Annotated in this window: 77 protein-coding genes and 1 pseudogene; 19 read left to right on the top strand and 59 right to left on the bottom strand. The window is 62.3% G+C overall.

Annotated elements, in window-relative coordinates:
• Positions 1-1,358, bottom strand: a 1,358-nt coding sequence (locus CDO46_RS23085; RefSeq protein WP_087840936.1) for an MltA domain-containing protein, incomplete at its 3' end; no start/stop codon positions are given.
• A gap of 123 nt (positions 1,359-1,481) precedes the next feature.
• Positions 1,482-2,504, bottom strand: coding sequence for a phosphate/phosphite/phosphonate ABC transporter substrate-binding protein (gene phnD, locus CDO46_RS23080; protein ID WP_254914661.1), 1,023 nt, complete (start codon positions 2,502-2,504; stop codon positions 1,482-1,484).
• A 158-nt stretch (positions 2,505-2,662) separates the two neighbouring features.
• Here phnD and CDO46_RS23075 point away from each other — a divergent pair, with 158 nt between their 5' ends.
• Positions 2,663-4,540: a hybrid sensor histidine kinase/response regulator gene (locus CDO46_RS23075; RefSeq protein WP_087840935.1), complete on the top strand. Its 1,878-nt coding sequence runs from the start codon at positions 2,663-2,665 to the stop codon at positions 4,538-4,540.
• Here CDO46_RS23075 and tssE read toward each other — a convergent pair.
• From tssE to tssB, 4 genes are read right to left on the bottom strand one after another with little or no spacing between them, the layout of a single operon-like run.
• Positions 4,533-4,964, bottom strand: coding sequence for a type VI secretion system baseplate subunit TssE (tssE, locus tag CDO46_RS23070; RefSeq protein ID WP_087840934.1), 432 nt, complete (start codon positions 4,962-4,964; stop codon positions 4,533-4,535). The two genes, CDO46_RS23075 and tssE, sit on opposite strands and share 8 nt — an antisense overlap.
• 35 nt (positions 4,965-4,999) lie before the next feature.
• A complete protein-coding gene (locus CDO46_RS23065; protein WP_087840933.1) occupies positions 5,000-5,494 on the bottom strand; it encodes a type VI secretion system tube protein Hcp in 495 nt (164 codons plus the stop codon).
• 22 nt (positions 5,495-5,516) lie between these two features.
• The gene (gene tssC, locus CDO46_RS23060) at positions 5,517-7,004 is read right to left on the bottom strand and encodes a type VI secretion system contractile sheath large subunit (RefSeq protein ID WP_087840932.1); all 1,488 of its coding nucleotides are present in this window, start codon (positions 7,002-7,004) and stop codon (positions 5,517-5,519) included.
• 26 nt (positions 7,005-7,030) lie between these two features.
• A complete protein-coding gene (gene tssB / locus CDO46_RS23055; RefSeq protein WP_087840931.1) occupies positions 7,031-7,549 on the bottom strand; it encodes a type VI secretion system contractile sheath small subunit in 519 nt (172 codons plus the stop codon).
• A gap of 241 nt (positions 7,550-7,790) precedes the next feature.
• Here tssB and CDO46_RS23050 point away from each other — a divergent pair, with 241 nt between their 5' ends.
• Together CDO46_RS23050 and CDO46_RS23045 are read left to right on the top strand one after the other, a co-directional pair.
• Positions 7,791-8,150 carry a type II toxin-antitoxin system RelE/ParE family toxin gene (locus tag CDO46_RS23050; RefSeq protein WP_087840930.1) on the top strand — a complete coding sequence of 120 codons (360 nt, stop codon included), beginning with the start codon at positions 7,791-7,793 and terminating at the stop codon, positions 8,148-8,150.
• Positions 8,147-8,479 (top strand): helix-turn-helix domain-containing protein, encoded by a 333-nt coding sequence (locus CDO46_RS23045; protein ID WP_087840929.1) that lies wholly within the window; start codon positions 8,147-8,149, stop codon positions 8,477-8,479. Before CDO46_RS23050 ends, CDO46_RS23045 begins: the two co-directional genes overlap by 4 nt.
• Positions 8,480-8,489: 10 nt before the next feature.
• Here CDO46_RS23045 and tssA read toward each other — a convergent pair whose 3' ends face one another.
• Genes tssA through CDO46_RS23020 form a run of 5 tightly spaced genes read right to left on the bottom strand, consistent with a single transcriptional unit; the run spans position 8,490 to position 16,974 of the window.
• Positions 8,490-9,590, bottom strand: a complete 1,101-nt coding sequence (tssA, locus tag CDO46_RS23040) for a type VI secretion system protein TssA (protein ID WP_087840928.1) — start codon at positions 9,588-9,590, stop codon at positions 8,490-8,492.
• 16 nt (positions 9,591-9,606) lie between these two features.
• Entirely contained in the window at positions 9,607-13,176 is a 3,570-nt protein-coding gene (locus CDO46_RS23035) for a type VI secretion protein IcmF/TssM N-terminal domain-containing protein (protein WP_087840927.1), read from the bottom strand.
• Positions 13,177-13,180: 4 nt separating this feature from the next.
• Positions 13,181-14,518, bottom strand: a complete 1,338-nt coding sequence (locus CDO46_RS23030) for a DotU family type IV/VI secretion system protein (RefSeq protein WP_087840926.1) — start codon at positions 14,516-14,518, stop codon at positions 13,181-13,183.
• Between the two features lie 28 nt (positions 14,519-14,546).
• Entirely contained in the window at positions 14,547-15,968 is a 1,422-nt protein-coding gene (tssK, locus tag CDO46_RS23025; RefSeq protein ID WP_087840925.1) for a type VI secretion system baseplate subunit TssK, read from the bottom strand.
• Positions 15,969-16,002: 34 nt separating this feature from the next.
• Positions 16,003-16,974 carry a TraB/GumN family protein gene (locus CDO46_RS23020; RefSeq protein ID WP_176400829.1) on the bottom strand — a complete coding sequence of 324 codons (972 nt, stop codon included), beginning with the start codon at positions 16,972-16,974 and terminating at the stop codon, positions 16,003-16,005.
• A gap of 188 nt (positions 16,975-17,162) precedes the next feature.
• Here CDO46_RS23020 and CDO46_RS23015 point away from each other — a divergent pair, with 188 nt between their 5' ends.
• Positions 17,163-17,798: a response regulator transcription factor gene (locus tag CDO46_RS23015; RefSeq protein ID WP_087840923.1), complete on the top strand. Its 636-nt coding sequence runs from the start codon at positions 17,163-17,165 to the stop codon at positions 17,796-17,798.
• Between the two features lie 3 nt (positions 17,799-17,801).
• Here CDO46_RS23015 and CDO46_RS23010 read toward each other — a convergent pair whose 3' ends face one another.
• From CDO46_RS23010 to galU, 17 genes are all read right to left on the bottom strand, one after another.
• Positions 17,802-19,112 carry a HipA domain-containing protein gene (locus tag CDO46_RS23010; protein ID WP_087840922.1) on the bottom strand — a complete coding sequence of 437 codons (1,311 nt, stop codon included), beginning with the start codon at positions 19,110-19,112 and terminating at the stop codon, positions 17,802-17,804.
• A complete protein-coding gene (locus CDO46_RS23005) occupies positions 19,109-19,420 on the bottom strand; it encodes a helix-turn-helix domain-containing protein (RefSeq protein ID WP_243724370.1) in 312 nt (103 codons plus the stop codon). Before CDO46_RS23005 ends, CDO46_RS23010 begins: the two co-directional genes overlap by 4 nt.
• Before the next feature lie 85 nt (positions 19,421-19,505).
• Positions 19,506-20,195, bottom strand: coding sequence for a nitroreductase (locus CDO46_RS23000; RefSeq protein ID WP_087840921.1), 690 nt, complete (start codon positions 20,193-20,195; stop codon positions 19,506-19,508).
• Between the two features lie 58 nt (positions 20,196-20,253).
• Entirely contained in the window at positions 20,254-21,396 is a 1,143-nt protein-coding gene (locus tag CDO46_RS22995; RefSeq protein ID WP_165963017.1) for a CaiB/BaiF CoA-transferase family protein, read from the bottom strand.
• A complete protein-coding gene (locus CDO46_RS22990; protein ID WP_087840920.1) occupies positions 21,383-23,104 on the bottom strand; it encodes an FAD-dependent oxidoreductase in 1,722 nt (573 codons plus the stop codon). The genes CDO46_RS22995 and CDO46_RS22990 overlap by 14 nt, the downstream gene beginning before the upstream one ends.
• Positions 23,097-23,561: a Zn-ribbon domain-containing OB-fold protein gene (locus CDO46_RS22985; RefSeq protein ID WP_087840919.1), complete on the bottom strand. Its 465-nt coding sequence runs from the start codon at positions 23,559-23,561 to the stop codon at positions 23,097-23,099. Before CDO46_RS22985 ends, CDO46_RS22990 begins: the two co-directional genes overlap by 8 nt.
• Positions 23,558-24,739 (bottom strand): acetyl-CoA acetyltransferase, encoded by a 1,182-nt coding sequence (locus CDO46_RS22980; protein WP_087840918.1) that lies wholly within the window; start codon positions 24,737-24,739, stop codon positions 23,558-23,560. The genes CDO46_RS22985 and CDO46_RS22980 overlap by 4 nt, the downstream gene beginning before the upstream one ends.
• Entirely contained in the window at positions 24,736-26,028 is a 1,293-nt protein-coding gene (locus CDO46_RS22975) for a CaiB/BaiF CoA-transferase family protein (protein ID WP_087840917.1), read from the bottom strand. The genes CDO46_RS22980 and CDO46_RS22975 overlap by 4 nt, the downstream gene beginning before the upstream one ends.
• Before the next feature lie 27 nt (positions 26,029-26,055).
• Entirely contained in the window at positions 26,056-27,024 is a 969-nt protein-coding gene (locus CDO46_RS22970; RefSeq protein ID WP_087840916.1) for a tripartite tricarboxylate transporter substrate binding protein, read from the bottom strand.
• 125 nt (positions 27,025-27,149) lie between these two features.
• Positions 27,150-28,466, bottom strand: coding sequence for a Rieske 2Fe-2S domain-containing protein (locus CDO46_RS22965; protein ID WP_087840915.1), 1,317 nt, complete (start codon positions 28,464-28,466; stop codon positions 27,150-27,152).
• A 146-nt stretch (positions 28,467-28,612) separates the two neighbouring features.
• A complete protein-coding gene (locus tag CDO46_RS22960) occupies positions 28,613-29,356 on the bottom strand; it encodes a FadR/GntR family transcriptional regulator (protein WP_165963016.1) in 744 nt (247 codons plus the stop codon).
• A 31-nt stretch (positions 29,357-29,387) separates the two neighbouring features.
• Complete coding sequence (gene rfbB / locus CDO46_RS22955) at positions 29,388-30,401, bottom strand: dTDP-glucose 4,6-dehydratase (RefSeq protein ID WP_087840913.1); 1,014 nt, start codon at positions 30,399-30,401, stop codon at positions 29,388-29,390.
• Positions 30,398-31,279, bottom strand: a complete 882-nt coding sequence (gene rfbD, locus CDO46_RS22950) for a dTDP-4-dehydrorhamnose reductase (RefSeq protein WP_087840912.1) — start codon at positions 31,277-31,279, stop codon at positions 30,398-30,400. The genes rfbB and rfbD overlap by 4 nt, the downstream gene beginning before the upstream one ends.
• Entirely contained in the window at positions 31,276-31,842 is a 567-nt protein-coding gene (gene rfbC / locus CDO46_RS22945) for a dTDP-4-dehydrorhamnose 3,5-epimerase (protein ID WP_087840944.1), read from the bottom strand. The genes rfbD and rfbC overlap by 4 nt, the downstream gene beginning before the upstream one ends.
• A 25-nt stretch (positions 31,843-31,867) precedes the next feature.
• Positions 31,868-32,689: a symmetrical bis(5'-nucleosyl)-tetraphosphatase gene (locus CDO46_RS22940; protein ID WP_087840911.1), complete on the bottom strand. Its 822-nt coding sequence runs from the start codon at positions 32,687-32,689 to the stop codon at positions 31,868-31,870.
• A complete protein-coding gene (gene lptG, locus CDO46_RS22935; RefSeq protein ID WP_087840910.1) occupies positions 32,686-33,864 on the bottom strand; it encodes an LPS export ABC transporter permease LptG in 1,179 nt (392 codons plus the stop codon). Before lptG ends, CDO46_RS22940 begins: the two co-directional genes overlap by 4 nt.
• Positions 33,865-33,935: 71 nt before the next feature.
• Complete coding sequence (gene galU / locus CDO46_RS22930) at positions 33,936-34,778, bottom strand: UTP--glucose-1-phosphate uridylyltransferase GalU (RefSeq protein ID WP_087840909.1); 843 nt, start codon at positions 34,776-34,778, stop codon at positions 33,936-33,938.
• A 535-nt stretch (positions 34,779-35,313) separates the two neighbouring features.
• Between galU and CDO46_RS22925 the strand changes: the two genes are divergently transcribed.
• The 8 genes from CDO46_RS22925 (at position 35,314) to CDO46_RS28135 (ending at position 47,429) form a co-directional block, all read left to right on the top strand.
• The gene (locus CDO46_RS22925) at positions 35,314-36,666 is read left to right on the top strand and encodes a capsule assembly Wzi family protein (protein ID WP_176400828.1); all 1,353 of its coding nucleotides are present in this window, start codon (positions 35,314-35,316) and stop codon (positions 36,664-36,666) included.
• A 129-nt stretch (positions 36,667-36,795) separates the two neighbouring features.
• Entirely contained in the window at positions 36,796-37,863 is a 1,068-nt protein-coding gene (locus CDO46_RS22920; RefSeq protein ID WP_254914660.1) for a polysaccharide biosynthesis/export family protein, read from the top strand.
• Positions 37,860-38,297, top strand: coding sequence for a low molecular weight protein-tyrosine-phosphatase (locus CDO46_RS22915; RefSeq protein WP_087840907.1), 438 nt, complete (start codon positions 37,860-37,862; stop codon positions 38,295-38,297). The genes CDO46_RS22920 and CDO46_RS22915 overlap by 4 nt, the downstream gene beginning before the upstream one ends.
• Positions 38,297-40,552, top strand: coding sequence for a polysaccharide biosynthesis tyrosine autokinase (locus CDO46_RS22910; RefSeq protein ID WP_254914659.1), 2,256 nt, complete (start codon positions 38,297-38,299; stop codon positions 40,550-40,552). The genes CDO46_RS22915 and CDO46_RS22910 overlap by 1 nt, the downstream gene beginning before the upstream one ends.
• Positions 40,553-40,590: 38 nt before the next feature.
• Entirely contained in the window at positions 40,591-41,877 is a 1,287-nt protein-coding gene (locus tag CDO46_RS28150; RefSeq protein ID WP_140416907.1) for a hypothetical protein, read from the top strand.
• Entirely contained in the window at positions 41,874-43,049 is a 1,176-nt protein-coding gene (locus CDO46_RS28145; protein ID WP_140416906.1) for a hypothetical protein, read from the top strand. Before CDO46_RS28150 ends, CDO46_RS28145 begins: the two co-directional genes overlap by 4 nt.
• Positions 43,046-44,404 (top strand): hypothetical protein, encoded by a 1,359-nt coding sequence (locus CDO46_RS28140; protein WP_140416905.1) that lies wholly within the window; start codon positions 43,046-43,048, stop codon positions 44,402-44,404. Before CDO46_RS28145 ends, CDO46_RS28140 begins: the two co-directional genes overlap by 4 nt.
• Before the next feature lie 1,138 nt (positions 44,405-45,542).
• Positions 45,543-47,429 carry a right-handed parallel beta-helix repeat-containing protein gene (locus CDO46_RS28135; RefSeq protein WP_140416904.1) on the top strand — a complete coding sequence of 629 codons (1,887 nt, stop codon included), beginning with the start codon at positions 45,543-45,545 and terminating at the stop codon, positions 47,427-47,429.
• Positions 47,430-47,518: 89 nt separating this feature from the next.
• Here the strand turns inward: CDO46_RS28135 and CDO46_RS22905 are convergent.
• The 19 genes and pseudogenes from CDO46_RS22905 to CDO46_RS22810 form a co-directional block, all read right to left on the bottom strand.
• Positions 47,519-48,591, bottom strand: a protein-coding gene (locus CDO46_RS22905; protein WP_087840906.1) for an IS3 family transposase whose coding sequence is annotated in 2 segments (ribosomal slippage) — positions 47,519-48,369 and positions 48,369-48,591 — 1,074 coding nt in all. Because the reading frame shifts where the segments join, the coding sequence is not laid out codon by codon here.
• Positions 48,513-49,072, bottom strand: a pseudogene (locus tag CDO46_RS28730) (transposase); the annotation flags it as partial. The pseudogene CDO46_RS28730 and the gene CDO46_RS22905, both read right to left, overlap by 79 nt.
• 196 nt (positions 49,073-49,268) lie before the next feature.
• Positions 49,269-50,774 (bottom strand): heparinase II/III-family protein, encoded by a 1,506-nt coding sequence (locus CDO46_RS22890; RefSeq protein WP_254914658.1) that lies wholly within the window; start codon positions 50,772-50,774, stop codon positions 49,269-49,271.
• Between the two features lie 372 nt (positions 50,775-51,146).
• Complete coding sequence (gene pseI, locus CDO46_RS22885) at positions 51,147-52,211, bottom strand: pseudaminic acid synthase (protein WP_087840904.1); 1,065 nt, start codon at positions 52,209-52,211, stop codon at positions 51,147-51,149.
• Complete coding sequence (gene pseH / locus CDO46_RS22880) at positions 52,208-52,756, bottom strand: UDP-4-amino-4,6-dideoxy-N-acetyl-beta-L-altrosamine N-acetyltransferase (protein ID WP_254914657.1); 549 nt, start codon at positions 52,754-52,756, stop codon at positions 52,208-52,210. The genes pseI and pseH overlap by 4 nt, the downstream gene beginning before the upstream one ends.
• On the bottom strand, positions 52,753-53,853 hold the full coding sequence (gene pseG / locus CDO46_RS22875; protein ID WP_087840903.1) for a UDP-2,4-diacetamido-2,4,6-trideoxy-beta-L-altropyranose hydrolase: 1,101 nt from the start codon (positions 53,851-53,853) through the stop codon (positions 52,753-52,755). The genes pseH and pseG overlap by 4 nt, the downstream gene beginning before the upstream one ends.
• Before the next feature lie 10 nt (positions 53,854-53,863).
• On the bottom strand, positions 53,864-54,682 hold the full coding sequence (locus CDO46_RS22870; RefSeq protein WP_140416903.1) for an SDR family NAD(P)-dependent oxidoreductase: 819 nt from the start codon (positions 54,680-54,682) through the stop codon (positions 53,864-53,866).
• Entirely contained in the window at positions 54,667-56,280 is a 1,614-nt protein-coding gene (locus CDO46_RS22865; RefSeq protein WP_087840901.1) for an aldo/keto reductase, read from the bottom strand. The genes CDO46_RS22870 and CDO46_RS22865 overlap by 16 nt, the downstream gene beginning before the upstream one ends.
• Positions 56,281-56,301: 21 nt before the next feature.
• Positions 56,302-57,459, bottom strand: coding sequence for a UDP-4-amino-4,6-dideoxy-N-acetyl-beta-L-altrosamine transaminase (gene pseC / locus CDO46_RS22860; protein ID WP_087840900.1), 1,158 nt, complete (start codon positions 57,457-57,459; stop codon positions 56,302-56,304).
• Positions 57,459-58,457, bottom strand: coding sequence for a UDP-N-acetylglucosamine 4,6-dehydratase (inverting) (gene pseB, locus CDO46_RS22855; RefSeq protein ID WP_087840939.1), 999 nt, complete (start codon positions 58,455-58,457; stop codon positions 57,459-57,461). Before pseB ends, pseC begins: the two co-directional genes overlap by 1 nt.
• Positions 58,458-58,510: 53 nt before the next feature.
• Entirely contained in the window at positions 58,511-59,779 is a 1,269-nt protein-coding gene (gene wecC / locus CDO46_RS22850) for a UDP-N-acetyl-D-mannosamine dehydrogenase (RefSeq protein ID WP_087840899.1), read from the bottom strand.
• 20 nt (positions 59,780-59,799) lie between these two features.
• The gene (gene wecB, locus CDO46_RS22845) at positions 59,800-60,930 is read right to left on the bottom strand and encodes a non-hydrolyzing UDP-N-acetylglucosamine 2-epimerase (protein ID WP_087840898.1); all 1,131 of its coding nucleotides are present in this window, start codon (positions 60,928-60,930) and stop codon (positions 59,800-59,802) included.
• A complete protein-coding gene (locus tag CDO46_RS22840; RefSeq protein WP_087840897.1) occupies positions 60,927-62,183 on the bottom strand; it encodes a glycosyltransferase family 4 protein in 1,257 nt (418 codons plus the stop codon). Before CDO46_RS22840 ends, wecB begins: the two co-directional genes overlap by 4 nt.
• Positions 62,184-62,202: 19 nt before the next feature.
• Positions 62,203-63,381 carry a DegT/DnrJ/EryC1/StrS aminotransferase family protein gene (locus CDO46_RS22835; RefSeq protein ID WP_087840896.1) on the bottom strand — a complete coding sequence of 393 codons (1,179 nt, stop codon included), beginning with the start codon at positions 63,379-63,381 and terminating at the stop codon, positions 62,203-62,205.
• Positions 63,375-64,016, bottom strand: coding sequence for an acetyltransferase (locus CDO46_RS22830; RefSeq protein WP_087840895.1), 642 nt, complete (start codon positions 64,014-64,016; stop codon positions 63,375-63,377). Before CDO46_RS22830 ends, CDO46_RS22835 begins: the two co-directional genes overlap by 7 nt.
• Positions 64,013-64,609: a sugar transferase gene (locus tag CDO46_RS22825; RefSeq protein ID WP_087840894.1), complete on the bottom strand. Its 597-nt coding sequence runs from the start codon at positions 64,607-64,609 to the stop codon at positions 64,013-64,015. Before CDO46_RS22825 ends, CDO46_RS22830 begins: the two co-directional genes overlap by 4 nt.
• Before the next feature lie 59 nt (positions 64,610-64,668).
• Positions 64,669-66,603, bottom strand: coding sequence for a nucleoside-diphosphate sugar epimerase/dehydratase (locus CDO46_RS22820; RefSeq protein ID WP_254914656.1), 1,935 nt, complete (start codon positions 66,601-66,603; stop codon positions 64,669-64,671).
• Between the two features lie 527 nt (positions 66,604-67,130).
• Entirely contained in the window at positions 67,131-68,474 is a 1,344-nt protein-coding gene (gene glmM, locus CDO46_RS22815) for a phosphoglucosamine mutase (protein WP_087840892.1), read from the bottom strand.
• Positions 68,475-68,840: 366 nt separating this feature from the next.
• Complete coding sequence (locus CDO46_RS22810) at positions 68,841-69,938, bottom strand: glycosyltransferase (protein ID WP_087840891.1); 1,098 nt, start codon at positions 69,936-69,938, stop codon at positions 68,841-68,843.
• 355 nt (positions 69,939-70,293) lie between these two features.
• On the opposite strand from CDO46_RS22810, the gene CDO46_RS22805 reads away from it, so the two are divergent.
• From CDO46_RS22805 to CDO46_RS22785, 5 genes are all read left to right on the top strand, one after another.
• The gene (locus tag CDO46_RS22805; protein ID WP_217896330.1) at positions 70,294-71,700 is read left to right on the top strand and encodes a phosphomannomutase/phosphoglucomutase; all 1,407 of its coding nucleotides are present in this window, start codon (positions 70,294-70,296) and stop codon (positions 71,698-71,700) included.
• 11 nt (positions 71,701-71,711) lie between these two features.
• On the top strand, positions 71,712-73,307 hold the full coding sequence (gene pgi, locus CDO46_RS22800) for a glucose-6-phosphate isomerase (protein ID WP_087840890.1): 1,596 nt from the start codon (positions 71,712-71,714) through the stop codon (positions 73,305-73,307).
• 53 nt (positions 73,308-73,360) lie between these two features.
• A complete protein-coding gene (locus CDO46_RS22795) occupies positions 73,361-73,651 on the top strand; it encodes a nucleotidyltransferase family protein (protein ID WP_087840889.1) in 291 nt (96 codons plus the stop codon).
• A gap of 254 nt (positions 73,652-73,905) precedes the next feature.
• Positions 73,906-74,883 (top strand): lipopolysaccharide heptosyltransferase I, encoded by a 978-nt coding sequence (waaC, locus tag CDO46_RS22790; protein WP_087840888.1) that lies wholly within the window; start codon positions 73,906-73,908, stop codon positions 74,881-74,883.
• Positions 74,883-76,202: a 3-deoxy-D-manno-octulosonic acid transferase gene (locus CDO46_RS22785; RefSeq protein ID WP_087840887.1), complete on the top strand. Its 1,320-nt coding sequence runs from the start codon at positions 74,883-74,885 to the stop codon at positions 76,200-76,202. The genes waaC and CDO46_RS22785 overlap by 1 nt, the downstream gene beginning before the upstream one ends.
• A 30-nt stretch (positions 76,203-76,232) precedes the next feature.
• On the opposite strand, the gene CDO46_RS22780 is transcribed toward CDO46_RS22785, so the two are convergent.
• The 8 genes from CDO46_RS22780 to CDO46_RS22745 form a co-directional block, all read right to left on the bottom strand.
• Positions 76,233-76,553 carry a helix-turn-helix domain-containing protein gene (locus tag CDO46_RS22780; protein ID WP_087840886.1) on the bottom strand — a complete coding sequence of 107 codons (321 nt, stop codon included), beginning with the start codon at positions 76,551-76,553 and terminating at the stop codon, positions 76,233-76,235.
• A 17-nt stretch (positions 76,554-76,570) separates the two neighbouring features.
• Positions 76,571-76,927 carry a type II toxin-antitoxin system RelE/ParE family toxin gene (locus CDO46_RS22775; protein WP_087840885.1) on the bottom strand — a complete coding sequence of 119 codons (357 nt, stop codon included), beginning with the start codon at positions 76,925-76,927 and terminating at the stop codon, positions 76,571-76,573.
• A gap of 153 nt (positions 76,928-77,080) precedes the next feature.
• Positions 77,081-78,025: a LysR substrate-binding domain-containing protein gene (locus tag CDO46_RS22770; RefSeq protein ID WP_087840884.1), complete on the bottom strand. Its 945-nt coding sequence runs from the start codon at positions 78,023-78,025 to the stop codon at positions 77,081-77,083.
• A 75-nt stretch (positions 78,026-78,100) separates the two neighbouring features.
• The gene (locus CDO46_RS22765) at positions 78,101-78,997 is read right to left on the bottom strand and encodes a phosphate ABC transporter substrate-binding protein (protein ID WP_087840883.1); all 897 of its coding nucleotides are present in this window, start codon (positions 78,995-78,997) and stop codon (positions 78,101-78,103) included.
• Positions 78,998-79,001: 4 nt separating this feature from the next.
• Positions 79,002-79,856 (bottom strand): amidohydrolase, encoded by an 855-nt coding sequence (locus tag CDO46_RS22760; RefSeq protein WP_087840882.1) that lies wholly within the window; start codon positions 79,854-79,856, stop codon positions 79,002-79,004.
• A gap of 39 nt (positions 79,857-79,895) precedes the next feature.
• Positions 79,896-80,882: an ABC transporter substrate-binding protein gene (locus tag CDO46_RS22755; protein WP_087840881.1), complete on the bottom strand. Its 987-nt coding sequence runs from the start codon at positions 80,880-80,882 to the stop codon at positions 79,896-79,898.
• Positions 80,883-81,001: 119 nt separating this feature from the next.
• The gene (locus CDO46_RS22750; RefSeq protein ID WP_087840880.1) at positions 81,002-81,688 is read right to left on the bottom strand and encodes a 4-carboxy-4-hydroxy-2-oxoadipate aldolase/oxaloacetate decarboxylase; all 687 of its coding nucleotides are present in this window, start codon (positions 81,686-81,688) and stop codon (positions 81,002-81,004) included.
• 11 nt (positions 81,689-81,699) lie between these two features.
• Positions 81,700-82,689, bottom strand: coding sequence for a tripartite tricarboxylate transporter substrate binding protein (locus CDO46_RS22745; protein ID WP_165963010.1), 990 nt, complete (start codon positions 82,687-82,689; stop codon positions 81,700-81,702).
• Between the two features lie 285 nt (positions 82,690-82,974).
• On the opposite strand from CDO46_RS22745, the gene CDO46_RS22740 reads away from it, so the two are divergent.
• Complete coding sequence (locus CDO46_RS22740; RefSeq protein ID WP_087840878.1) at positions 82,975-83,982, top strand: amidohydrolase family protein; 1,008 nt, start codon at positions 82,975-82,977, stop codon at positions 83,980-83,982.
• Between the two features lie 21 nt (positions 83,983-84,003).
• On the opposite strand, the gene CDO46_RS22735 is transcribed toward CDO46_RS22740, so the two are convergent.
• The 3 genes from CDO46_RS22735 to CDO46_RS22725 are packed head-to-tail and all read right to left on the bottom strand — an operon-like array spanning position 84,004 to position 86,362.
• Positions 84,004-85,317: a TolC family outer membrane protein gene (locus CDO46_RS22735; protein WP_087840877.1), complete on the bottom strand. Its 1,314-nt coding sequence runs from the start codon at positions 85,315-85,317 to the stop codon at positions 84,004-84,006.
• Positions 85,318-85,333: 16 nt separating this feature from the next.
• On the bottom strand, positions 85,334-86,014 hold the full coding sequence (locus CDO46_RS22730; protein ID WP_087840876.1) for a protein-L-isoaspartate O-methyltransferase: 681 nt from the start codon (positions 86,012-86,014) through the stop codon (positions 85,334-85,336).
• Between the two features lie 48 nt (positions 86,015-86,062).
• On the bottom strand, positions 86,063-86,362 hold the full coding sequence (locus CDO46_RS22725) for an antibiotic biosynthesis monooxygenase (RefSeq protein WP_087840875.1): 300 nt from the start codon (positions 86,360-86,362) through the stop codon (positions 86,063-86,065).
• Positions 86,363-86,505: 143 nt separating this feature from the next.
• Between CDO46_RS22725 and thiD the strand changes: the two genes are divergently transcribed.
• Positions 86,506-87,330 (top strand): bifunctional hydroxymethylpyrimidine kinase/phosphomethylpyrimidine kinase, encoded by an 825-nt coding sequence (gene thiD / locus CDO46_RS22720; RefSeq protein WP_087840874.1) that lies wholly within the window; start codon positions 86,506-86,508, stop codon positions 87,328-87,330.
• Positions 87,331-87,419: 89 nt separating this feature from the next.
• On the opposite strand, the gene CDO46_RS22715 is transcribed toward thiD, so the two are convergent.
• Entirely contained in the window at positions 87,420-88,205 is a 786-nt protein-coding gene (locus CDO46_RS22715) for a thiazole synthase (protein WP_087840937.1), read from the bottom strand.
• Positions 88,206-88,310: the final 105 nt, after the last annotated feature.

The following is an 88,310-nucleotide window of genomic DNA, read 5'->3' as shown; positions in this document are numbered from 1 at the left end:
GATATCCAGCTGCGTGTCATAGCGGCCCGACGCCGCCATGTCCGGCCGGCCGGCAATGTCGAAGAAGCGATGCCACTGGTCGCGCGTATAGGGGCCGCCGCAAATGTGCCCGTCGCTCGTGGCGTGGCCACGGGCATCGCGGCGGCAGGCGAGGGCGCGGCGGGACGCGCCGGCGTCCCGTTGCCGCGCCCCTGCAAGGCGGCGATGATGCGCGCCACGTCGGGATCGCGCTGGATGGCCGGGGCGGCACGCGGGCTTGCCACCGGCTGCAAGGCCGACGAGGTGGCGGCGGCGCTGCCGCCTCCCAGCGCCAGGCCGCGAGTCTTGATCGCCGCGCCGACGGTGGCGGTGTCGGCGCTCGATGCCTGCGGCAGGAAAGGATGGCCGTTCTGCTCGCCATAGGCCACGCGCAGGGTTTCGCCGCTTGCCAGCCGGATCTTGCCGGAGCCCTGGATCTGCAGCGAATACAGCGCATAGGCATCGTTCACCCAGGCCAGCACCTGCGCGTCCAGCGCGCGCCGCTCGATGTCCTGGCGCGACCAGTACGGCACGATGCGGCTGCCCTCGACCCGCACGCGATAGCGCTTGTCGCGGATACCCGGCGTCAGTCCGCCCATGTCCACGTCGTACTGGCGCGCCCCGGGCGAGCCGGGGGCGGCGGGCGTCAGCCGGCGGTCGTCCAGCCGCAGCCACTGCCGCTTGCCCGCGGCCGCCACCTGCGCGTCCAGGAACAGCAGGTCGGCCGGCACGCCGTGGACGGGGTAGGGGTAGCGGGAACTGCGCGTGCGGCTGCCTTCCAGCAGCGGTTCGTAGTAGCCGGTGATGACGCCTTCGTCGCTCTGGTCCGGGTTCTGCATGGAATAGGCGTGGAAGCGCTGTTCGAAGAAGGCGCGGATGCCGCCATCGTCCGTGGCCGCGATGCGGCCGGCCGCCGCGCACAGCTCATCCCAGACCGGTTTCTTGCCCAGCGCCAGGCAGCTCTGGCGGAAGGCGCTCAGGCTCTCGCGCGCCGAGTCGGCCGACCAGCCGGGCAGGGCCGAGAACGGCACCGGCTCGAAGCGCGCGTACCGGGTGGAGAAAGGCGTGCCCAGGCCCTCTGGCTGCGGCTGCGCGGGCGCACCGCCGTCCGTGGCGGGAGGCGCGGCGGCTGCCGCGGGACGGGCGGCGCCCGCGGGCGACGGCGCCGGTGGCATCGGTGGCGTGGGCGCGGTCGCCGCGGCCGTGGGCACGGCGGGCGGCGGCTGCCGCGTGGCCGGCGCGGTGCAGGCGGCCAAGGCCAGCAGGCCGGCACCGGCGGCGGCCGTCATGGTCAGCCCCCGGGGCGGGGCCACACGAACGTGGCTGGTCTCGGGCGTCATGGCGCTTCTCCCGACAGGATCCTGGCCATGCAGTGTGACGCCGCGCCGGCGTCCGTTCCATACCACTTAGGGCGTAGGACCCATCCCCGGCCTGTGCGAGCCTCCCTTCAGCGGGAGGCGGCCCTAGGGAGAAGAGGCCGCGAGCCGCTGCTGTTGTTCTCCATATTCGGCGGCCAGCCGCGCCAGCCGGGATTGCCGCGCCTGTTCCGAGACCCACTGGCCCTGGAGGGCCTGGCGCTGCGCGAGCTGGTATTCCAATCGCAATACCTGCACCAGCACCCGGTTGTCGGCGAGCGGGAAGCCGGCCAGTCCGTGCAGCCGGCCCAGCACCACGCGCTCGGCGTCGGCGCGCGCGCCGGCGCCATGGCCGTAGCCGCTCAGGAAGGCGCGGACCCTGTCGCGCATCGCGTCGGGGAAGCCTCGTTGCATGACGATGGCGCCATGGGGAATCAGGTCCGATTCCCAGATGATCTTCAGTTTCGCCGCTTCCTGGGGGAAGTGGGAGCGGAAGCGATCCAGGTCGGCGGTGTTGTTGGTGGCCACGTCCACATCGCCGTTGGCCACCGCCAGCGCCGTGCCCTGGTGGCCGTCCACGAGTTCGCTGGGGAAATGGCGTTCGATCGCGATGCCGCGGGGCGCGAACAACTGCAGCTGGGGAATGACGTAGCCCGACATCGATTGCGTCTCGCCCATGCCCAGGCGCCACTTGCCGGGCTGGTTCAGCACGTCGTCCAGGCTCTGGATGGGGCCGTCCTTGCGCACGATCAGGACCGAGCGGTAGCCGGGCAGTCCGTCCGGCCGCACCACCTGGTTCAGCACCGTCATCCCGTATTGCAGCACGGCTTCGAGCGCGAGCTTGCCCGACACGAAGGCCAGGTCCACGCGGTTTTCCTGCATGGCCAGGCGCAGGCCTTCGTAGGAAGTAAAGGACAGGGCGACGACGGGCCGGCCCACCGAGGCGCCCATGTCGTCCAGCAGCGGCTTCCAGTCCTGGCGCGATTCCAGCGCGCCGCCCAGCGGCAGCACGCCGAAACGCAGCGCGGCCTCCTGTGCCCACGACATGCCCGGCAGGACGGCCAGCGTGATGCTGGCGAGCAGCAGCGCGAACGACATCCGGCGGACGAGGAACTGGTCGAGCGTGGACACGGTAACGGGAGCGTGAATCGGGGCATCGGATCATCGCACCAACCCGCGCGGACAGAAAGAGACGACATATTTGGCAACAGAATCTGCAAGAATCGAATTCGCTTGTCTTGGCGAACGGGGCTATCCACAATCACGAGACCTTCACTATCCGTCTCCGCATGGCCGCGCCGTCGCGTCTCGCCGATCTTTCCCGCCGCTCCGTCGGCAGCGTGCCGCTTGCCGTGCGGCTGATGCTGCTCAGCCTGGTGCCGGCCGCGGTGGCCATCCTGTTGGCCATGTCGGTGCTGGCCCGCCATCACCTGACCGAGCTGACCGAGCTGACCGAGAACAACGCGCGGGCGGTGGCCCGGCAGGTTGCCACGCTGTCGCGCACGCCGCTGATGCGCATGGACCGCCGCGCGCTGCTCAACGCCGCGCGCGTGGGCAGCCAGCAGCCGGGCGTCAGGCAGGTGCAGATACGCACCCTGGATGGCGAGATCGTGGCCCAGTCGGGGTTCTGGACCAAGCCCACCGATCCGCCGGGACTGGAGGTGCTCGAACCCATAGATAGCGAAGAATCGGCGCGCGCCGGCGAAGTCATGGTCGAATTCGACCTGGAATCCATCGCCGCGGCGCGCCGCAACCTGTGGTCCACCCTGGCAGCGTTGCTGGGCGCCTGCCTGCTGGGCGTGGGCATCGCCGGCTGGTGGGCGGCGCGGCGCATCAGCGCTCCCATACGCAAGCTGGCCGAGGTCGTCGACCGGCTGGGCGAAGGCGAGGAAGTCGTGGTCGATACCGGCGCCACCGCCGAGGTCGGCCGCCTGCAGCACGGTTTCAAGGTGGCGGCCCAGGCGCTGGCGGACAGCCGCAGGACCATGGAGAGCCAGATCGTGCAGGCCACCCAGGAACTGGCCCTGAAGAACGCCCAGCTCGAGGCCGCCAACCAGGGCAAGACGCGCCTCTTGGCCGCGGCCAGCCACGACCTGCGCCAGCCCTTGCATGCGCTCACCCTGTTCGCCGATGCCCTGCGCTCGGACGAGACCGATCCGCCGCGCCTGGCCTGCATCGCTTCCATCCAGGAGTGCGTGCATTCGCTGGACCGCCTGTTCTCCGAACTGCTCAACCTGTCGCAGATCGACGCGGGTGCCGTGCGCGTGCAGCGCGCTGTGTTCCCGCTGGACCACCTGTTCGACGACATCAGCCGCAACTTCCGCCCCCAGGCCGAGGAACAGGGGCTGCGGCTGGTCGTGCGCAAGACCGACGCCTGGGTCGATTGCGACTACGTCATGCTGTCGCGCATCCTGAACAACCTGGTCAGCAACGCGCTGCGCCACACCACGCAGGGCGGCGTGCTGGTCGGCGCCCGGCGGGACGGCGCGGGAGGCCTGCGCATAGGCGTGTGGGACACGGGCGTGGGCATCGCGCCCGAGCACCAGCAAAAGGTATTCGAGGAGTTCTACCAGGTGGACGCGTCCAGTTCGCGCGGATCGCGCGGGCTGGGCCTGGGCCTGGCCACGGTGCGCCGCCTGTGCGACCTGCTGCACATGCCGCTGCGGCTGCAATCCCGCGTGGGCCGGGGCACGGTGGTGTCGGTGGTCGCGCCGCAGGCGGCTCCCGCCGAGGCACCGCCGCCCTGCCCGGCGCAGGGCGCCAAGGTGGATTTCACGGGCATGTTCATGCTCGTGATCGACGACGAGCCCAATATCCTCGAAGGGCTGTCGCTGGTGCTGCGCAACTGGGGCGCCGAGGTGGCCGTGGCCGAAAGCCGGTCGCAGGTGCTGGCGCTGGCGCAGCAGTGGACGCGGCCGCCCGACGTGGTCATTACCGACCTGTTGCTGCGCGATGGCGAGAACGGGCTCGAGGTGCTGCGCGCGCTCGACGCGCATCCCGGCATGCGCGGCCGCCGCGCGGCGCGCCTGCTGGTCACCGGCGAGACCAAGCCGGACCGGCTGCGCGAGATCGCCGAGGCCGGTATCGCGGTGCTGCACAAGCCGGTGACCAGCGAAGTGCTCAGGCAGGCGCTGGCTGGGGTGCTGCGCGCGGCGGCCGCTACTTGACGGCATAGGCCTGCGTATTGAGCTGCAATACCGCGTCGAACTGCACCTTCTCGCGGTCGGGCCCCAGCGACAGCAGGGCGTCCACCTTGAAGCGCAGCACGCGTTCGTACTGGCGAGGCGGCTCCAGCCCCACCCTGACGCGCGACAGGCGGCTTTCGTGCTGGCTGATGGCCGCCTCCAGCGCGCGCCGTATCCGGTCGCGATCGTGCGGGCTGAGCAGGCTATAGGACGAGAAATCGGGAATGCCGTAGGTCAGCGACGACTTGCGGCATTCGGCATAGGCTTGCGGAATCAGGCGCGCGCCTTCCGAGCGCGTGTTCAGCAGCGCTTCCAGGTCGCGCGAGACGGCCTCGCGCAGCGCGTAGATATCGGCGCGGCCGCTGTCCGGCGACGCCGATTCCAGGCGTTCGATCAGGCTCTTCATTCAGGGCCGGCGGACGGTTGCCCGTCCGCCGTCCATCACACCTTCACGTTCTTTTTCAGGTCCCAGCCCGCGGACGCGTTGCCCGACGACTTCCCGTCGATGCCTATCTTGCTGTAGGTCATCTCGATCTTGCCGAAGCCCAGCGCGACGGCTTCCAGCGGTACGTCCTGCGTATTGTCGGAGGCGCCGTCGCGGTTGACCGAGGTCACGATCACGTCGGTCAGCTTGTACTCCATGTACTTCTCTTTCTGGCCGCCGGCGCGGTTCAGCGTGATGGTCGCCTTGGGAATGGTGGCCCCGGTGCAGCAGTATTCGAACAGCTTGGGGCTGGCGATGTCCAGGTTGTGCAGGAAGGTGAAGTTCTTCACCTCGACCCGCGCCGATCCGAGGTTGCCCGACGACGATGCGGTGTTCGACTGGGGCTGGGACGCGCCGAAGCCGTAGTTCTGGATCTCGATCCAGTCCTTGTGCTTCTCGTCCGTGCTTTCCCCCTTGATCCCTTCAAGCTGGATGAATGCGTCGAATGCCATGATTCAGACTCCTCGTGGTGAATTAGCGGGCCGACTGCGGTAGTTCGGCCACCAGGCGCAGCGAGACGCTCAGTTCGTCCAGCTGGTAGTGCGGGCGCAGGAAGGCGGCGGCCTTGTAGGCGCCCGGCTTGCCGGGTATCTCGGCCACTTCGATACGGGCTTCGCGCAGCGGGAACTGGGCCTTGCGTTCCTGCGAGGCCATGTCGTCCAGCAGGACGTACTGCGCGACCCAGTTGTTCAGGTAGGTCTCGACGCTGGCCTTCGAGGCGAAGCTGCCGATCTTGTCGCGCATCATCGTCTTCAGGTAGTGCGCGATGCGGCTGACCGCGTAGATGTATTGCAGCTGCGACGACAGCCGGGCATTGGCATTGGCGGCGTCGGTGTTGTATTCCTTGGCCTTCTGCGCCGACTGGGTCGAGAAGAACGCCGCGTAGTCCGTGCCCTTGCAATGCACCAGCGGGATGAAGCCCAGGTCCGCCAGTTCCTTCTCGCGCCGGTCGGTGATGGCGATCTCGGTCGGGCATTTCAGCGCGACCTCGCCGTCGTCGGTGGCGAAGGTGTGCGTGGGCAGCCCCTCGACCAGTCCGCCGCCTTCCACCCCGCGGATCGCCGCGCACCAGCCGTAGCGGGCGAAGGCATCGGTGATGCGCGCACCCAGCGAGTACGCGGCGTTGCTCCACAGGTACTTGGAGTGATCCTTGCCGGTCACGTCTTCCTGGAAGTTGAAGGCCTCCACCGGCGCCGTGTCCGGGCCGTAGGGCAGGCGCCCCAGTACGTGCGGCATGGCCAGCCCGACATAGCGCGCGTCCTCCGACGCGCGGAAGGATTTCCACTTGGCGTACTCGACCGTGTCGAAGATCTTGGCCAGGTCCCGCGGCCCCGCCAGGTCGGTGAAGCTCTCGAACCCGAACAGCTCGGGCGAGGCGGCCGACAGGAAGGGCGCATGCGCCGAGGCGGCGATGTGCGACATCTCCTCCAGCAGGTACATGTCCTCGGGATGGCGCGTGAACTCGTAGTCGCCGATCAGCGTCGCGAAGGGCGCCCCGCCGAAGGTGCCGTACTCTTCCTCGTACACCTTCTTGAACAGCGCCGACTGGTCGAAGTCCGAGGCGCTCTTCAGGTCCTTCACCAGTTCCTTCTTGCTGGCGTTGAACAGCTTGACCTTCAGCGTGGTGCTGGTCTCCGAGCTGTCGATCAGGTACTTCAGTCCGCGCCAGCTGCCTTCCAGCTGCTGGAACTCGGGCGCGTGCATGACGGCCGACAATTGGTCGGACAGCACCGCGTCCAGCTGCGCGATGCGCGCGTCGATGGAGGCGATGGCGTCGCGCGAGATCGTCACCTCGCCGTCGGCGATCTGGCCGACCAGCTCGGCAATCAGGTCCCGCGCCCGTTCCTTCTCGGAATCGGAGCGCGCGATGCGGCTTTGCGACAGGATGGAATCGAGCAGCGAAGCGGACTCGGCTTCGGCGGATGCGGCGGGCGCCGCGCCTTGTTGCTGGGTGTCGGCCATGGGCGTTCTCCGGTGGCTACGGTGCGTCAGGCTTCGGGGGTGTCGTCTTTCGCGACTTCCCGGGACAGCTGGGCGATCTTGTCGGTGTTCTGCAGCACCTCGCTCAGCAATTCCTCGAACTTGTCGTTGCCGGCCATCTTGTTGCGCAGGTCGGCCAGCTTCTGGCGGGCTTCCAGCAACTTGCGTAGCGGCTCGATCTGCTGCACGAGCTTCTCCGGCTCGAAATCGGCCAGGCTCTTGAAATTCAGCGTCACGCCTATGCGCGATCCGTCGTTGGTCAGCTTGTTGTCCACCTGGTATTGCAGGCGCGGCTTCATGCCCTTGAGCACGTCGTCGAAGTTGTCCTTGTCGATGTTGACGAACTTGCGGTCCTTCAACCGGGGCAGGGGCTCCTCGGGCTTGCCGCTGAAATCGCCCAGCACGCCGGCGACGAAAGGCAGTTCCTTCTTCTCGATGGCGTCGCCGATCTCCACGTCGTAGGTCAGCTGGACCCGGGGCGCGCGGACACGGTCGAGCTTGTGCTGGGTGCTTTCCTTCTTGGCCATGATCGCTCTCCTTGGCGTAGCCGGCGGTCGAACGGGAATGCGGTGCAGTCTAGAAAGGCGGGGCCGGCGGTGGTAGTAGCCAGACGGCCAGACGTGGAGATAGGCCGGAAGGGGTAGGGGGTGAATGCTGCCTGCGAGGCAGGACGGAATTGTCCAGCGTGGTGTGGGCGGCGACGTTATGGATTCATATGATCGAACGGATAGCGAGATCTCGTCGAATATCTATAAATAGGTATAATTAATGAGGGTGATCGAGTTGAAGCCGCTGCGATGGATCGCGTCCGCGAGAAAAGACCTTCGCGCGATGCCGGAAGCCGTGCAGAATATGTTTGGCTATGCCCTCTACCTGGCCCAGGGCGGCCAGAAGCACCCGCAGGCGAAGCCGCTCAAGGGGTTTGGCAGCTCCGGTGTGCTCGAGGTAGTCGAAGATTTCCTGGGCGACACTTACCGTGCTGTCTATACGATCCGTTATCCGTCGGCCGTCTATGTACTACATTGTTTTCAGAAGAAGTCCGTGCGTGGTATTGCCACGCCCAGGCCGGACATCGAACTGATCAGGGCTCGGTTGAAGAGTGTGGACGAGTACGAGGCCAGAGCATGAATGACACCAAGGATTTCCCTATTGAGCAAGGCACGGAAAATGTCTACTCGGATCTGGGGTACCCGGACGCCGCCGACATGCTCGTCAAGGCCGAATTGGTCAGAGAGATCTCGCAGATCCTAATGGATCGCAAGTTGACGCAGCAGCAGGCCTCCAACATCCTGGGCATGCCGCAACCGAAGCTGTCCGAGATGCTGCGAGGGAAGTTCCGAGGCATCAGTCAGGCGAAGATGATCGAATGTCTGAACAGGCTGGGCCGCGACGTGGATATCGTCGTCCGGAAAACCAGGCGTCAGGCGGCGGGGCACACGCAAGTCGTCGTGGCCTGAAGAAGGCCCGTCACCCCCGCGGCACCCCTATCCGATCCCGTATCACCCCCAGCACCGAATCGTCGCTCACCACCTCCGCCAGCCATTGATCCAGCGGCATGTCGGCCCAGCTGACCGCGCGTTCCAGCAAGAAGGACACGGGGCTGTGCGGCTCCACGCGCTTGAAGTGGGCGGCGATCTCGCCCACGGTGCGCAGCAGCTCGGCGCGGGCCTGGAAATCCACCACCACGCGCGGCACGGCCATCGTGGCCGCGGCCGCCGGCACGGCCTGCAACGCGGGCGCCGGCGTCGCGGCAGGCACCGTGGGAACGACGACCGCGGTTTCGCCGGCCTCCTGTCCCTGTCGGGGCGCGATCCCCAGGTTCTGCGCCGCCCGCCCCAGCACCTGGCGCGCGCGCTTGAGCCCGTCGCCCAGGTCGGCCAGGCTGGGCGCCTGGCGGCCGAAACGCTGGTCGACCAGCGCCTGCAAACGGTCGAAGGCGGCCTGCGCCGCGTCCACGGCGGCCAGGGTGTCCGACACGAAGCCCGGGCCGCTGCCTTCGATGGCCTTGTCCACCGACTCCCCCGTGGGCTTGCCCGCGTCCAGGGCCTCCTGGTAGGCGGCGGCGTTCTGGCGCGCCAGGTTGTCCACCTCGCGCGAGTCCTGCCAGTCGATCAGCGTGACGTAGGGGGCGGACGCGGTCAGCGGGGCCTTCTTCAGGGCCAGTCCGCCATAGCTGTTGAACCAGGCCAGCTTGCTGGCGCGTTCTTCCAGGTCGTCGCCATCGGGCCGCGGATGCAGGCCGTCCCAGTAGGTGTCCAGCAATCCGTGCAGCACGTCCATGGCATCGGCCGCGCCAGCCAGTCCGTGGCGGGCGATCAGGGCCTCGCCCAGCCAGACGGCGGCCTGCAGGTCCTTGCTCTGGCTTTGCAGCACCTCGGCGGCCAGTTCGGCGGCGGCCCGCCAGTCGGCGGTTTTGAGCTCGGTCTGCCAGTCGCCCTGCGACAGCGACGCATCGTCCGCGCGGCGCGCTTCCCGGATGCGGTCGTAGGTGTCCGAGAACGAGGCGTCCTCGCCGCAAGGGTCGCCCCCGGCGATGGGTTGCATCAGTTCGGCGATATCGATGGCCATGGGAGTCTCCGGGTCGTCATTCCAGGATGGAGGTCGGCAGTGCGGCGGCCGGTTCGGTCCGGGCGTTCAGGAAGCGCAGCATCTCGTCGGACGGGCGCACGTCCATGAAGACCCGGGCCTCGGTGAAGCCTTGCTGGGCCAGCCGGGCGGACAGCTCCTTCCATTGGATGGGCCCGTACGAAGTGCGGAAATCGGGCAGCCGGAAGGCGTGCGAGCCCGAACGGAAATCGGCGATCAGGGTGGCGAAGCCCTCGGCGCCGGGATAGATCAGCGTCAGGCGGGGCCCCAGGGCAGGCGCGGGCGCGGGCGCGGGAACGGCCGCGGGCACCGCGCCGGGCGCGGCGGCAACGGGCGCCTCCGGCGGCACGGGCAGCGAGATGTGCAGGCGCGCCTCGATGCAGCTGTCGGGCGACCAGAACACCTGGGCCGTCGCCTCGGCCAGGGATTCCGCGCGGGTCGATGCCAGGTAGGTGCGCTCGCGGCAGACCACTTCCAGCACCGTGCCCTGCGGCCCTTCGCTGGCCGCACCCATGCGCGTGGGCTGCGAGAACTGGAAACTGCCGGCAAGAAAGGGCTTGTTGACCTGGGCCGACAGGATGCGCCGTTCGGCCGCGACCATGCCCTGGTAGGCGGGCGACAGCGGCAGGCCGATGCCGGCGATGCGCGTGGGCGTGCGTTCGCGTTCGGTGATGAAAGGCTGCAGCCAGTCCTTCACGAATGCCGTCAGCCGGCCCTGTTCGCCGTACAACGCATCCGCCTGTTCCTTGGGGGGCATGCCGCGCAGCGCGGCGACCACGCTTTCGTTCCACCGGGCCTGGATGAACTGGCCGGCGCGCTGCACGGTCAGGTACAGCAGCAGCCGCGACGGCCCCTGCACCACGGACCAGGCGGCCAGGTCGTCGCCCTTGAAAACGGCAGCGAACTGCTCTCCCGGCTTGTCCACGGAAGACAGCAGGGCGGCGTAGTCGGCGGCGGGCGGCTGGGCCGGCGCGCCCTTGGCGCGGAACAGCTCGGCCGCGATGTCGTAGGCTTCCTGGCCGCTGGCGTCGGCGCGCAGGCGCAGGTAGGCGCGCGCGTAGTCCGGCCGCTGGGGGCGCAGCACGCGTTCGGTGGTATCGATCTCGGCCAGCAGCCAGGCGGGGGGCTGGATGGGCTCGGCGCCCCACCACCGGCCGAACATCCCGGCCACGGCATCGGCCAGGAAGCCTCCCAGGGGGCGCCAGGCGCCCAGCCAATCATCCTTGGCGCGGGCCCACGCCCGGGTCCAGCGCGTGCCCAGGGGCAGCGCGAGGTCCAGCCCTTGCAGCTCGCGGTCGGTGGCGGCGGCCAGCAGCGCGTACGGATCCTCGGCCGTTCCCGCGCGCTTGCCCATGGCGTTGAGCTGGGGGCGCCACAGCGCGGTGCCTTCGAAGAACCTGGCCTGGAAACGCCCCCATGCGCGAAAGTACTCGCTGAAGTACTGGGCTCGGAACGTTTCCAGGACAGGCTTGCGCTCGGGAACGGCGTCGGCGGCGGTGCGCAGCAGCGGGGCCAGCACGTCCCGCCAGGTCTGGCGCGTGAACGCGGTCGACACCTGGGGCATGGCGGCCGCCTCCACGCCCACCACGCGGTCGGGCGGCAGCCAGAAGGCGGTCAGGACGATCGGGTCGCGCCGCTGGTCGGCCCAGGCGCGCACGTCGTCCGGACGAGGCGTATGGGCCGCCAGCAGGCGGGCCAGGAGCGCGCGCAGGCGCTGGGCTTCCGCGTCCAGCGTGGCCGATTGCTGCCAGCGCAGGTAGCCCATGTAGGTGGTGAGCAGGGCGGCGGCGTGTTCGCGATCGGCCCGCGCGTCCTGCTCACCCGAGACAAAAGGGCTGAACAGCCTCGCATTCTGGTCGAAGGCCAGGTTGTTCGCCGCCTCCTGCTGGCATGCGTCACTCTGCCGGCGGCAATGGTCCAGCATGCGCAGCCGCTGGGACACCGCCAGCAGGTGCTCCAGGCCGGCCTGGTTGCGCGCAAGGTCGGTCTCGATGATCTGGTCGTACGGCGCCAGGATCAGGTTGGAGAAATCGCGCAGCACCTGTTCCTTCATCCGCTCGATGTCGGAGTCGGCCCGCCGCAGGCCGAATCCCAGGCCGGTTTCGGCGCGCGCCACCTCCAGCTGCTCGATGGTCCGGCCGCAGCGGGCCAGCCAGCCTATGCGCGCGGCCGCCACCGCGTCGCTGGGTTCGCGGCAGGCCGTCTGCGTCTGCGCCAGCAGCTTGCCGTCGTCCTGCCGGGCGTTGGCGAAGCCGTAGCTCAGCATGGCCGACAAGCCCAGCATCGCGCCCACGCCCACCGCCGCGATCGCCATCTTGCCGGCGTTGCCGCGCAAGCTGGGCGAGGCCAGCGGCTGGTCGGCGGGCAGGAAGCGGGTGAAGAGATCGTCCAGAAACCCGCCCGCCACCCCGCTCTTGCCCGCGGCGGTATCCGGCGGCGACCCGGTCAGGAACAGGCCGCGCCAGCGGGGCGTGCGCTGGAAGGGATTGTCTTCCAGCATCAGGCCGACCAGGGTCGCCAGGCCGGGCTCCAGCGCGCGCACGTGCTCGACGAATTCATAGATGGCCCGGCGTCCGGCCGGCGTGGCCTGGCCGCGCAGCGCGGTGATCCGCAGCGCGTGCAGGCGCTGCACGATGGGCGTGTAGAGCTCTTCCAGCTTGCCGCCGGTGGCCGCGCTGATTTCCTCGGTATCCGACAGCCGGTGCCCCACCGCCTGCGCCAGCGCCTGTTCCGGCACGGCGGCGGCGAAGGCGCCGTAGCCGGGCAGCCGGTCCAGCCCGGTCACCACCAGATAGACGGGCAGCTGCACCTGCAGATGTTCCAGCGCCTCGTCCACCAGCCGCCGCAGCCGCATCGCCACCGGCCGCACGGCATCCGGCCCGCCCAGCAGCGTGCGCGCCGCCATGCACACGACGATGCCGTTCAGCGGCAGCTTGTCCCGTTCGGTGGACAGCAGCATCAGCGCCTGGTACCACAGCCCCCGCTCCACCCGGGCCGAGGCGTCGCAGACCGCCGAGGGCGGCGTCTCGATCGCGATCATGGACTTGAAGAACCACCATCGCCAATAACCGTCGGGCTGGGGATCGGGAGGCGGGAAGGGCGAGACCCGGTTGGCCGCGCGCAGCAGGCCGTCCACGCCCGCCTGCTCGTCGCCCACGAACAGCATCCAGGGGATGCGGTAGAGCGGATCGCGGCCCTTGCCGATCTCGGGCGAACGCTGGATGGCCTGGCGCGCCTGGGCGATGGCGGCGCGCATGCGCTCCAGCGCCACCTTCTCGTCCTCCGGGTTGCCCGGGCCCAGGTCGCCGATGCGCTTGCGCGCGAAGCCCCGGCGCGAGAACCGCTTGGCGCCCGAGGCGAACCACCACAGCACGGCGAAGGCGACCAGGCACAGGGCCAGTACCTGCCAGAACCGGGCGGGCAGCAGCGGCAGCACCAGCGTGGCCGCGAGCACGACCAGCGCGGCGATCGCCAGCAGCAGGACGACGGCGGTGGCCAGGCGGACGGGCCGCTTCTTCATGCCGGGCAGGCGTTCCAGCGGCTGGGCGATACGGTCGAGGAAGCTCATGGCGTCACCGCTTCGGTTCGGTTTGCAGGAACAGGAAATTCGCGGCCAGTTTGTCGTTGCCCCGGTGCGCGTCCAGGAACTCGCGCAGCTTGGGCAGGTAGGCCGAGGCCGGCTCGTACTCGGGCCGCTCCGCCGCGTACAGCGGCGTGGGCGAACTGACCACCGTGATCAGCTCCTGGCCGAAGGGCGGCCCCACGATCCAGCCCTCGGGTATCTTCTCGCCCACGTTGAACTGCTCGCCCGCGCGTATCAGCCGGCCGTTCTCCGGCTCGCGCTTGTTGGGGTACAGGTGGATGACCGAGCCGTCCACCGTGTAGTAGTCCACGTACAGGTAGCCGTCGTAGTCGGCCTGGCCCAGCTTGACCGTGACGCGTTCGCCTTCGGTGAAGCGGTCCGAGTGGCCGGTGGTGGGGGTGACCTGCAGGCCGTGCCGGCGATCGAGGTTGCGGGCACGGTAGGGCTTGAGCAGCGACACCACCTCGCAGTGCGGCCAGATGCGCACCTTGACGTCGAAAGTGGGCGACTTCACGCCCTTGATGGCGGCGATGTCGGTCTGCACCCGGGCGATGTCCTCGGGCCGCGAGACAAAGCCGCTGACCGCCGTCGCGCCGTTGTCGGCCACCCGCGCGTCCAGCTCCGAGCAGGCGTAGGTCTGCAATTGCCCCTGCACCAGATCCGCCACCGAAGGCCCGGTCTCGCGCGGGCCCGCCACCAGCAGCCACAGCAGATAGCCGACCGGGATCAGCAGCGCCACCGCCGCGCCGGCCTTCAGCAGCAGCTTGTCCCACTGCTTGGGATATCGCGGTCCCGACGGATCCTTCATCAGGTAGGGCTGCGGCGTGATGGGTTCCTCGCGCAGCGTGTGCAGGGCCGCCGGCGGCACGGGCAACTGGCGTCCGTGCAATTCCTTGAGCTTGCCCAGCTCGCCGGTGTCGCCGGTCTCGAAGTAGTACTGGCCGACGAACCCCAGCAGCAGCGCGTGGTAGTAGACCTCGCGCACCTCGTCCTCGTCCGACTTCAGGATGGACAGATGGTGGAAGAACTCGTTGCCGGCGTTGTTGGTGTTGAACAGCGCGACCTGCAGCGGCGTCACGCTGTTCCAGTACGCGGGGTTGCGCGTGACGATCTCGTCGAACCAGGACACCACCGCGAAGCAGGCCGACTCCACGTGCTCGGGCCGCTTGCCGGCCGCCAGCGCCGCCGCCTTCGCGGCCGCGATCAGCTTGCGCGCGTGTTCCTGCACCTCGGCGGCCCCGTTGCCGGCCGTGCCGGCGGCGATCCGCTCGTCCAGCTCCAGCCCGAACGAGAAGACCGGTGAAAAGAAATCCAGCAGGCGTGCCATTGGATGACTCCTGGTTGGGCGCTTGTTGCTATTCTTCTGCGCCGACGGGGAACAGCTTGATGACCGTCTCGTCCGCGGGGAGGTCGGAAAAGATCGAGATGTTCCGCCGGTCCTTGATGAACTGCCAGAACTGGTGCCGGGTATCGATCAGGAAATACGTCGTGTTCGGCGTCTTCTGCGGCAGTTCCTCGGGCGGCACCGGCAGCAGGTCGATCTTCAGGCCGAACAGGGCCGCCTGCAGCAGGCGCGGCATTTCCTCGCTCGAGGCGATCTTGCCGGTGCGCTGCAGGCGCTGGGCCAGCTCCATGCCCTGCACCGGCGATTCGAAGGCCAGGTAGAAACGGGTCTTGTCCGACGCGAACAGGCTGGCCGGCAGGTCGGCCTTGTGGAAGCGGCCGTCGTAGGCCAGCGTGATGCCCACTTCCGCGCCCACCGTCAGCGCCTTGATCAGCGTTTCCGCGCGCGCGAAGGCCAGCTTGAAGCAGCGCCGCAGGTCGTCGTGGTCGTACACCGGCAGCTCGGTTTCGGCGGGATTCGATTGCATGCCGCCGGCATAGCCGATCTCCTCCGAGAACACCGAGAACTCGGCCACCAGCCGCCGCAGGTCCTGGTACAACTGCCAGGGCGGCACCATGCCCAGCCGCACGTGCTCCTGCAACAGCGGGATGTAGCGCGCGAAGGTCTGCATCATCAGCACCCGCATCACTTCCTGCGCGCTGGTCGAGGCCGCGCGTATGCCGCGCTGGCGCTTGGCCGAGGCGAAATCCTGGCCGCGCGACACCACCAGGTCGCGCAGCGCGCGCGTCCAGCGCGTCAGGTTGGACGAGGCGTCCAGCGATACCAGCGGCGGCACGTAGTCCTGCGAGAGCTTGAAGCGGCCCGGGCCGTTGGGCAGGATCTCGGCGAACTTGCACGACTCCGCGCTGCCCAGCACCGCCTCGGCATGCTCGTCCAGGCTGCACACGATGCGCGGCTGGCAGTCCACGAAATCCACGTCCACCGCGGGCGCCTGCGGATCGAAGGGATCGGCCACGTGTTCCGTGCGCAACGCATGCCGCGCCGGCAACAGCGACTTCTGCTCCGGCGCCAGCCCCTGCACCGTGGGGTCGCGGGCCAGCACCAGGTAGAGCGAGATCGGGTCGTTGCCCGCCACCGTCATCTCCAGTAGGCTGCGCTCGGGAACCTGGGCGTTGCCCGGCTGCGGCGCGCCGGCCGAGCCGCCGCCCACCCAGCGGCCCTCGGCCGTCAGCAGCGCATAGCGCGCGATCCGCACCACCCCGCCCGCCAGCGCCTGCTCGTCCAGTTCCAGCGCCTCGAAGCCGCGCGGATAAGGCGCGTGCAGGCCGTGCAAGGCCCACCCGTAGGCCCGCGCCCATTCCTCGTGACATTGCAGATGCTGCGGGGCCAGGAACGCGCCCTGGCCCCAGAAAACCTGCTGTCGGTTCAACATTCCGGTGTCCTCCCCATGGCTTGCCGCCGTCCGTTCACAGCGGCTCCGCCACGATCAGGAAGCCGCGCTGGCGCAGGCGCTCCAGCAGGCCGGCGGCTCCCGTCAGATGAATGGCGCCCACGGCCACGAACATGCCGCCCTGTCTCAGCAGCTCGTCCAGCCTGGGCAGCCAGCGTTCGTTGCGCGCCTCGATCAGGCAGCGCCGCGCCCTCTCCTCGATGGGGCGGGCACGCGCGTCCAGCCCCACCATCGCGTCGATCTCGTCCAGCCAGGCCGCCAGGTTGCGGCTGCGGTAGTACTCCAGCACCCGGGCCGATTGTTCGCCGAACAGCCAGGGGGTCTGCAAACGCTGCTTCAGCACCAGCGCCTGCTCGGCCGACGGCACGCAGTCCAGCGCCGCCAGCTGCTCGTCCAGCGTTTCCAGGTGCTCGGTGCGCAACTGCATGTCGGTCGCCCAGCGCTCCAGCCGCCGGTCCAGCGTCTGCTCGCCCGCCACCTCGCCGCGCGCCTCCAGCAGCGCCAGCGCGGCCCACGGCTTCAAGCGGTGCAACAGGGCCGGCGGCACCCCCGGCAGCAGGCGCTGCAGCTCGGCATACGCCTGCGGCCCGATCAGGCCGGGCAGGCCGGCCTGGTCGGCCAGCAGCCGGTAGCGCTCCTTCGAGGCATCCCAGTGGGCGTCGTTGTCCACCTCGTTGACCAGCATCCGCGTATGGCGCATGGCCTCCCGCATCACGCCGGTGTCCAACGCCAGCTCCTCGGGGTCGCCGAAATGGATGGTGCCGAAAATGAAATTGACCGGCTCCGCCGCCGCGCCATCCGGCACGGCCGAGGGCAGGGAGGGCGCCTGCACCCGGAACAGGACGCTGCGCCACTGGCGCCAGGCCTCGGCCGGCGGATCGTCCTCGCGCGGCGCCGTGCCCGGCTGCGCGGACGCGAACGCCGGCACTCCCGCGGCGCATGCCAGCGCCAGCCACAACGACCGCAGCGCCGACCATAACCCTGGCATGGACCGGCACGGGGGGCGGGTGTGCAGTCCCATGGTCCGCGTCCTCGTAGAAAGTGAAGGCGATTCTTTCAGACGGGGTATGTCCGGGCCATATTCCGAGCGGCCTATATCGTTGGTGCAAGCCGCCGGTCCTTGCCTAGCGCGGGCGGGCCGACTATCTTTACGGTGTCAGGGAATATGGGGGAAACATGAAGATCCTGATCGCCGATGACCACAGGCTGGTCATCGAGGCCGTCAAGGTAAAACTGGCCGAACTCGGGCCCGACGTCGAATTCAGGATGGCGCTCAAGGTCGAAGACCTCAGGCGGGAAGCCACCGACGATCTCGACCTGGCCCTGATCGACCTCACCATGCCCGGCGCCGAGGGCTACAGCCACATCGCCGAGCTGCGCGAACGCCTGCCCGCGCTGCCCATCATCGTGCTGTCCGGCGTCGAGGACCCCGACGTCATGCGCGCCGCCATCGACCTGGGCGCCCTGGGCTTCATTCCCAAGGCTTATTCGCCCGACGTCATGCTCTCGGCCGTGCGGCTGGTGCTGGCCGGCGGCGTCTTCGTGCCGCAGATGATGCTGTCCGGCATGTCCCACCAACCCGCCGGCGGCGCCCGCTCCACCTCGCTGGACCAGTTGCGGGGCCTGCTGACCGAGCGGCAGATCGACGTGCTGCGCCTGCTGTCCCAGGGCAAGCCCAACAAGCTCATCGCCCGCGACCTGGGCATCAGCGAAGGCACCGTCAAGATCCACCTGGCCGCCATCTTCCGCGCGCTGGACGTGCGCAACCGCACCGAGGCGGTAGTCGCGGCGCGCGGGCTGGCCGGGCTGTAGCGTTCAAGCCAAGCGCTCAGCCATTTCCTTGATCACGTTGTAAACGATGGCGCGCAGGCAGCGAGCCTCGCCGGCGATTGTTGTTTGAAGCGCCGGCTGAGCGCGCGTTCGATCGTTCGCATCGGCCAGGAATGCCTCATACAGCAAGGAGGCCGAGTTCACCACGCTGCGCTGTTGAACATCCAGCAGTCTTGTCGACGTGTTTCGGCGAATGCCCAGCGCCGTGCCTGCCTCAATCATCAACGGCCGGTCGATTTCCGCGAATCTTCGAGCATTCAGCAGCGGCCAGGCCAACGGCGTCGCATCGGGCCAGTCTCGCCCGTCAAAGGCTGGCGTATCGTAGACCGAGGTACTGACGAGGTCATAGTGCGGAGCCAACTGTACGCCGGAGGCCGACACGAAGAAGCTCAGGTTCTTCAGGTGTGCGTCGCCGTTCCCGGTCAGCATGTTGAAGACCAGCCATGAATAGAGCCGCGTACGCGTGATGGCGGAACTTCGACACGCGTCGGCCAGGCGCGCGAGATTCTCGAGACTGCCCTGCGCGTACTTGAACGTGCGGTCCAGTCCCAGAAGCTGGCAGGCATCGATGACGTGACGTCGTTCCCAGGCTCCGCTGGTCGAGACGCGGTCGAACCGGTCGATGACATAGACCGGTTCAGGAACGTAGCGTCGCCGTACGGTCGGTACGTCCAACCCCATCCTGGATGCCAACTGCATGACGAACCATTCGTTGGCGACGGAATGCGGATAGGCCGGATCCACGTGTTCGGGTTTCAGGATCTGGAGCGAAGGCAGTGAACCCGATGGCTCATAAAGTTCGTCGTTGCGCAGTACGACGGCAAGCTTGTGCTGCGCTCCGGCCAGGGACATCCGTTTGCTCGACCCATGGGTCAGTGCAACGCGAGGCAACTGACGGATCCGGCGTGACAGCTCGCTGTCGGGCAACGGCTTCAGCCCCTCGGGAATACCGGTGTCCGGTGCGACACCTGTTTCCAGCGTGACAGAGCCCGCGGATTCCGCACCGTAATAGCCTAGCAACCCGAACGCATCCGCTGCATCGATGTGGGCGTCGGCGGCCAACAAGACGCGCTGGCCTTCTTCCGGCAATAGATTGTCGAAATACCATTGCACCGGACGCTTGCTCGCGCCGTCGATCAACGGGGCACGCTGCAATGGAAGGTGGGGGCTCAATGGATAGCCATTGCTGTCGGCGTACCAGGCCGCGTCGTACTGGAAAGCCCACAGGCCATCCTGCTCCCAAAGTTCACCGATACGGCGACCGTTGATGCTGGCAATGAGCGTGCGTCTGCTCATGGTTTTTGGGCATCACTTCCGAACGAAGCCGAAAGGCGATCTGCGGTATCTTCTGGTAGATCGAGGATGATTCGGATCCCCAGTCCGTCGAGGACCTGAAAGAGCTTTCCCCACTGCGCGGTTTCGCCGCCGCGCTCGATCTTGCTCAGAAAATTCTCGCTTACACCCACACTTCCAGCGGCATCGTCCTGGCGGATGCCCTGAGCTTTGCGGACGGCACGTACTATCGGGCCAAGGCTGGTTGCGTCGGCGAGCGTAATTTTCATGAAATCCTCACGGTCAAAAGGATTCTTGATCAGTATGCCCAATTTGACAAGAAAATCCTCATGAACTTAAGGATTTTCTATGATGAACTCGGAATTACGGAAGAATCCTTAGGACCGTGAGGATTTTCTACTCCTCCATCCACCTGACAACGTCGTCCACCTCCGCCCGCGACGTGCGGAAGGCGTTGGCGGGGTGGCCCGGATCCGCGAAGCCGAACGAAATCCCGCAGACCACCTGGCGATCCCGCCCGATGCCGAAGTGTTCGCGGATGAAGCCCGAATACTCCGCCAGTGCGGCCTGCGCGATCGTCGCCACGCCCAGGCTGCGCGCCGTCAGCATGAAATTGCCCACATAGGCGCCGCAATCCACGGCCCCGTACACGCCCAGCGCCTCGGGCGTGGTGATGATGGCCACATGCGGCGCGCCGAAGAAGCGGAAATTCTCCGCCCCCTGCCGGGCCGAGGCCTCGCGGTCGCCGCGCTGCACGCCCACGCTGTCATACAGCTGGAAGCCGCACTCCCGCCGCCGTTCCCGGTAGACGCCTGGGTACTCGCGCGGGAAAGGGAAATCGGAATGTGTCTGCGGCCGCGACATCACGTGGTCGAACAAGGCCCGCCGGAACCGTTCCGTGCCCGCGCCCGCCGTCACGATCACTTCCCAGGGCTGCGTGTTGCACCAGGACGCCGTGCGCTGCGTCAGCGCCAGGATGCGCTGGATGGTGTCGCGGGGCAGTTGCTCGGGCAGGAAGCCGCGGCAGCTCCAGCGGTCGTTCAGCAGGCGGGAGAGCGAGGCGTAGTCGTCGGCGTGGTGGGGCATGGAGCGTTTTCCGAACTGGTGGTGCCCGTGTTCCGCGGCATGCGGGCGAGGCTGTTCATCATACGACGGGCCCGGCGAGGGAGTTGTCATGACGTTCGAGGAGCCATCGTTCCATCAATGCCTCGATCTCCGTGTCCTGCGCGGGCCGGGGCGCGGACGACGTGCGCGAGAACCGTGGCGCGGGCGCCGGTTGCCGTATCCCGCCCACGTCGACGAAGGCCCGCCGCGCGAGGTGATGAGGGTGCGCCGCCGCTTCCGTCAGGCTGAGCACCGGCGTGACGCAGGCATCGCTGCCTGCGAAGACCCGGGCCCACTCGTCGCGGGTCTTGCGGGCGAAGCAGGCGGCCAGTCCGGCCCGCAACGCCGGCCACCGCGAGGGATCGTCCCGGGCATCGCGCAGCGCCGGGTCGACGCCCAGCCGCTCGCACAGTTGTGCGAAGAACGGCGCCTCGAGCGGCCCCACGCCCATGTAGCCGCCGTCGGCCGTGGCATAGACGCCGTAATGGGGGGCGCCACCGTCCAGCAGGTTGACGCCGCGCCGTTCGATATATGTACCCTTGAGCGCGCCGGACAGGCACTGGCTCATCAGCGACAGTACGCCGTCGGTGATGGCGGCGTCGACCACCTGGCCGCGGCCAGAGCGGCGTACCTCGTGCAGCGCGGCCAGTATGCCCGTCACGAGGTACAGGCTTCCACCGCCATAGTCGCCCACCAGATTCAGCGGCACGACCGGCGGCCCGCCCGCCGGTCCGATGGCGTGCAGGGCGCCGCTGAGGGCGATGTAGTTAATATCGTGTCCCGCCGCCTGTGCCAGCGGACCGTGCTGGCCCCACCCGGTCATCCGTCCGTAGACCAGGCGCGGATTGCGCGCGGCGACGGCATCGGGGCCGAGTCCCAGGCGTTCCATGACACCAGGCCGGAAGCCCTCGACCAGCACGTCGGCCGTGTCGAGCAAGGCCAGGACCCGGTCGCGCGCGTCGGGCAATTTCAAGTCGGCACGTACCACGAGGCGGCCGCGGCCGGCGATCTGACGCGGGTCGGTCGCGGGCGTATCGGGCCGGGTGATGGTGGCGACCTCGGCGCCCATGTCCGCCAACAACATGCAGGCGAATGGCGCCGGGCCCAGGCCGGCAAACTCGACTACACGCAGGCCGGCCAGAGGGCCGCCGGGGGCAGCGTCGGGTGGATCAGGCAGGCGCATGGCGTTCCTCGTGTGCGGGCGAGACGGTCCGGGCGGCATGCCTGCCCACCCGGTAGGCGAAGACGATGGCGGGCCCCAGCGTCGTGCCGGGACCAGGATACGCGCCGCGCATGACCGAAGCCATGTCGTTGCCGCAGGCATATAGGCCGGCGATGCCCCGTCCGGCTTCGTCCAGGACGACGCCGTCCGCGTCGGTGGCCAGTCCCGCGCTCGACGCGGCATCGGCTGGCCACACCGGCAAGGCATGGAATGGCGGCCGGGCAATGATGCCCAGGCAGGGGTTCGGCTGGTGCGACGGATCGCCGTTGAAGCGGTTCAAGATCGTGCTCCCCTTGCCGAAATCCGGGTCGACGCCTTCGCGGGCGTGGCGGTTATTGGCCGCGACAGTCTCGCTCAGCGCCTCGGCCTCGATGCCCAGGCGGCCGGCCAGCTCCGTCAGCGTGGCGGCGCGCAGGCCGTAGCCGCGCCGTTCCCAAGGCCCGGTGCGCCGGGTGCCGGGCGGGATCACGCCCAGACCGTAGCGGCGCACGAAGTCCGCATCGCAGATCAGATAGCACGGCATGGCCGTGTCCGGATGCGCCAGCATCGCCTCGGAAAAATGGTGATACGACGACGCTTCATTGACGAAGCGCCGGCCGCGCGCATCGACGGCAATCAGCCCTGGCTTGGGGCGGTCCAGGTACAAGTGGGGAAACAGCCGATAGCCGCCGGCTCCATCGGGTACGCGCGACACGGGTTGCCAGAACAGCGCGGGCAGATGGCATGTCAGTGCGGCACCGCCGGCCAGGGCTGCCTCTATGCCGTCGCCTCGCACGCCCGCAAACGCCAAGGATTCGATCCGGGGGTCGATGCCCAGTCGCCGCCGCAGCGCGCTGCCATGGCCGATACCGCCCGTTGCCAGTACGACCCCGCGCCGGGCTTGCAGGCGGTCTATCCGGCCGCCGGAGACCACCGTGGCGCCAACGACGCGGCCTTCCTGTCGCACCAGCGATGCCAGGGCGCACCCGAATCGCACGGACACGCCCGTGCGCAGCAGGCTGTCGTACAGGCGCGCCACCAGCGCGTTGCCCAGCACCAGCCGTGTGCCGCGTGGATAGCGCAGGCGGTCGACCGCATGACGCGCCAGCAGGCGCGCCGAACGGACGAAGGCACGCGGCGACCGATACCGCCGTATCAGCGCCTGTACGTCGGCTTTGCCCAGCATCATGCCGCCCAGCACCATGAAGTCGGACATGGGCGGCCGTACCCGGTCGAAGTGGCTGCCCAGAAGGCGCCCGTCGAACTCCACCGGTGACAACGCCCGCCCGCTTTCCGCCGCGCCGGGCAGCGGCATGTAGTCCGGATGCCTGCCGGCGCTCTGGAAATGCACGCTGGAATGCCGCTCCAGGAAGTCGATGGCCTCGGCTGCGGTGTCCAGGAAGGCCCGTCGCAGCCCGTGCGCGTCGTCGGGGCCTTGCAGGGCCTCCAGGTAGCGCGCGGCGGCTTCGCGCGTGTCGTCATGGCCTGCTTCGATGCCGTGGCGATTGCCGGGTACCCACAAGGTGCCGGCCGACGTGGCGGTCGTGCCGCCCAATTGATCCGATGCCTCGCACAGCACCACGCGCAATCCGTGCAGGGCGGCCGTGAGCGCCGCGGTCATGCCTGCGGCGCCGGCGCCGATCACGACCAGGTCGTACGTTCCGTCGTCGGGGGGCGCGTCGTCATGCATGGCACGCCACGCGCCAGTGGAGAAGGGAATAGGACGGACGGGCTTCGCGATGGTGCTCGAATACACCCGCGACCGGCGCGCCAATCTCGACCTCCTGCATGGCGTCGCCCAGCAGGTTGCCCACCATGCGTACCCCGCCCGCCTGCGGCAGCTCTACCAGCACGGCCAGGTAGGGGCCATGCTGCCTGAGCGCCGGATGGGCTGGATGCCAGACCCGTTCCCAACTGTAGATGTGGCCGAGAGGCTCGACCTCGCGCCAGTCCGGATCGAAGCGCTGGCAGCGGTGGCACAGCCATTCCGGGCCGAATTGCCACGTGCCGCAGTGAGGGCAATGCTGGACCAGTAGCCGGCCTTCGCGTAGGCCCTGCCAATACCGCGCGGAGAGTCCGTCCGGCTCTGCCGTGGGGATGGGCAGGCCGCCAGGCAGGTAATGCGGTCCGGGCGTGAAAACGGTCATAGCGTAGCCTCCGATCCCAGCAGCAGGTTGCTGGCGGGGGTGACCATGGGGCCGCCGGTCACCAGTGCGACGTCATTGCGCTGGACCGTGAGCGTCGCCGTGCCGCGCACCTGGCGCACCGCTTCGATGACCAGCTCGAAACCGTGCATATAGCATTCGGCCAGATTGCCGCCGCTGGTGTTGAGGGGCAGGCGCCCCGAGGGCGCGGACAGATTGTCCAGCGTCAGGAACGTATTGGCTTCTTCCGCGCGGAAGAAGCCATGCTCGACCAGTGCCATCACGACGCCGCCGGTGAAGTTCTCGTAGCTTTGCACCACGCCGACGTCGTTCGGCCCCAGGCCTGCCATCCGGTAAAGGTCCGGCGCCAGCGTGCCGAAGTTGGCGCTGGCGTAGTTGGGCGAGTTGTGTGGATCGGCACCCGCCCGGTAGCCGGACCCGGCCGCCGCGCCCAACAGATAGACGGGCTTGTGGGGGAAGTCACGGGCGCGTGCGCCATCCACGAGGACGATGGCGGCGGCGCCATCGTTCTCCATGCAGCAGTCGTACAGACGAAAGGGTTCGACGATCCAGCGCGAAGCGTCGTAGCGGGCTTCGTCCAGCGGCTTGCCGTGCATGACGGCGCGGGGGTTCGACTGCGCATGCCGGTAGGAAGCCAGCGCGATGGCGCGCATGGCTTCCTGGCGCACGCCGTGGTCGTGCATGAAGCGCCGCACGCGCATCGCGAAGCGCTGCGGCGGTGCCAGGACGCCGTAGGGCATGAGGTAGGCGCGTTCGCCGGACACCGTGGCCAGGTCGGCGGCCTGGCCATAGCGGCCCTGTTCCCCCTGCGCCAGCGATCGGAACACCACCACGCACTCCGCCATGCCCGCGCGGATCGCCGCGGCACCATTGGCCACGGCCGCGCAGCATCCGCCGCCGCCTCCGCCCCATTGCAGGGTGGCCGACCGCAGTTGCCGCATGCCGAGCGCGGCGGCCAGGCGTGAGGCGTCGCTGCGTTCATTGCCGTACGAGGCGAAGCCGTCGATGTCGGCGGGAGCGATGCCGGCATCGCGGCAGGCGGCCAGGATCGCTTGCAGGGCCAGCTTGAATTCGGCGTCGGGAGACTGCCCGTGCTTGTAATACCGGGACTCGCCTATGCCAGCCACCGCGACCCGGCCTTTCAGGCTGCGGTCGCTCATGACGGCGCCTCCGCCGTCTCGGCCCGTCGGGGCCGCGATCCGAAGGCGCCGGCCGCTTCGCAGGCGGCCAGCCGGGCGGCGTCGTAGCCCAGCACGTCACGCAGGACCTCGTGGGTATGTTGCCCCACCGTCGGCGCCGGTACCGGATCTGCCAGCGGCGTAGCCGAATAACGTATGGGCAGCGCCAGGTTCGGGACCCAGCCCAGTCGTTCGTGGGGAACGCGCGTCAGCAGCTTGCGCTCGCGCGCCTCGGGCGAACGCACGGCCTCACCTACGGTCCGCACCAGCCCACAAGGAACGCCGGCATCGCGCATGCGCGCCTGCCAGTGCGTCCAAGGCTGCCGCGAAAACGCCTCGTCCAGGATGGCGAACAGCTCGGTTCGCCGCTGGCTGCGAGCCGCGCCGCTGGCATAGTCAGGATGTTCAGCCAGGTCGGGGCGCTCCAGCACCTGGGCCATCAGGCGCTGGAAGATCTTGTTGCTGCCGCAGTTGATGTAGAAGGTGCGGTCCTGCGCCTGAAACGCGCCCGACGGGCAAGTGTCGGGGCTGGTATTGCCATGGCGGCGCGGCTCCTCGCCGCTGAACACATGTTGCAGCGTGGCGTAGCCGGTCATCAGCACCGCGCTGTCGAACAGCGCGACCTCCACGGCTTGCCCCTGGCCGGTCTTCCCGCGGGCGACCAGCGCACCCAGGATGGCATTGGCGGCCATCATCGCGGTGCTGATGTCCATGACCGGAGATAGCGCACGCACGCCCTCGCGGTCGGGATAGCCGTTCATCGAGATGAAGCCGCTCTCGGCCTGGGCAATGGGGTCGAAGCCCAGGCGGTCGGCGAACGCGCCTTCGCGTCCGTAGGCCGATACCGAGCAATACACCAGGCCGGGATTTCCCGCGCGGCATGTTGCATAGTCCAGGCCCAGCCGCGCCATGACGCCGGTGGAAAAATTCTCCACCACCACGTCGGCGCCTGCGATCAGTTCGCGGGCGATCCGCGGTCCGTCGGCGGACTTCAGGTCCAGGGCCACGCTGCGCTTGTTGCGGTTGCTCCACAGGAAGGGCGCGCCTTGGCCAATGTCGGGGTGGACCGGCGGATACTGCCGGAAATCGTCGCCGCGTACCGGGGCTTCGATCTTGATGACTTCCGCGCCCATGTCGGCCAGGATCATCGTGGCGAACGGCCCCGCGATGAAATGAGAAAAATCGACCACCCGTACATCCGCGAGCGCAAGGGGCGCCTGCGCCGGGCGGGCTTCGTATTCGGGAAAATCGCTTACCAGGTCGTGCAGCATGCTTGGGTTCCTAATGCATGGAAAGCGTCAGTTCTGGATATTCGCCTTCTGGACCACAGGCTTCCATTGCGCAACTTCGCTCTTGATGATGTCGGTCAGTTCCTGCGGAGTGCTGCTGTGAGGTTCGATCCAACGCTCGCGGAACAGCTTGTTCACCTCGGGATTGGCAACCGCGGTGGCCACGGCTCGATTGAGCTTGGCGACGATGGCGTCGGGCGTGCCCTTGGGGGCCAGCACGCCGAACCAGGCCACGCTGCGAAAACCCGGTACGTCGGCGGCGATGGCGGGCAAGCCGGGTGCCACGTCAGTCGGACGCTCGGTACCCACCGCCAGGTAGCGCACCTTGCCCGAGGCCAGCATGGTCGCGCCGTCCAGGCCGGTCACGAACGCGGCCTGGATCTCGCCGCCGATGAAGGCCGGCAGCATGGGTGCGCCCCCGGTATAAGGCACGTGCTGCATATGCAAGCCGGCCATGTCGTTGAAATATTCGCCCGTCAAATGCGATAGCGAACCCGCGCCCACCGAGCCGAAGTTCATCTTGCCGTCCTGTTTCTTCGCATAGGCGATGAAATCCTTCACCGTCTTGGCGGGACTGTCGGTCGGGACGGCCAGGATCATCGGCGTCAAGGCCACGGTCGATACGGGCTTGAGATCCTTGAACAGGTCGTACGGAATCTTCCGTGTCAGCGCGACAATGGCATTGGGTCCGCTATTGCCGAAGACCAGCGTATAGCCGTCGGGTTCGGCACGCACGACCTGGTCGGTGCCTATGGTGCCGCCCGCGCCAGGTTTGTTGATCACCACCACCTGCTGACCGAGTGCGTCGCTCATCGGCTTTTGCAGCGCGCGCGCCAACTGGTCGGTCGAACCGCCTGGCGCGTACGGCACGATGATCTGGATGGGTTTGCTGGGATAGTCCGAAGCGCCCGCGGCGGCGGACAGCGAGACACAGGCCGCGCCCAATGCCAGGCGCCACTCGATGCGATGCAAGATCATGATGTCGTCTCCTTGGCGCGGATTCGATGAAAGGGTGCGCGCCTGTTGTGTTTCCCCCCTATGCGCTTGCACGCGTCCCCTGGGGGGCTCTACCTGGGGACCGGCAAAGCCGGATCCGTCGCGGGTCAAGGGGTGTAGCCGAAGTCCTCGCCCAGCCGGGCCCGCATCAGGTCCCGGCCGGCCGCCATCCAGTCGCTTCCCTCAGGGATCGTGACGGAGATGGCGCGCAGCATGAACAGCTCCGGCTGGCGGACCGAAACCGGCTCGGCTTGTTCCGTCGCCAGCCGCTTCAAGGCTTCCAGCAGGAAGCGCCGCGTGCGCGCGATGCCGGTGTCGGTGGTGCCCAGGTGCTCGCGCGTGCGGTCGTAGATCGGCGCCACGCCCGACTGGCATGCGGCATCCTGCACCCACAACCCCGGTAAGCCTGCCTTGTACTTCTCCACCTGCGAGCGGTAGTCGAACTGATAGGCATTGCCGCGATTGAATTTGCTCCAGTACGTGTGATAAGGGTCCGTGGGCGGGCGCTGTTCGAACGAGTGGTCCGAGGCGTGGCCCGTTTCGCGGCCGTTGTAGCCCTCCTTGAATACCTTGCGGCTCTTCTCGTAGAAAGTCTTCGAAGGGTGGTACGAGAACATCATGCACAGCGTGTGCTCGTCGTCGATCGGCACCCAGGCGTGGCCGCTCAGTTCAGGAAATTGCGACTGCGGCGGCACCAGCGTCCAGAAGGGCATCAGGAACTGATTGACCCGGACGTAGTTCTGCTCGTCGCCCACCTTGCGCCGCGCCGCGATGCTGATGCCGGCGTCGTGCTGCTGGCACTCGAAGCTGGGCATCAGGTCCTGGGCCTGGCGCCACTGATTCACGGTGCCGCCGTCCACCCGGCCATGCAGGATCGCCGCGTGGGCGGAATCGATCTCGCCCTCCAGCGCCTGCAGCCAATTGCACTCCTGCACCCGCAGCGTCACCACGACCTGGTCTTCCGGCACCAGGTTCCATTCCATATCGGGCAGCGGTGGAGGATTTCCCGCCTCCGGTCCCATGTAAGTCCAGAGCACGCCATGACGCTCGCGCACCGGATAGGACTTAATGCGCATGCGCCCCGGCATCGCCGATCCGGCGGGTTCCGCCGGCATGTCCAGGCAGCGGCCATCCACGCCGAATTTCCAGCCGTGGTAGATGCAGCGTAGCCCGTCTTCTTCATTGCGCCCGAACGCCATCTGCGCGCCCCGATGGGGACAGGCATGGTCTACCAGCCCCACGCGGCCGCTGCTGTCCCGGAACGCCACCAGGTCCTCGCCCAGCAGGCGCACCCGGTACGGCTGCCCGTCGGCTTCCACGTCCCTGGCGGCCAGGAAGGGCAGCCAGTACAGCCGCATCAGCCTGCCCATCTCCGTATCGGGTCCGACCCTGACCAAGCGCTCGTTATCTTCGTACGACAACATCTTCTGTCTCCGTGCCCATATTGGTTGAACCATTCAAGCAATCTACCAGTTCGGCAAAAGAGTTGTCCAGGGTTTTTTGCAATAGTCATCCCCCAAACGAAAACGCCGCCCGAAAGGGCGGCGTTTTCGCATTGCGAGAGCGGGGATCAGTGTTCCGGCGGCCGGCGCTCGGCCCACTGGTCCAGGTAGCGCGTCTGCAGGCGCTTGAGGTATGAGGTCATCTCTTTGACCGCCGCCTCCGCGTCGCGCTTGCGCAAATGCTTCATCAGCCGGTCGCGGGCCGGCTCCGTAAAGGCGTTCTCGCTCGGGCCGATGCGTTCGATGAACAGGCCCATCACCTCCATCACGCCGGCCATCGTGGCCTCGATAATGGGATTGCGGGTCATACGCGCCAGGATCAGGTGGAATTCCCGATGTAGCCGCTGGCGGATGTCGAAACGATCATCCGCAATCGCCTGCCGGCCCGCCTGAATGTTTTCGTCCAGGGCCCGAAGGTCTTCCTCCGTCGCTCGTTCGCACGCCACCCGGACCACGATCTCGCTCAGCCAGATGCGGGCTTCGGTCAGTTGCTCGGGCGAGATCGCTCCCAGGTGATAGAGATTACTGAGACCGTCGATGATGGAGTCGGAGCTGCCGTGCAGGATGTAGGCCCCGCCGTGCGTTCCCTTGCGCATCTCCAGGATGCCGGCCCGTTCCAGCGTGCGCATCGCCTCGCGCAGCGTATTGCGGCTCACGTTCAGCTTGGCCGCCAGGTCCCGCTCGGACGGCAGCCGGTCACCGGGCTTGAGCAACCCTTGCGCCACCATGGCGCGGATCTGGGATTCGATTTCATCCACGGCGCGAGGCGCAGCAATGGCGGAGAATTCGACCGTGGCGGGAGGGAGCTTCATGGCAGCCGATAAGGACTTTGGTCCAATCATTCTACCTGTTGCGGGAGGCCAGATACCAATCCACGGTCTTCTTTATCGCGGCATCAAAGTTTTCTTTCGGCACCCACCCCAGCTCCTCCCGCATCTTCCCCGCGTCGATCGCATACCGCCAATCATGCCCCGGCCGGTCCGCCACGAAGCTGATCAGTCGGCGATGCGGCGCGCCCTCGGGATGATGCTCATCCATCAGCGCACACAGCTTTCCGGCCACCTCGATATTGTTCAGCTCGCACCCGCCGCCGATGTTGTAGGTCTCGCCCGTGCGTCCGTCGCGCAGCACGCGATCGATGCCCCGGCAATGGTCGTCCACGTACAGCCAGTCGCGCGAATTGCCGCCGGTGCCGAATACCGGTATCGGCTGGCCGGCCAGGCAGCAGCGGATGATGGTGGGAATGAACTTCTCGTCGTGCTGGTAGGGGCCGTAGTTGTTCGAGCAATGCGTCGTCACCACCGGCAGCCCATAGGTGCGGTGATAGGCGCGCACCAGGTGATCCGAAGCCGCCTTGCTGGCGGAGTAGGGCGAGTTCGGCGCATAGGGCGAGGACTCGGTGAAGGCCGCATCGTCCGGCCCCAGCGAGCCATAGACCTCGTCCGTGGAAATGTGGTGGAAACGCCGCCCCGGGGCGGCGCGGCCCTCGGCCAGCCAGGCCTGCCGCGCCGCCTCCAGCAGCACGAAGGTCCCGTCCACGTTGGTGCGCACGAAATCGCCCGGCCCGGTAATGGACCGGTCCACGTGTGTCTCGGCGGCGAAGTGGACGATGGTGTCGACCTCGTGCTCGCGCAGCAGCCGCGCGACCAGTTCCGCGTCGCAGATGTCGCCGTGGACGAACACATGGCGGCCGCTGGCATCGAAGCGGGGAAGAATGCCGGGGTCGGCCGCGTAGGTCATCAGGTCCAGATTGACCACCCGCACGCCGGGATCGCTGGCCAGCAGATAGGCCACGAAGTTCGATCCGATGAAACCGGCGCCGCCCGTGACCAGGACATGCCGGGGAACATGATTCATGCCGCGTCCTTCCATGCGGACAATACCTCTTGCAATCCCGCGCGCCAGTCGGCCGGTTCCAGTCCCAGGACCCCGCGGCCCCGCGTGCCGTCCAGGACCGAATAGCGCGGCCGCCGGGCCGCCGCGGGGTAGTCGCCGCTGCCGATGGCCGCCACCGGGGGCGCGGTGTCCAGCAGGCCCGTATCGCGCGCCCGGGCCATGATGGCCTGGGCGAAGCCATGCCAGGTCGTCGCCGGCCCGCCCGGGTAATGATACGTGCCCCAGGGCAGCGCCTCGCCGTCCTGGATGCGCGCCGCCAGGCACAGCAGGGCTCGCGCGATGTCGCCCGCGTGCGTGGGCGTGCCCGTCTGGTCCGCCACCACGCGCAGCGGCCGGCCTTCGCCGGCCAGCCGCAGCATCGTGCGGACGAAGTTCCCGCCATGCGCGCCGAACACCCACGACACCCGCAGCGTCAGATGGCGGGGCAGCAGAGCCGGCAGCAGCCGTTCCCCCTCCCACTTGCTGCGGCCGTAGACATTCAGCGGATGCGGGGCGTCATCCTCGGTATAGGGAGCGCCCTTGGCGCCGTCGAATACATAGCAGGTCGACAGGTGCAGCAGCGCCGCGCCCTGGGCCGCGCAGGCCCGTGCCAGGTTCCGGACGCCGTCCCGGTTCACCGCCAGGGCCCGCTCGGGCTCGCCTTCCGCCTTGTCCACCGCCGTATGGGCGGCCGCGTTGATCACCACCCGGGGACGATACTCGGCCACGATGCGGGCGGTCGCCGCGGGATCACTCACGTCCCACTGCCCATGATCCAGCCCCACGACCCCCAGCGCCGCGCCGCGCAACACCAGCTCGTGCCCCAACTGCCCGCCGGCGCCCGCGACCAGGATAGTCATGGCGTACCCCGATAGGGCGGCAAACGGTCGCGCGGCAGGTCGGCCAGCAGCGGCTGCGCCTCGTCCTTGGCCGACAGGACATACGGACCCGCGCCAGGCCAGGCGATGTCCAGCGCCGGGTCGTTCCAGCGCACGCCGGCCTCGGCGGCCGCATCGTAATAGGCCGTGCACTTGTAGACGACCTCGGCCTCGTCCGACAGCACGCAGAAACCGTGCGCGAAGCCCGGAGGAACCCAGACCTGACGGTGAGTGTCGCCATCCAGTTCCGTGCCCACCCAGGCCCCGAAACGCGGCGATCCGCGCCGCACGTCCACCGCCACGTCGAAAATCCGGCCCCGCGCCACCCGCACCAGCTTGCCCTGCGCGCCCGGCCACTGGAAATGCAGCCCGCGCAGCACGCCGCGCCGCGACAGCGATTGATTCTCCTGCACGAACTCCGCCTGGATGCCGGCCTGCTCCAGCCAGCTCGCCCGGAACGTTTCCACGAAATACCCGCGTGCATCGCGCCGCACCTCGGGCGCGAACACCAGCACTTCCGGCAGGCGGGTTTCCAGCACGTCCACGGTCACACCTCTTGCCGGCGGGCGATCAGCCCGGCACCTGATACTGTTGGCAGGCCACCTGCACCAGCTTGTGGTCCTCCAGCCGCGCGGCGGTCAATTGCCCGCCCCAGACGCAGCCCGTGTCCAGCGACAACAGGCCCGGACGCTCCAGCAGCCCCAGCGTCGACCAATGCCCGAACACCACCGTGACCGACTCCGTCGCCCGGCCCGGCACGTCGAACCAGGGCATGAACCCGTCCGGCGCATGCCTGGCATTCGCCTTGGCCGCGAACTCCATCGTGCCGTCGGCCGTGCAGAAACGCATGCGCGTCAGCGCATTCACGATCACCCGCAGCCGATCCGCCCCTTCCAACCCGTCATCCCAGGCCGCCGGCAGATTGCCGTACATCTGGCCCAGGAAACCCTGCCAGTTCGGCCCGCGCAGCGTCGTTTCCACCTCGCCCGCCAAGGCCAGCGTCTGCGCCGCCGTCCAGCCGGGCAGCACGCCCGCGTGCACCATCAGATGCCCCAACTGGAAATGCGCCAACGGACGATGCCGCAGCCAGGTCAAAATGTCGGCGGCATCCGGCGCATCCAGGATCTCCTGGATCGTGTCCGACTTCCCCGCCTTGCGCAGCCCGGCCGCCACCGCCAGCAGGTGCAGATCGTGATTGCCCAGCACCGCCACCGCCCGCTCGCCCAGCCCCATCACCCGGCGTATCGTCGCCAGCGAGGCAGGCCCGCGGTTTACCAGATCCCCCGCGAACCAGAACCGCGCATCGGCATCGCCCGCGATCTCCGGCCGCGCAAGCAGCGACTCCAGCGGCGCGCAGCACCCCTGCAAGTCGCCGATCATCCAGATACTCATGTCGTCGCACCCGCCGCCTGTCGCCACCGGGCGCGCAGCAGATTACCGTACTCCATCCCCAGCATCGCCAGCAGCGCGGCACCTAGCGCCAGCGCATTCGGCGCCACCGCCGTCACCCAGGCCGGCCAGCGATTCAGCATGCCCACGTTCAGCGCCAACTGATTCAACATGAAAAAGCCCACGCCCAGCAGGATGCCCAGGAAGATCTTCACCCCGACCCCGCCGCGCCGCGTCTGCATGAACCCCACGGGCGCCGCGATCGTGATCATCGCCAGGAGCGTGAACGGATAGATCAACTTCCGCCAGATGGCCACGATCTGCCGGTCCGACGTCAGATGGTTCTTGTTCAAATAGCCCACATAATCCAGCAGATCCGTGAACGACATCCGCTCCGGGGTCAGCACCCGGGCAAGCAGCAATTCCGGCGTCAGCGTCGTCGACACCGTACGCTCGGCCTCCCGGGTCACCACCACCGGCGCCTGCGTCGCCCGCGTCCCCGCGTGCAACGAAGACTCCAGCGTGGGGGAAACCGTCGTGATCGCCACGTCATGCAGACGCAGCTCATTCGTGCCGAAACTGGCCGTCTTCGCCTGCGTGATCGACGCCAGCTGCCGCGACGGCGTGAAATCGTACAGCGTCACATCCGAGGCGCCGCCGCCGGCCTGCATCGCTCCCACATTGATGATGCGCTCGCCGGTCGCGGCGTCCTCCTTGAACCAGTAGCCGCTGCGCAGTACCCCCGAAGACCGGCCACCCGCGCTGCCCGTGATCGTCAGGCGCGTCTCGTTCAGCTTGATCTCGGCCGCCGGCGTCAACCACTCCGCCAGCACGATCGCCAGCATCATCACCGGCACCGACACCAGCCACAGCATCCCCAGCAGCCGCATCCCGCTTACCCCCGACACCCGCAGGATCACCAGCTCGTGCCGCTGCGCCAGCCCCGCCAGCGCCAGGATCGCCCCGATCAGCAGACCGATGGGCAGGATGTCATAGATCCGCGTCGGCAGCGCCAGCAACTCCAGGAACAGCAGGTGATACAGCTTGAAGCCGCCGCGGCCCACCTGGTCCAGATCATCCACCAGGGCGAAGAACGAGAACAACCCCACCAGCGCCATGAGGACGACGGACGAGGAACGATAGATTTCGGTGGCCAGGTAGCGGCGGGCGGTCTTCACGGCGTATAGAGAAACGGGCGGCCCGTTAGTGTAAAGGATGGCCGGCGCCCAAAGGCCGGCCCCGCCGCAGCTTACTTCACTTCGAAACCGTGATACTTCCTGCCCAGCGCGACCGTGGCCTCGAACAGCCCCGTCTTGCTGCCGCAGTCGTAACGCTTGCCGTCATAGCGATGCGCGAACACCTTGCGCTTGGCCTGCATCAGCGCCGCGATCCCGTCCGTCAACTGGATCTCGCCGCCGGCGCCCTTGCCCAACGTACGCAAGTGATCGAATATCTCGCCTTCAAGCACATAGCGGCCCACCACCGCCAGCGTGGACGGGGCGTCCTCCGGAGCCGGCTTCTCCACCATGCTGAACACCTGTGCCGTTTGGCCTGTATTCTGGTGAGTATCGACGATGCCATACTTGGAGGTGTCTTCACGAACCACGTCCTGTACACCTAGCACACTACCGTCATTGGCCATGGCGGCCTCCACGAGCTGCTTGGTAACCGGAACGTTCGCATCGATAAGGTCATCGGCGAGGAGCACAGCAAAAGGGCTATTGCCAACTACCGGTTCGGCGCAGAGTACCGCGTGTCCGAGGCCAAGAGGGGCGGGCTGGCGGATGTAGATGCAGTTCACAGTAGACGGAATAATGTTCTTAACCGTTCGGAGCAACTCGACCTTGTGCTTGGCCACTAGCTCTGCCTCTAGTTCCGGGATTGTGTCAAAGTGGTCTTCGATCGCTCGCTTGTTTCGCCCGGTAATAAATACCATGGTAGTGATCCCTGCAGCGACTGCTTCCTCGACGGCGTACTGGATTAGGGGTTTGTCGATGACTGGCAGCATCTCCTTCGGCATTGCCTTGGTCGCAGGGAGGAACCGGGTCCCGAGGCCGGCCACAGGGAAGACGGCAGTGCGAATTGGCTTCATAGGGGCTTGAACGTGGAATTGTTGAATGGATCGATGTTACCCCAGTGAGCTCCGGGCATTGGTTGCCATGCTGGACGTTATGCAGCTGTTACGCTCCCCTTGATGTTTGTAACGAATGTTCGCAATTCCCTGAGGCGGCTCAGGTGATTTCTCAAGGGCGAGGCGTATACACTAAAATAGAGCGATTGTCGCAGCAAAAAAATGTTATATAAATTAAGCGTCATTGGGACATCACGGCTTTCATGGTAACGTTCGACGCCTTTGGGCCTCTGCCTGAGGCTCGCTCTGGAGGCTTGACTCATCTATCCTTGCTGTGTGCAAGATTCCAACAAAGAAATCCTTTCCCCGCGTTCCTCTGTCGGGGTTGGGAGTTTGTCAGAAGGCTGTGGTGGTGACTGAACTCGCCCGAAGAATAGGAATTCTAGTGTGTCCATGGGCTCTTTTGTTTGTGTGCATCCCATGGAATGCAAATGCCCAACGCGCAGATATGATTGAGGCGGGGGACCAAGGGTTGCGTGAGGACTTAGAATGGCTTATGGATCGAAACATCGTCCAAAATGTCTCGACTTCGACGTGGCCATTGCCTTTGTCTGTCCTAGAAGACGCACTCAGTGGTGCACGCAAGAGTAATTTGTCTCCTAGTGATGTTCATGCGCTGCTTAGTGTCAAGAAATATATAGAACGACAAAAGGTCACCGTGTTCGGAGTGGCTGCGAAGCTAAATGCGAAGGCTCTGCCGCAAACCGATTTTTCTTCGACAGCGAAGGGAAAAGGCGTAGGTGCGGTCTATGTCCGCGGCGGAGGCGAGTCGATTGCAGGGCGTGTTCAAATTAATTATTTGATCGACCCGTTAACCAGCAAGCAGTCGAAAATTAATTTGGAAGGGAGCTACATTGCTGCAGCGGGCCTGGGACAAGTGCTATATGCAGGCCAAATTTCGCATTGGTGGGGCCCCGGGCAACATGGGAGCCTGATATGGGGCAATTCGGCCACAGCTATCCCAGGAATTGGGCTTCAACGAGGAAAGTACGTACCTTTTGAGTCGCCGTGGCTGAGTTGGATCGGCCCCTGGGGTTATGATTTATTTGTTGGGCAGATGGCACACGATACTGCAGTGCCGGGTGTTCGCGTTCTTAATATGCGAGGTTTCTTTCGTCCTGTCGACGGCCTCGAAATTGGCGTTTCGAGATTCATTCAATGGGGCGGGAGCGGTCGGAGAAACGGCTTCGGCGCGGTGTGGGATGCGCTTACTGGTAATTCAAATGATCTGGGAAAATCGGCAGACCCAGGTAACGAATTAGCTGGTATCGATATACGATATCGATTTTCCCTCATGGGTAATCCAGTCGTCCTTTACTCGCAATTGGCTGGTGAAGACGAGGCGGGGATGCTGCCTTCAAAACATATCCTGCAGATCGGTGCCCAGTTTAAACATATTGTCGGATCTAGCCGAGTTCAATGGACTTTGGAGGGGGCTGATACGACTGTACGACGCTTTTTTGGCTTGTCGGATGGGCAAACAGGCGTTGCATATCGTCATAGCATTTACCGAAATGGCCTTTATCACGACGGGTTGCCTATCGCCCATTTTTTAGGTGGTTCGGGCCGCGTTTATTCTGCGTCGCTATCGATTGCCCCTAGGGATTATAACTACTATTCAAAATTCTCAGTGCGAATTTTTCACGCCGAGCCAAACGTTATAAACGAGCCTGTGAACCAAGCTTTCCCGCGCGCCGGGAAACTATGGGGTAGTGAGGTGTCTTATGGCTGGCAATACGGCGCGGCACAGTTAAAACTTGTGGCTCAGTTGGTGAAGGCTCAGAAAGGTAGTGTAGGCAATGCCTTCAATGTGGGGCTCTCTGTAAATTATCCGTTGGCGATTATGTAAAATGCCTGTAGGCATATTTTTTGGGATTTTTTTATGCGCTTCTCCTGCCTTGAGCGAATAAAATCTGGCAGCTGTCTTGTAATTTTGGTTTCTACGCTCCTGCTAGGAGGGTGTGCGTTCGCGCCTGGAATGCGTTTTTCTCCCGACGAGCCGGTCGTCCCTGATGATCCCACTACTGTGCCTACCGTTACCCCTATTACGCTAGCGGTCATCAAGAGAAATCAGGAGCAGATCGCAGATGAAAAGAAAAATATCAAGAGACTTGGCATAGAGTTTCTCGCTGATAGAGCTAAGAGCTATCGAATAGGTCCCGGTGATATCTTGTCAATCGTTGTTTGGGATCACCCTGAGTTGGTGCTTCCCACGCAAACGTACAACATAGGCGGTGCTTCTGTTCAGTTGCCGACCTCTGGAGCGGGATCGACTCCTCAGGGGTATGTTGTATCCGAAACGGGCACGGTACAGTTTCCTTATGCTGGCGCAGTAAAAGTTACCGGTTTAAGCATAAACGAAGCCCAATTAAGACTTGCCACTGCTCTTGCGAAAGTTATCCGTGATCCACAAGTGACAGTTCGGGTGACAGGTTTTCGTAGCCAGAGGGTTTATGTCGACGGTGAAGTGCGAACTCCCGGTGTGCTACCTATTACTGATGTAACGACCTCGTTGGTGGAAGCTCTTAATGCCGCGGGCGGGATTTTGCCTAGTGGTGACAGAAGTCAAGTAATGTTGACGAGAGGTGGAGCCACTTACTTAGTTAACATCCCACAGCTACTGGATGCAGGCGTCGACCCTACACAGATCAGTTTAAAAAATGGCGATGTTATTAAGGTTGTGGCGCGAGAAGAGAACAAGGTATTTGTTGTCGGCGAAGTGACGAAGCCGACTACAGTTACTCTCCGTAATGGACGTCTTTCGCTCAATGAAGCGCTTGGAGATGCCGGTGGGGTGAATCCAGTGTCAAGTGATCCTAAGCACATATACGTCGTCCGCTATCAGCCAGATTTGAGTCTACCTGAAGTGTTTCATCTTGACGGAAGTTCACCTACTGCTCTTGCGTTGGCCGAGCAATTTGAGTTGAAGCGCAAAGATGTTGTTTATGTGGATAGCGCTCCGATTGTTAGATGGAACCGCTTTATTAGTAATTTATTGCCGGGCTTGAATACCACGTTCATTGGTGCCCGCACCGTCCAGCAATGATTAATTCTATTTTAAGTGTTTGTATTGGAAATATTTGCCGTAGCCCAATGGCTGCAGGTCTATTGAGATCTCGGTTGCCAGGGATTGAGTGTAACTCTGCGGGGTTAGGGGCTTTGGTAGGGAGAGGTGCGGACCCTTTAGCTATTAAAGTTCTGGAAAATGCTGGCATAAATATAAGCGATCATCGAGCGCGCCAACTTGATCGAGCAAAAGTTGAAGCTTCGAACCTCATACTTGTCATGGATGAGGAACAGCGCCGAGAATTGTTGGCGTTATTTCCCACTGTGAGGGGAAAAGTTTTCCTCCTTATGCCCGATCAGAGGACGGGGATTTTTGATCCATATAAACTCGGCCAGAAGGAGTTTGAGGAATGCTTTGCTCTCATTAACTCGGGTGTCGATCATTGGGTCGGACGATTGAAGAAATTACAGTGATGACCAAATTTACGACTGCAGATATGAACCAAACGTCCGTTGTTGCCAATGAGTTGCAATCCGATCATGCGATTCTGGCTCATTATCTCGATATTATTTTAGAGAATAAGTGGGTTATCAGTATTGTCACGGCACTTTTTCTTGCCGCTGGCATTGCGTACGCATACCTCACGAAGCCAATTTATCAGTCGGATCTGTTAATCCAAGTTGAAGATGGTCAAGTTGGGGTCCGGGGTCTTTTAGGAGAGACAGCGGACGCTCTCACTGGCAAAACTGCTGCAAGCGCAGAATTGGAGATACTTAGATCTCGTTTGGTCGTAGCGGAAGCTGTTGATAATTTAAAGCTAACTATCCTGGCTCGGCCAAAATATTTTCCAATATTCGGTGAGTGGTGGGCATCCAAAAAAACGGATCTGTCAACTCCGGGGATATTCGGCTACGGCGGATACGTTTGGGGAAGTGAGCAAATCGCTGTTGACGAGCTCGAAGTGCCAGTGGCGTTACAAGGGAAAATCATAGAGCTGACCGCCGCAGGAGCTGGAGAGTACTCGTTGGTGAGCGAGGGGTTTAATGGAGAAGTCAAAGGACGGGTGGGCCAGCGCGAGACACTAGAGACGAATGTTGGCCCAATTACTATTATCGTGTCCCGTCTCGACGCCAAGGCCGGTGCGAAGTTTGAAATAGCAAGCTTTTCGCGACTTCTAACCATTAGAGAATTGCAGGCTAGTCTTGATATCTCGGAGAAGGGAAAGCAGTCTGGCGTAATAGGAGCAACATTAGAAGGCACGGATCCTGTTCGCACAGCACAAATTTTAAGTGAGATTGGGAAGCAATACATCACTCAGAACGTTGAGCGTCGTTCGGCCGAGGCAGAGAAATCTCTTGAGTTCTTGGATAAACAGCTACCTACTCTCAAGAAAGAAGTAGAGCAGGCGGAGGAACGCTATAACCAACTTCGCAACCAGCGAGGGACTATTAATTTAGGCGAAGAAGCAAGCCTGCTGTTGCAGCGATCCGTTGAAACAAAAACTACTCTATTTAATCTCGAACAGAATAAGAAAGAACTACTAACGCGGTTCACGCAAGAACATCCTTCAATTCGCGCTATTGACACACAAATTGCTGCTCTTAATAAGCAGCTTGATCAGCTGACAGGTAGTATTAAACAGTTGCCGAATCTTGAGCAAGACGTGCTGCGATTGACTAGAGATGTAAAGGTTAGTACTGACCTCTACGCATCTCTGCTCAATGAAACCCAGAGACTTCGTCTCGTTAAAGCAGGTCGTATTGGCAACGTTCGCTTAGTCGATGACGCAGTTGTTCCCGAGGTTCCGGTTCGTCCCAAGCGCCTGCTTGCAATATTATTTTCACTTTTCCTTGGTGTCTTTGCTGGTACGGTTATCGCATTTATTCGTCATGCATTATTTGGCGGGGTTACCGATCCGCACGACATTGAGAGTAAGGCGGGACTGAACGTCTACGCTACGATTCCATTCAGTGATCGTCAGCGCGAAATTTCGGGACATCTAAAGGGGAAGAACAAGTATGGTGGCGTTCTTGCTCAATTCTATCCTAGCGAACCCGCGATTGAAGCATTGCGTAGCCTGCGGACCGCGATGCAGTTTACGCTGGCTGATACGAGCAATCAAGTTATTTTGATTACCGGTCCAGCCCCTGGTGTCGGTAAATCATTCCTATCGTCAAATTTTGCTGCTGTTCTTGCTAATAGTGGAAAGAAGGTACTTTTAATTGATGCGGATATGCGGAAGGGGTATTTGCATCAGTATTTTTCTATCTCTAGGGATAATGGACTTAGTGAACTGCTGGCAGGAAATATCACCGCGCAAGATGCGATCCGAAAGGATGTGATGAGTGGTGTGGACTTTATTCCAACCGGTGCCTTGCCGCCAAATCCGGGTGAGCTGTTGCTTTCCCCGGCCCTAAGCCGCGCCTTGGAGTTCCTGAAGCAAGAATACGACATAGTCGTTATTGATACTCCGCCAGTGCTTGTCGCGGCGGATACAAGCGCACTGGCCACAAAGGTAGATGCAATTTTTCTGGTGGCGAGGTCAGAAAGAACTACGATTGGCGAGTTGCAGGAATCAACGAAACGCCTACAGCAAGCTGGCTCTGCGGTGGCTGGGGTCATATTCAATGGCCTGCGTGCGAGTGTAGGTAAATATGGTTATGGCGGCCGTTATGCGAGATATCGCTATGTAGCCTACGCCTATGAAGCCGATGAGGATAAGCGCTAAACGCTCGGCTTATGGAATCGCGTTTATGGCGAAGGGGGGTGATCCTAGTCAGTACGATGCTGCCCGCAGCATCGAACGTAGCCACCCCGGCAGTGCTGGCGCTAAGTGCCGGCCTTGGTTTTGTTGGACTCTGGCTAGCGACGCGAGCGAGTATTCAATTGGCTCTGGCTTGCATTCCAAGCCCTGCTACTGCGTTGCTGCAATTGGGCCCCTCGGATAACGAAGCCAAACGCCAAGCACTGCTAGACGCTGTTCTACTTTACATTGGAGGAACAGCGATACTGGCTTTCACTATAACGCTGGGGACGGTGGTCTTCCTTGAGGTTCTGTCTCTTTCTTCTGCTGTATTGCTTTCTCTTTATTCTCTTGTATTCGCAGCCTCAGGTAATTGCTCTGTCCTAGTTAGAGTACATCAGCGCGGTGATGTTCTCCTTAGGATTTCTATCGTCGATGCCTTATTAAACGTTGCTGCATTGCTGGCAGCTTACTATGCACTTCAGTTTTTTTTGTCGGTGATGGTTGTTAAGGAGCTGCTTCGAATTGCTCTTTGCATGGCCGTTATCCCTAAACGCTTCCGCTTTTCTTTTCCAATAAAAAAAATAACTGGAATTGGCGGGCCTCAAATTCTAAGAAATTTTTTGCAGGTTGCGAGTCAGCATGGCGATCGTATTGTGATGCCGACCGCTTTTGGCCTTGCTGCTTCGGGTTTATCTGGCATTGGATCTGTCCTTGGAGCTGCATTATCAATGCTAAGTTCCTCTGCCTATATCTGGGCTTTACCTAAGGTTCTCGCCGCAGATCATATTGCGGAAAATTGGGTGGTCGACGAATGGGCACGCCTTAATTATGTAATCGGTTGGCTTGCCGTTTGTTGCTCGATTGTTGCCCCCTTTCTCCCACATGTGAAAGGGATTGAAACAGTGGGAATGGGACTAGCATATGCTTCTGTAATGGGCGTTTCGTTCCTTGGGCTCGTTTCCAGCAGAACCTTTGCCGTATCGTCGAGATCAGTGCTGCTTCACGGCAGCGGCCTTTGTATAGCGTGGCTTACGTTAATTGGCGCGGCGGCAGCTGGGGTGTCACAGCCAATTTCAATGGCGCTTTCCATAAGTGTTCTTCTGCTTATAGTATGCATTGTTTATAGACAGTTGTTACGGTGGAAAAGATTATTGGGTTCGGCACTTGTCTTGCTGAGTGCCGTTTGGACTGTGGCGGGAAGTAGTCTTTTGCCCGACAGCGTCCTCTACCTGGTGTGGATGATTGTTCTAGATGCCGGGTTATTTATTTCCATAAGTTATCAGTTGATGAGAAGGAAATTGCGTTGAAACTGGCGCGCTTGCATATTACTCTGCGGTATGCGCTATATCTTGCGCTAGCTCTAAGTGTGCTCGGACCGGTGTTCCATGTTCTAAAGGTAACACGGTTAAGCTACGATATTGGAGCTTATGTATTTTATTTTGGCTTTCCTGCTCTAGTGCTCCTATTGATGGCCGGGATTTTTTCGCCCTATGTAGAAAGGCCTACCCCACCCCTCGCCGCATTATTGGTCATAATGATGGCAGCCGCATCTGTCATGACCATCGTTCATGGAGGGGATATTATTGATATCGCAGGCAATCTACTCCGTTTGCTTTTTTGTTTATTTACTATCCTCTTCTTTACGACAAGTTCATTCGCCTATGTGGCGACCGTAAATAGGATCTTAGGAAGCATCGCGCGGCTAGCGCTGGTTTTCAGTTTAGGGGCTGCCTCTTTCATGCATCTTGCGGCAGCATCTGGTTTAGGGGTGTATTTCGGCCTGCAAAACACGGCTAGTTTTATTTCCCTTGCTTACGGTCTCGCTTTTAAGAGATGGGCTTATGCGTTGCTCTCTGTGGTAGCAATCATCGCCTCGGGTAAGCGTGGGGCAATGATGTCCATGGTGGTAATGGCGTTAGTGTATTTGGTGGTCCTATTCCGCCAAGGGCAGATGCAAAAATTGGTTTTTTTTGTTTTTTTTAGTATTGGTGCGGCACTTCTTGTTGTAACCGGTGGATTTCTTCCCGAAAGCATCTTGGCACGATTTTCTCAATTCACTTCAGGAGACGCTGTAGATTGGAATATGGCGACTGCGGGTCGAGTTGACGAGTTGGAGGCCGCATTGTTCTACCTGGGGCGACATGAGTATGGCTGGCTAACTGGTTACGGTTTAGGTGCTGCTATTGACATTAATGGGCAAACGGATAGCACTATTCATTTCTCGCCTTTCGGAATGGTGATTATTTTTGGGGCTCCACTGACATTGCTGTTTTATTGTGCGTTGATGTGGCAGGCTGGCCAAGCGTTGCGGAAAAAAATTATTAATAACCCATATGCTTTGAGTGTTTACTTGATATTTGTCGCGGAGTTTATTTTTTCATTTTCCGCTTTCACTGTTATGCAGAGCTATATGCTATGGCTTTGTTTAGCTTACTTAATTAGTGTAAAAATCGTTCAAGATTCAAAGCGTTTGTCATGAAACTCCTAGTTTTTGTAAGAAGACGAATTGCACCAGGCTTTCTGCGCTTGGCCAGAGATCTCGCGCCGGATGCAGAGATTGTCCCTATTTCCGATGAGCGCGGTGTCGCAGGTGCCCCGTGGTGGGGCTGTTCTTCACTATTATCTGAGAAAGTACCTAACTTTGATTTTTCGTGCGAAATTGACGATATTATCGCTCGATGCCGCTTTTTGCGGTATAAGGAGCGGACCCAAGCAAAAGACTTAGTTACGCAGGCGTTCCGGCGATGGATCTCGATTCTTTCTAAGCATGCAATTGATCGAGTCTTGTGTCTACCAATAGACTCCTACGTCTTACATACTTTGGTTTTGGCAGCAAAAGAACTCGGAGTGCCTGCATATTCTATCGTGGGCACGCCATTTTCCAAGCGAATGAGGTTTACAAAGTTCGGTGAGCTGTGCGGGAAGCAGGAAATTGATAAAAATAGTTTGGATGAGATTGATTCATTATTTCGAGGGTTTACGGAGGGAGGCGTTACACCTGATTGGTTAATAGGTGTGGACTCGTCATCGGGTAGGGTTGCCGCTCGCCGTTTATTTATCGACTCTATAAAGCCATTCGCCTTTACTGCGTACCGTGCGTTGACTCGCGACACGAATAGTTTTTCATTTCCTCCTCGGCGCCTGTTGAGTCACCGCATGTATGCTACTCCATCAAATTTTTCCGCTGCGATAAAACTAGAAAAAAAACAGACACGAGAACTGCCGGAGCAATTTGGATTTTTGCCTCTTCAGTTTTACCCGGAATCAACTAGCGATTATTGGATACCTGAAGCAGAGATTAGGGATCACCACAGAACAGTACTGGCTACCGTGAAAGCGCTCTCAAAAGAGATGCCTATCGTTGTGAAGGAGCATCCAGCAGCATTTGGGCGGCGAAATGCACAATTTCTTGAGCAGCTGGTTGAAGTTCCAAATGTGAAAATTGCTCCCTTGAATGCTTCTGTCCATGCACTTATAACTCGATCAACTTATATCCTAGGACAAGGCTCAACTACGACACTTCAAGCGTCCCTTTGCGGAAAGTCTGTGCTTTTTTTTGGTACACCCTTTTTTGGCACGGGACCTCAAGATGTATCTATATCTTCCCTGTCGCTTGAGCATATACGGGAAAAATTCAGCGACATGATGCGAACGGAAATTTCGCCCGAGAGCTGTGAACGTTCAGCCCGAGAACGGTTGACGAAATTTTACATGTCGAGTGCACCCGGCTCTCAGGGAAGCTACAGTCCATTTCTAGAGCGGGCGAAGGTCAGAGGGGCTCCTGCCTTTGCGAGTTCCCAACTATGCGCTCTGTTTCATTCGCTTGCTTTATGAGGTAAGCATGAAAACTTTTTTGATTTAGCCTACAAACGTAAGGCAGCATTCTTTAATTTGCATCCTCGCCGCTTCATTCTCGACATTCAGCGCAACGCGGGTAGTTGGGAGCCATATAGCGTAAATTGGACGGAGGATTTCTAATCCCCGTCAACCCAGGGACTTATATGCGTTGGGCTTTGCAGATTGGATGCCGCAAAGAGTGGCATTAAAGATTTCGGAGAGGCTTCAACAGGAAGTGCCAAACTGTATTACATGGACTGCAAGCGATTACGAGGAAGCGGTAGATAGGATGAGCGTAAAAAATAGGAGCCCCTACCAGGCGTGGATATGAAGTTGTCAAGGCAGCTTGTTAGAACTCATATCTGATGAAATTCGATGGACTGTCCTGCGGCGCCAATACTGTAACTCTACTTTGGTTTGCTATGGAGCATGGTACTGTTGCCAACAGGCAGGCCAAGTCAAATAGAGAATTTCGGGCGACCAGAGGCATGATTGAACAGAGTCTCGCGTAGCCTACAGTACATCCGGAAGAGACAAGAACACCAAATTACAAGTATCGGAGTGTTTTGGAACGTCCGTGAGCTTAAGTCATGGTTTCCGGATCACAATTCGTTGCTCAGCATGTCCTATCGACTATAAGCCGAAAGGCTGATCGGAAAAGCGAAGAGGGCTTACAGTCGAACACGTATTGGAAACTGGTATCAGGCATGGAAAGAAGTGTCTGGCGAGTTGTGCTATAAGAACCCAGGCGCCCGGAAGTTGTTGCGGGAAGCTGTACCCCTTGATTTTTCAGTAGAGATTTTTTGTCGATTGGCGCTACGCCGACGACCTAGCCCCACGGATAGACATTTAAGGATTGTCGCGCTGCATTGCCGTGCGATAGTACGATAGGATGAGTAAATAAATCACCTCTTGAAGCATCACAAGATGCTTATCGATGTCCTGAGGTTTATGACCTATCAATGGCTCAGTAAACGATGACAGTCGTATTGTAGAATTGCTTGTTGTCAGATATGAATGTCAATTAGAGATGTTTGTCGCCCTTAGGTTATGTTCCTTTGTGAGCGAATTGTATTTTCCAGCAAATGGAGGCAATATGCTCCGTAGAAATTTTTTTTCTAAGCTGAGCCTAATTATGGCGTCGTTGTTCGGGGCATCCAGGCTGCGCGCAGCGGAACTTGAAAAAACATCGGTCAAGTCTGGTGATATTCTACCCCCTAAGGCGAGCGAAGATGGAACGCAGCTTATAGACGCTCAGCGTATCTATTATAGGGCTCCTAATGCTCAGATTGTTCGTAGTGTGGCCGAAAAACTTGAAGATACGGTGAATATATTTGATTATGTGTCATCTAAATGGCCTCCGTCTGAGCAGACTGAGAGAATCCAACGAATTTTAGATAATGCAAAATCGTTAAATCTCTATTTTATGAGTTCGAACGGAGCAGCCGATGTTGTGTTAACGGAGTCGCTGCAGTTCTACGATCAGCAAAATTTTACTGGAAATGGAAAGGTGAAAATATCAATGGCAGGAGGGGCGAAGCCTTGTTTTAAACCTGCCTCGGAAAAACGCACCAATTTCGTTTCATTCAGTGATTTGCTGATTACTAATACCGACGACATGTTATGGTTGAATGAAGATGCAATAGGAATTGATCTGAGACAGGTAAGTCACTTTCATCTTTCCAGAATGCAGCTAAGGGGGCATGGTCGAGCTCTTGTGCACGGAGGGGACGACCCGGTTATAAAAGGAGGCTACTATAACAGAATAGATGATTGTGAAATCAGCAATAGCGGTATTGGAGTAGACGCTGAGAAAAATGGAAATTCTACGATTCTAATCGGTGGTCGCATACATTCAAATAGAGTCGGTTTGCGCACCGCGTTGCTTTCTGATTATACAATAATTACAGCATTTGAGAGAAACCGAATCGGCATTTTATGCCAGAAGGGATCGAGAAATGTGAATGTTCTATCAGGACGATTTGAGGGGAACAATAGAAGTGTTCCGGTGCAAGATTTTTTGTTAAGCGGAAGAAATGTCTCGTTTAAGAGCAAGAGGCATGGGTTAATCCAAAAAGATGAAGTAAGCGTAGCTTTTGCATCTACGAATTATAATCTGTTTGGAGTCGTAGTGGATGTAACTCCGGAGAGTTTTGTAGTGCAACTCGAGGCAGAAGCCCCCGCTATAAAAGTGGCAGCGACGCAGGCGACTGTTCGACTCGTAAAAGGGGGAGCTGTAGTTTTCGAGGCTGGGGCCTTCAACAACAGCCTTGGAAGCAGCTATTTCTCTGGTGGAAATGATCAAGTAATTGATTTGGATGGGCGAAACAGCTTTAGTGGTGTTGCAAATGGTCGCCAACTAACGAGCAATTTCTCCGGCGAGAATGTACTGGCAAATGCAACGTTTCGATTGGACAGCAATAGAGATGGAATAGCTGATGGCTGGCAGATAGAGCCCGCTAAACCTCCAGATGGTACAAGTTTTTCATTAGATTTCGAAAACAAGCGCAGCGGTAGCTCCGCGCAAAGAATTTTTGTCGGCGAGGATGTGCGAGGACCATGTTCAATGTATCGCCGAGTGGCTGTAGCTAGAGGCATGCCATGGGTTCTAGCAGTTGATTACATGACAGACACCGCATATCCATGGAGCGTCAGAGTGGGGTCAAAAATAGGAGGCACTGAGTATTTAAATGCGCCTCTGGTTTTTCAGGGAAAGTCCTTTGGAAAAAGTGTGGCCTCTTTCGTGCCTCAAGATGATCACGTGTTTATTACGATTTATATGAGTCCTTCTGCAATTGGTACCGCTCATGCAAAAAGGAACCTGTGGCTCGATTCAATTAGCCTTTCTCCAGGAATGGTGGCGCCAGCTATGGGGAGCGAGAAGCGTATAGTCCTTCCAGCCTATAGTGGCAAGGAACGGCCTCAAAGTCCTGAGGCTTATGAGTTAATCGTTGATGAAGAAATTGGTCCAATGTATTTCGAGCCGAGGTCGCAGACGTGGAGAGCTCTGGCTAATAGCTAACAAGCTTTATGGAAGGCAATTTCTTCTCTACTGTTTCAACAACACCCGGGTAGTCTGTGTACTAAGCATATTCGGTAATGCCCCCATTCCTACTGGGCCGCAGAAGTAGAACCTGATGCGGCCATGGCCAGCCGCTGCTTTGGTGTGAACCCGCCCAATGCCATATTCGGGCGTTCGTGATTGTAGGACCACATCCAGCGCGTGGCGTGGTCCTGCACATGCTCCAGGTCTTCCCACTCGAACTGCGACAGCCATTCGTACCTGGCTGTTCGGTTGAAACGCTCGATATAGGCATTTTGCTGCGGTTTGCCGGGCTGGATGAAGTCGAGCTTGATGCCCCGCTTTTGCGCCCAGACCAATAACGTTGAACCCGCGTATTCCGGTCCGTTGTCGCAACGAATCGCTAAAGGCCGTCCTCGGTGTTCGATGATCTGGTTCAACACCCGTGCTACCCGAGCAGCAGGAAGCGAGAAGTCCACCTCGATCCCTAACGCCTCACGATTGAAGTCATCGATCACGTTGAATGTCCGAATGGTCCGGCCGTCGGCCAACTGGTCATGCATGAAGTCCATCGACCAGACTTCGTTGATGGCCCTAGGCACTGCCAGCGGTTCCGGCATCTGCCGAACCAGTCTTTTGCGCGGTTTGATGCGCAGGTTCAGTTCCAGTTCCTTGTAGATGCGGTACACGCGCTTGTGGTTCCAGCCAAACCCACGGACGTTGCGCAGGTACAGAAAGCACAGCATGAAACCCCAGGTGCGATGGTTGTCGGTCAGGCGCAGCAGCCAATCGGCAATCTCCTCGTTCTCGGCCTTGAGCTTGGCCTCGTACCGATAGCAGGATTCGCTGATGCTGAAAATCGCACAGGCCACCCGGATTGACGCCCGTCTGGCCTTGACCACTTCCTTGGCCATCTCGCGCCGGCGAGACGGCCTCAGGGCTTTTTTGCCAAGTACTCCGATGCAATCTCGGCCTTGAGTTTCTCCTCGATGTACATCTTGCGAAGCCGGGCATTCTCCGCCTCCAGCTCCTTCATGCGCGCCATCATCGACGTGTCTTGACCTGTCGCTCGACGCCAGCAATTCTCTTCCTCTTGCGCCTTCTGACTGCCAAACCTGCCTGCTGATAGACGCGGAACAGCCGTTTGTGATTGACGGCCCACCCTTCGCGCTTGACGAGCACATGCAGCCGCCGATAGCCATAGCGCCGCTTGGCGGCTGCCAGCTCACATAGCCGGTCCCGTAGGGCCTGGTCATCCGGGCGGCGCGATTCATAGCGGTACAAGGACCGGGAGATGCCGAATAGCCCACAGGCGCGGGTGACGCCTAAGCCATGCACTTGCATGACGTGCATCACTGCTGCTCGCTTCGCCTGCGGGCTCACCACTTTCGGCCGAGGACATCCTTGAGCGCCGCATTGTCCAGCATGCTCTCGGCTAGCAATCGCTTGAGCCGCGCATTCTCCGCTTCCAGGGCCTTGAGCCGCTGCGCATCCGACACGGTCATGCCGCCGAACTTCGCCTTCCAGTTGTAGTACGTCGCATCACTGATGCCGTGCTTGCGGCATAGGTCTGCTACCTTTGTGCCTGCCTCGGCTTCCTTCAGGATGCCAATGATTTGTTCTTCTGTGAAACGCTTCTTCATGCTACCTCCACGGAGGCAGACTCTACATCATTACCGTACTAATCTCGGGGAGCAGGTCACCAGCTCGTTCTTGCGCTTTGGTGTCCGGCGTTCGTGCACAATGTCGGGTTCTCGAATATGACGTATATGGAACTCCACTGGTCAATACAATTTCCGCTATAGCGCTTGCAAGGAGACGCTTCAGCTTCTTCTTTACTCAGCCGGGCCAGTTAAACGTTGTTGTGATTTGGCACGGCTCCTGAACCTCCAATTCAACAACCGTCGATTCTTTTTTTTCCAGGTATCTGATAGATTCCCAGTTATTTACGATTCTTATTTTGATGTTAGGACTGCTTGAAGTGAATTCGAGTGTGCCGTAATGCGTATAAATTCTTTTCTCATTCAGCGAGTATATTCCATCGGGCAGTCGCCAGCGTAGTACGGCCTTCCTTTCGAAATCGCTGATGTTATCAATGACGCTCAGGTTGTGATCGGTTAAGATAACTTGCCGTTGATGGTACGCGCCCCAGTAGTCTGTGTACGATGCGGTTACGGAGCTGCTTGTTTGGCTGTCATCCACAAATTTTATCGGTTGGTCGATGCGTGGCCAACCGCCAAAGAGAAAACGCCCGAGTCGAGGCATTTGATCTCGATCATCGAATTGTATGGTGTTATGTGACTGAACGCCTGAAAAGTACGTCATTAAGGTTGGCGAGGCGTTATAACTAAAAGTTCCCGCGTCGCGGAAGAAATTTTTGTTCCCAATCCAGAAATCAAGATGCAGCGAATCTGCGTGTGATGGCCTAAACTCAAAAGAAGGGAATCGTAGAAAAACCCTTTTTTCGCCCCGGCGTAATATTGCAATCCCGCCGTTTGGGAGCAGCTTGCTTTTTAGAGGGGGCAGCGGCAGTTGCCTCCTCGGGATGTTCAACCAATCAAGTTGAATGTCATATTCGCCAGCAGAGTCGAATATTCTCCTCTCAAGGAAAATCGCGCCTGCCAATTGCAATGATGGCCTAAAATCTCGATACCCGGTTTGGGTTAAATGCAAAATATGCGCGCCGTCATTTGCGCCCCAATTCCAAGCGTCCCCGCTTTGAGGGTCTGTTATTTGCGTAAGCCATTCGATTGCTGCGCAGATTCGCTGGAATAGCGCTTGGGAGAATGGGGCGAGTTGAAATTTTTGTCGAAAAATCTCGGATATGCTGAATGTGTCTAACATCAACCTGTGATAGTTGGTTGAATATTGACTAAACGTGCCATCAGGCAAAATTAGGCGTTTGGCTCTATTTTCTAGCCATTTTCTCCCTAGTTTGCTCCAGCGTCTTCCCTCCAAAATTCCGTGGTGTTCCAAATAACTTCCACCAATAAAAAGAGCTGCTGCCTCTGAGGTGCCGTGATTGTTGTCCTGCGCGATTGCATACGGAAGAGTTGGTTCAATGCGTTGTAGGTGAGTGGAAAGTAATTCTAAAAAACCGAACGTTGGCGTTTGCACTGTTCCCATAATTAGGGATGCTGTGGCCAAGTGGATTACTCGTATTGAAGCTTCTTGTCCGCATTTCCAATTTGGACCAATGTAAGGAGGGTTTTCTTTACACCAGTTCTCTAGCCAGTCATTTAGCCGTGCTATGGATTGGCTGTTTCCTCTGCTGGCTTCTGTGGCGAAGGCGAGCACCCAGCCAAATCGGGATGCCTCCCATATTATTTTTATGTCCCCGATCATCGAGTTAAAGTCGGGGATTTTCCACCAAGGGGCGTTTTTTTGAGGGTGCTCTTTATTGTTAAGGACGTTGGTGTGCCAAGGAGGTGGTCTTCCGTGTAAAGGAATCTCTATGTGCCCGAAAAGAATGGAATGGTTATTCCACCTCGTTGTACCTGGTAATTCAGTTTTTCTTAATGGATTTGTGTAAAACGGCGCTGCAGGGATCCTGGACCGCAAACGGCACGCTCTAGATAGCCTGGTTTTGAGGCCTAATCGATATAGAAAGACCCTCCATATGTTACTCAGTCCGAGTAAGCGCGCGGTTCGGAACTTTAGGAGAAGTGAGGGCCGTTGGTTTGACATCTTCGTCGATAGGAATCTTGTGGTTGTTGTCTAATCGTTTAGTACGAGTGCGCATAACCTCACAGGTGTGTTTTTTTGAACATCCATTCTGAGGCGTGCTCCTACAATCCGCGACAGCTGTTTTGGTGCTAATCCATAACCTGGGCGTACACTTCGCACTGCATCCTCAGTCACTATATCGCCGGCCTTCAAATCTTTCACGAAATAGAGGGATCTTCGGAATTGGGCATTGCCGATTTCGCTAGATTTTTTTCCATAATCTACACGGCCGAGGGCGCGCCAAGCAGTCTTTGCTCCCCGGCATAGTTCAGCTAGATCCTTGGGTTCTAAGGAAAAACTATCGTCTGGGCCGCCTCCAGATCTGTCCAAAGTGAAATGCTTTTCGATTAGCGCCGCGCCCAGCGCGACGCTTGCAAGCGCGGTAGTATTGTCTAACGTATGGTCAGAGAGTCCCGTCACCACGCCAAAGCGTTCAATCATGTCAGCCAGAGTATAGAGATTGTATTCTTCAGCGGGGGCGGGGTAGCCGCTTACGCAATGCAAAATGGCAAGTTCGTTGCAGCCGCCGTCCCTCGCCGCTTGAATGGCTTCAGAGATTTCCTCGTCGTCCGCCATTCCAGTGGAAATGATCATTGGTTTGCCGGTTGACGCCGCATATTTAATTAAGGGTAGATCGACGGCCTCGAATGACGCAATCTTATAAGCAGGTGCGTTGAGATCCTCCAATAGGTCCACGGCGGTGTTGTCGAATGGAGAGCTAAAAATCGTAATTCCCGTCTTGCGGGCGTGCTCAAATAGCGGTTTGTGCCAATCCCAAGGAAGGTGTGCCTCCTGGTATAGATCGTATAATGTACGTCCGTCCCATAACCCGCCTTTAATCCGAAAATCTTCGGTATTAGAGTTCAGGGTAATGGTGTCGGCAGTATAGGTTTGAATTTTTACTGCATCTGCGCCTGCAGTTTTGGCTTCATTAATGAGTTGAATGGCGGTTTCAATCTTGCCGTTATGATTTGCAGATATCTCGGCGATGATGTACGGCTCGACGTCGCGGCCAATGCGCCTGCCGCTGATCGTAATAGAGTCAGTTTTCTTCATGGTTTCTCCGATAGGTCGGCGTTCGTTTGCGTTTGCAATCCTCTCCACTCGGTGGCAAGCAGTCCGAAGCAATGGACGTCGTGGTAATTGGTTCCGTCGAAATGTTGGCCGCGCAGGATTCCCTCTCGCTGAAAACCAAGCGAAAGGTGATAGTGGATCGAGCGTTCATTGTAGGCAAGAACCTGACCATGTATTTTATGCATTCCGCAATTTTCGAAGGCATGCCTTAATGTGGCAATTCCCATTCCTTTGCCGGTGCCTTTGGGGGCATTGGGATTTGTATAGAAGCCCCATTCGGCATTATTTCCATAACTTTTTTTTAAGTTAACGAAGCCGGAGGGAGTTTCGTGGTTTAGATAAATGAGCAAAATTCTCGAACTATCTGTGCTCGCCTTGCTAAACCACGTTCGGTGTTCCTCTGGGCTAATTGCATGTTGGGTATACATCCACACGCGTACACTCGGATGGTTTCTCCACGCGAGTACGCTTTCTAAGTCCGCTTCGACCATAGGGCGAATACGCCCGTCACCGGTATGTCCCATCATGTATTTTCCATGGCCTGTATGACGCGTCGTACTCCTTCACCGTCGACAATACGGCTTGCCGCAGCTGCAGTGGCTTGACGTAGCGCCGCATCGTTGACCAGTTGGGTAAGAATGTCCGGCAGTTTGATCGCGATAGCTGCCGCAGATTCAATTGTGAAGGCACCACCGGCGTGGCTCAACATCTGGGCAATGATCAGTTGATTATCGGCGAGCACTACCATGATGGATGGTAGGCCTACGCAGCATCGTTCCCAGGCAGTTGAGCCCGCGGCGCCGATGGCCAAGTCGCTGTTGGCCATCAATTCAGCCATATTGTTTACATCGACCTTGACTTCTGTATGCCAAGGCAGTTCGGTCGCGGCCTGCCTTACGGCTTCCAGCCAAGGAGAGCGGGAGCCCATGACAATCGTAATGCGGGCATCGGACGGCAGTGGGCATAGGCGCAGCGCTGACAATACTTCGGCCGTTACGTTGCCCTTGTCTATTCCACCCATAGTGATGAGCAGGTGCTTGAAGTCTGGCTGCGTTCGGCGCCGCAAGCCGAAGGAGCGAGCTAGGTGGAATTCGGGACGCAGTAGTACGTAGTCGGGGCCGGTTAGTACGACGCATCCGGGAGGGACATGTGCGGAATAGTCCTCCCACCGGCGGCCGAGGTTCTGATCGAGAAGCAGATCGCAATCGTGCGAGCGATCAGCCAGATCGTCGATGACGAGCAGGTGTGGAATGGACGTGCGAAATCTATTTTCCCAGCGGGAGTCGAGCGAATAGTGATCGACCACCAACCACGAGGTATTGACGTTGGCAAGCGCTGCTTGAGTTTGCTGTGCGTCGGTCTCCCAATCACTGCCGAGCCATGCGGCATGTATGGGCGAGGGGACGGAAGAGGGCACTGCCGTGACCGTTCCTTGATATGGCAGAGCAACGGCTTCGTAGCCGCGTTGGCGGATGATGTCAATTAGGTTGCCAGGGTGTTCGCGGCAGATGAAAAGACTGGAGTAGCCCTCGTCGCGCAAGGCGTCCGCCAGGGTTAAGCAGCGCATGACGTGGCCGGTGCCGATATTTAGAGAGGCATCAGCCCGGAAAGCAATAGTCTGCATGGCGGAAGCGCTACCAACTAGTCCAGCCGCCATCAACGGGAATATTGGCGCCAGTTATGTACGAGCTAGCAGCGGACAAAAGGAACACCGCGGGGCCGGCGACTTCTTCCGGGGCTCCGATACGGCCGAGCGGATTCTTCTTGCACAGGCCCTGATAGAAATCGGGCGCTGTTTGAGCGATATCAGCAGGAGGGAAAGGTCCAGGTGTAATGCTGTTGGCTCGCACTTGTTTGTCGCCAAGGTGGCATGCCAAATAGCGAGTCAATTGTAGAAGGGCTGCTTTGGCTGCCCCGTAATAAGGTGGGTTGTTGCTGCCGCTATTTCCATAGATGGTAGGGTCAGGGCTGACTATGCCATACATGGAGGACACGTTGACGATAGAGGCTCCGCCCACGACTTCACTAGCGCCTTGTTTCAGCAGGGGCAGAAATTGCTTCACTAGGAAGAACGGACCGTTAACGTGTGCTTGTTGAGCGATGTTGAAATCGTCTTCGGTGGCAGAGCTGATGGTGCCCGGGCGGCCCATATGGGCGCAGTTGACAAGCCCATGCACACTGTCGAAATGCTGTGTGACCCAAGTGAGAGCATGTGCCATCGAGCTGGGGTCGCCGATGTCCAGAGGCAGTACGGATGCACGGCCACCTGCTGCCTGGATTTCCGTTTGCAGTTTGTGCAGTTTCTCAGGGGTGCGGCCGCACAAGATGGGTATACCGCCGGCTTCTGCTACGCCCAGACTGATGGCACGGCCCAGGTGACCCGCTGCACCGGTAATCAATACAACTCGGTCATCGAGCTGGAAGCGGTTTGGAGCATTCATGATGTGACCCATTTGGCCGGATTGAGCAACGTGTCGGGCAGCGTTGGTATTGCGCGTTCGACAATGCTTCGTTCGTTTTCGTTGAGAGGAGGGTGTCTGAACAGCTTGACGTTACTATGCAGTTGAGCTGGTGTTTCTAAGCCAATGACGAGGCTCTTAATCCATGGCAAGCCCCGAACATATGCCAAGCAAAGGTCTTCCCGGTTTTCACGCTTGAGCTGCGAGACGAGGGCGCTCAGAATGCCGGCTAGATGCTGGGGCGGGGCCCCCTCGTAGCGAGGCCAGCGGCTAGGAGGTAGCAGTAGCAGACCCTGTAAATACACGCTACGGGCAAAAAATTCGACGTCAGGTCGGTCGGCGACGGCGGCTAAAAATTGACTCGTGCGCCAGCGCCAGTCCAGCAAGTTGACTGGGCATTGAATGTGAGAGACGTTTTCGTCGCGGAGGGCTTCTCTAGCTTCTTCTGGCCCAGATACGCTAACGCCAAGAGTACCTACGATGCCTTCATTTTTGAGATTCAGTAGTTCGTTCCAGGCTGCGGCTTCCCATTCGGTGCGATGTGCCCAACGATGTAGCAGAACCGTATCGAGCCTGGGCTGTCGCAGCGCATGGCAGGATTCGAAGATGCTGGCTCTGACCGCGTGGCGGACAGCCGCCGGAGTGGCCTGGGCATCGAATTCTGCCAATGGGCTAAGTTTGGTGATGACGCGGGGGCGTGAAGAACGGCGTTCGAGCGCCACGCCAAGCCGTGCTTCGGATAAGCCATAGGCACGAGCGGTATCGATGCTGTTTACGCCGAGTTCAAGTGCTTGATGGATCAGCGCTCGGGTTTGGTCGGAAGTCGGTTGACCGACTGTGTTAGCTATACCATACGCTAGACCCAACTGCGCGGTGCCGAGCGTGAACAGGGTGCCAATCGGGGCGGGCCTTGTTTGCCGTACAAGAATCTGGACCAGGTCACGCCAGTTGGTAGTCTCCGGCGCGGTAACGTTGGTGAAGATAGCCAACAAGCGCAAGTAGTCGTCGAAGGTATCCAGGGTGCATCGAAGCTCACGCCATACTGGCTCCGCGTCGGGAGCCTGGAACGTTCGCATGCGCATATGCCGGCGGATATAGGGCGTGACATGCTCACGGTCGAAAGCTGTTTTTGCCTGCTCGGCGGCCTTTCGCAACGCTCGCGCGGTGAAGACCTCGGCGCTCATGCCGTAAGGCAGGCCATCATCGGGTGAAGATGTTCCTAGATAATCAACGCCTGCGTTGGCAAATGTGCTGAGAAGTGTGTCAATGAATGTGCCATCTGGGAAGACGTTGTCGGCTGTCAGCCGAACGACCCGATCGTCGTCGTCTAGGGCTGATGTGGCGGTAGCCATACGGCCAAGGACGTCTTCAAGGGAGCCACGATGGCAGGCAATGCCGTGACTGCTTAAGGTCATGGCAAGGCCATCATCGCTCGGATCATCAGAAGTGGCGACGAGGACCGGCAAGCCCGTTGAGCCGGCCCGTTGAGCGCAAAGTACGGCGACGGGCCTGCCAGCCAGGGTTAGCAGGGCTTTACCCGGAAGGCGGCTGGAAGAAAGCCGTGATTGAATGACGACAAGAGTGCGAGGCATGGCCTGGTTTCTGTATGGGCATTACGCCAATGCGCTACTCAGCGCTGCGACGACTTGGTCTTGTTCGGCATCGGTCAAGAGCGGGTACATGGGCAGGCTGATCGCCTCGGCATAGTACTGTTCTGCTTGTGGAAACTGCCCGTCGGTGAATCCCATCTCGCGATAGTACGGTTGCGTATGGACCGGTATGTAATGAACGTTGACACCGATTTCGCGGCTGCGTAGCGCTTCGAATACCGCACGGCGATTGGATTTCAACTCCTTGAGCTTGAGCCGGATGATGTAGAGATGCAGACCGGAATAAGTGTCGGGATGTTGCCACGGGGTACGCAGGGGCAGGTCTTGCAGGAGTTCGTCATAACGCTTGGCGAGTTCGTGTCGGCGCGCGACGTATTGATCCAGGCGTGTGAGCTGCGAGCAACCGAGGGCCGCTTGAAGTTCGGTCATTCGATAGTTGTAGCCCAGCGCGACCTGTTGGTAGTACCAAGGACCATGCGTTTCGTGAGTCATCAGCGCTGTGTCGCGAGTCACGCCGTGGCTGCGTAGTAGCGCCATTTTTTCGGCCAGCAGATCGTCATTGGTGAGCGCAAGCCCACCTTCCGCTGTTGTAACGATTTTGACAGGATGAAAGCTGAAAACCGTAATGTCGCTATAGCGGCAGTTACCGACGAATTCGCCCTGGTACTTGCCGCCCACGGCGTGGGATGCATCTTCAATTATCTTGAAGCCGTATCGCTGGGCCAGGGCATGGATGGCTTCCATATCGCAGGACTGGCCAGCTAAATGTACCGGAACTACGACCTTGGGCAGGCAGCCTTGCCGTTCAGCTTGCTGGAGCTTTGTCTCCAAGGCTTGGGGACATAGGTTATAGGTGTTCGGGTCAATATCGACGAAATCCACCTTAGCACCGCAGTACAGCCCGCAGTTCGCCGATGCCACGAAGGTTATGGGGGTGGTCCAGAGCCAGTCGCCGGGGCCGAGGCCTAGGGCCAAGCAGGCAATGTGTAGGGCTGAAGTGGCGCTGTTGACGGCCAACGCATGCCGAGCGCCGACGTGTTGAGCAATCGCCTGCTCGAAGCGGGGAGCATACGGTCCTTGCGTCAGGAAGTCGGACTTCAAGGCGGTCAAGACGGACTGGACGTCTTCTTCGGTGATGTCCTGGCGGCCATAGGGAATCATCAGATGCTCCCAATTTTTTCGCGATTTTGATCGATCCAAGCCTGCAAGGCCGCGGGGCTCATCCATTCCGTATTGTTGTCGCTCGAGTAGATGAAACCTTCCGGTACTTTCTTGCCGTTCTTGATGCGTTCAGGGCTATCGCACCAGCCGTTGATGGCGGGTAGGATCTTGAAGTGTTCAGGGTACTCGTAGGTGTAATACGAATCTTCTGCGCTGATCATTTGTTCATGCAGCTTTTCGCCTGGGCGGATGCCGATCTCAACTTGCTTGGCCTCGGGCGCGACGACTTTGCCCAGGTCTGTAACCTTCATTGAAGGGATTTTTTTGACATAGATCTCCCCACCTTCCATGTCCTCGAACGCATGCCAAACCAGTTCTACACCTTCTTCAAGGGAAATCATGAACCGCGTCATGCGGCTGTCGGTAATTGGAAGTTCACCTTTATCTTTAATCGACATGAAGAAGGGGATGACGGATCCACGCGAACCCATCACATTGCCGTAGCGCACGACGGCAAAGCGTGTATCTCGCCCGCCAGAGTACGAGTTGCCAGCGACGAACAACTTGTCGGAAGCCAGCTTGGTTGCGCCGTACAAATTCGCGGGGCTACTCGCCTTATCGGTGGAGAGGGCGACCACGCGTTTTACGCCTTGGTCTAAGCAGGCGTCGATAAGATTCATTGCGCCGTTGATATTGGTTTTGACGCATTCGAAAGGATTGTATTCGGCTGTGGGCACGATTTTTGTCGCTGCTGCATGGACAACATAGTCGACGCCGTCCAAGGCACGATACAGACGCTCACGATCGCGCACGTCGCCAATGAAAAAGCGGACGCGGCTGTCGTTGGTGTATTTCTTGGCCATGTCCCATTGCTTCATCTCGTCGCGCGAGTAAATGATGATTTTCTTGGGGTTGTACTTGGCTAGGGTCATCGGCACGAAAGTGTTGCCGAAGGAGCCGGTACCGCCGGTGACGAGGATAGTTTTGTTAGTCAGCATCATGGTTCCGCTATCGTTTTCGTTGATTCAAACTGGTCCGAGGACACACATCCTTATGAGGTCCATACGCCTCGAGTATCAATCACGGCGATCCCGCTTATTCTGTTTCTGGGGATGGCCTTGAATTCCTTGTGATCCACCAGGAGTATTACGATATCCGCCTGAGTTAGCGCGGCTTCTGTATCGCTCAGGGTGAAAATTTCGGCAAGTTTTGGGGGAAGTTCTTTGACATTCGGTTCGACAGCGAGCACAGGCCCGCCGTGATTGTTGACCAGCTCTCGGCAGATTTCGACGGCCGGACTTTCGCGCAAATCATCGATATCTGGTTTGAAGGCAAGTCCTAAGCAAGCAATTATCACGTCCTTAATGGTTTTGGACGGGTTCGCTTCCAAATGTTCGGTGATGGCGATTTTGACCTTGTCCAGAACCCAATACGGCTTGCTGTCGTTCACTTCTCGGGCGGTGCGGATCAGGCGAGCCTCTTCGGGCGTGGTACTGACAATGAACCAGGGGTCCACTGCAATGCAATGTCCGCCAACCCCAGGGCCAGGTTGCAATATATTCACGCGCGGGTGGCGGTTGGCGAGCCGGATCAATTCCCACACGTTTATGCCCAACTTGTCGCAAATGATGGAGAGCTCGTTGGCGAACGCAATATTCGTATCCCGGAAGCTGTTCTCTGTGAGCTTGCACATCTCGGCAGTGCGCGCATTGGTAACGATGCATTCGCCTTGAACAAAAATCTCGTATAGTCGGCTGGCCGCCTCTGAACATTTGGGAGTCATGCCGCCAATGACGCGGTCGTTAGAAACGAGCTCGCGCAAGACGTGTCCCGGCAGTACTCGTTCCGGGCAGTGTGCAATGCGAATATCAGAGTCTTCACCATGAGTCTGCGGAAACTTGAGATCCGGACGAGCCTCCGCGAGCCATTGCGCCATTTGCTCCGTAGCTCCGACTGGCGATGTCGACTCCAAAACAACGAGATTCCCTTTTTTCAAGACAGGCGCAATGGCCTTGCTTGCGGACTCAATATAAGCTAGGTCGGGTTCGTGACCTTCCTTGAATGGAGTGGGCACGGCAATCAGAAAGGCATCGGCCGGTTGAGGCTGAGTAGTCGCGCTTAGGTAGCCATCCGTGACTGCGGCTCGGACGACGATATCCAGATCCGGTTCGACGATATGGATTTCCCCGCGATTGATGGTGTCGACAGCCTTGGCGTTGACGTCAACGCCTATCACTTTCTTTTTGCGGGAAGCAAAGACCGCCGCAGTAGGAAGGCCGATATAGCCAAGGCCGATGACTGAAATCGTTTCGAAGTTCATGGAGTTTTCCTGCTTCTGAATTAAATCTGAGTCTTCCGATCCAGCAGTGCGTCGACAATCCGTGCGCACGCCTTACCGTCGCCGTAGGGATTATGCGCGTACGCCATGCTGTCATAGGCCTGCTTGTTTTTCAGCAGTTCACTGACGTGGCGCACGATGTTGTCCGCGTCTGTGCCTACAAGTCTGACCGTTCCTGCTTCCACGGCTTCCGGCCGTTCCGTCGTGTCGCGCATGACAAGCACGGGCTTGCCAAGGGAAGGCGCTTCCTCCTGGATACCGCCGGAGTCCGTAAGAATCAGGGCGGAGCGATGCATGAGATAGACGAACGGAAGGTACTCGAGGGGCTCGATAAGATGAACGTTGGGAATATCGGTAAGCAGCCTGTTCACGGGTTCCCGTACATTCGGATTGAGGTGAACGGGATATAGGATGCCCACGTCGGGAAACTCTTCCGCAATCCGGGCCAACGCTGTACAAATGCGCTCGAATCCTCCCCCAAAGCTCTCGCGACGATGTCCCGTTACAAGGACGAGGCGAGAATAGGTATCGAGATAAGAGAATTGAGAGCCAAAGGTTTTTTGCAGCTTGTCGTCGCGCTGCAGCTTATCGACTACTTCCAGCAGGGCGTCGATAACCGTATTACCGGTAACATGAATCGTGTTATCGGCTACGCCTTCTCGTAGAAGATTCTTGCGTGAGGTGTCCGTTGGCGCAAAGTGGAAGCGAGCCAAGGCGCCGGTCAGCTTTCTGTTTCCTTCTTCCGGCCATGGTGAGTAGAGATTGCCTGTGCGCAAGCCAGCTTCTACGTGTCCGACAGGAATCTGCTGGTAATACGAAGCGAGACTGACTGCAAGCGTCGTGGCGGTATCCCCATGTACCAGCACGACGTCTGGTTTGAACTCGGCGAACACGCTTTTCATGCCTTGAAGGATGGCGGTGCTGACATCGGTCAGATCCTGTCCGGCCTTCATGATGTTCAGATCGTAATCCGGCTTGATTGCAAAGAGGTCAAGGACCTGGTCTAGCATTTCTCTATGCTGCCCGGTCACGCACACTTTCGCTTCAAATCTCTTGTCCATGGCAAGAGCCTGGACAAGAGGAGCCATCTTGATGGCCTCTGGACGCGTGCCAAAGACACACAGTGTTTTCACTTGACGAACTCCCTGCTTCCTTGATCGGCCTTGGTGATTCTTCCGTATTCGAGCCAATCGACGAATTGGTTGCTAAGAATCTTGCGGTCGAATTGCGCTTTGGCGAGTGCCAAGGCGCGTTGCCCCATTTGTGCCAGCGCCTCTCGCCCATCTGCGGCCTGTTCCAGGGCATCGGCGAAGGCGGCGGGGTTGTCGGGAGGCACCGCGAATCCACATTGGTGTTTGGCGATGACCTCGGCCAGCCACCCCGGGTAATTATTCAGTACAGGCAAGCCCGAAGCCAGATAGTCGAAGAACTTGTTGGGCGAGGTCCCATAGTAAAAAGCGGGAACGTTGGCCAGGGTCTGGAGGCCTATATCTGTGGCGGCCATCAAGCCCGCCAGGCGGGTCTTGTTGACGGGGTCATGGAATATGACGTTGTTCAACTGAAGCGTCTCGGCTTTTTGCATCAAGCCTTGCTTCGTTGCGCCTTGTCCCACGAGCAGGATTTTGATGTCTTGTCGTCCTCGCCGCTGCAGTTCAGCGGCGGCATCCAGTACCGCGTCCAGGCCGTTGGCCTTGCCGTGCGTGCCGGCGAATACCGCGAGCAGGTCGGTATCGGCGACGCCTTCCGGGCGCCAAGGTTCGGGATTCGCGCCGAAGATATCGATGTCGCATCCGTTCGGAATCAGGGCAATGCTCGATCGAGGTATCCCGCGATGGGCAATGCCATCCACGATGCCCGGCGAAAGTCCGATCAGCCTATGGGCCGACTTGTAGCTTGCCCATTCAAGCACGGACATGCCGGACAGGACAACCGGGTTGCGGATCACCCCCATGGCCTTGGGTAGTTCGGGCCAGAGGTCGCGTACTTCGAATACGAACGGTTTGCCGCGCAGCCAGCGCGCGAAGATGCCGGGAATCCCGGCGGTAAGCGGCGTCGTCGTGGCAAAGACCAGGTCGTAGCGCTCGGTCAGGGCGATAGCCACGCTACGCAGGGCGAAGCGCAGGAACGTGGCGGTGCGCTTGATGAATCCGTCCGAGTTGCCGTAGGACAGGTCGAACTCCACCACCTCCAGGCCGGGCTGGATGGTGCCTCGGCGCTTGCCGCGCACGAACGGTCCTGTCAGGCCGGTCGTACCGCCCTTGTAGCTGCCGCAGACCATGCAGACTTCATGACCACGCTCGACCAGGCGCTTGGCCATTTCGTACGAGCGTATTCCGGCTGCTCCCTTCGGGGTGGAAAAGTGCTGATGGAAATAAAGAACTTTCATCGGGTACAGGGCCTGCGGGTTAGGTGCGAGTCGCCTGCCGCAGCGTTTCGGATAGCGCGGCGCAGGTTCGTTCGATTTCCGCAGGCGTAAGCGTCGGATGAACCAGGAACATCAGGCTGGTTTCGCCCAGTTCCATCGCATGAGGCAGGCGGCGCGATGGGCGATAGTCCGTCCCGTCGAAGGCTTTTTCCAGGTAGACCTCCGAGCAGGAGCCCTGGTAGCAGGGGATGCCCTTTTCGGTCAGTGCCTGGACGATGCCGTCGCGCGTCCATCCGTCCGCCAGTTGCTCCGGCTTGACGAACAGGTAGTGTTTGTACGCGGCGTGGTCGACGTGGTCTGGCACTTGGGGAATACGAACGCAAGCGTAGGGATTCGCTGCCTTATTGATCTGCGCGGCGTAAGCTTGGCGTTGTTTGGTCCATTCGGCCATGCGGCGCAGTTGGATCCGGCCGATGGCGCCTTGCATTTCGATCATTCGCCAATTGGTGCCGAAGGAATCGTGCACCCACCGGAATCCCGGGGGATGCTGCCGTTCGTACACCGCTTCCCACGATTTGCCGTGATCCTTGTACGCCCACATCTTGGCCCACAGCGCGCGGTCATTGGTCGTGACCATGCCGCCTTCGCCGCCGGTGGTCATGATCTTGTCCTGGCAGAAGGACCAGGCGCCGATGTGGCCGATGCTGCCGACCGGGCGGCCTTTGTACTTGGCCCCATGGGCCTGCGCGCAATCCTCGATCACGAAGAAGCCCTTTTCCTCGGCCAGGGCCATGATCGGGTCCATTTCGCAGGGCCAGCCGGCCAGGTGGACGCAGATCACGGCACGGGTGTTGGGGGTCAGGACCTCGCGGATGCTTTCCGCGGTGATGTTCTGGCTGTCCAGGTCCACGTCGGCGAATACGGGCCGCGCGCCGGCGTTGACGATGCTCGAGGCCGATGCCAGGAAGGTGCGCGGGGTGACGATCACGTCGTCGCCAGGACCGATGTCCAGCGCCTTCAAGGCCAGGTCCAGCGCCACCGTTCCGTTGGCCAGCGCGATGGCATGTTCCGTATGGCACCACGCCGCGAATTCCTTTTCGAATTCGCGGCATTCCTGCCCGGTCCAGTAGTTGACCTTGTTGGACAGCAGCACCCGCTTGACGGCGTCCGCCTCTTCTTCCGTGAAGGAGGGCCAGGGGGAAAAGGGGGTATTCAGCATGTTGGCGTGGTCCTGTTCAAATCTTTGGCCGGGTTGCCCGCGGCGGTGATTCCGTCCGGTTGGGGGCTGACGACGACGGCGCCCACGCCTATCACGGCATGGGCACCTATGGATATTTGCTGGCGGATGCCGGCGTTGGCGCCTATCCAGCTGCAGGTGCCTACGGTGACGCCGCCCGCCAGGTTGGCGCCGGGGCTGATGTGGACGCCGTCGGCCACTTGGCAGTCGTGGTCCACGGTAGCGGCGGTGTTGATGATGCAGGCTTGCCCAATGCGGGCGCCTATGTTGACCACGGCACCGGCGAACACGACGCTGCCCGCGCCCACGCCAGCATGGCGGCTGATTGTGGCGCGCGGATGAATAATGGTGGCCAGGCGGGCGCCCGCGGCGGCCAGTGCTTCCGTATTGGACAGCCGCACGCGATTGGCGCCTATGCCGACCACGACGCCGTCGAACTCCTGGCACTGCTGGAGCAGGGCCGCCAGGTTGCCGACGATGGGCCAGGGGCCGCTGGCCTTCCGCTGCGGCCAGGCGTCGTCGAAGAAGACGATTTCCTGCCATTCCCCACTGGCTTCCGCCGCGTCGGCCACCACGCGACCGTGGCCGCCCGCGCCCAGTATGGCTAGCCGTTTCATGGGTTGTTGCCTCGGAAGCGTTCCATGGTGGCCTGGCCGTCGGCGCTGATGCCTTCGCGCACCAGTACCTTGCGCACGGTCATCCACAGGATCTTCATGTCCAGCCACAGCGAGCGGTTGTCCACGTACCAGACGTCCAGTTCGAATTTCTGCGGCCACGACAGGGCGTTGCGGCCGTTCACCTGGGCCCAGCCCGTTACTCCAGGCCGGACTTCGTGGCGGCGCATCTGGTGCTGGTCATACAAGGGCAGATATTCCATCAGCAGCGGGCGCGGGCCGACCAGGCTCATGTCCCCGCGCAGCACGTTCCAGAGCTCGGGCAGTTCGTCCAGGCTGGTGCTCCGCAGGCGTTTGCCGAACGAGGTCAGCCGCTGGTCATCCGGCAGCGGCTGGCCATCCGGGCCTGTCGCGTCGCGCATGGAGCGGAACTTGATCATCTGGAAGGGCTTGCCGTTCAGGCCGGGGCGGACTTGGCGGAAGAAGACCGGCGAGCCCAGCTTCCGCCGGATCGCGACGCACAACACCAGGATGACGGGGCTGAGCAGGAGAAGGGCGATTGCCGCCAGGGTGATGTCGAATGCGCGTTTTGCCATGAAAAAGGGCCTTCGGGCGAAGGCTGTGGATACGGTTGCGGTCCAGTATAGAGAGAGGCTTAGGCCGGATGGCCTACGGCGACGTCTCGTTTGCTTTCGTACGAGGCCAGGGCGGTCCGTGCCGCCTTGTTTTCCCGAACGCTGGCCGGGCTGGCTGGAAGCTCGTCTTGTCCGGCCGGCCTGTCGCTCAGCAGCGAATAGGGCGTGTATTCCGGTACCAGCTTCTGCAATGCCAGGCGGATGTCCAGGGCAGACCCGCTGTCGCAGGCCGTATGCAAGGCTTCCAACAGCGATTCGAGCTGCCCCAGTGTCAGATAGTGTTCGCGCGAGCACAGGATACGAGGATGATCGCTGGGGATGGTGTCCCCGCCTATCAGCAGTTCCTCGTACAGCTTTTCCCCTGGCCGCAGGCCCACGACCTTGATTTCGATGTGGCCGTTGGGGCTGTCCGCGTTTTTCTCGCTCAGCCCCGACATCTGGATCATGGTGCGGGCCAGGTCAATGATCTTGACCGGTTCGCCCATGTCCAGCACGAAGACTTCGCCGCCGCGGGCCATGGCGCCGGCCTGGATGACGAGCTGCGCTGCCTCGGGGATCAGCATGAAGTAGCGGGTGACGTCGGCATGGGTGACCGTGATGGGGCCGCCGCGCTGGATCTGGTTGCGGAACAGCGGCACGACCGATCCGGACGAGCCCAGCACGTTGCCGAAGCGCACCATGCTGAATACGGTGCGGTTGTTGGGCCGCAGGGCGAAGGCCTGGAAGATGAGTTCGGCGCAGCGCTTGCTGGCGCCCATGACGTTGGGCGGGCGCACGGCCTTGTCGGTGGAGATCAGGACGCAGGTCTCGACATTGTTCTGGGCGGCGGCCATGGCCACGGACCAGGTGCCCAGCACGTTGTTGCGTATGCCGGCGGCCATGTTGTTTTCCACCAGCGGCACGTGCTTGTAGGCGGCGGCATGGTAGATGGTGTCGACGCGGTGCTCGCGCACGATGCGGCTGACCAGTTCGGTGTCGCACACGCTGCCCATGTAGGCCGACAACTGGGTGGCGGGGAAGCGCTCGCGCAGTTCGTGCTCGATGGCGTACAGCGCGTATTCGGAATGGTCCAGCAGGACGAGATGGTCGGGTTTCTGCGACTCGATCTGGCGGCACAGTTCGCTGCCTATGGAGCCGCCGGCGCCCGTGACCAGCACCGACTTGCCGGTGACGCATTTGGAAAACAGGTCGCGCCGCGGCGGGACGGGCTTGCGGCCCAGCAAGTCTTCGACCTGGATTTCGCGGATGGCGCTTTCCAGCACCTTGCCTTCCACCATTTCCGCCATGGTGGGCAGGGTGCGCACCGGGATGCCCAGGCTGGACAAACGGTTGACGATGGTGCGCCGGCGCTCGGGCGATGCCGAGGGAATGGCCAGGATGATCTGCTGGATCTCGTGCTTGCGCACGATGTCGTTGAGCCGGCTGAGCGCATAGACGCGCAGGCCGCCCACGTGCCGGTTGGCCAGGCGCTTGTCGTCGTCGAAGAAGCAGATGGGCGTGTAGGCGTGGCTGGTGCGCATGGCCACAGCCAGCTGGAAGCCGGCTTCCCCGGCGCCGTAGATGGCGACACGCGGCGCCACGATGTGCTGGCGCAGCGGCGTGCGCAGCAGGTGGCGCGCGCCGAAGCGGGAAATGACGACGTACGAGAAGGCGATGAACCAGTAGATCAGCAGCGTGCCTCGCGGCGGCGCCGGCATGTTGAACAGCAGGCATCCGATATAGGTGCCGATGGCCAGCGCGGCCAGGCCGATACCCGTGGAGCGCAGCATGGAAATATCCATGTAGCGCACCACGTTGCGATACAGGCCGCACAGGTAGAAAACGGGAATCGCGGCCAGCGCCATGATGATGGGCGCGCTGATGCCGTAGCGCTGCAGGATGACCGCATCGCCCAGCCGCAGGTAGAACGCTGCGATCAGGCTCGCGGGCAGCGCGATTGCATCAGCGATGACCATGACCGCGATTTTTTGCGGCCGGGAAAGGGAAAGAAGAAAATCGCGTAGTTTCGTCTGCATGATTACCTTGTACCAATCCGATCGCGGATCGCGAGTCCGGCCCCCGGGGGATACACACCCCTTTGCGACTCGTTCCCCATCGACTGCCCGGCAGGAAGACAGTTGGCACTCGGTAGTGCGGCGGCGGTATTTTGGTTGGCGCGTCCAGTTGCATCAATCCCCGGTTTGGGGGATTGCGGAAAGCCGGCATGCGGTCTTACTGGCGGATTCTGGACGGTCTGAAAGATTAGCATGTCGCGATGCGCCTATCGTGGAAAACCGGAAAAAGATTGCATCAGTTTGTGCATGCGCGAAATGGTCAATCTCATTTTTGAGAAATACAAAACGTAGCGATCATGTGCCGGTTGCCTGATTGCTTCGTCGATTTCCTGCTCCTCTCTTTATTTGCCTTGCTGTCCCGGTCTTGCCGCCCCCCGGATTCGTAATATATGTATGGATATTACGAATCCGGGCAATCGAATGACGGATCAGGCCAGGCTGGTGGCCAGCCGGTCCACGCACCGGACCGCCAGCATTTCCTCGTCGGCTTCCACCATCAGGCGGAGCTTGGGCTCGGTGCCCGAGGGGCGGATCAGGACCCGGCCACGGCCCTGTAGCGTGGCGGAGACCTCGCGGTAGGCCGCGGCCAGGCCGGGATGGGATTCCCATTCCAGGTCGGGTTGCAGTTTCACGTTCACCAGCTTCTGCGGCAGCAGATGCAGTTCCGAGGTCAAGGCCGGCAGGCCCTTGCCGCTGCGGCGCATGGCGGCCATGACCTGGAGCGCGGCGATGACGCCGTCGCCGGTGGAGTGGCGGTCCAGGCACAGGATGTGGCCGGAGCTTTCGCCGCCGAATAGCCAGCCCTTGTCCTGCAGGGCTTGCATCACGTTCTTGTCGCCAACGGGGGTGCGCACGAACGGGATGTCCAGTTCGGCCATGCGGCGCTCGAAGGCGTAGTTGGTCATGACGGTGCCCGCCACGCCGGCCACCGGGCCCTGGGTCATGCGGTCGCGCACGATCACGTACAGCAGCTCGTCGCCGTTGTACATCCGGCCGCTGGCATCGACCATTTGCAGCCGGTCGGCGTCGCCGTCCAGGGCCACGCCCAGGTCGGCGCGGTGTTCCTTGACCTTCTCGGCCAGGGTTTCCGGGTGGGTGGCGCCCACTTTTTCGTTGATGTTGAAGCCGTTGGGCTCGCAGCCGATGGTGATGACCGTGGCGCCCAGTTCCCGGAATACGTTGGGGGCGATGTGGTAGGCGGCGCCGTGGGCGGCGTCGACCACGATGCGCAGGCCGTTCAGGTCCATGTCCGGGGGGAAGCTGGCCTTGCAGAACTCGATGTAGCGGCCGGCGGCGTCGTCCAGGCGCTTGACCCGGCCCAGCCCTTCGGAAGGCGTGCAGCCCATGGGCTGGTCCAGCGCGGCTTCGATGGCCTGTTCGGTCTGGTCGGGGAATTTGCTGCCCTGGGCCGAGAAGAATTTGATGCCGTTGTCGTCGAAGGGGTTGTGCGAGGCGCTGATGACGATGCCGGCGGACAGGCGCAGCGCGCGGGTCAGGTAGGCGACGGCGGGGGTGGGAATGGGGCCGGCCAGGACGACGTCCACGCCGGCGGCGGAAAGGCCGGCTTCCAGCGCGGATTCGAGCATGTAGCCGGAGATGCGGGTGTCCTTGCCGATCAGGACGGACGGGCGGTGCCCGCGCGGGGCTTGGGCCAGGAGGACCTGGCCGGCGGCGTGGCCCAGGCGCAGGGCGAAGGCGGGATTGATGACCGCGCCGCCCACTTTGCCCCGGATGCCATCGGTGCCGAAATATTTAACTTGTGTTGCAGCCATGATTTCTTCCGTGCGTTCTTATTGCCTCATGCTTCTTTGCTTGGTTGACGAGGAAAGCGACGCCTGGCGTTCCTTTTTATCGGAGCACCGGTAGAGACAGGCCGCCATGATTCCCCACTACGGCTTTTATGGAAATCTGCCGTTTAGCCAACGCAAGCCACACGGACGACAGCATAGGCGGGGAAGTATGACACTCCACTTCCGCTATGTAACAAAATACGGGAGATGGTCCCTAGAATGGGGTAATGCCCGGGGGGCCGCGCACCGGGCCCCCGGGGATGACAGCGTTTACAATTTGTTACGCTGTTTAACTAATGTTCGGAGATTTGCGGTCTTTGCCCATCTGGGAAAGTCTCCGCGCTGGCGTCATTCCCTGGACCGGTGCAGGACGAGCCACCTGGGCGTGCGAAAGCGCACGATGGCTGTATACAGCCAAGTATAGACAGCAATGAACACAACGAGAAATAGCATTAACGCTAGTCCCCGGTCCCAGAACACGGTGGCCGGGACGATGGCGACCAGGCTGAGCGCCCACAAATAAGGGGACGTGACGGCGTTGCGCTGGGTCAGCAACTGCGCGTTGCGGGTGCCGATGGCCCAGCGGATGACCCGTTTGTAGATCAGCATGTGCAGGTGCACGCCGTCCGGCAGGCTGGGCGACATGCCGCGCAGATATTTCTTTCGATATATGGAAAATAGCGTCTCGAAGATGGGGTAGATGAACAGCAGCGCGGGATACCAGGCCGAGACCGCGGGATTGCGGACCACCAGCAGAATGCCCAGTTCGGCCAGCATGAAACCCAGGAAATAGGCGCCGCCGTCGCCCAGGAAAATCAGGCCGTAGGGATAATTCCATACCAGGAACCCCAGGATGGCGCCGATCATGAGCAGCGAGCCGGCCAGGATGAGGGGATCGTTGACCTTGAAGGCCACGTATCCCAGCGAGGCGAACATGGCGAGCGCCGCGGCGGCGGCCAGTCCGTTGAAGCCGTCGATGATGTTGACGGCGTTCACCATCGCGCCCACGCAGACGACGGCGGCCAGGCCGCCCACCGCCGGGATGGCCAGCCAGGCGTCGGCCAGGGGGATGTCGATGCGGGTGATGGTGGCTTGCAGCAAGACGGCCGCCAGCGCGGCCCCGGCGAACGCGCACAGCAGGCGGAGCGTCGGGCTGATGCGCTTGGTGAAGTCTTCCGCCAGCCCGATCCCGAAGACCACGGCCGAGCACAGCAACAGCAGGGCGAGGTCGATGGCCAGGGGGAAGTCACGCGAGGTCAGGGCGGCGACCGCCACCGTACAGCCGGTCACGATGCCCAGGCCGCCTATCCGCGGCACCGGCCGGACGTGGAATTTCTGGACGCCGTCCAGGTCGTGGTCCGCCGCGGCGCTGTCGCGGTTGGCGAAGCGCACGATGAACATGGTCACGAGTAGGGAAACAATGAAACTGATCGTCAGATTGAGCATGCACGCTTGCCGCAGGTGGGCGCCGGTCCGTTGCCGGCGCAAAGGATTGTTTAGCCTGTTATTTGTATATCCGGCAACCGGGTCGTGTCACGCAATTGCAAGTGTCATGCGGTATCGCATAATTGTGGCGCCGTTACGCAGGGTTACGTCATACAAGAAAACAGGGTTTTCGTACCTTAACTTCATCTATAGTTTCGGTGAACTTTCCGGGGTTTGCACCGGACTATATCGCCTGGAAAGGCGGTGCATGGACACCTAAATTGGTTAGTGAGTGCTGATTGCGCGTTTTGCCCATGGTTGGCGGGCGCATCGCACCGCTGCGACTCATCGAACGAATCTGAACCAGGAGCATCCCGTGGGGACCAACGTCTCATCTTCACCCGCAGACATCGCCGCTTCCGCCTTCAAGGCCTATGACATCCGCGGCGTGGTCCCGTCCCCGCTCAGTCCGGAGTTCGCGCGTCGCCTGGGCGCGGCGCTGGCGCTGGAAGCGCAGCGGGCCGGCGTGCGGCAGGTGGTGGTCGGCCGCGACGGGCGCCTGAGCGGACCGGATCTGTCGCGGGCCTTGCAGGCCGGGCTGATGGCCGGCGGCATCGACGTGCTGGACGTGGGCATGGTGCCGACGCCGCTGGTCTATTACGCGGCCAACGTCAGCGGCACCGGGTCGGGCGTGGCGATTACCGGCAGCCACAATCCGCCGCAGTACAACGGGTTCAAGATGATGCTGGGCGGCACGACGCTGTACGGCGATGCCATTACCGCGCTGCGCGAGCCCATGGTGCGGAATGTCGGCGGCGACGCCGCCACGCCGGGTTCCCGCAAGGAATGGGACGCGGTGCCGGAATACCTGCAGCGCATCGTGGGCGACGTGAAGCTGGCCCGCAAGATGAAGATCGCGGTGGACGCGGGCAACGGCGTGGCCGGTCCGGTGGCGGTGCAGTTGTTCAAGGCGCTGGGCTGCGACGTGGTGGAGCTGTACTGCGACGTGGACGGTACCTTCCCCAATCACCATCCGGATCCGGCCGATCCGCACAACCTGGAAGACCTGGTCCGCTGCCTGGCCGAGACCGATTGCGAGATCGGCCTGGCCTTCGACGGCGATGGCGACCGCCTGGGCGTGGTGACGAAGTCGGGGCAGATCATCTGGCCCGACCGGCAGTTGATCCTGTTCGCGCGCGACGTGCTGTCGCGCAATCCGGGCGCCGAGATCATCTATGACGTGAAGTGCAGCCGCTACGTGGCGCAGGAAGTGAAGGCCGCGGGCGGCAAGCCGCTGATGTGGAAGACCGGGCATTCGCTGGTCAAGGCCAAGCTCAAGGAAACCGGCGCGCCGCTGGCGGGCGAGATGAGCGGGCATATCTTCTTCAAGGAGCGCTGGTACGGTTTCGATGACGGCCTGTATACCGGCGCGCGGTTGTTGGAGATCGTGTCCCGCTCGGACAATCCGTCGGCCGTGCTGGAAGCCTTGCCGCAGGCCAAGTCCACGCCCGAACTGAAGATGGAGACCGCCGAGGGCGAGCAGTTCGAGGTGGTCAGGCGCCTGCAGCAGCAGGGGCAGTTCACCGGCGCGCGCGAGGTCATCACCATCGACGGCGTGCGGGTGGAATACGCGGATGGCTTCGGGCTGGCCCGTCCTTCGAACACGACGCCCGTGGTGGTGCTGCGGTTCGAGGCGGATGACGAGGCCGCGCTGGCCCGCATCCAGCAGGATTTCCGTACGCAGTTGCTGCGCGTCGCCCCCGACGCCAAGCTGCCGTTCTAAGGAGGGAGGCCATGCAGGAAGGGGCTCCCGCCGATCTGGCGTCCGTTGCGCCGTTGGCCGAGACGACCGAATGGCGCGCCTTCGTCGAGGCCGCCCATCGGGCGGATCGCCGGGCGGGCACGCTGCGGGTGGTGGAGGCGGCCGGTCTGTCGGTGGACCTGAGCACCCAGGCGCAGTCCGACGAACTGGCGGCGGCCGGCGCAGCGCTGCTGGCCGCCCGCGACTTCGAGGCTGCGCGCGCGCGGCTGCTGGAAGGCGGTATCGCCAATTGCACGGAAAATCGCGCGGCCTGGCACACCGCGCTGCGGGCGGAAGAGCCGCCCGGGCGCGTGGCGGGCCGGGTGCTGGCCGAGCGCGACCGCGTGCGCGCCTTCGTGCGCCACGTGGACGCGGAAGGGCGCTTTGACAGCGTGGTGCACATCGGCATTGGCGGCAGCGACTGGGGGCCCAAGCTGGTGGTGGCCGCGCTGGGCTACGCGGGTACCCGCCGGCAGATGCGCTTCGTGTCCAATATCGACGGCCACGCCATCGAGGCCGGCCTGATCGGCCTCGACCCCCGGCGCACGCTGGTGGTGGTGTCGTCCAAATCGTTCAATACGACCGAGACGCTGCGCAACGCCGATTGCGCGCTGCGCTGGCTGCGCGAGTCCGGCATCGCCGATCCGTGGTCGCAGGTGGTGGCCGTGACGGCCAACCCCGACGCGGCCCGGGACATGGGCGTGGCGCCCGAGCGCATCTTCACCTTCTGGGACTGGGCGGGCGGCCGCTATTCGGTCTGGTCGGCCATCGGGCTGCCGATTGCGCTGGCCCTGGGCGCCGAGGCGCTCGATGGGCTGTTGCAGGGCGCGGCGGCCATGGACGCGCATTTCCTGAACGCGCCGCTGGCCGCCAATGCGCCGGTGCAGCTGGCGCTGGCGGGGGTGGCCAATCGCAACGTGTTCGGCTATGCCTCGCTGAACATCGCGCCCTACGATGCGCGGCTGGTTCATCTCGTGCCCTATCTGCAGCAACTGGAGATGGAGTCGCTGGGCAAGTCGGTCGACCTCGAGGGCAGGCCCGTTACCGTGCCGACCGGGCCGGTGGTCTGGGGCATGCCGGGCACCGACGGCCAGCATACGTTCTTCCAATGGCTGCACCAGGGGCCGGAGGGCGCGCCGGTGGATTTCATCATCTGCCGCGAGGCGGATCACCCCTATCCGGAACACCACCGGTTGCTGGTGGCCAATTGCCTGGCCCAGCGCGAGGCGCTGCTGCGCGGCAAGTCCGCACCCGTACTCGAGGCCGAGCTGGCGTCCAAGGAAAGCGATCCCGCGCGCGCGGCCTGGCTGGCGCGCCACAAGGCGCATCCCGGTGGCCGGCCCTCCACCCTGATCGTGCTGCCGCGCCTGAGCGCGCATGCGCTGGGCGCGCTGCTGGCGCTGTACGAGCACAAGGTGTTCGTGCAGGGGCTGGTGTGGGGCATCAACCCCTACGACCAGTGGGGCGTCGAGTACGGCAAGGTCCTGGCCACGGGTATTGCCCGGGAACTGGCCGGCAAGGGAACGGCGGACGGGCATGACGCGTCGACGGCGTATTGGGTGGCGCAGTGGGGCAATGGGGGGATGTAGGCAAGGTGCTCGCTTTTCGGCTATCGTGAAACCATTGTGTTGCGGGAGAGCGTATGAAACCCTCCGAAGCCCTGGCCTTGAACCGCGTCGCGATACGGCGTGTGGTCGAGTCTCATCGCGCCCGCAATGCTCGTGTATTCGGCTCCGTACTGCGCGGTAAGGATACGGATAGCAGCGACCTGGACATCCTCATCGATCCGACGCCGGAGACGACCCTATTTGACATCGGTGCGATCCGACACGAGTTGGGCAAGCTGTTGGGGGTGCCTGTGGATGTTCTTACTCCCAATGCGCTGCCAGATCGGTTCCGGGCCAAGGTGCTCGCGGAGGCTCGCCCGGTATGACTCGTGACCAGCAACGCTTGGTCGACTATCTCACGCATATCGTAGAAGCCATCGAACGATTTGCGGCGACGCATCCGGAATTGCCTCTGTCGTTCGCCTACCAGAGGCGCGACGCTCAAGTTCGGGAGGCCTTGACCAGTATCCCTGGCCGGGGCATTGAAGGGATGGGGCCATGACCGCCCAGGTGGATCGGGTCCTTCCCTCCGGTTAAAATCCGCCCTTTCCACGCAGCCGGTTCCCGCCGGCTTTCGTCCGTGCCCCGTATTCTCCTCGTCAAGACCTCGTCCATGGGCGACATCGTCCATGCGCTGCCCGCCGTCTCCGATATCGTCCGCCACATGCCGGATGCGCAGGTCGATTGGGTGGCCGAAGAGGCATTCGCCGCCATCCCCGCCCTGCATCCGCGGCTGAACGCCGTCATTCCGGTGGCGCTGCGCCGTTGGCGCAAGACCTGGTGGTCGGCATCGGTAAGGGCCGAGCGGGCGGCCTTTCGCAAGCGGCTGCTCGAGCATCGGTATGACGCCGTGATCGACATGCAGGGGCTCTGGAAATCGGCGATGGTGGCGCGCATGGCGAACGGGCCGCTGCATGGCTGTGACCTGCGTTCGGCGCGCGATCCCTTCGCATCCTTTTTCTATCAGCATCGCTATCGGGTGGTGTTCGAGCAGTCGGCAGTGGTGCGCATGCGGGAACTGGCCGCCTTTGCGCTGGGATACGACCTGGCGGGACCGCCGGATTTCGGCATCCGCGCCGAGCCGCCCGCGGGCTTGCCCGCGCGCTATGCCGCGATCATGCCGTCGGCCAGCCGGCCGACCAAGCTGTGGGCCGAGACGTCGTGGCGCATGGTGCTGGAGCGGCTGGCGGTGGCAGGGCATGCGCCGCTGGTGTTTGCGGGCACCGAAGACGAGGCGGCGCGGGCGCAGCGCCTGATCGCCGGCATTCCGGGCGCCCGGGCGCTGCCGCGCATGGGGCTGGCCGAGGTGGCCGGCGTGCTGGCGGGCGCATCGGTGGTGGTGGGGCTGGACAGCGGGCTGACACACCTGGCCGGGGCGCTGGGGCGGCCCACCATCGGCATCTACGCGGACTACGATCCGGCGCTGGCGCCGGTGACGGGTTCGGCCTTCACGGCCAGCCTGGGTGGGCGGGGGACGCCGCCTTCGTGCGAGCAGGTGCTGGCGGCCATCGGCCAGGCCCTGCCGGCCGAAGCGGCCGTGCCGGGAGCGGCGCGTTGATGCGGGGCGCCGTGCTGCAGGCCCTGTATTCGTCGTTGTGGCGGCTGGCCACGCCCTTCCTGTTGTGGCGTATCTGGCGCCGTGCGCGGCGCGAGCCGGTGTACGGCGTCCATCCGGCCCAGCGCTTCGGCTTCTACGGCAGTGGCCGGCATGCGCCGGCGCGCGGCGGTTTCCGCGCCGCGCCGGTCTGGGTGCATGCGGTCAGCCTGGGCGAGACGCGCGCGGCGCAGCCGCTGGTCCGGGCACTGCTGGACCGGGGCCTGCCGGTGCTGCTGACCCACATGACGGCCACCGGCCGCACCGAAGGCGCGCGCCTGTTCGAGCAGGACATCGTGCAGGGCAGGTTGCGCCAGGCCTGGCTGCCCTACGACATGCCGGGCGCCGTGCACCGCTTCTACCGGTATTTCGCGCCGCGCTGCGGCCTGCTGGTCGAGACCGAGGTCTGGCCCAACCTGGTGGCGGGCGCGCGGCGCTACGCGGTGCCGATCGCCCTGGTCAGCGCGCGGTTGTCGGCTTCCTCCGCGCGCAAGACCATGCGGGTGGCCAGCCTGGCGCGCCGCACCTATGGACGCCTGGACGCCGTGCTGGCCCAGACCCGGGCCGACGCCGAGCGGCTGCGGCAGGTGGGCGCGCGCGATCCGCAGGTGGTGGGCAACTTGAAGTTCGACCTGCAACTGCCCTACGACCTGATGCAGGCCGGCGCCGCGTGGCGCCAGCGCCTGGGGCGGCCGGTCATCGCCTGGGCCAGCACGCGCGAGGGCGAGGAAGAGGCCATCCTGGCGGCCATGCGCGACATGCCCCGTACGCAGGGTGGCCTGGCGCCGCTGGCCGTGCTGATTCCCCGGCATCCCCAGCGGTTCGACGAGGTGGCGGCCATGGTGCTGGCTGCGGGCCTGTCGATGCGGCGCCGTTCGACCATGTCCGGCATGCCGTTCGGTTCGGTCGACCAGGACACTGCCGTGCTGCTGGGCGATAGCCTGGGCGAGATGCCTTTCTATTACACCGCCGCCGACGTCGCCATCGTGGCGGGCAGCTTCGCGCCGCTGGGCGGGCAGAACCTGATCGAGGCCGCCGCCTGTGGCGTGCCGGTCATCGTCGGTCCGCATACCTTCAATTTCGCGCAAGCCTCGGAAGATGCGATCGAAGCGGGCGCCGCATTGCGCGCGGACAGCGCCCAGGCGGCCTGGCGTCTCGCGCTGGAACTGATCGACGACGGCGACCGCCGCGCCGGCATGCGCGCCGCCGCGGGCCGGTTCAGCGCCACGCATACCGGCGCGACGCAGCGGGTGATGCGGGCGGTGGGGCCCTGGCTGGGGTGACGCCCATGGAGCTTCGCGTCGTGGCTTGTGTCAGGCCGCTACGGTGATTCCAGCCTGTTGGGCACGTCGAGCCGGACGAACGACGATTTCGACGTGTTGGTCCAGGGCTACCAACGCCTGCATCAGGCGCTCCAGAGAGATGTTCCGTAGCTTGTAGTTGCGGACCTGCGAGATCTTGGGCTGCGTCATGCCGGTGAGCTCGGCCGTTCGCGCCTGGGTGATATGAAGGTCATCGATCAGTCGATTGAGCTTCATTGCCAAAGACGCCTTGGCCGAAAGTTCCCCGGCGTCAGCGAAGCCAAGATCGAACAAGACATTGTCGGTGCCGCCTGATGGGGTTCCTGCATCCATGATCATTTCCTCGCATGTCAATGGCTCGCCTGTTCGCGTGCCAGCACGATTTTCCAGCGCTGGACGATCACGGCCACATCGGGTCTAGGCGTTGCAATGCCAGACACCGATTTTTTCTGAAACGCATGCAGCACATGAACGGCGTGTCGAAGGCGGATGGAGTAGACGACGCGGAAGGTGTCGGCACGATGATTTTCCTTCAGTTCGTATATCCCCGGGCCCAGCCCTTTCCACGGCCGGCATGACGCGGGCGTCAACCCTGATTGGACAACAAACAGCGCGATACCCATGTCTTTCTGTATGGGCAGCGGAAACTGCTTGAAGTCCTTTCTGGACGATCCTTCCCAATACAAGACTTTGCGTTTCTCTGTCATGAATTATATCTGTTCGGATATAAACAGGAAAATCCTGAAGAGGTGCCGTCGTACAAACACGGTCTTCAGGGCGCAAAGGTTATAGACAGGCCATCAGGGCAGGGGCTGGAAAACGTCTTCTTGTCCGATAGTGGAAGTGCCTATGAGCGGAGCTTAGGGCTCGCCTCTATGCTGCATCCCCGCCGCCGCCTCTTCCAGGCAAGCGATCATCAACTCCGCTCCGGGCGTCAGCCCCCGGTTCCGATTCCACAGCACACCGCGCGGCCGCATCAGGTGCGGGAAGCTGAGCGGCAGCACCGCCAGCGGTTCCGACGCGTCGGCCGCGACGGCGCCGGCCATGACGGCGATCGCGTCGGTGACGTGCAGGTAGGCGCGCGCCAGGTGCGTGGACAGGGTCTCGACGTAGTTGTTGGGCAGTGTCATGCCGTGTTCCTCCAGCGTGCGCTCCAGCGGCGCGCGCAGGATGCTGCCCGCCGGCGGCAGGATCCACGGGTAGGGTTGCAGGTCGGACCATTTCAGGCGCTTGCGGCGGGCCAGCGGGTGCTGGTGCCGCGTCATGAGCTGCACGGGGTCGTCCAGCAACTCCTTTTCCTCGAAGCCGTCGGCGGCGCTGCGCAGGGGAAGTCTGCCCACCACGAGGTCGACACGGCCCTGCCAGAGTTCGGGCAGCAGCGTCTGGGCGGTGCCTTCGGTGACCAGCACGTTGGTGTGGGGCGAGCGCTGCTTGAGGATGGCGATGGCCTGCGGAAGCAGCATGGAGGTGGCGGCGGGGAAGGCGCCGATGTGGATCTTGCCCACCGCGCCCGAGCTGAGCGAGTTGAGTTCGTCGCGCGCCTGGTGCAGTTCGGTCAGCAGGGTGCGGGCATGCCGCACCAGGCATTCGCCGTAGGCGGTGGGGCGCAGGCCCTGGGCGGTGCGGGTGAACAGCTCCAGGCCCAGGCCTTTTTCCAGTTCGGCCAGGGCCTTGGAGACCGCGGGCACGGTGACGTGCGAGCTTTCGGCCACCTGCTTGAGATTGCCGTGGTCGTACAGCGCGGTGATGAGTCGGAGGTGGCGTGCCTTCAAGTTGATCTGGAGATACCAGTCGATCTGCGTCATGCCGCCCCCCGGGTAAGGTCCGTTGCCGGTTGTTCAAGCGGGGGGATTTTACTCAACCGGCTCCGGTGTGCCGCATCAACCCAGCGCGCCGGTGACGTCGTCGAACAATTCGTCCACCGAGAACCGGCGGGGAATGATCTTCTGTTCGTACGACCACTCGATGGCCATCTCCAGGCCCTTGCGGTTGGCCTCCAGGCCCAGTGGCGGCAGGGTCTCGAGCGCGGCGGCGGGGGCCAGCGCGCGGCTTTCCTCGATCACGCGGTAGATCTCGCGCACGGCCTCGGGATGCTTGCGGGTAACGTCTTGATGGACGGCGAAGATGTGGTTGATGGGCACGACGCCTTCGCGCCGGTACCAGGCTTTGGCGGCAGCGATGGGTTCCGGGACCAGGGTCTGCACGCGCGGATCCTTGGGCATGTCGTTGCCCAGGATGGCGGCGGCCAGTTCGCCGCTCAGCATCATCTCGGGTATCGACGAACCCTTGGGCAGCATGTGGCAGTTGGGCGGGTCGCGGTACTCGGCCAGGTGGGATTCGTCCACGGTGTACCACTGGACCTTGTCGGGGTCGACGCCGTATTCGTGCTGCAGGATGCCGCGCACCCACAGGCCGGTGGTCTGCGCATAGGTGCGCACGCCCACTTTCTTGCCCTCGATGTCTTTGGGGGCGAGGTGGCCGAACTCCTTGTTGAAGCCTATGCAATGGTGCTGGAAGCGGCCGACCATGGGGGCGGGCAGGATCACGAACGGCTTGCCGTAGGCCCTGGCCTGCAGGTAGGTGACGATGGCCAGTTCGCCGGCGTCGAAGGCGTTGTTGCGGATCATCGGCTTGAAGCCGTCGTGCGCGGTCTTGGGGCCGCAGAAGTCGAGCCGGACGATGTCCGAAGCGACGCGGCCGTCCTTCATGGCCGTGGCCACGGGAGAGTCGGCCAGGTTGGTCTTGAGCGTGACGCGCGCGGCGTGTGCGGTGGTCATGGGGTCAGTCCTTCAGCACGGGGTAGAGCTTCTGCGCGGTGCCGGCCATGATCCAGCGCTGGTCGGCGGCGGGCAGGAAGGCGATGTAGTCCTTGAGCGCCTTGACGATGTCGGCCAGGCTGTCCTCGGCGGCGGGGAAGTTGGAGCCCCAGGCGATGCGGTCGGCGCCGAATTCCCGGACCACGCGGCCGAAGAAGGTCTCGGGCGTGGCCTGGCCGGCGTACGCGGACTCGGTGTTGCGGCTGCTGAGCTTGAGGTAGAGGTTCTTGAAGCGGGCCAGGTCGAACAGGTGCTGGGCGCCGGCATAGGGCGGGCCGCTGCTGATGTCCGGTTTCATCATGTGGTCGACGATGGCCAGGGTCTGGGGGAAGGCGGTCAGCAGTTTCTCCAGCGCCGGGATGGCGGCCTTGGTGATCTGCACGCACACGGGGATGCCCAGGTCGCCCGCCAGGCCCCAGGCTGGGTGCAGGGCGGGGTCTTCCAGCGTCGGCGCCTGGCCCGGCATGGTGCTGCCCGTGGTGAAAATGCGCAGGCCGGCCAGGCCGCGTTCGGTCCAGTAGCGGATCTTCCGGGTGGCGTCGGGGGCCAGCATGTCGACCGAGTAGACGCCGGCGAATCGCTTGGGCTGCGTGGCGATGGAGTCGGCCACGTAAGAGTTGTCGAAGCCGTAGGTGGTCGAGGAATGGACGATGGCGGCCTTGTCGATGCCGACGGCATCCATGGCGGCGACGTATTGTTCGAAGGTGACCGGCCGGGTGGCGGACCAGCCCGAGCGTTCGCCGCCCAGCGGGTTGAGCGGGTAGCGGGCGGTGTCGGGCGAGATGATGTGCGGGTGGATGTCGATCAGGCGTGTGGTCATGGCGGTGTCGCGGAAATGATGGGTATCGGAGGGGGCGGGTCAGGCGCCGACGTCGATGAACATGTCGTCGACGGCGTAGCGCTTCTTGAGCAGGCCTTGCTGGTGGCAGTAATGCATCATGGCTTCGATGGACGGCCGGTTGGCCTCGATGCCGTAGGGCAGGGGGTCGCCCACGATGCGGCCCATGGCGCGGTAGTGCTCGTCCTTGTCCGACACCGATTCGCCGGCGGCGAGCTGGCGCAGGTAGATGTTCTTCGAGGCCAGGAAGGCGTCGTACAGGGCCTTGCCCACCCACGGGTGCCGGGCCAGCACCTCGTCCTTGACGGTGATCAGGCCGTGCACGGGGTAGATGCCGGTCTTGCGGTACCACTCGGCTTCGAGCCGCTCGGCGTCGGGGAACATTTCGAGGTATTCGGGCGGCTTGATGCGGCCGCCCGCTTGCCAGCCGTCGGCCGGCGCGCCGGCGCGGCCGATGCCTGCGTTGTCGGTGAAGGCCGCGGACAGGTAGCCGCTGGCCATCAGGTCCACCAGCGACTTGCCGTCCTTGGCCTGTTCGACGTTGGGCGGCAACTGCAGCGAGGAGACGTGTTCCTCGTCGTCCACCACCCAGGTGATGCGATCGTTGTCGACGCCGTAGTCGTTGGTCAGGATGCCGCGCGTCCAGATGCCGGTGGTGACCGAGTAGGCGCGCACGCCCGCGCGCTTGCCTTCGAGGTCGCGCGGTTCGCGGATACCGGCGTCGTCGCGGTAGACCAGGCCGGCATGGTGGAAGCGACGGAAGATGAAGACGGGCAGCGCCTTGAATGGGGCGCCGGCCTCGCGGGCGATCATGTAAGTGGCGGGAGCCATTTCGCAGACGTCGAACTCGACGTCGCGCACCATGCGCCGGAAGGCCGCGATGATGGGCTTGATCTCGACGAAGTCCGGCTGGACGCCTTCGATGGGCACGTCGCCGCGCTTGAGCGCCGCGGTGTGGCCGTAGGTGGCGATGGCGATTTTCAGGGGCAGGGGTTGCTTGGATGTCATGGCTGCTGATTGGAGAGAAAGCGGGAAGGTGTGTCAGTTATCCCAGGACGCCGCGGATCCGGCTTCGCCGGTCCGCCAGCGTCGCCCCCTGGGGGGCGCCCGAAGGGCGTAGGGGGGGGTCATATCTCGCTGTAGACGTAAAGGAGACCGGCGGTTTCCAGGCCCTGGCGCATGTTGGCCACGTCCAGCGACAGCTCGCCCGCCAGGTAGCGCTTGCGTGACTTTTCTTCCTTGGCGGTACGCTGGCGCGCCAGCTCCAGCGTGCGGGCGATCTCCAGGCGCGGCACGACCACCACGCCGTCGTCGTCCGCCACGATGGCATCGCCCGGGTTCACGTTCATGCCGGCGCACACCACCGGCAGGTTGACGTGGCCCAGCGTGGCCTTGACCGTGCCGCGCGCCGAGATGGCGCGCGACCAGACGGGAAAGCGCATCCCGGTCAGCGTGCGCACGTCGCGGCAGCCGGCGTCGATGACCACGCCCTGGACGCCGCGCGTCTTGAGCGAGGTGCAGATCAGGTCGCCGATCATGCCGTCGGTGTTCTCGCACATGACGCCGACCACCAGGATGTCGCCGGGCCGGCATTGTTCGATGGCCACGTGCAGCATCCAGTTGTCGCCCGGCGCGGTCAGCGCGGTCACGGCGGTTCCGGCGATGCTGGCGCCGGCGTAGATGGGACGCAGGTACGGCGCCATCAGGCCGGCGCGCCCCATGGCCTCGTGCACGGTGGCCACGCCGTGCGTGGCCAGTTCGGCGATGAGGTCCTGCGGGCCGCGCGGGATGTTGCGTACGACGACGTTCTTCATGTTGCCCTCGGTCAGTTGATGGGGATGTTCGCCTTCTCGATCACCGCCTTCCATTTGGCGATGTCGGCCTTCATCAGGGCGCGCGACTCGTCCACGCCCAGGGCGTAGGGTTCGGAGTTCATCTCGCGCAGCTTCTGCGCGACCTCGGGCGAGTTGACGGCGGCCACGAAGGCCCGGTTCAGCTTGTCGATGATGGCGCGCGGCGTGCCCTGGCGGATCGACACGCCGTTCCACGACGCCACCACGTAGCCGTCCAGGCCGCTTTCGGCGGTGGTGGGCACGTCGGGCAGGTTGGGGTTGCGGCCGTCGGCCGCGATGGCCAGCGCGCGCACCGCGCCGCTCTTGATCGAAGACAGCATGGGTGGCACGAAGTCGAAGCCCACGTCGATGTCGCCGGAGCGCACGCCGGTCAGCAGCGCGGCACTGGTCTTGTAGGGAATGGTCTCGGCCTGGATGCCCGCCACCGACTTGAACAGCTCGGCGCCCAGGTGCTGGCTGGAGCCGACGTTGGTGGTGCCCAGGCTCAGCTTGCCGGGATTGGCCTTGGCATAGGCGATGAGCTCCGTAAGATTGCGAAAACGTGAATCGGGCTTGACCGTCAGGATCAGGTTGAACCTGGACAGGGTGGCGACCTGGGTGAAGTCGTCCACGATGCTGTAGGGCAGGTCCTTGACCAGCGTCTGGGTGATGGCCGTGCCGTTGCCGCCCTGCACGAGCGTGTAGCCGTCGGCAGGGGCCTGCAGGCCGGCCTGGAACGACTGCACGCCGCCCGCGCTGGGCTTGTTGTCGATCACGATCTGCTGGCCCAGGATCTCGCTGACCTTTTGCGTGACCACGCGCGCCGTCAGGTCGCCGATGCCGCCGGGGCCGTAGGGCAGGTACATCCGGATCGGCCGATCCGGATAGTCGGCCGCGGCGGCGGGAGGGATGGCGCCGGCCGACAACGCGGCGGCGAAGAGGACTGCGGCGTACTTCGGAATTCGCAATGCGGGGAGTGTCACGGCTTGTCTCCTTGTCCCGGCGTTCAGGGGGCGCCGATGTGGATGTCGTACTGGCGAGGATGGTTGCATGCGAGGCCCCGCCGGGTCTATTGAGTAAAACTTCCGCGGGGTTGAGCGGATGGTTAAGACGGTCTGGCGAAACGGCCTGGGTTGAGCGTTTCCTCAAGTCACCGGAAGCATTACTCAATGGATGCGCGCGCCTTGCTGTCGGCAGAATGCGGGAATGCCTGCGCGGGCCGATGCCGGCCCGGCCACGACTCACGACGACAGGAGCAAGGAGTCCGCATGATCATCGATTGCCATGGGCACTACACGACTGCGCCCGAAGCCTTGAACGAGTACCGGCGCCTGCAGGTGTCGGCCTGCGAATGCGGCAAGTGCGAGATCTTCCCGCGCCCCGTCATCTCGGACGACCAACTGCGCGAAAGCCTGGAGACCAAGCAATTGCGCATCCAGCGCGAGCGCGGCACCGACCTGACGATCTTCTCGCCGCGCGCGGTCGGCATGGGTCACCACATCGGCGACCAGCAGACCAGCAGCGAGTGGGCCATCGTCTGCAACGACCTCATTCATCGCATCTGCCAGCTGTACCCGGACAATTTCGCCGGTGTCTGCCAGTTGCCGCAGAGCCCGGGCGTGGAGCCGGCCAGGTGCATACCGGAGCTGGAGCGCTGCGTGAAGGAACTGGGCTTCATCGGCTGCAACCTGAACCCCGATCCGACGGGCGGGTACTGGAAGGATCCGCCGCTGCACGACAAGTGGTGGTATCCGCTGTACGAGAAGATGGTCGAGCTGGACGTGCCGGCCATGATCCACGTCAGCGGTTCCTGCAACCCGCATTTCCACGCGACGGGCGCGCACTACATCAATGGCGATACGACGGCCTTCATGCAGTTCCTGACGTCCTCGCTGTTCAAGGATTTCCCGACGCTCAAGTTCATCATCCCGCATGGCGGCGGCGCGGTGCCGTATCACTGGGGGCGCTATCGCGGGCTGGCGCAGGACATGGGCCTGCCGCCGCTCAAGGAACTGCTGCTGCAGAACGTGTTCTTCGATACTTGCGTCTACCATCAGCCGGGCATAGACCTGTTGCTGAAGGTGATCCCGCCCGAGAACATCCTGTTCGCGTCCGAGACCGTGGGCGCGGTGCGCGGCGTGGACCCCGAGACCGGCCATCATTTCGACGACACGCGCCGCTACATCGATGCCGCCGGCCTGGGCGAGGCCGACAAGGCCAGGATTTATTCGGGCAATGCCTACCGGGTGTACGGAAGGCTGAAGAAACGCGGGTAGTGCCTTGGCTGCCGCGCGGCCCTAGCGCAGCAGCGCGTTGACCTGCCGCACGTCGTCTTCCGACAGGATGCCGGAGGCGGCCTTCAGCCGCAGGCCCGACAGCAGGGCGTCGTAGCGTGCCTTGGCCAGGTCGCGCTCGGTGGAATAGAGCTGCTGCTGGGCGTTCAGCACGTCGATGTTGATGCGCACGCCCACTTCGTAGCCGGTCTTGTTGGCATCCAGCGCGCTGCGGCTGGAGACCTGCGCGGCCTCCAGTGCGCGGACCTGGGCCAGCCCCGCGTTCACGCCCTGGAAGGCGACGCGGGTGTTCTGGATGGCGGCCCGGCGGGCGACCTCCAGGTCGTTGCGGGCCTTCTCGGACAGCGCGACGGCCTCGTCCACCCTGGAGGTGGTGCCGAAGCCGGCGAAGATGGGCACCGAGACCTGCACGCCCACCGAGCGCGTGGTGTAGAAGTCGTTGACCACCGTCTGCCCGACCAGCCCGCGCGTGCGTGCCACGTTGGCGGCCAGGTCGACCGAGGGGTAGTGGCCGCTCTTGGCGATTTCTATGCCGCGCTGGGCGATCTCGCTGTTCAGCGTGGCCTGGGCGACGGCCAGGTTGTTGGCGGCCGCCTGTTCGGTCCAGGCCTCGATCCGGGGCGGCTGCGGCGCCGGCACGTTGACCGCGGGCGGCAGCTTGGCGAGGTCGCCCGCTGGCGTGCCGATGATCTGCTGCAGCGCGCCGATGCGGACCGCCAGGTCGGATTCGGCCTGGATTTCCTGGGCCTGGGCCAGGTCGTAGCGCGCCTGGGCCTCGTAGGTGTCGGTGATGGTGGTCGTGCCGATCTCGAAGTTGCGCTTGGCCGATTCCAGCTGTTCCGAGATGGCGATTTTCTGGGCGCCGATGAAGGCCAGGTTGTCCTGCGCCGCCAGCACGTCGAAATAGGCCTGCGCCACGCGCAGGATCAGGTCCTGGCGCCCCTGGGCGAGCTGGGCTTCGCCGACGGCCAGTTGCAGCTTGGACTGCTCGTAGGTCTGCCAGCCCGACCAGCGGAACAGCGGCTGGATCAGTTGCAGCGTATAGCTCTCGTTCGTGTAGGTCACGCCCGGCAGGCGCGTCGTGGAGGCCTCGGCCCGGCTGCCGGCCAGCGAGATGGCGGGCAGCAGCGAGGCGCGCGCCTGGGGCAGTTTTTCAAGCGTGGCGGTATAGGCCGAGCGCACCGACGCGAAGGTCGCGTCGTTGGCCAGCGCCGCCTGGTAGGCCTGCTCCAGGTCCAGCGCCGCGACCGCGGGAACGAAAGCGCAGGCGCCCAACAGCGCGCACAGCGTCTGGACGTAGTACGGCCTGGCGCGCATGGGCACGAAACTCCGCTTAGAACTTGAACTTGGAAACGGTGACGCCGCGCAGGGGCTTGACCAGGGTTTCGAACAGCGAGGTGGTCTCGAAGCTGGCGGCCGTGGTCCGGGTGATGAGCAGGGTAGTCATGACCGGCGCCTGGCCGACGATGATGGCCAGCCGGCCGCCCACGCGCAACTGGTACTTCAGGCTGTCGGGCACTTCGGGCACCGAGCCGGTGACCAGGATGGCGTCGTATTCGGTCGAGCCCCAGCCCTTGCTGCCGTCGCCGACCTGGACCGTGGCGTTGGCGATGCCGGCGCGCTTGAGGTTGGCCTGGGCGAAGGCGGCCAGCTTGGGCAGGATCTCGACCGACGTCACCGTCTGGGCCTGGCTGGCCAGCAGCGCCGTCTGGTAGCCCGAGCCGGTACCGATTTCCAGCACGCTGTCGGTGGGCTTGAGCGCGAGTTCCTGCAGCAGGCGCGCTTCGACCTTGGGGGCGAGCATGCATTCGCCGCTGTCGTAGTCGTCGATCCGCAGCGGGATCTCGGTGTCGGCGAAGGCAAGGGTGCGCAGCGCGGGCGGCACGAAGTCCTCCCGCTTCACCTTGAACAACAGTTCCAGCACCTTGGGGTCGAGGACGTCCCAGGGGCGGATCTGCTGTTCCACCATATTGAAGCGGGCGTGTTCGACGTCGGGAAGGGAAGCAGCGTTCATGGCAGGACTTGGCAGGAAAACGTAACAAAACAAACCATTCTAACCGGCTCAGAACGGCTTGGCGACCGTCGTTGCGTGGCGGACCTCGGGCGGCTTGGCGAAGTAGCTGCCCACCAGCGCGCGCCAGGCCTTGAAGTCTTCCGAGCCCCGGAAGTGCACGGTGTGGTCTTCCAGCGTTTCCCACTGGACCACGAGCAGGTAGGCGTTGGGGTCTTCCAGCGTCTGGTGCAGTTCCATGCCGTGGCAGCCCTTCGCCCGCTGGAACAGCGGAGCGGCTTCCTGGACGCCGGCCTCGAATTTTTCCTGGGTGCCGGGCTGGATTTCGATGTGCGCGAGTTCGTAGATCATGGTTGGCCTTCCACAGAATGGTCTGCCATGTTACCCGCGTTCGCGCGGGTCGGACATGCCGGCGCGGGGCGGGCCGGCGGGCGGACTATACTGGCGGCGTGCGTCGCCCGGGGGGCGGCGCGTTTCGTTTCCAGAGGATCGCCATGTCTGCCGTTCGTCCCATTCCCAAGGCCCTGACCATCGCGGGCGTGGACCCCTCGGGCGGCGCCGGGGTGCTGGCCGACGTCAAGGCCATGAGCGCCCTGGGCGCGTACGCCTGCGGCGTCATCGCGGCGCTGACCGCGCAGAACACCCAGGGCGTGACGGGCGTGCAGCCCGTCGATCCCGCCTTCGTCGCGCAGCAGATCGACACGCTGTTCGCCGACGTGCCCGCCGACGCGGTCAAGATCGGCATGCTGGGCAGCCGGCCCGTCACCGAGGTCGTGGGCGAGCGGCTTGCCCACTGGAAGCCGCCGCACGTGGTGCTCGATCCCGTCATGATCGCCAAGAGCGGCGACGCCCTGCTGGCGCGCGACGCCATCGGCGCGCTGCGCGAAGCGTTGATGCCGCAGGTGACGATGATCACGCCCAACCTGCCGGAGGCCGGCGTGCTGCTGGAGCAGCGGCCGGTGGAGACGGTCAAGGAAATGCGGCGCGTGGCCGAGCGGCTGCGCGAACAATTGGCCCACACCGGCCAGCGCTGGGTGTTCCTGAAGGGAGGGCACCTGCCGGGCGACATGGCGATCGACCTGCTGCACGACGGCGACCGCATGATCGAGCTGGCGGCGCCGCGCATCGACACCCGCAATACCCACGGCACGGGCTGCACCCTGTCGGCCGCGCTGGCGGCGCTGCTGCCGCAGGCGCAGGACGTGCCCGAGGCGGCGCGCCGGGCCAAGCACTACCTGACCGAGGCCATCCGCCACGCCGACCGGCTGGGCGTCGGGTCGGGCAACGGGCCGGTGCATCACTTTCACGGGTGGTGGTAGCGGCTACGCTCCCGGCACGGGAGCGGCCGGCGCGTCCTCGCCGGGGGCCTGTTCCTGCGCCCGCAGCCGGATCGGCCGGGTAACTACGCTTAAGACTGGATCAGCCCGGTCATCGGCGAGCTGGGCGAGCCGCTGTACAGCTTCTTCGGCATGCGGCCCGCCAGGAAGGCTTCGCGTCCGGCTTCCACGCCTTTCTTCATTGCGCTGGCCATCAGCACCGGATCCTTGGCCGCGGCGATGGCGGTGTTCATCAGCACGCCGTCGCAGCCCAGCTCCATGGCGATCGCCGCATCCGAGGCCGTGCCCACGCCCGCGTCCACGATGATGGGCACGTTGGCCTGGTCGATGATCAGCCGCAGGTTCCACGGGTTCAGGATGCCCATGCCCGAGCCGATCAGCGAGGCCAGCGGCATCACCGCGACGCAGCCGATTTCTTCCAGCATGCGGGCCTGGATGGGGTCGTCGGTGCAATACACCATGACCTTGAAGCCGTCCTTGACCAGTGTTTCCGCGGCCTTCAGGGTTTCGGGCATGTTCGGGAACAGGGTGTGCGAGTCGCCCAGCACTTCCAGCTTCACCAGATCGTGTCCATCCAGCAGTTCGCGCGCCAGTCGCAGCGTGCGCACGGCGTCGTCGGCGGTATAGCAGCCGGCGGTATTGGGCAGGATGGTGTATTGGCTGGGCGGCAGGTAGTCCAGCAGGCTGGGTTCGCCGGCGTTCTGGCCGATGTTGGTGCGGCGGATGGCCACGGTGACGATGTTGGCGCCGCTGGCGTCGATGGCGGCCTTGGTCTCGTCGAAGTCCTTGTACTTGCCGGTGCCCACCAACAGGCGGGAGGAGTAGGTCTTGCCGGCAAGGGTGAATGTGTCTGTCATGATGAAATCCTGAAAGCTTGCGTGTTCATAGCGGCATCCGGGGCGCATGCGGCGGGCATAGGCCGCGGCGGCGCCGGGGCGGGCCGGCTGGCCCAACGCCGCGCC

This window comes from Pigmentiphaga sp. NML030171 (assembly GCF_002188635.1).
Taxonomy (GTDB): domain Bacteria; phylum Pseudomonadota; class Gammaproteobacteria; order Burkholderiales; family Burkholderiaceae_B; genus Pigmentiphaga; species Pigmentiphaga daeguensis.
This window is presented reverse-complemented; position numbering and strand designations above follow the sequence as displayed.

Bases quoted from the DNA above. Each gene is read 5' to 3' on its own strand.
- CDO46_RS23075 (WP_087840935.1), top strand. From the start codon at position 2,663: ATGGCCGCGCCGTCGCGTCTCGCCGATCTTTCCCGCCGCTCCGTCGGC.
- tssE (WP_087840934.1), bottom strand. From the start codon at position 4,964: ATGAAGAGCCTGATCGAACGCCTGGAATCGGCGTCGCCGGACAGCGGC.
- CDO46_RS23065 (WP_087840933.1), bottom strand. From the start codon at position 5,494: ATGGCATTCGACGCATTCATCCAGCTTGAAGGGATCAAGGGGGAAAGC.
- tssC (WP_087840932.1), bottom strand. From the start codon at position 7,004: ATGGCCGACACCCAGCAACAAGGCGCGGCGCCCGCCGCATCCGCCGAA.
- tssB (WP_087840931.1), bottom strand. From the start codon at position 7,549: ATGGCCAAGAAGGAAAGCACCCAGCACAAGCTCGACCGTGTCCGCGCG.
- CDO46_RS23050 (WP_087840930.1), top strand. From the start codon at position 7,791: ATGAGGGTGATCGAGTTGAAGCCGCTGCGATGGATCGCGTCCGCGAGA.
- CDO46_RS23045 (WP_087840929.1), top strand. From the start codon at position 8,147: ATGAATGACACCAAGGATTTCCCTATTGAGCAAGGCACGGAAAATGTC.
- tssA (WP_087840928.1), bottom strand. From the start codon at position 9,590: ATGGCCATCGATATCGCCGAACTGATGCAACCCATCGCCGGGGGCGAC.
- CDO46_RS23035 (WP_087840927.1), bottom strand. From the start codon at position 13,176: ATGAGCTTCCTCGACCGTATCGCCCAGCCGCTGGAACGCCTGCCCGGC.
- CDO46_RS23030 (WP_087840926.1), bottom strand. From the start codon at position 14,518: ATGGCACGCCTGCTGGATTTCTTTTCACCGGTCTTCTCGTTCGGGCTG.
- tssK (WP_087840925.1), bottom strand. From the start codon at position 15,968: ATGTTGAACCGACAGCAGGTTTTCTGGGGCCAGGGCGCGTTCCTGGCC.
- CDO46_RS23020 (WP_176400829.1), bottom strand. From the start codon at position 16,974: ATGCCAGGGTTATGGTCGGCGCTGCGGTCGTTGTGGCTGGCGCTGGCA.
- CDO46_RS23015 (WP_087840923.1), top strand. From the start codon at position 17,163: ATGAAGATCCTGATCGCCGATGACCACAGGCTGGTCATCGAGGCCGTC.
- CDO46_RS23010 (WP_087840922.1), bottom strand. From the start codon at position 19,112: ATGAGCAGACGCACGCTCATTGCCAGCATCAACGGTCGCCGTATCGGT.
- CDO46_RS23000 (WP_087840921.1), bottom strand. From the start codon at position 20,195: ATGCCCCACCACGCCGACGACTACGCCTCGCTCTCCCGCCTGCTGAAC.
- CDO46_RS22995 (WP_165963017.1), bottom strand. From the start codon at position 21,396: ATGCGCCTGCCTGATCCACCCGACGCTGCCCCCGGCGGCCCTCTGGCC.
- CDO46_RS22990 (WP_087840920.1), bottom strand. From the start codon at position 23,104: ATGCATGACGACGCGCCCCCCGACGACGGAACGTACGACCTGGTCGTG.
- CDO46_RS22985 (WP_087840919.1), bottom strand. From the start codon at position 23,561: ATGACCGTTTTCACGCCCGGACCGCATTACCTGCCTGGCGGCCTGCCC.
- CDO46_RS22980 (WP_087840918.1), bottom strand. From the start codon at position 24,739: ATGAGCGACCGCAGCCTGAAAGGCCGGGTCGCGGTGGCTGGCATAGGC.
- CDO46_RS22975 (WP_087840917.1), bottom strand. From the start codon at position 26,028: ATGCTGCACGACCTGGTAAGCGATTTTCCCGAATACGAAGCCCGCCCG.
- CDO46_RS22970 (WP_087840916.1), bottom strand. From the start codon at position 27,024: ATGATCTTGCATCGCATCGAGTGGCGCCTGGCATTGGGCGCGGCCTGT.
- CDO46_RS22965 (WP_087840915.1), bottom strand. From the start codon at position 28,466: ATGTTGTCGTACGAAGATAACGAGCGCTTGGTCAGGGTCGGACCCGAT.
- CDO46_RS22960 (WP_165963016.1), bottom strand. From the start codon at position 29,356: ATGAAGCTCCCTCCCGCCACGGTCGAATTCTCCGCCATTGCTGCGCCT.
- rfbB (WP_087840913.1), bottom strand. From the start codon at position 30,401: ATGAATCATGTTCCCCGGCATGTCCTGGTCACGGGCGGCGCCGGTTTC.
- rfbD (WP_087840912.1), bottom strand. From the start codon at position 31,279: ATGACTATCCTGGTCGCGGGCGCCGGCGGGCAGTTGGGGCACGAGCTG.
- CDO46_RS22940 (WP_087840911.1), bottom strand. From the start codon at position 32,689: ATGAGTATCTGGATGATCGGCGACTTGCAGGGGTGCTGCGCGCCGCTG.
- galU (WP_087840909.1), bottom strand. From the start codon at position 34,778: ATGAAGCCAATTCGCACTGCCGTCTTCCCTGTGGCCGGCCTCGGGACC.
- CDO46_RS22925 (WP_176400828.1), top strand. From the start codon at position 35,314: ATGGATCGAAACATCGTCCAAAATGTCTCGACTTCGACGTGGCCATTG.
- CDO46_RS22920 (WP_254914660.1), top strand. From the start codon at position 36,796: ATGCGTTTTTCTCCCGACGAGCCGGTCGTCCCTGATGATCCCACTACT.
- CDO46_RS22915 (WP_087840907.1), top strand. From the start codon at position 37,860: ATGATTAATTCTATTTTAAGTGTTTGTATTGGAAATATTTGCCGTAGC.
- CDO46_RS22910 (WP_254914659.1), top strand. From the start codon at position 38,297: ATGACCAAATTTACGACTGCAGATATGAACCAAACGTCCGTTGTTGCC.
- CDO46_RS28140 (WP_140416905.1), top strand. From the start codon at position 43,046: ATGAAACTCCTAGTTTTTGTAAGAAGACGAATTGCACCAGGCTTTCTG.
- CDO46_RS28135 (WP_140416904.1), top strand. From the start codon at position 45,543: ATGGCGTCGTTGTTCGGGGCATCCAGGCTGCGCGCAGCGGAACTTGAA.
- CDO46_RS22890 (WP_254914658.1), bottom strand. From the start codon at position 50,774: ATGATCGGGGACATAAAAATAATATGGGAGGCATCCCGATTTGGCTGG.
- pseI (WP_087840904.1), bottom strand. From the start codon at position 52,211: ATGAAGAAAACTGACTCTATTACGATCAGCGGCAGGCGCATTGGCCGC.
- pseH (WP_254914657.1), bottom strand. From the start codon at position 52,756: ATGATGGGACATACCGGTGACGGGCGTATTCGCCCTATGGTCGAAGCG.
- pseG (WP_087840903.1), bottom strand. From the start codon at position 53,853: ATGCAGACTATTGCTTTCCGGGCTGATGCCTCTCTAAATATCGGCACC.
- CDO46_RS22870 (WP_140416903.1), bottom strand. From the start codon at position 54,682: ATGGGTCACATCATGAATGCTCCAAACCGCTTCCAGCTCGATGACCGA.
- CDO46_RS22865 (WP_087840901.1), bottom strand. From the start codon at position 56,280: ATGCCTCGCACTCTTGTCGTCATTCAATCACGGCTTTCTTCCAGCCGC.
- pseC (WP_087840900.1), bottom strand. From the start codon at position 57,459: ATGATTCCCTATGGCCGCCAGGACATCACCGAAGAAGACGTCCAGTCC.
- pseB (WP_087840939.1), bottom strand. From the start codon at position 58,457: ATGCTGACTAACAAAACTATCCTCGTCACCGGCGGTACCGGCTCCTTC.
- wecC (WP_087840899.1), bottom strand. From the start codon at position 59,779: ATGAACTTCGAAACGATTTCAGTCATCGGCCTTGGCTATATCGGCCTT.
- CDO46_RS22840 (WP_087840897.1), bottom strand. From the start codon at position 62,183: ATGAAAGTTCTTTATTTCCATCAGCACTTTTCCACCCCGAAGGGAGCA.
- CDO46_RS22835 (WP_087840896.1), bottom strand. From the start codon at position 63,381: ATGCTGAATACCCCCTTTTCCCCCTGGCCCTCCTTCACGGAAGAAGAG.
- CDO46_RS22830 (WP_087840895.1), bottom strand. From the start codon at position 64,016: ATGAAACGGCTAGCCATACTGGGCGCGGGCGGCCACGGTCGCGTGGTG.
- CDO46_RS22825 (WP_087840894.1), bottom strand. From the start codon at position 64,609: ATGGCAAAACGCGCATTCGACATCACCCTGGCGGCAATCGCCCTTCTC.
- CDO46_RS22820 (WP_254914656.1), bottom strand. From the start codon at position 66,603: ATGGTCATCGCTGATGCAATCGCGCTGCCCGCGAGCCTGATCGCAGCG.
- glmM (WP_087840892.1), bottom strand. From the start codon at position 68,474: ATGGCTGCAACACAAGTTAAATATTTCGGCACCGATGGCATCCGGGGC.
- CDO46_RS22810 (WP_087840891.1), bottom strand. From the start codon at position 69,938: ATGCTCAATCTGACGATCAGTTTCATTGTTTCCCTACTCGTGACCATG.
- pgi (WP_087840890.1), top strand. From the start codon at position 71,712: ATGCAGGAAGGGGCTCCCGCCGATCTGGCGTCCGTTGCGCCGTTGGCC.
- CDO46_RS22795 (WP_087840889.1), top strand. From the start codon at position 73,361: ATGAAACCCTCCGAAGCCCTGGCCTTGAACCGCGTCGCGATACGGCGT.
- CDO46_RS22785 (WP_087840887.1), top strand. From the start codon at position 74,883: ATGCGGGGCGCCGTGCTGCAGGCCCTGTATTCGTCGTTGTGGCGGCTG.
- CDO46_RS22780 (WP_087840886.1), bottom strand. From the start codon at position 76,553: ATGGATGCAGGAACCCCATCAGGCGGCACCGACAATGTCTTGTTCGAT.
- CDO46_RS22775 (WP_087840885.1), bottom strand. From the start codon at position 76,927: ATGACAGAGAAACGCAAAGTCTTGTATTGGGAAGGATCGTCCAGAAAG.
- CDO46_RS22770 (WP_087840884.1), bottom strand. From the start codon at position 78,025: ATGACGCAGATCGACTGGTATCTCCAGATCAACTTGAAGGCACGCCAC.
- CDO46_RS22765 (WP_087840883.1), bottom strand. From the start codon at position 78,997: ATGACCACCGCACACGCCGCGCGCGTCACGCTCAAGACCAACCTGGCC.
- CDO46_RS22760 (WP_087840882.1), bottom strand. From the start codon at position 79,856: ATGACCACACGCCTGATCGACATCCACCCGCACATCATCTCGCCCGAC.
- CDO46_RS22755 (WP_087840881.1), bottom strand. From the start codon at position 80,882: ATGACATCCAAGCAACCCCTGCCCCTGAAAATCGCCATCGCCACCTAC.
- CDO46_RS22750 (WP_087840880.1), bottom strand. From the start codon at position 81,688: ATGAAGAACGTCGTCGTACGCAACATCCCGCGCGGCCCGCAGGACCTC.
- CDO46_RS22740 (WP_087840878.1), top strand. From the start codon at position 82,975: ATGATCATCGATTGCCATGGGCACTACACGACTGCGCCCGAAGCCTTG.
- CDO46_RS22735 (WP_087840877.1), bottom strand. From the start codon at position 85,317: ATGCGCGCCAGGCCGTACTACGTCCAGACGCTGTGCGCGCTGTTGGGC.
- CDO46_RS22730 (WP_087840876.1), bottom strand. From the start codon at position 86,014: ATGAACGCTGCTTCCCTTCCCGACGTCGAACACGCCCGCTTCAATATG.
- CDO46_RS22725 (WP_087840875.1), bottom strand. From the start codon at position 86,362: ATGATCTACGAACTCGCGCACATCGAAATCCAGCCCGGCACCCAGGAA.
- thiD (WP_087840874.1), top strand. From the start codon at position 86,506: ATGTCTGCCGTTCGTCCCATTCCCAAGGCCCTGACCATCGCGGGCGTG.
- CDO46_RS22715 (WP_087840937.1), bottom strand. From the start codon at position 88,205: ATGACAGACACATTCACCCTTGCCGGCAAGACCTACTCCTCCCGCCTG.